Origin of the sequence: Butyricimonas faecihominis (assembly GCF_033096445.1) — a bacterium.
Taxonomy (GTDB): Bacteria; Bacteroidota; Bacteroidia; order Bacteroidales; family Marinifilaceae; genus Butyricimonas; species Butyricimonas faecihominis.
This window is the reverse complement of the sequence record NZ_AP028155.1, coordinates 3,136,079-3,251,421: the sequence shown is the minus strand read 5'-3', so window position 1 is coordinate 3,251,421 and position 115,343 is coordinate 3,136,079. Positions and strand designations below refer to the sequence as shown.

Below are 115,343 nucleotides of genomic sequence, written 5' to 3'. Positions count from 1 at the left end.
CCAGATGGCGTTGGCACGTCTTTGCACGGGATGATGCCCCAGCCGTGCAAGGAAGTCCTCCAGCGGATAGCGTTTCATCGCTTCTATATCCATATAGGCGCACATTCAGTTGATGATGAACTTCACGCCTATCCCGTATTCCGTGTGGCACACGCCCATGCTGCCGCCCCACAGGAAGCGTTCACGCAGCGAGGCCGTCAGCGCAATGAAGTCCACGAGGTACAGCTCCATTTCCAGCGTGGCGGCGCAGCCATAGACAAAGGCGTCCTTGTTGTTCAGCCTCGCCCCGTCGTACAGCGTCTTTCCGCCCCAGTTCACCGTCTCGTACCCGGCAAGGGCTGACGCGCCAGCGTAGAAGAACACCACCTTTTTCGCGTCCGAGAGGAAGTTGTAGTAGTAACCGCCCTCCGCCGTGAACTGTGCCGCAGGGATGGTCGTACTCCGGTATCCGTGGCTGGTTTTCAGGTATTCCAGCCCGTACACCCACTTGTTCCCACCTTTCGCGTAGCTCGAAAGCATGGCTCCCAGCACATAGCCGTCCGCCTCGTTCAGCCCGGCTCTCAACTCGATGCCCCGCATCTTCGGCAGGCACCGTTGGGCTTCCGCCCGTCCTGCCAGGAGGACGAACAGAAGCGTTACAATAAACAGTACCTTTCCTTTCATCGCACGCGCAGTTCGTTGATGGTTTCAGCCTGTACCAAGTCCTCGTTCTCCACGGTAAACGTCTGGTGGCGTCCGCCGTCCTTCTCGTTCATCTCCACCACGAGCTGCTTGCCGTCGGGGATGGTGAACTTCGGAAGGCAGAACACCGTGCGTTCGGACCGCTTCCCGGCTACACGGACGGCGTAGTTGTAGGCGCGGAGCGGGAACAGCACCTGTTCCTGCATGGCGGTACGCTTCGCCACCTTCTTGTCCACAATCTTGAACGTGATGTAGTCCACGTCAAACGGCACATTGCTTTGGTTCTTTATCTCCGTGTAGAAATACAGCAGGTCATTGTGGACATAAATCCCTTTCAGCAGGTACTGGATGCCGAAACGCTTGCAGCCGATGTGCTTCACCTTGCGCTTGTCCTCCTTGTGCAGCGACTTCATGATGAGGTGTACCAGCATCGGGCTTTCGCTGCCCAGTTCCTTCAGGTAGATTTCCTGCGCGTTGTTCGGTCGGTTCACCGTGCTGCCGTCGTGGATAAAGTCCTTCATTTCCACGTTCAGGATAAGCGGCTCATCGGCGTATTTCACATTAAATGTGTAAAATGACCCGTCCTCCGTGATGACGCTCATGTTCGTCTCGTTGCGGAAATTCTTGACCGTCGCCTTCACACGGATGACGTTCTCCGCACCGTCCGCCTTGCCCGCTATCAGGTTGGGCGAACCCAAGTCCACGTAGCGCACCGCCGCCGGAAACAGGATGTGGACGGTCTTGTCATACGTGACTTCCAAGCCGTGCGGCGGTATCATGCGGTCGAACATCAGCTTTTTCGTCAGACCGTGGTACAGGTCGCCGTCCTCCTCCGTCTGCGGATAGACGTCCTTCACCAGTTCCAGCCCGTCCTCCTTGGCGGTGGCAGTGCTGTCGTTCGTCACTCCCTGCGCGTAGCTCGCACAGGCGATGCCCATCAGCAGGGCAAACATTGTCATTACTTTCTTGATACTCATTTTACGTTGGATTTAGTGGTAAATAAAAATTAGTTTGTTGATTATTTTTTCTTTTTTTGCCTTTATGTTTTTGGACTGTTCATTCCTTTTCTTGGTAGAGCAATACCCTGTACCCTGACTTCAGATGTACCTTGACCGTGCGCATCCTTTTCGAGATGTACTGCGAGATGCCCTGTATCGCCCCTCGCCCCAAGTCGGAGGCGAGCTGCGCCCCCGCGTCGGTCGATATGTTGATGCTGCTTCCGAGCGAGCTGCCCATGTTCGCCCCGATTTCCTTTGCCGCGTCTATCTCCATCGAGCCGGGTATGAAGATGCCCGCCTGCCCGTCGCTGTCGTACACCTCCAGTTCTACCGGGATGATGTTTCCCCCGTGTTCCAGCGAGGTGATGCCGATGCCGAGCCTTTCGCCCTGCAACCGTGCCGCGCCCACAAGGAGCGTGTTCCGGGGGATGACGCGCCCCGACACGCGCATCGGCTCCAGCAGCCGGAGCTTCACCGTCTGCCCGTCCGTCAGCGTCTGGTCGCCCTGCACACAGGCGGCGATGGTGTTCTTCCCCGTCGTTTCCTCCGCACCGATGGCGGTGTGGAAGCCGTAGTTGCGTTCCCCCGAATAGTCCGCGATGAACGCCGAGTCTGTCATGGGCTGCGGCAGGGCGGACACCACCGTCCGCCTTACATCGCTTACGGGTTCTGCCTTCATGCTCTTTTCGCCTGTACTCACAGAACCTCCCGTTTCATCGGGCTGTGCGGCTTGTCCGGCATTGTTGTCATTCTGGTACTTCGCCGCCAGCTCATAGGACTTTTCCAACAGGGCGACCTGTTCCTCCATCGTGGAAGGCTTGCTATCCTGCGCCACCAGCATGGCTTCCAGTTCGTCGATGCGCTCCCGGAGTTCCTCCTTTTCCGTGTCCTCCTTCGGCGGCTCGTAGAACGTGCCCAGCGAGGTGTTCAGCCGTTGGTAGGCGGCAGCGGAAGTGCGGATGCCCGCCTGTCTTTCGTCCGCCGTTTCCCCGTCGGTCGTTTCCGTCCGTGTCAGGCGGTAATCGTCCGAAGTGTCGGCATCGTCCGTTGGCGTGTCACCGTCGCTGTCGTTCCAGAACGCGGAGAGGTCGCCCACCATGCCCCGGCGTTCCTTCCGCTTGTTTTCCAAATCCTGCTGCTCGTAGGCTTTCGCCTTGTCCCCGATGATTTTGGAGTCTTCGGGCATGGGCATGTCCGTGTTGAATCCCTGTCCCTGCCGTTCTTTCTCCTTGTCCTCGGAGGACGGCGCGAAGATGAGCCACATACACCCGGCGAACAGCAGCACCATCAGCGGATAGACCAGCATCTTCTGCCTTTGCTGACGCTGTTGTTCCGTCAGCGGCTTTTTCTCTTTTGTTCTTGATTCATTCTTCTGTTCTTTTGTTTCCATCATCAGTTCAATTAGCTTGTCAAAGTCTGATTTTTATACCTTTATTCTCTTTGCTTACCTGATTCTGTAAGCGAATGGGCATTTTATGCGTACCCAAAGAAGCCGGATGGAGCTTTGGTTTGTTTTTATCCGGAAACAACCTGTGTTCCAAGCGTTCCAATCCTATCCGGGACTGTTCTTTGATGATGCGGTTATGATGCCCTACCATATGCTTGGGATAAGTATCGTCTCCCATGTCACAACGGATAATGTAATCCATCAACGCATCGCTTATTTTTCCGAATGATTCCGCCAACCCATACTTGACCAACAGAGGTTTCGGAATTTTTGTCTGCCCGTCCCATCCCTTTTGAGAGAGTCCATGAAGCACCATCCGTTCCCGGTGCAGGGCTTTCCGATAGTCGTCCGGGAACTTGCCCTGCACTTTCTGCTCGTACAAATCGGAGGCACTGCGCATAATCCGTCCTTTTTCCTCCTGGATGGCCGCATCGATGGAGTCCGCCGACCAGTGATTGTCCGCACGCATTTCCTTGGCCCGTTCCCATTCGAGGTCCTCTATCTTTTGGTACATATCCATCAGACCATGCCTGATGGCGGTCAGGTCTCCCGGATATTCCCCATGCAGGGCAAGCCGCTTCAAGTAGTCGAGTTCCTCGTCCTTCATGCAATACCCTACCAGCTTATGGGCGGTAGCCACTTCTTCCGGATTGGGCAGAGGACATAGGGTATGGCTTTTACCCGTATGGGCACTACAAAGCAGCGTGTACATGGCATTCAGTTTTTGGGGAAGTGTTTCATTCCCCATTTTCAATCCGGACAACAACCAGACCTGCTGTTTGCCCCAATCGGTTTGTTGCAGTACATCCATAACCTTGTGCCAGCCGCTGCGTTCCGTCTGGTCCAGATTCCGGAAGAAACGGTAATCCCAGAGTATTTTTGCCTGCTCTTCCGTAATTGCCGGGCGATGCCCGTTCCTTACGATGGAATCGGCAATGGCATTGTAATCCAAGCGAAGCACCTGATGGCAGAACTTCAAGGTCGGTTTCCATCGGAATCCGGCATCCTGCAAGTTTTCCATCTTTTCCCATATCCAATCTGATAATTTCATTGTGGATTCAAATTTGAGTGATACACCTTATTATATATTTCTAACTTCTCGATGTGCCGTATCTCCAATGCCTCTTCCCCTTTGCCGAAGCCGATGATTGCGGCGGCAGTCATGTAGAGACAGAGCGAGGCGAACACGGCAAATGCCGCAAGGACTATCCTAAGCCGTGCTTTGGGCGGCAGGGCGTCCAGCCTATTGCGTAACCAACCTTTCAGCCCGGTGGTCCACTTTTCAATGAGATTTTTCATCTTTCCCATACGCATTATCTTTCAATCGTCCGGATGTCCTTGTTCTCCAATACCGTGAAGCCCTCGATGGTGAAGCCGTTTGGGTTGTCGTCCGAGCGGCTCGCGTTGAGCAGGCGGCAGGCGGTTACTAATGTCCGTTCCGTCACGTTGCTCTCGCGGATAATCATCTGACGGGCGTATGTCCGCGCCTCGTAGGGATAGCGGTCGAAATTGCACACCACGCTGTCCACCTGCAACACTTGGTTGATGTTCCCGGCGATGATGCGGTTGTAGAAGCCCTTTTCGGCGAAGTCGGCGTAATAGTTGTACGCGCTCTTGTCTGCCAAGAGCAGGGCGCGTTTCACGTTGTGCTCTATCGCGCTTTTCTCCGGCGAGAGGGTGAAAAACAGTTCGTGGAAGCGGCGCACGTGTTCCCTGGCTTCCGCCGGGCGGTTCTGCGACAGGTCCTGCGAGAGCGCGAGCATAAGACTCTTGCCTCCATCGAGGACGTATATCTTCTGCCGTTGCGCCTCGGCGAAGCGGAAGGCGCACACCACCGAGCAGACCACCACGAGGGCGCAGGCCGCCGTATAGACGATGCCGAACAGACGTATCTGCCGGAAACTCGTCTCGATGTTCTTGAGTGATTTGAATTCCATTTTCTTCTTTTCGTCTTTTAATTGTTCAATAATCCGTTTTTAAGGGTCGGGCAACTCACGGAAACGGATTGTCCGGAATGCCTATCTTCGGAACAGCTTTCCCGCCGTTCCCTTGATGAGCTTGCCCGCGCGGCCTGCCACGTTTCCTGCGGCGGCTCCCGCCACGCTGCCGCCCAAAGCCCCGGCGGTGTTGATGTTCTTGTTGTAGCTGCCTATGCCGCCACCTGCTTGGATGATCCAGCCTGCCACCGTCGGGATGGTGAAGTAGCCCACGATGCCGATGATGAGGAACACGATGTACACCCCGTTGCTCGCCTCCACCGAGAAGTTCGGGTCGGTCTGCATCGCTTGTATGTCGTTCTGCAACATCAGAATCTGTATCTTCGCCAGTATGGTGCTGAACAAATCCGACACGGGAAGCCACAGGTAAATCTGTATGTAGCGGCTGAACCACGCCGAGAGCGTCGAGTGGAAGCCGTCCCATACGGCAAAGGCGAAGGCTACCGGTCCCAGGATGCTCAGCACCACGAGGAAGAACGTCCTGAGCGTGTCGATGATGAGCGCGGCTGCGGCGAACATCAGTTCCAGCAGTTCCCGGAACCAGTCACGCACCGTCTTCTTGATGTTGTACGCCGCCCGGTCCATGTACATCCCCGTCATCGTCACCAAGTCCGAGGGCGACCAGCCCAGCTCGTCCAACTGGCGGTCAAATTCCTCATCACTGGCGAGGTAGGCGGTCTCCGGGTTGCGCATCATCGCCTCGTATTCCAGTTTGTCTTTCTGCTCCCGGTACTCGTTCATGTCGAAGGTCTGTTCTTCGAGGATGCCGTGTACGCCCTGCACGATGGGGCTTAACACGCTGTTCATCGTACCCAACACGATGGTCGGGAAGAACAGGATGCACAAACCGAGCGCAAACGGGCGGAGCAGCGGGTACACGTCTATCGCCTCGGCGCGGGCGAGCGACTGCCACACGCGCACCGCCACGTAGAACAACGCGCCCAGCCCGGCAAGCCCTTTCGCCACGCCCGTCATGTCCGCGCACAGCGGCATCATCTCGTCGTAGAGCGAAAGGAGTATCTGGTGAAGGTTGTCGAACTCTCCCATAACTTACCAGTATTTTTCGTTGGGGTTTCCGTAGAGTCCTATCACCCGGTCCATGTCGTTCTTCTTCCTTGCCCGGAGGTAGGACACCGATATGGTCTTGTTCGTGTAGTAGCGCACGAGGTTGCGGTAGTTCATCAGGCTGCGGTAGGCGTTGTCGATAATCGCCAGCCGTTCCGCGTCCGTGAGCGACATCCCCGTCACGTTCACCACGTTCTTCAGGTCTTGCAGCACGTCCGAACTCTCGTCTATCAGCATGGTGTAGCCCGACGATATGGCGGCAAGCTCTTCCGGCGTGTAGTTCTCATCAGAGAGCATCTTCTGGTAGTTATCCACATAGATTTCTGATATTTCCATCACCAACCCGATGCTTTTCGACACCTTCACGCCGCCCTTCACCACGTCATGTACGGATTTCAGCGCGTCGTAATACTTCTTTCCCTGCTCAAACACTTTCTTGGTTTCCAAGAAGCCGTTGAGCGTGTTGGCTTTCGTGCCCGCCGTTTCCACCATCTCCTTGGCGGAGTTGATGATGCTCTGCGCGAGGTTCGTCGGGTCGGACACCACCCATTGGGCGTTTGCCGTGCCTGCACCTGCAAGGCACAGGCAGGCTGCCACCAATGGCATTTTCAGTTTTTGTCTCATATTCACATTGGATTTAGTGGTACATTCTTATTGTTCTTTCTTCTTTTCGCCATTGGCTGTTTCATCCGTGTTCACCCGGATATAGTCGCCGTTAGGCGAAAAGGACAGGATGTCCGTTTCCTCGTTGTATGCCACGTCGATGCGGAAGCCCGTGTTCAGGTAGAGGTTACCGTCCGCCTCCCTTTGCAGCAGGTAGGTCTCCGGCTTCAGTTTCCGGTGGACGCCCGCCCTGCGGAACAGCGTCACCTTGTAAAGTGCGCCCTCCTTGTACACCAATATGTCGGGCTTGCCCTCCACGCTCTGCCAGTTGCCGCAAATCTTCTCGCGGATGTCTTCGTTTTCTTTCATTACCGTCTCGCAGGCTTGCAGCATCAGCGACGCCAAGCCTATCAGACCGCCGCAAAGCAGCAGCCGTTGTGTCTTTGTCAGTTCAATGTTCATAATCTTCAATTCTTGTTTTTTTGTTGATAAAATGTGTCTTGACCTCATACGCCGTTTGATACACCCTTATATGCCGTATAAGGTGGCCTCAAACGCCGTCTGTGGTCGGGTGATGTTTCCATCGGTTACTTTTCTTCGTCCATACGTTTCTCCGCAATCTGCCGTATGGCGGCTTCCATGTCGCTGCCCAGCTTCCCCGCCAGTTCGCGGACTTCCATCTTCTCCGTTTCCTCCGTTGTATAGGCAAGGTATTCGTGTATGGACACCTCCGTGGCGTACACCGCCGACTGTGTGCCGCCTAAGCCTATCCACACCTCCTTGTATCGTCTGGACGAATCGTTGGACTGGTTGATGGAAAGTATCTGCGACTTCTCCTTTTCCGTCAGCCCCAGCAATCCCTGTATCTGGTCGAAGCGGTTCATGAACTTCCGCTGGTCGAGCAGTATCTTGCAGTCCGAGTTGTTGATGATGGACTCCTTGACGATGGGCGAGCTGATGATGTCGTCCACCTCCTGCGTCACCACTATTGCCTCGCCGAAATACTTTCTGACCGTCTTATAAAGATACTTTACATAGGAAGCCATATTCGCCGAAGCAATCGCCTTCCAAGCCTCTTCAATTATTATCATCTTTCTGATACCTTGCAGACGGCGCATCTTGTTGATGAACAACTCCATAATGATGATTGTCGTAACCGGGAACAAGATGGCGTGCTCTTTTATCTGGTCGATTTCAAAGACGATGAACCGCTTGTGTAGCAAGTCCAGTTCCTTGTCCGAATTAAGCAGGTAATTATATTCACCGCCCTTGTAGTACGGCTCCAGCACATTCAGGAAACTGGCAATGTCAAAGTCCTTTTCACGCACTTTCTTATCTTCCAATACCTTGCGATAATCCGTGTCTATAAACTCGTAGAACGTGTTGAAGCATGGGACAATGCTGTTGTCTTCCTTAATACGTCCTATGTACTGCGACACGGCATTGGAAAGTGCAACCTCCTCCGCACGGGTAGCAGGCTCATTGTCCTTCTTCCACAGCGTCAGCAACAAAGTCTTGATACTTTCCCTCTTTTCGATGTCATACACCTTGTCCTCCGTGTAGAACGGATTAAAGGAAATCGGGTTGTCCTCCGTATAGGTATAATAAACCCCGTCCTTTCCCTTGGTCTTGCGGTGTATCATCTCGCACAGCCCTTGGTAGGAGTTGCCCGTATCGACCAGCACCACATGGGAGCCTTGCTCATAGTATTGTCTGACCAGATGGTTCATGAAGAACGATTTGCCGCTGCCCGAAGGACCCAATACGAACTTGTTGCGGTTGGTCGTCACGCCGCGCTTCATCGGCAGGTCGGAGATGTCGATGTGCAGGGGCTTGCCGCTGATGCGGTCCGCCATGCGGATGCCGAAGGCGGACGGAGAGTCCTTGTAGTTGGTCTCGCCCGCGAAGAGGCACACCGCCTGCTCTATGAACGTGTGGAACGACTCTTCCGCCGGGAAGTCCGCCGCGTTGCCGGGGATGCCCGCCCAGAACAGCGTCGGGCAGTCCGTCGTGTTGTGGCGCGGCACACAGCCCATGCTTGCCATCTGGCTGCCCACGTCGTTCTTGATGCGTTTCAGCTCCTCCGCGTCGTCGCTCCACGCCATCACGTTGAAGTGGGCGCGGACGGACTTCAGCCCCTGCGAGTGCGCTTCGTTCAGGTATTCTTCAATCCACTCGCGGTTGATGGCGTTCTGGCGGCTGTACCGGGAGAGCGACTGCATGTTCCTCGCCGTTTTCTCGAAGCGGCGCAGTTCCTCGTCGCTGTTGCCGATGAAGACATACTGGTTGTAGATGTGGTTGCAGGGCAGCAGCAGTCCCAGCGGCGCGGCGAAGGACAGGCGGCAGTCCGAGCGGTCGGTGGACAGCCTTTCGTAACGGCAGTCCGTGGCCACCGCTGCGGGCAGGTCCTCCGTGTCCGACAGGGTGTGCAGGCACAGGCGGTTGTCGCCGACGCGCATTTCCCTTGCCGTCATCTCGATGTCCTCCAGACAGTCCGCGTTGCCCAGCGACAGGGCGAAGTACCTGCCTATGATGCCCGTCTCCTTGTCCGTGCCTGTAAGCTCGTCATCGGAGAGGCGGCGCAATTTGATATGCCCCGAATCGTTCAGGATACGCGCGAACTGCTCCACCGCCTCGATGAACTTCACCGCCGTCTCCTTGTCCTGTATTTCTTTCGGTACGATATGCCCCCGGCACAGCGTATTCCAGTTGCTCTGCTGCCTCATGCGCTCCTTCGTAGTCTTCGTCAGGAACAGGTAGCACTTGTGGTGCAGGAACGGGCGCTCGTTGAAGTGCATCTCGTAGCTGCGGGCGAGGAAGCCCATGCCCTCCTTGCCGAGGTCGGGGCGGTACCGTTCCTTCACGTACCAGTCTTGCTTGTGCAGCACCGAATGGTCGGGCAGTACCTTGATTGCCTTGCACCACGTGGCGTGGATGCCCTCGTATTCCTCCGCCGTGACGGTATAGACCTCCGGAAGCTCCACCTCGAAGGCGGCGGTGATGTCCGCGTCTTTCGAGACGATGCACCCGTGTTCCACCGAAAGCAGGGGGAAGCGGCTTTCCAGCGTGGTGGCTTTCATGATGTTTCTCATACGTTTCTTCCTTTCTTCTTTTTTCGTCTTAACAGATTGGACACCCGTCTGCGGTGGAGCACATGGCGTGGGCGCATCCGTGCCGCGCCCAACTTCATCAGCCCGTGTTCGCCGTACTTCGCGTTCAGCCGGAACGTGAGCCACACGAGCGACGAGGCGGATACCGCGCCGAAGCCGATGCAGAGCCACTGGCCCGCGCCTGCCATGTAGAGGATGATGAAGAGGATGAAGGCGGCGAGCAGCCCGCCCGCGAACAGGAACAGGTACTGCGCCTTCAGGCCCTTGAACTCCACCGGACGGCCGATGCCCTTGTTGATGGGGTACTCAGCCATTGTCCTTATACCTTATTATATATGTATAGGATACCCGTTTGTTAGAGGAAGAACGAGCGCAGGATGGTCGCGCTTACAATCAGGAAGATACACGCGCCGAACCAGCTTGCGGCGGTCTTCGAGGTGTCGGGGTCGCCGGCGCTGAATTTGCCGTACACCTTGATGCCTCCGATAAGCCCGACGACCGCGCCGATGGCGTAGATGAGTTTCGTCGCCGGGTCAAAGTAGGAAGTGACCATGCTGGTGGCTTCGGTGATGCCCGCCATGCCGTTGCCTTGCGCGAAAACTTGGATGTTGGCAGCCAGCAGGAGGGCCGCGAGGATGATTTGCTTTTTCTTCAATGTCTTTGTCATAATCTTTTCTGTTTTGTGCCTCCGGGTTGGATGTTCCCATTGGCGGTTGATACTTGTTTTAATTCTTGCGGCTTTGGATGAAGCCGGCTTTTGGGATTTAGTGGTCTCGGTGGCAAGCCGATGGTTTAGCCGTAGTCGATTTTCTTTTTTCGCATTGCTGTTACGTTTTTACTTGTTATACATAGTCGCGGATGTTGAAGTCCTCGAAGTTGTCCGGAACTGCGGGCGCTTTCTTGGGCATAATCACCGGTGTAGTGTTTGCCTGCGCCGCCGACACGGAGTCCAGATAGTAGTCCATCAGCTCGTCCAGTTTCCTGCGGGTCGCTTCCGAACTCTTTTCTATCATCGCGAACAGTTCGTTGCCCTTCATGTCGCAGAACACCATTCCGGCGTGACGGCGTTCCTCTTTCGTGGCTTTCGGTTTCTTCACCGTCCGCATGGCAAGGTCGATGTCCTCGAAGGTCATGCCTCCCGCTTCATGAGGCTCGCCGTCATCATCTCCGTCTTCGTCATATTCCGCCCCGATGTCGGAAACACGCTTGTCGGCAAACACCTCGTCCAGTTCCTCGTCGGGCACTTGGCGCGACGGCCTGGCTCCCGAAAGCCGGCTATTGGGGGAGGCAGTTTCATCGTCAAAGGCCACGTCCTTCTCGTCCACCTCCTCGCCGGGGGCTTGCACGGTGGCATTGGACATCGGTGCAGCAGCCTGCGGTTTTCGTTCAGGCATCCGGAACAGGCTTTTCCCCATGATGTCGCCGGACCTTTCCGGTGCGCCCACATCCTTTTCCTTGTCCTCCTTGGGTACGTTTTCTTCCCGGCGTTCCCAAGTCAGGTAGATGACCATCCATAGGTTGAAGGCCATCATCAGCACGATGAGCAGCTCGGCCATCGTCAGAGCGGTTGCGAGGTTTCACGGCGTAACAGGGCATTGATGTCGTCCCCATAGGTTTGCAAGTGCTCTTCCAGCACATTCTCGATGTACCCGCCAATGGTGCTGCCGTTCCCGCCCAGTGTCCGCACAATGCGGGACAGCTTCCCGTGCATCTCACGGCTGAGGTAAATGCACTGGCGGTGCGCTCCTTGTCTGGGCGTCAGATAGCGGAGGAACACCGCCGCTTTTTCTAATTGGGTGTCGTCCACAATGTGGATGACTACGTCCGCCTTTTCCAGATTGTTCACTTGGGGAGTGTCCGCCTTCGGGTTGCCATTCCCCTTCTTTTTCATTCTCGAATTGAAAAATCCCATCTTGTTTTCGTTTTTTAGGGTGAATAAAATCAATAAATGTCCTCGTAATTTTTCTTGTAAAGTCGGCGGATCACTTCCTCGTATTCGCGGAAGTGCTGCTCCAGCACACGGTCCACATAGACCGACAACGTAAGCCCGTTCTTCCCGATGACCTGCACGATACGCTGTATCCGCTCGTGGTAGCTTTTGCGGATGTAGGCGGTCTTGCCCGAACACACGGGGATTCTCGGTGCATGGAGGAAGCGTTCCAGGTATTCCTCTTCCTTTTCCGTGGCATCCTTGCCCACCTTTGCTTTCGGTTTTTCCGCCAGCCTGGCCTCCTTTGCGGAAGTGTTGCCATCTGTTCCGAGGCTCCCCGGGGAGGCGGGCGCGGGCATTTCCGGACGGAACGAATCCAGGAACTTGCCGGGGTCAATATCGACATCGAGTTTCTTGGCCATCGGTTCAACGCTTTACGATGCCGAGTATTTCTTCCGCGAGGGCATCGATGCCGCTCCCTTTCGCCAATGCCTTGTCCGGCGGCAGCAGCGTGGAGCGGAAAAACGGGCGGTCGCCTTCCTCAGAGCCTTCCTTGCGGAAACGCTTGCTGTCGGGCAGACTGGTGTCCAGCACTTCAAGCCCCATCCCGGCTATCACCTTGTCATAGATGTCGTACAGGTCGGTCTTCTCGCGCTTGTCCACCATGTTCCACAAGAGGCGGATGCCCTTGATGTTCGACTTGCCGGTAGTGATCAGCGTGTCGTTGATGACGCCCGCGTACTTCAGCGAGCTTTCCATGATGAAACGGTCTGCGGCTATCGGGCAGAAGATGTAGTCCATCGTCGCTACTGTCCGGATCAGGTCGAGGTTGTTCACCGTACCCGTCAGGTCGAAGAAGATGAAGTCGGGCGGTGTCGCCGACTCGACAAATGGCCTGACCGTTTCAATCGCGTTGCCGGGACGGCTCCCCACAATCGGGTAGGCGCGTTTGCCGATGCGCTTGAACTGCTCGTATGCCAGCTTGCGCAGGTACGGGTTGCGCTCGATACTTTTCAAGTCGCGTTCGCGCATGTCCTTGATGCTGAACTGGGGATAGTCGCAGTCCACGACCGCCACGTCATATCCCTTCACGTAATACAGGTAACTCGCCATCAGTACGGTGAGTGTCGTTTTGCCTGCTCCTCCCTTCTGGGTGGAGAAGGCGATGAACAAAGGTTCTTTTTTCATGCTTTCTTCTTTTTTATTTGTTAGACATCCGTTTCTTGGTCCGGTCGGCAGCCATCCGCCCGGTAAGCGAGCAGGCAGTCCGGCATCCCTCCCGGTATGCCTGTTCCCATCCATGCCTGTGTGCCGGCAGGCAAGCATAAGGGCAGGCATACCGACCATTCCGCCTGCAAAGGAAAATGACTTTCGCCAAGGTTGTGTCTCTTTGCTGTTGCGTGGCAGCATTTGGCGTTGTCGTGGCAGCTTGTGGCGTTCTTTGGCCACCCTTTCCACCGCTTTTCCTGGCGTTTGGCCCATTGAAACGGCATCCGCCCTTTGCCTTTCCACCAAGCCTTTGCCTGTATGCCTGTGTGCCGGCAGGCACAAGGGCTGGCGGACTGGCAGGCAGGTTGGCAAGGATGTCAGCCCGGAAGCAGGCAGGCGTGCCGACCGTTTCGCCTGCAAAGGAAAGGGGCTTTCTCAAAGGTTGTATCCTTTTGCCGTTGCGTGGCAGCATTTGGCGTTGTCGTGGCAGCTTGTGGCGTTCTTTACCCGGCCTTATCGCCACTCATCTTGCGTTTGGCTTGTGGCCGTTATTTGGCATTTTCACCATTCCGATGCCTGTATGCCAGCGTGCCGGCAGGCAGGCACAAGGGCAAGCAGACTGGCAGGCAGGTGAACTGGCAGGCGGGCAAGAATGCCTGCCACCTGGCAAGGAAGAATGCTAGCTTGTAGGTTCGCAGGCATATTGGCCACAAATAGGTAGAACTTTTTCTATTGTGGCCAATGTGGACTCATGAACATCTTAATTCATTCCTACCAATCGCTTTCCAATAGTTTTCTTGCTTGGCTGATTTTCGCTCTTTGGCATTTCAGCACTCCAATGCCTGTATGCCGGCAGGCAGGCACAAGGGCAAGCAGACTGGCAGGCAGGTGAGCAGGCTGGCGGGCAAGAATGCTTGCGGATTCGCAAACATATTGACTACAAACATGAAGAACTCTTTTTCACTTGTGCTAAATGTAGTCTCGTGGACATCTTAGCACATTCCTCCATCGCTTTCCAACAGTTTCTTTGTTTGGCTGGTTTATGCTCTTTGGCATTTCCCCGCTCCAATGCCTGTATGCCAGCGTGCCGGCAGGCAGGCACAAGGGCAAGCAGACTGACAGGCAGGCAGGTGAACTGGCAGGCGGGCAAGAATGCCTTCCGGTTCGCAAATCTGAAAACGGACAGGCAGGCAACTATGTTTTTTTCACTTGCGTGGCAGCATTTGGCGCTGTCGTGGCAGCTTGTGGCGTTTTTGAGCCGTATTTCAGACTTGGAAAACACCCTACCTTTGCACCCAAGCGGCAGGGCAAAGCCGAAAGCGCGCACCGCAGACCCCGGCTCCGTCCTTCTTTTGGGCAGCAGAAAGGTATCGGGCGACCGATGCCTTATAAATGGGTAATGGCAGGTCTATCCCCAATCCGTTTACCACGGATTTTTGTGTCCTCAAAGACACAGCAAGGTGTCCTTTGAGTAACTCAAAGGGTTTCGGGTTACTCCCGAAACGACCTTGCCCCTCACGGGGAGGGCTTCCTCTCCGAAGTCGGGAAGCCTGTTTCCACCTGCGGTGCGGTTGCCGAAGCTACGCTTATGCCGTGACACCACTAAATCCATTGTAATATGAACGAGAACAAGAAAAAGAACGGGACTGACAGTCCCAAGTGGGGGCGGCATCCACGGGAAAGCCGCAAGTCGCACTGCGTGATGGTGCGTTTCGACGACGGGGAATGGCTCAGGTTCCTCGCTATGCACGGCAAGTCCGGCGTGGAGGCGAGGGCGGTGTTCCTGAAGGCGCACTTCTTCGGACAGCCGTTCCGGGTACTGGTCACGGACAAGACGCTGCTCGACTACTGCACGAAGCTGTCCGCTTTCCATGCGCAGTACCGCATGGTGGGGAACAACTATAACCAGACGGTCAAGGAGCTGCGCTGCCATTTCTCGGAGAAAAAGGCGATGGCATTGCTCTACAAGCTGGAGCAATGCACGAAGGAACTGGCCGCAATCACGCGGCAGGTCGTTGAACTTTCAAGGGAGTTTCAGGAAAGATGGTCGCAAAAATCACGGTAGGCACGTCGCTGTACGGGGCGTTGGCTTACAACGGCATGAAAGTGAACGAGGGCGAGGGGAAGCTGCTCGCCGGGAACAAGGTCTTCGACGATGGCAGCGGACGGGTGGACATCGCCCGTGCCGAACAGGATTTCAAACGGTACATGCCGGAGAACGTCCGCACACGGAACAAGGTCATCCATATCTCCCTTAATCCGCATCCCGACGACCGCCTGACGGACATGGAGATGGAAAGTCTCGCGCGGGAGTATCTGGAGAAGCTGGGCTACGGCGACCAGCCTTATCTAATTTTCAAACATGAGGACATCAACCGCCACCACCTGCATATCGTCTCCGTCAATGTGGACGAGAATGGCAGGCGGTTGAACAAGGATTTCATCCATCGCCGCAGCAAGCGCATCACCACGGAGCTGGAACGCAAGTACGGTCTGCACCCCGCCGACCGCAGGCAGCACCGTAACGACAATTCCTTGCGCAAGGTGGATGCCTCGCAGGGAGACGTGAAGCGTCAGGTGTCGAACACCGTCAAGGCGGTGATGGCTACCTACAAGTTCCGGACAATGGGCGAATACCGCGCCTTGCTCTCCCTCTACAACGTCACTGTGGAGGAAGCCCGTGGCATGGTGAACGGACGCGAGTATCACGGACTGGTCTATTCCGCCACCGATGATGGCGGGAACAAGGTCGGCAATCCCTTCAAGGCATCCTGCATCGGGAAGTCCGTCGGCTATGAAGCCGTGCTGCGCAGGTTTGAGTATCCCAATGCCCAAATCCGCGACAAGCGTCTGGCGGACATGACGCGCAAGACCGTCGCTGCCGTATTGGACAGGACGTACCGCAAGGATGAATTTGTCGCCCTGCTCAAAGCGAAGGGCGTGGATGTGGTGTTCCGCCACACGGACGGGGGGCGCATCTACGGGGCGACCTTCATCGACCACCGCACGGGCTGTGTGCTGAACGGCTCCCGGCTGGGCAGGGAATTTTCCGCCAACGCCTTGCAGGAGCACTTCACTTTGCCGTATGCGGACACGCCGCCGATGCCGTTCACCCTTACACGGGACGAACCGCAGGCGGAAGCCCATACCTATGTGGAACACGGCGAGAGCCATTCCACGGGCTTGGGCTTGCTTGGCGGCGACGCATCGGGCGCACAGGCGGAAGAAGCCGCCTTCGAGCGCGAACTCAAACGCAAGCGGAAGAAACGCCGGAAGGGTTTGGGATTATAAATTATCCGTCCGCAGGGCATCCAAGCAAAGGTCAGACCTTTGGCTATCTAAGGTCAGACCTTTGGTAGCCTCACCTCGGACTTGAGATAGGCTCAGGTCGGACTTGAGGTATGCTTATGTCCGGGGAAAGCCTTGCGGACATATTGTTCAACTTAAAAACAGAAACAGATTTATGTCACAACAGGAAGACGATTTGAGGGCGTTGGCGAAAATCATGGACTTTCTCCGCGCCGTGAGCATTATTCTGGTGGTCGTCCACCTCTATTGGTACGGGTATGAAGCCGTAAGGCTGTGGGGCATCGACATCGGTGTCGTGGACCGGGTGCTGGTCAATTTCGACCGCACCGCCGGACTGTTCCACCATATCCTTTACACAAAACTTTTTGCGCTGTTGCTATTGGCTCTCTCTTGCTTGGGTACAAAGGGCGTGAAGGAGGAAAAAATCACGTGGGGCAGGATTTGGACGGTGCTTGCCGCAGGGCTGGCCCTGTTCTTCCTGAACTGGTGGATGCTCTCCCTGCCGCTGCCCGTGGAAGCCAACGTAGCCTTCTATGCCGCTTCGATGGCGGCGGGCTATGTCTGCCTCCTGATGTCCGGCACGTGGATGAGCCGCCTCTTGCGCACCAACCTCATGGATGACGTGTTCAACGTGGAAAACGAGAGCTTCATGCAGGAGACGCGCCTCATGGAGAACGAGTATTCGGTGAACCTGCCTACGCGCTTCTATTACAGGAAGAAGTGGAACGACGGGTACATCAACGTGGTAAACCCGTTCCGCGCTTCCATCGTATTGGGCACTCCGGGCAGCGGAAAGTCGTATGCCGTGGTAAACAGCTTTATCAAGCAGATGATTGAAAAATCTTACTCGATGTACATCTATGACTTCAAGTTCAGCGACCTTTCCACCATCGCTTACAACCACCTGATGAACCACGGCGACGGCTACAAGGTCAAGCCGAAGTTCTACGTCATTAACTTCGACGACCCGCGCCGGAGCCACCGCTGCAATCCCATTCACCCGGATTTCATGGAGGACATCACCGATGCCTACGAAAGTGCCTATACCATTTTATTAAATTTGAACAAAACTTGGGTGCAAAAGCAAGGCGACTTCTTCGTGGAGAGTCCGATTATACTTTTTGCCAGTATTATCTGGTTTTTACGGATTTATCAGGATGGAAAGTATTGCACCTTCCCACACGCCATTGAGTTGCTGAACAGACGTTATGAGGATGTTTTCCCTATTCTCACCAGCTATCCGGAGTTGGAAAACTATCTTTCGCCCTTTATGGACGCTTGGCAGGGAGGTGCAGCCGAGCAGTTGATGGGGCAAATCGCATCAGCGAAGATACCGCTCTCGCGCATGATTTCCCCACAGCTTTATTGGGTCATGTCAGACAGTGAGTTTACGTTGGATATTAACAACCCGGATGAGCCTAAGATTCTCTGCGTCGGCAATAATCCCGACCGTCAGAACATCTACGGCGCGGCGTTGGGTCTGTACAATTCCCGAATTGTCAAGCTCATTAACAAGAAGGGCAAGCTGAAGTCGGCGGTAATCATCGACGAGCTGCCTACGATTTACTTCAAGGGATTGGATAATCTTATCGCCACTGCCCGAAGCAACAAGGTGGCGGTCTGCCTCGGCTTTCAGGACTTTTCGCAGTTGAAACGCGATTATGGGGACAAAGAAGCGGCGGTCGTGATGAACACGGTGGGAAACATCTTTTCGGGTCAAGTCGTTGGTGAGACCGCCAAAACGCTTTCCGAGCGTTTCGGCAAAATCTTGCAGAAGCGGCAGAGCGTCACCATCAACCGGGAGGACAAGTCCACCTCCATCAACACGCAGATGGAGAGCCTGATACCCGCGAGCAAGATTTCCACGCTGACGCAGGGCATGTTCGTGGGCGCGGTGGCCGACAACTTCAACGAGCGCATCGAGCAGAAAATCTTTCATTGCGAGATTGTGGTGGACGTGGAGAAGGTGAAGCGCGAGGAACAGGCTTACAAGCCCATCCCCGTCATCACGGACTTCACCGATGCCGACGGCAACGACCGCATGAAGGAAATGATACAGGAGAACTACAACCGCATCAAGGCGGAAGTGCGGCAGATTGTCGCCGACGAGTTGCAGCGCATCCAGTCCGACCCGGAACTGCAACACCTCTTGCAGGGCAAGTAAAAACGCCATAGGCGAAAAAAGGAAAATCCTTAACTTGGCTGGATGTTCAGACCGGGTTAAGGATTGTCCTTTTCTCGTTGATTGACAATTGAAATGAAAATTACTGCATTGGTTTCTCCGTTTTATACAGCAGATGGGGCATTTCTTTTCCATTGTATATAATGGTATGGCTGCCGCAAGGTTTCATGGCAATGGCTTCCGCCACACGGATGGAGGACGTGTTTTCGGGACGGATGCTGCAATAGACCTCTTGCAAGCCCAGTTTCTCGAAAGCGTACCGCAGGCATCTTCGGGCGGCTTCCGTGGCATAGCCGTTGTGCCAATACGCATTGTCCAGGATGTAGCCGAGTTCCACCGCTTCATTCCCGTTTATCACGCTTTTCATCAGCCCGGCCTGTCCGATAAGTTTGCCCCCGTCTTTCAACACAAGGGCGAAATACCCGTAGCCGTCCTTGCGGTAACGGGAGAACTGGCGGTTCACCCATTGGCGCACCTCCTTCTTGTCAAAGCCGTGTTCCCATGCGTACATGACTTCCGACTTGCCCATGAGGGCGAGCAACGCGCCCGTGTCCTTGCGGGTGATTTTGCGGATGACGAGCCGTTCCGTTTCCATGATCGTGAGCGACTCGGCGTAGGTCTTTATCTCCAAGCCGTCGTCTTTCCACTCCTTGACCATCTTCCGGACGGTATCATCCACCAGCCTGCGGTAGGCGTCATCGGGAACGGCTTTCAAGTAAAACGTGTCATTGGTTTCCTTCAACACCCAATCGGCTATGTCCTGCAAGTCCTTCCCTTCGGGGATATAGTCCTTGTGTATCATGTACTCGTTGATGTTGTCCTCCAGTAGTTCCTCCATGGCGGTACGGGTGTCTTCCTCCAATTCCGAAAACGGGGTTTCCGCTACCTGAAAAATGTCGTTGTTCCATTCATCCGCTTCTTCATCGTCCTCTTCCGGCACAAAAACGCCCCGTTTCATGTCCAGCATCTCCTGCGCGAATTTTCCCGACTCCCTGTCCTTGTACTTCTTGGCATATTTTTCCAGCAGTTCCCAGTCCTGCCGCCTCATGGGGAAGCGGAACGCGGCGCGTTCCACCTCGTTGCAGCGCATCATGTCCGCCTGTTCGTCCTTTGGAAGCGACTGGCATTCCTTGCAGATGTGCAGCGCGTGTCCTCTGCCCGAGAAGCTCTCGTTGGACTTGTGGCAGCCGCATACCTTGCAGTAGTGTCCGCCGTGTTTCCTTTTCTTCTTCACCATGTTACTCACCCCTTTCCAGCAAAGCCTTTCCTTGTTCGGTGAGCCTGTATTTCTGCTTGGGATGTTTCGGCTGGTCAGGATAGAGCGGTTCCACCAATCCGGCTTCCATAGACGGGTTAAGGTAATTGCCCAAGAAATTCTCCCTGTCCTTCAGTTCCATCATTCCCATCATTTCTTTCAGCGAGCAAGTGTGTTCCCCTATCAGTTCAATGAGCCGGACGATGCTTGTCGGGTACTTGTCGGGTGCTTGTCGGGTACTTGTCGGATGCTTGTCGGATGCTTGTCCAGCCGTTTCCATCTCATAGCGGAATACCACCCATACGGAACTCCCGTCCGTGTGGAATTCCGGGTCGGGTATGCCGGCACGGCGGCACTCGTCTATCATCAGGCTGATGCCGCGACCCCAGCTTTCCAGCAACTCGCTTTTGTAAAGCACGTTGGCTATGATGAGGTTGGGCGGCTCTGAACTGTGTCCGCCAAGCAGTTTTTCAAGGGTCATGTCGGGAGGGAACGCGCCGCTGCTCTCTATTTCCACGCGGTCGTCATAAATGGCGATGCCCACCGAACCGCCCGGACGGTGGTAGGCTCTGTGACAAAAGGCGTTGATGCAACATTCCCTCAATGCCTTGTAAGGTATGCTCAGCTTTTCTTCACGGTACAGCCCCTCTATTTTACCCGACAAGGACAGGTGCTTGAAAAAAAACGACATGGCAGCGTCCAATAGCGCGTAGATGTTCCCTTGCTGTCTTTGGTTGTCTATGAATTCCTCTTTGCTTGTGCCTCTGAACCTTGCCATTCGCAACAGGCATTGGGGATAGTCGTACAGATTGCGCCCGAACAGTACGGCGGCGGCATTGTTCAGCTTCCCGTCATGCAACAGGTCGAATTTTTCAAGGATGGCGGGTATTTCTTCGCGAATGGTGGTTTCCGGCAGGCGTCCGCAGTTGATTCCGGCGCGTACCGCACCGATGATGACATTCTCGTCGAGGTCGCTGATTTGCAGGTCGGGGTTGGGGATTGCCTCCCAACTGTATTTGCCGCCCCTTTGCATCAGCAGGTGGTTGTACTTGTCCTGCGGCATGACAGACGTCACGCTTTCTATCCGCTGGTAAGCCCTGCCTTTATATGTGAACGGACGCATATAGCGTTGTTCCTCAGCATATAAGGCAATGACCTGTTTGTCCGTGTCGGGAATGTTTGCGTATGAGACCGTTATCGTGGCAAACGGCTCGAATAGGCGGATGGCTTCCGCAATTTCCCGTTTCGTCTTGTCGCTCACTTCCTGACCGGTGATTTTCCCGTTGTCAGCCACGCCGAACAGTACCGTACCGCCCTCGCCGTTGAGGAAGGCGCACAGTGTCTCCATGCCGCGCTCCAACTGCCCGGTGATCAGCTTGTATTCTGTCCGTCCCCCTTCATCGCCGGAGGCCAGTTTGCGTATGTCGTCTATATTGGTTATATTCATGCGTAATCGTTTGGAGGGCAAAAATAATCATTTGACCGACAGATACGAAATTTTGGAGCATTTTCTTGCAAATTGTCATTGCTAGAACAGGAAAAAGAAACCGGGAGCAAGGGGCTTCTACCCATACACCTTGTTCCCGGTCATGAATCAGACAGAAAAACTTTCATCTCTTGCGTGCCCGTTCCCGCTCATCGTCTTTCACGATTCGCTCGTTCAGCTTTTCGGAAGCCCGGTCGAAGAAATAGGTACGGCTGTCATTTTTCCGACGACGGATATCCACATAGGCGTTGTAGCACTGACTGGGCTTCAACTCCATGCCGAAGAATCGGGAGAAATGGACCATCAGTTCCTGGATACCGGTTTCTCCGCCGTTGATACATTTCAGGGTGTCGAGCCCGTACAATAATTCCACTAGGTCGGATATGCTGCCTGTCCAACATATCGGAGGGGCATCAGAAGGAGGGGCGCCGGTTTTCTCGCCGGTAAACATGTGGGAGGGCGGCAACGGATGGTATTCCCGGGCAAGGAACCGTAGCATCTTGCGCACAAAGGCAAGGGCCTTGTGTACATGCAGATTCAGTTCGCTCTCATGGCTCCTGCCTTGCAGGGCCTCATGGTATTGCAGCTCCGTTTCCGCATAGCTCAGGGCGTGTACCGGATGTCCGCTTTCGGGCGGGATGAGACAGAGTTGGATGACCCTTTGTGTAAACTCATCGTAGGCCGTGCGTAACCCGGTGCGGCTGTCGGGATTGCTTATCAGACGGAAAAACTCGGTTTCCGTCAAGGTGAGATGTTCCATTTGTTCCTAATTTTTTGTTTTTACTCGGATGAAATGTGCGCACATACATCCATAGGAGCAAATGATAGTCCAATTACAATGTTATGGTGATGAACTTGTATGCAATTTCTTGCAAATCAAGCTCTTGGCAGACGAAAATTTGTTTTAAGGAAGAATAGGCAGCCTCCTTCCCGTGTCCGACTTCCGGACAGGTGTCCGTTTTTCGTACACAGTACCGCCCTTTCTTTCCGCTTTTTTCCATTCCGTTTCGTCCTTTCCCCTGCCATGTCACCTCTTCGTCTGAATCCCATACAGGTCCATTTTCTCGTACAGCGTGCTCCGGCTTATGCCCAGCAGTCTGGCGGCCTCTTTCCGATTATGCCCGGCCTTTTCCAAAGCCTGGCATATCCGCTTCTTTTCCATGCATTCCCCTTTCAAGGCAATGTCAGGATCGGAAGGCTTTCCGGACTCATCCAAGTTCAATTCTTCCGCCGTCACCAATTCCCCTTGGGCAAAAAGCACGGCGGATTGGACCGCCTGTTTCAGTTCCCGTACGTTTCCCGGCCAGTCATGGGCCAGCAACCGTTTCTTCGCCTCCGCATCGAAACCTTTTACCTGTCTGCCATGCTCTTGGTTGTAAAGTTCCCGGAAGAATTCAGCAAGCGGCAGGATGTCTTCCGGGCATTCCCTGAGCGGGGGTACTTTCACGGTGTACTCACTCAATCGGAAATACAGGTCCCGGCGGAAACGCCTTTCCGATATGGCTTCTTCCAGATTCTCGTTCGTTGCGGTGATGATGCGCACGTTGGCTTTCCTGTCTTTTGTGCCGCCGACAGGACGGTAACGCCTGTCCTGTATGGCGCAGAGCAGCATCTGCTGTACGCCGAGGGGAAGGTTGCCTATCTCATCCAGGAACAACGTTCCTCCCTCGGCTTCCGACCAATAGCCTTCCTTGCGCCCGACCGCCCCGGTAAAAGCCCCTTTTTCATGCCCAAACAAGGCGGAAGCGGCCAGACTTTCGGATAACAGCCCGCAGTCCACTGTCACGAACGGTTTGTCCGCACGGTCGCTTTGGGCATGTATCTTTTCAGCGATATGTTTCTTTCCTGTACCGTTCTCACCCCGAACCATCACGCAGATGTCGGCTTTGGCTAGGACGTGGAGACGTCCGAATACTTTCTGGTAGGCTTCGCTCTCCCTTATGAACAGGGGTTCCTCATGGAATGACTGCCTTTTCTGCAAGTCTTGGAGCATGGCGGGAAGCTGGCTGGTCAGCAGTTTCTTGGGGATATAGTCTTCCGCTCCGGATTTCATGGAACGCACGGCGGTAGGCACTTCCGCATAATCCGTCATGATGACGTAGGGATTGTGCTTCCCCTCGCGGCGCAGTTCTTCAAGCAACAGGATGCCGTCACCGTCAGGCAACCGGAGGTCGGCAAGCACGATGTCGTCATCTTCCAGCATTGAAAACAGTTTCCGGGCACCGGTGCAATCGGAGGTACTGACTGTCCGGTATCCGTTTTCTTCCAAAAAATTGCAGACATACCTGCTGTACACAAGGTTGTCTTCCACTACGATTATCTTTCCCATTTCTTCATCTCCTTTCTGGCGGCTTCTATGATGGTTTCTCCTTGTTCCAACACGGCACGGGCTGCATAGGCGACTTCTTCGTCCGAGTACGGTTCCTTGTGGATGGCTTCGTGCAACTTCTGCAAGGGGCGTTCCGTCCGTATCACCATCCATGAGCTCCTCAAATGGTGTACCCAGCTGTTCAAGGCTGTCAAGTCTTTCCTTTCGGATGCCTTCCGGACTTCCTCTATCTCTTTCTCCGTTTCGGCAATCAGCTGCTCCAATGTTTTCCGCTTGTCGCCGAAAGCCAACAGGGCGGAGAAGTCCGGCTGCCGGTTCCCTCTTTCACGGATGCAGTGCCGTGTCGCCTCCATCAGTTCGTCTATGGAAAACGGCTTGGGAAGCAATCCGGAAAATCCGGCTTCTTTCAGTTCCTCCTCCGATACATAGCCGGCCGCAGTAGCTGCCACGATGGGAAGTTCACGGGAATTGCCGATGTCGGACATGCGCAGCAGTTCCAGAATCTCGTAGCCGTTCGCTTCCGGCATTCTCAAGTCTGTTATCAACAGGTCATAATCCTTGCTCCGTATCCTGTCGGTCAGCTCGGCCAACGTAAGGCAGTTGTCGCATGAAACGCCACATTGAAGGTACATCTCGCGCATCAGGCGGAGCGTCACCGGGTCGTTGTCTATGGCCAGCACGGAACATCCGGCCAGTGAAGGACGGACATCCATTGACTTCTCTTCTTCCGGTACTTCTTCGGCTTTCGGCAGCGGCAGGACAACGGTGAAGCGGCTTCCTATGCCAGGTTTGCTCTGTACGGAAGCAGAACCCTGCATCAGCTGTACGAGATTGGTCACAATGGCAAGGCCCAGCCCGAAGCCGTCCTGAGTCACAGCATTGCCCAGACGTTCGAAGGGGGCGAAAATCTGTTCCTGCTTTTCTTCCGGGATGCCCGTCCCGGTATCCTGCACGTACAGGATGAAGTTGCCGTCCTTATAGTCCGTGCAGAGTGTAATGCGACCGCTGCGGGTAAACTTGACCGCATTGGAGAGCAGGTTGCTTCCGATGCGCAATATGCGCTCCTTATCGCCTCCCAGCACTTCTGTCGTCTGGTTGTCAGTCACGAATTCGATTCCTTTGGCTTCAGCCAAAGGGGCGAACTCCGTTTCCAACACAGTTGCTATTGACTCGGAGCGGAATGGACGGATATGCAGCTTTTCTTTATGGATCTCCAGCCTGAAAAATTCCAGCAGCTCGGTGGTCATGGAAGCCATGCGGCTGGCAGATTCACGCACGGTTAATATGTGGCGTACCCGGTCTTCCAGGGCTTCATCCCGGAGCAGGAGTTCTGCATTGCCGCTTATCGCCGTCAGGGCCGTGCGCATTTCATGGCTGACAGTCTGCATCAGGTTGTGACGGAATTGCAGCAATTGCCGGTTCTTCTCATTGCTCGCCTGCAATTCGCCGATAAGTTCTTCGCGTTTCTTTTTTTCGCCATGATTGCGGCGGATTTCCCGGTGGATGGCGATGTGGAACAGGATTAAAAGGAGGATGGCGGTGGACAAGGTAGAGGTGAGCAGGAGCGTGGAACGGCTTTGCGCTTCCATTATCTTATGCTCACGCTGAAAGAAGGCTTCCTGCACTTGCCTGTCCAGATTCTTGATGAGGTGGTTCAGCCGGGCGTTCAATGCCAGATTGCGGGCGTACAGGCTGTCGGCACTGGTTTCCATATCCTCCGTCCCTTCCTGCTGCATGGCAATCAGGCTGTCACTGAATGCGTGCAGTTCTCCGGCGGAAGGCAAAACCCGGACGGTTTTCTTGGCGCCCAACGCTCCCAGTATATTGTCCCTTCTTTTCCTCACGGTGCGTATGCGGGTGGCACGTTCCGCCACTTTGGGCAGATGGTGGACAAGCAGACTGTCAGCAGCATCCTGTATCCCGATGGCTTCCACGACACGGAACAAGTGCATTTCCTTGTCGGCAAGCAGGTGCCGGAGCGTGTCTATCTGTTCGGGACGTACATGCTGCCTGCACCGGGGCTTCAAGGCCAGCAGCAGGCTGTCTGTGGACAGCCGTTTCTGGCGATAGTTTGCCGTATCTGCATTTTCTTGGCTGATCAGGCTCTCGCCCAGCAGGGAAAGCTCGGTGATGTGAAGGTGTGCGGCATGGATGTCATTCCGTACCGATTGCAGGTCATGCACTTCGAAATCTATCTCCCGCATCCGGCTACGCTCACGAAAGAGGATAACCACCATTCCGACTATGGCGGCCAGCAACAGGAAGTTCCCGGCATATATCTTTTGTGTCAAGGATACTTTCATTGCTAGTCATATTATCCGTAGTGCATTCTCTCATCAGAATGTGCTACCTCGTTTATGGGCAAAAATAGAAATTATCAACCACAATCCATGCGACCGGTTCAGAGTTTATGAATAATTATTTTTTTAGAACGATTCAAAACAAATTGAGCCGCACCATGACGGGTGTTTGATTGTAAAATAGTCATTGGGATTATGCAAGCGTAACGCAGGCATCCGAACGAACGGATATTACAACATCCGGCAAGAGTGCAGACAATGCAAAATGCACAGAGAGTCTGATAGACAATGCAACTACTTGCATACAGGTACAACAAAACAATGGCGACTACAACATTTGGGTTCATAGTTGCAGTCGCCATTTCACATGCAAAGGTTGTACCTGTGGTTCCCGAAAACTTACGATTTCTTTCCTGCTTCGGATACAGCTACAAAAATAGCCGTCCTGATTCCGGGCGGCTATTATAACTACTTGCAGGTAATTGCAGACAGTGCTTTTTAATATATCTGTCTACAAGGTGAGAAACAACAATCAATTGTCACTCGTCCCTCCATTATGGTTTCTGTTGTAAGAGGTTGTCACGACTGCCACATCACCGTATTGTCTTCCACTGACGGAACGGTTCAATGCGGAGACGGTCAAAGTGGTCACTTGTTGAGTACCTGCCACGTGCAAGGCCGTACCGACGGGCAAGGTCACATTGATGGGGTAAGTTCCCGTAGCCGTAGTGACACCTGCGCCGGCAATGCGGGCCAGAATCTCAATCAGGTAAGCGGTTATCCGACTGGTCCCGGACGAAGTGATTTCCGTTCCGATGTGATAAGTGAACGAGGCCGAACCAACGGTCATGTCACCCGATCCATACAGGTTGTCCCACAGGTCTTGTTCAAAGGCCAACGGCGTGCTTGTGGAGGAAGAAGTCACATCCGCTCCAAAGAGCAACGTATAGGAAGTGAACTGGTCGGCAAACACGATTACTTGTCCGCCTTCTACAGTATATTCTGCATCCACCCATTGCCCGTTCACGTATTTCTGTGCCGTGATGGATTGCGCCACTTCCGCATCCACATCGTAAGCCAATTCGATGGGACTTGAAAGCGTGGCGTTCGCATCGGTGCAAGCCACGCTTGTACCAATCAGCATGACGCTTTCGGCAGCACGGGAAGTGGCACGGGTATTGGCTTCGGCTTCATCCAGCGTGTAAAGCGGGGTAACCACGATGGAACTTCCCGCAGGCAATTCCGCCGTCTCGGGTACGGTGACAGCCACTGTGACCGCGCCCTCGTCATTGCCTTCGATGGTCTCTGAAGTCACGTTGGCCTCCGTATCGCCGTTGGCGGCTACTTCAATGGTCGTGCCTTCATTGGGCAATGACACGTTCCATACGACATTGGCTCCGCTTCCGCTTTCTGCAACGGTGACGGTTGTTTCCTTGGACTGTTTCCCCGGAGCGGAAGCCGTCAGGGTATAACTTCCGGCATCCACATCGTCAAAAGTGAACGTGCCATCTGCGCCGGTCTGTGTCGATTCGCCGTTCATGCTCACGGTAGCCGAAAGGCCGTTGCCGTCCATGCCGGTGACACGCCCGCTGATACTGTGCGATACGGACACCGTGGGCGGCGTCACGTTGCTGTAATCCGGATCATCGTCACTGCACCCTACGAAACTGGTGCACAAAGCCACACTAAGGAATGCGAACATTCCCCATCTTGATAGATTTCTAAGATTTTCCATTTCTAAAAATAATTAAACGATTAAATTAGGTTATTTTGAAATTCTGTATTCTAGTAGTTATATCCGTATTGTTTGTGTCTTCAATCAGGGTGGGTCTTGCCCAACAGGTTTAACTTGAAACACAGGCCACCTGTGAAATGTTTCCCATTCTGCAAGGTTGCCTGCAAAAAGAGGTGTTTCCACAACAAACAGTCTGCGCCGATGTTGATATCGTCACCGGTATATTCTATCGTTGCCCGAAGGTTTCTGGCAAAGGACGGGCGATAGGTGATACCGGCGGCTATGCCCCGCCATTTGGCATTGAAATCCGATGTAAAATAGCGGTAGGTCAAATGAAAACCAAATTCATTCCGCCTGTACATGACGTGTTTGCTGGCGGCTATATAATAATTCTGGAAGTAGTCGTTGACCGGATATTTGCCTTCGGCATAGGACTCGTTCACCTTGCTGCCGGGATCCTGGGTGCCTATGGCAATTGCAGGCCACCATTTGCCTTCTTTCAGCGGACGCACTTTCAGGTGAAAGTACCGGTCTTTCTTATTATGTCCGACATGGCCATCGTTGTCAATCCCCTTCAGTATGGTACAGACATACGCTATTTCTATCCAAGGGAAGGGGGTGATGGCCAGAAAATGGTTGGTCGTGTTGAATTTCTCTCCTTCATACTGGTAGGTGTCAGGAAGAAATTCCTGATTCAGGAAGAAGAAACCGATACGGGCTTCTCCCTCTGTCGCCATTTCCGCCGTGGGCACGTGGATCATGCCGGTAACGCCCGAATACTCTTGCGCCCTCAATATCGGAATGCAGCCCATCACGACAAGGAGGCCAATCAATAATCTTCTCATTTCCGCCCTCCTTCCTTTTCCGAGAAGTCCGGCTTCATGGTGTTGCTGCCCCATTGCAGGGCATTGCGGTCAAACCAGCCCTCGCGTTCGTTCTCCTCCGGGTCGGTCGTGTACATTTTGTTGGCATAGGCGTCACCTTCCATACTGTATGTCAGGCGGAAATTAGAAGCCGGACGGAAATTGACAGTGCGCCGTTTCCGCTTGTAAGGCGGTATCATCATCACCACCTTAAAACCGGCATTCTTGCCGCCCTCGTTGCTATACTCGCCGTACAATCCGACCGTACAGTGGTTGAAATGCCGCATGGCTTCAACTATGGCTCCATAATCTTCATAGAGGAAACGTCCGCCCCTTGCGCGGAACTGCGTATTCCATTTGTTCAGATAGACATCGGTGCCCAGCAAGGCGGTAATCCGTTTGGGGGTACTTGCTTCCCAGTCCACTGCCATTGAACAATAGCCGGTTAATCCAGCCTGCACTTCCAATGCCAACCAGCGGTTTACGACATACATCCCTTTCAAGTCCAATCCATACCGCTCCCTGCCGAACAAGCCGCCGCTTGCTTTCAGGAACCACCGGGATCGCCAATGCGCCTCTTTAGATAACACCGCCATGTTCAACCGTACTTTCTTGTATCGGTCGCCATAGTCGTTATACACCGGCACTAATGCCTGTGCTGCCGCCTGCCACCCCTTGCCCATGTTCCATTTCACACCGGGAGTCAGATTCAGCAAAATCTCATATATTTTCCCATTGTGAAACAAATCCCGGTAGTTGAAATCCGCCCCTACAAATATATCTACCTGACCAGCGGGTATGGACGGCTGTGCAATTATGGATGAATACCCATAAAAGACCAGCATGAATAGCAAAATGAACAGTTTCTTGCTTATTCTCTCGTAAGCTTTCATTTTTTCATATACGCTCGTAATTGTTTTATTGTTAATTGATGTCATAGTTCATATCCCGGTCATCTTTCATCTGATACCTTTTACCACATTTTCTACGAAACGCAAGTTTCTCTTCATCCTTTTAACCCAATGTGAGCCATCCTGATTTTACTCTAAGATGGCTCACATTGAAACGACACTCGCACAAAGTGCCTTTCAGTCTTTCACCAGAAAAGAGGTGAAAGGTTTATTTTTCCCAATCATTTATTCACACTTTCATTAGTCCAAATATAATCCTTCATGATAAAACTTTGTTTTAGCTTCCACCTTAGGTCAGTTTACAAGGAACTACACGCAGACCGTGAAACGGGCTGCTGACAACAAACGGCGGTATGCTCCCGGAGAGGGCAGCATACCGCCTGTTTTGTTGTCTAGGGTTTCCAAAGGGGTGCCCCCTTTGGCACACGACTTTGCTTGCAAAGTGTAGTGTGTTATACCTGCTGGCGTGGCTGACAGAGGAAACGGGGTGCGGTGCTTCTTGCACCCCGTTTGCTCCGGCAGGAAAACAGGCTGAATTTTTGCGAATGGGAATGAGCAAAAAATCGGCCTGTTTTCAGAGAACGGCGGCAGGTATATGAAAGCCCCCGTCCCTCGTCCTTCGCTCCGACTTGTGGACAAAGTGTCCCGAAGTGTGGCCACACTCCCGGAAAAGTAGCAGGACAGCAGGCAACCGTCAAGGCTGAAATGAACGGGTTTGCACCCGGCCTTGACCGCCGCCCGCCGTTCCGCTGAATGGGTGAACAAGGCGGCCAATCCCTCAAAGTGCTTGGCCGCTCTCTTTTTGATTTTGGAGCATTTCTTTTCCCAAAATTGAAATGGGCGGGGAAGCCATTTTAGGGCTTTCCCGCCTTGATTACCCTTTAGCAAAGACGGGCGGGGCTGTCAACGGCGGCGCATGAAATGCGCCGTTCATCTTGACCGTTGACTGGCTCGGCTGGCTTTGCTATTTTTATCGAATTGCATATTGGTAAATTGCGTTGATATGTACTTGGGTTGTATTCACGATTGGCACATTAACATCTTCGGGCTTTATGGCAAGTGGCAGCTCCGTACAGGCGAGAATGAGTGCATCTACATTTTCTTTTTCAATGTATTTATTTGCCAGTGCAATCATTTTCTCTTTATCACTAGGAATTACTATGCCATTCTCTAAATTGGGGTATATCAGTTTTCCTAATAGAGATATTATTTTTTCGCTATCGCCTTTACAAGTAACATCATCGGGCGGCGAAGTTCATCTTCCATACCCGGAATATCCATCATCTCTTTAGGCGGTTCTGCTTCCTCTACAACTTTAAGCTCAAACCCATTGTTCAGCAATCCCATTATAATCTGTGTAAGTGTGTGATGTTGTTTTACTACATCACATCCTAAAAAATGTGTATTTCGTTCTCCTGTTATAAAGTAATTATCAATCGCCCAATATTGCGGTTTCCCATCATCTGTATAAATCCAATCTTGCCCAACTCCTGCGGTAAAAACAGGGTGTTCGATATTAAAAAGAAAAATTCCACCTGGTTTTAATGTCCTATACACTTTTTGAAATATTTCCACTATGTCCTCTATATAGTGCAGAGCTAAATTAGATATAACACAATCCCATTCATTTTCTGGATAGTCATATTCCTCTAATCCGCTAATACGATATTCAATTTGATTTCCTGAATTGCGCTTTTGGGCTTCCTCAATCATTTTCTTACTTAAATCGATCCCTAATATTTTTGTAGCTCCTTGTTCTTCTGCGAACTTGCAGTGCCAGCCATATCCGCACCCCAAGTCAAGAACAGATTTTCCTTCTAACGAAGGAAACAAAGGTTTTAATTGATGCCATTCACCAGCAGCTTTTAACCCCTCTTTATCAATGACAATAACATTCCCTTGTGTTTCTTCAAGAATTGCTGATCGCAAACTCGTTTTCCCTGACCCTGGTTGCCCACCAAGTAAAAAAGCGGTTGGCGATTCAACCGCTTTTTTTCCTTGAACCAATTCTTCTAAATTATCATTTAAGCGATTTTCAAATTGTTTGTCAGTAAAATTGACTATATTTGCCATATTAAGCCACTTTCTCTTTATTCAAAACTTGTTTTGAATAGCGATTCATTGACCGCCAATACTCATGAACGGCTTGTAATTCTTCTAAAGAATAATCAAAAAGATTTACACGTTTTGCAAGCTTTAATTGGTTTAATAAATTGACTTCCAATAATTGAGAGTCATTTTTATTTAATTCATGATTCAAAACATAGTTTAATACTCGATTATAAACGCTTGCCGATAATTCGTTAATGATCTCTATTTCAAATGTTTTTTCATAAGTAACTGCCATTTCATTTTCACTCCTTTTAAAGTTTGTCAGGTAAATATTTCCGAATATATTCTTCTAAGGCTTTATCCATAACTTCTTTTACGTTTCCGCCATTCTTTGCTGTTTCGATTTTTATAATATGGTGCAAGTCAGCACGAACACGAACCGTCTTATCCCCCATAATATCTTTTTTTGCACTGATTGGTGTATCATTTCGTTTTGCTTTTTGTGCGCCTAAATTTCCCACAACCACTCACTTCTTTCTATTTCTTCTTACTCTTATTTTATCATCAACAATCACAAATCACAAGTGATTTGTGATTAATCACTTGTGATTTGTGATTCTATTCTTTTTCGTTTTCTAATTGAATGATTCGCTCAAGCATTTCAAAAAATACGTTCTCATACATAGATAAAATCAATATATCCCTTTTCTCCGATTTTTACAACGGCATTGTAGGACTTTCTATCTTTCGTTTTGATTCCTTTTACCAGGGTTTCTTTTCCCTCTAGTAATTCTTTTACATTTGTTTTGGTGAGTTTTTTCTTTCTAAAATGTTCAGCTAAAGTGAAGGTACATTCAGGATAATTTGAACAACCATAAAACGATTTTTTTAATACAATATTGTTGCCACACTTAGGACATTTTCCTACAAGGGGTCCCGAGCGCTTAGTGGGAATTTGTACCCCTTATCGATACAAATTCCCCGTAGGCGCTAGGGACCTCTTTAGCTCCTTGGAAGCTGTCAGTAGTATACCTAATAATTTATCTACATTCCCTTTAGTAACGTGTAACTTTCCAAATTTACAAAAGCGACTCATAGAATTATTTCCTCCCGTTAAATAATAGATAACTATTAAAAATAGACAATACTTGCTCATAAGTAACGGTACTTAAATTGTTTACTTTGGCGTGTTTCATTGCTTGATGAAACTGATTTTTAGTAAACAGTTGACGATATTCTCGATTGACCCATTTTGAAACAAAGTACGTATATAGCTTCCAATATTTATCTGGAACATCTGTGGTATGGCGGGTAAGTTTTATTAAGACACTGTTTACTTTTGGTTTAGGATGAAAGCATTCCGCTGGCAGCTTAAGCAATTGCTGAATCGAGACTTGAGTGTGCAAGAGCAACCCTAGTGTTCGGTGAATATCCAAGGTACGCTTGTAGAATCCTTCTTCAACAATCAGATAGATGTCAGACGCATGGCTTTCAAAAACCACTTTTTTAATAATTTGTGTGCTTAAATGGTAAGGAATACTCCCAACAATTTTATACCTCTGTTTGTTAGGGAATTGAAACTGTAGAATATCTTGGTGAATTAAAGTGACACGAGTATTCAGTTTTAATTTTTCTGACGATAAGTTGAATAGATGACTGTCTAATTCAATAGACGTTACCTGTTTACTTATTTTAGCCAGTTTCGTCGTTAAATGCCCTTTACCTGTTCCAATTTCGTAAACGGTATCGGTTTCTTTTAAATTCAATTGTTTTATTATTTGGTTGAGTACTTTTTCACTCGTTAAAAAGTTTTGAGAATATTTTATATTTTTGTTCATGTAATCACTCCTTCTTAATTACAAATTTTTAGCATCTAATTTAACTTCAATAGACTAATAACAATGTTTGGTCTTGCTTCACTTTGTGCTTGTCGGAAGCCTAAATAGTAACTGCGTTTTGCTTCGTGTCCGTCTGGCAACCGCTCAAATTGTTCATCAAGTTCTGATACACCTTCTTCGTTATAGCGTGGATCAAATTCTTCTAAAAAGTCTGCTTCCTCTACAACTTTAAGCTCAAACCCATTGTTCAGCAATCCCATTATAATCTGTGTAAGTGTGTGATGTTGTTTTACTACATCACATCCTAAAAAATGTGTATTTCGTTCTCCTGTTATAAAGTAATTATCAATCGCCCAATATTGCGGTTTCCCATCATCTGTATAAATCCAATCCTGCCCAACTCCTGCGGTAAAAACAGGGTGTTCGATATTAAAAAGAAAAATTCCACCTGGTTTTAATGTCCTATACACTTTTTGAAATATTTCCACTATGTCCTCTATATAGTGCAGAGCTAAATTAGATATAACACAATCCCATTCATTTTCTGGATAGTCATATTCCTCTAATCCGCTAATACGATATTCAATTTGATTTCCTGAATTGCGCTTTTGGGCTTCCTCAATCATTTTCTTACTTAAATCGATCCCTAATATTTTTGTAGCTCCTTGTTCTTCTGCGAACTTGCAGTGCCAGCCATATCCGCACCCCAAGTCAAGAACAGATTTTCCTTCTAACGAAGGAAACAAAGGTTTTAATTGATGCCATTCACCAGCAGCTTTTAACCCCTCTTTACTGCGGGACATCTTTGCATATTCTTCAAAAAACTTCTCATTATCGTATTCATTATTCATAACCTTAACATCTCCTATTTTATCCTTCGGCACCGCCGCCTCCAGGCGGCTCCCCAACTTCATCTGCTCGATAAATGGGAATTGCACCAAAACAATCTAAGACAACAATGCTGCCCTACTTGCGATTTTTTCTTGTACTGCGGAAACAGTTTCTTGAATGGAATAATTGGTCGTATCTACAACATTCGATTCATATATTCCCAGATTGCAAAATTGCTCCCACATTGTTTCTACCAATTCGATATTTGTTTTTCGGTCTAACTTTGAGCGTTCAACAGCTCGCTTCAAGGTTTCTTCCTTACTTGCCCTTAAAATAATATAATGCACCTCATAATGTTCCCGAACAAGACTTTGCCACGGCTTTAAAAACCACGGTCCGATAATACCGTCAACAATTACATCATATCCCCCACGAGCATATCGCTTCGCAGCTTCTAAAAACGCTTCAATGACAATCAAATTTTGCTCATTTGATTCTGGCAAATGCGGTGGTATTGCCCCTTTACTCAAATAATGATAAAAGTCATCTGTGTGCATATGCACAGACTTTTCCAAATCTGATTCTTTTGCAACAGCAGATGCCGTTGTAGTTTTTCCTGTCCCCGGCGCACCTGTGATTACAATAATTCTACCTTGATTCATCTATATTTTACCTCCACAAATTCCGATTTGTTGATAACTCATTATATCATAAATCTATCCACTATATCATAAATCTATCCACTTTTCAATCTATATCACGCAATTAACTTGGAAAGGAACACCGCCGAGCAATGGGTTATCTCGGCGGTCACTCTTTTACTCGTTGTCCGCTCCATACGATACCGACGACGGAATTCCGTTATCATTTAGATTTTTCTCGATATCCTTCACCGGAAGTGAGGAAAAATACGCTTCTCTTCCCTCTTTTATTATAAGCTCGTGGCACGGCTTGTTTCCGGCGTTGTCGGGAATGCGCGCGTCCATTATGTTCACGGCTATCATCTCGGGAGTAATGGCGGCTCTCCCTCCGGCTTGACCTACGCACACCACCGCGTCGGGTCTGTATTGCTCCACCGCTTTTTTAAGAACCTCTCCTGCCTTTCCAAACACCGTCGGCACTTCGAGCTTTAAAATTTCCGCGCCTTGTATTTCGTTTTTCATCATTTTTACGGCTTCTCCCGCAGGATTGATTTTCTCTCCCCCGAACGGGTCAAAGCCTGTGAACAGTATTCTCATTTTATCATGCCTTTCTTTGTCTGTATTCTCTCAAAATCTCGCGGCACCTGTTTTGAAGCCACTCTGTTGTCTCAGTATCGTTTTCGACAGCGTTTTCGTATATTTCCGTCAGCCCTATCCGCAGCTCATAGCATAAAATTCGCTCGGTATATCTCGGCAGGTGAGAGTATTTTCTCTCCCAATACGCCGCAGTTTTTTCCATGCACATGAGCCATGTCCGCCAAAAATACGCGGTCGCGATGTCGTAAAGAAAGTCCCCGTAAGCCGCGCAGTCCCAGTCTATAACGCCACTTATCCTCGATTTTTTGCCTACGATAACATTATTCGAGCCGAAATCCCCGTGGAACAGCGCTCTTTCTTCCGGGCAATAAGATATAAGCTCACGATATGCCGCGAGAAGCTCGTCGATGAGTGAGAGGTTAACATAGCTCCTGCTTACCGCCGTCCAGTCTCTCTCGAATACCTCCGCAAGATATTCTCTCCAGCTGTAAAACGGAGCGTTTCCCGTATCGCTGTCAAACACGCCGCAGCCGGAAGTGCCTGATATATCGGTTCGCGATATTGCTTCGGTTACATCCGTAATATCGCCGAGCAGTCGCACAACCGTTTCTTCATCGGAGTCCTCATATGTAATCCCGTCCGCTTTTACGCTGATGCAGAAGTAGTGCGTGCCGTCAAAGTTGCCTGTTTCAACAACCTCTGGAATAGGAACTCTATCCGAGCGGAAGTGCTCATAGGCGTATTTGTCTTTTTTGAAGCCTTCCATATTTGAATTTATGCGCACGACATATTCTCTGCCGCCACGCGAAAACCAATACGCCTGTGACTCCTGCCCTTCTTTTATCGGAAAAAGCCTTATATCCTCACCGTACTTTCGGCTTAAAAACTCTGTGATGCTTTCTTTTGAATAATCGCTTTTCATGTTCCGCTCTCTCCTTTAGCTCTGTCTGAGGATAATATACCACAAAAAAGCAAAAAAATCTAAGACAACAACGCTGCCCTACTTGCGATTTTTTCTTGTACTGCGGAAACAGTTTCTTGAATGGAATAAGTGGTCGTATCTATAACATTCGATTCATATATTCCCAGATTGCAAAATTGCTCCCACATGGTTTCTACTAATTCAACATTTGTTTTTCTGTCTAATTTTGAGCGCTCCACAGCTCGCTTCATAGTTTCTTCTTTACTGGCCCTTAAAACAATATAGTGTACTTCATAATCTTCTCGAACAAGGGCTCTCCATGGTTCTAAAAACCACGGCCCTACAATTCCATCTACAATTACATCATATCCACCGCGGGCATAGCGCTTTGCAGCTTCTAAAAAGGCTTCAATAACAACTAAATTTTGTTCGTTGGACTCTGGTAAATGCGGCGGTATTGCTCCTTTGCTTAAATAATGGAAAAAGTCGTCTGTGTGCATATGCACAGATTTATCCATGTTCGATTCTTTTGCGACAATCGACGCAATTGTTGTCTTTCCTGTTCCCGGCGAACCTGTAATCACAATAATTCTTCCTTGGTTCATTTTCACTCCTCCTATTTCGATTTGCTGTTCTCTATTTCTTTTTCCGTCCCCGCTGTGGGTTTGGATTTTTCGGCAAGTCCAACTTCTCCGCAATCTATTTTAGCCGCTTCTTTTCTTCTTCAAACAGTTTATTATACCCCAAAACCATAAATCAGCAAACGCAAAAACCGTTACCAAAGAAAATGCCGCCTGCCTTTTTTGCTAAACCTAAAGAGGCTAAGTTAGAAGTGGACGCACTATACAAAGGAATACTACCATTTCGTCTAACTGCTTCTGCCCATTCTGCAAGTGTGTGGAATGCATACCCTTTTCTTCTGTAAAGTTCAGCCGTTTCAATTCCCGCTTCCTCTGCCTCAAGAATAATCCGAACACTACGACAAATAGATACGACTTGAGAATCTTCCAAATAAGCAGCGCAAAAGGGAACATCCAGCAACTCTTCAGGTAGCCAGGGAAAATAGTGGCTCATCTGAGGCTCAATGTTGTCTTTAGTGAGTAAGCAGGCTTTTAACTTTGGCTGTTCAGGAAGCCAAAAACAAGCATCTTCTGAAATCTTACTTTCTCCTAATAGTTGCCGATATTCTTTATCATAAATAGGTGATTCATTCGGCAGCATCAGTACTGGCTCTCTGTTGGTAATTGATTGTAGTTTTTCTCTTAATTCTTTCGGTACGTCAGCGCGAAAATAAGCATGTGGTTTTTCGTAAAGTGGTCTTGTCAAATAGAAGCGGGGAGCCGGCTGTGAAGTGGAGTCCCATGGTTCCCTTATAGTCATAAGTTCGTTCTTTTCATTCATTGTAAACAGTGCTTCTACATGAAGCTGCATATAGTACGAGTTGCTTTTTCCCATTTTCTAATATTCTCCTACATTTATTTCTCTGCCTGTTCAATCATTTTCTTTACTAACCGCTGAAACAGGTCGGCGGTTTCCTCGTCCATCGGTGCAAGCTGTCCGATCTGTCCAGCTATCATCGCCGTTACATCGTCAATGGAAAGCGGTTTTTGTTTCTGTTCCGCCAGTGCGTCCCGCATGGCTTGGAACATAGCGGCGGTCACAGCTTCTCCCAGCTGTTCCCCGTTGTCTATGTCTTTCTTAATGTCCCGCAGGATAGCCAGGAACACATTTTTGATTTTTTCAATCTCCGCTTCATGTTCCCCCATCTTTTGGGCGTTCAAAAGCTGTAAATCCTGCTTCGCTTCTGCCCGGTGTTCCGGGTGTTCTTTCATCAGGTCGGACAGGGAAGCCGTTGCTATCTCGATAAGCTGGTTTCGTGCCATTATCCCCTTTGCCGCCGCGTCCTGAAAATAAATCCGTATCAAATCTATCAGCTTAGGAAAATTCCTGTGTTCCAACAGGCGGTTGAGGATTTGCACATCAACAGCGCCCGTCACAAGCCCCCTTACGGCTCCCTCTGACAAGCCTAATTCAGAAATATCGTAGCTTTTACGGACGCTCACGGTGGACAAGCCCAGTATGTAGTCTGTCGATACCTTAAATTCCTTTGCCACACCTATGAGAATATCACTGCTGACCGTTCTCGTTTCGCCGCTGACAATGCGGCTCAACTGGGAAGCGGAAACGCCTATCTTCTCCGCAAGTTCCTTCTGTTTAGGTTTGGATATATTGTTTTGAGTTGCCACGATATACAATATTTAGATTGGACGTGATTAATTAAAAATGAGGATGGCCACAGAAGTCAGCAACGATGCCAGCGAAATCCAGAACGAGGTGGAACGCACGTTGTTGCCGTTGACGGTAGATTGACGGGCTTTCACTTCATTGGGTTCCACATACACCACGTCATTCTGTTGCAGATAATAGGCGGGTGAAGAATAGATGTGTTCGCCGGAAGTGAGGTTCAGTCCGTACACCCGTTGCACATCCCCTTCTTGCCGTAACACCATCACCTTGGAACGGTTTCCGTAGATGGTCAGGTCGCCTGCCATGCTGAGTGCATCGAGTATGGTCAGCCTGTCCCGGTCAATGCTGAAACGTCCCGGACTGTTCACCTCGCCCAACACGGATATGCAGAGATTGGCAAATTCCACGGTCACGACAGGGTCTTTCACCAAATTCTCCTTTATCAATTCGTTCTTGATACATTCGGCGATTTCTTCCCGCTTCATTCCGGCCACGTGTATCTTGCCAAGTACAGGAAAATCTATCTTACCGTTGGCATCTACGGTATAAGCGGATACTCCTTGATTGCTTGAAGCCGTCACGCCATTTGTCCTTAAAGACTGACCCAATTGCCTGGACACATAAGGCAGGTTGAACAAGTCCGTCAACTGGGGGTCACGGCTGTTGACGATAATGGAAATCTTATCCTCCGGTCGGACTGTAATGGCTTTCACTTCAGGCAACTTGATTTCTGTTTCCCCGGGTCTCAAATCCTGGAAATAAACTACTTCCTTGGAAGAACCGCACGAGCCCAGTGTCACTGTACTTGCGACAATGAGCAAGATGTAAAATACTTTATTTATACTCATATTCCTGATTTTTCTTTGTTTAAGACCTTCTATAGCCTGTGTCTTGAAATACTATGGTGTTTTGGTAGTGCCATTCATTGAATGATTTGCCGTCAACTGGCTTTCCTGTCTTGTATATCCTTTCTACAAATGTTCTTTTCATACACTCCATGTCACCTACGGCAAATGGCATTTCCCTGTCCTCTACACTTGTCACAACAATAGGGAGGGGCACACGAAACACTTTCATCGCATTAATAACCGATTTCGTATAGATGTGACAAAGGTGAAAAGCAGAACGTTCGAATGCCACCCAATAATTATCAACACGGTACAGATGAATATGCTCTCTATTGGAACGCTCACTGAAAAGTATGTCTGACAGATGATTCTCCATCAACTTGCCAAGCTCTATGCCGAACCTGTTCATTGAAATTGTGATTAAATCAATTTATAATAGCATTAATTTTCGGTCGCAAGGGGGATTGATTTTTCCTGTTTGTTAGGGAAAAATTTACAATCGGTTCATATCCTCATGGAATAAGCTGAATATACTCCGCTTCTACTTCTATGGAGGCAGCCAACAAGGTGGGCAGTTCCACCAGCAGCCTTTTTGTCTTCGAACCACGTGTGGTCACCAATGTGCCCGTATATCCGTCCAACTGCCCGCCGATGATGCGGATTTTCCGGTTTCTCATCTCCGGTGTCACCTCGTCAGGGGAATAGAACTTAGGATTATCACTGGCTTCTACCGCCTTGATGAAACGTTCCATATCTGCGACAGGGACGATGATAGGAGTGTGCTGTACACCGAGCTTGTAACGGTATTGAAGCTTGGGGGTACTCTCCACAATGGCATCAAGATGCTCCCTCGTGTCTTTCACGAAAAGCAAGTCCTGCATGAAAGGCACTTCCTGATCCACCCGCTTGCCACCAACTACGACCAAACGATGCACCATAGGAGTGAAACACTGCACCTTCAAGTTCTCGAACATCTTGTAGGCGGGCAATTTGGCATGTCTGCGTTTGAGGTCACGCATGGCATACCAGTGCAGTTTATCCTCTATAGGTAGTATTTCGTCCATGATAATAAATGGATAGCCTTACGCCTTAGTTGGTGAAGGGATACATTTCCGACTCCTCCAAGTGTTTATTATATATTGAAACACATGTAGTTACAACGGTATTATCCAAAAGTTCGGGGAAATTCCCCAGCATTATATATGCTATCATTATCTTATTTCGGCATGACCTCAATCGTACTTTGGTAGACTCGAAATCATGTACATTATCGGTACATCTCTCCGTAAGAGATGTATCATGTTTAGCAATTGGAGATAATTAGGTGATATCCAATGAAGTATAAAATGTAATAATTACAATTTGTCAAACAACTGTTCGACAAATCCTTTTTAAGGACGTATTGGAAACTATTCATTTCTTAACTTTTTTGGTATTTATCACCGTTTTCCCAACAATTGTGTGTAACTTTGCATGCGAAATACATCTCTTACGGAGAGATACACCGATTTGTCGAACAAATCCACTTTCTACCGCCAAGCCTTTTTCCCAACGGTTTTCTTGTCGATTCGCATTTTATTCCCCCCCTAATCCGCTTATATACAAAGGATAGCTGTACCTTTAATGAGGCTACCACTACAGAATGTACATCGCGCTCTCAGGCCTTGAATCGGTACATCTCTCTTTAAGAGATGTATCCAACCTGCTATTTATTTGAAAATAAACAGTTTGTTAATTCATACACTTTTATTTGTCAAACAATTCTTCTTCTTTTGTCGAACAAATCCTGTGGGAAGGTTCGCCCAAAACGTAATTTTCAGGATTCATCCTGTGTGGATTGCAGTATTTTTTGTAATTTTGCGGCGTGCGAAACATCTCTTAAAGAGAGATTTACCACTTTGTCCAACAAAAATCCCCCTGAACGGGAAAGGTTCAAGGGGAATCTCTCAACTTACAAAATGTGTTTGGGGGTACCCAATCATTCTTATCTGCCAATAGACCGGATGACCTTGCTGTTGGCTTTGTCCACCACCGAAGAATCCAGTAGGGCCAAATAGATGCGGGTCGTATCTTCCGAATCATGCCCTAACGCCTCGCTGATGACAGGCACGGGCACATTCTGACTCTTGGCGATGCTGGCCCACCCATGCCTTGCGACATAAAACGTGAGCTTGATGGGACATTCAACCATCCGGCCAATCTTTTGCAACCGCTTGTTCATCACATGCGAGGCATTCAGGTATTGCCGTCTTTCCTTTTCTCCCGGCACCTTGATGATGGGAAGAAGGTAAGGAGAATCCGGATTTGTGTATTTCCGGACAATTTCCTGCATGGGCTGCTCCCATTTGATGCAAAGCTGTTGGTCGGTCTTGTGCCGCCGATAGACAAGCACGCCGTTTTGCAAATCTTTCTTTTTCAAGAAAGCCAAGTCCACGAAAGACATGCCGCGAAGATAAAAGCAGAGCAGGAACAGGTTCCGGGCGAAAGCCAAGGCCGGATATAATTCCAAATCCAGATTCTTGATCCGTCCGATGATTTCTGAGGATACGCCCCTTTTGACCGTCTTCTCAACTCCCGTATGGACATGGCGGAACGGACTGCGGTTTTCCACCAATCCTTCCTCCGATGCCCTATTATATAAGGTACGCAGATTGCGCAAGTAAAAAGATACCGTATTCGGGCATTTCCCGTTCTGCTTCAGGTAAGCCTCGTATTCCATCATCATGACGGAATCCATCGCATCCAAAGGTACATCTCCCGCTTCGCCCCGGAAACGGATGAAACTGTTGAGTGAACTGGCATAGACTTCGGATGTCCGCTCTTTCCCCATGCGTTTGGTCTGGTCGATGACTTTCCGGGCATAGACAAAGAAACAGTCGTCATGTCCTTCCGGACTGTGATAGGCAAGGACTATCTGCTCGGAAGAAAGTTTCCCTGACTGTTCCAGCTTCCGGATAATGCCGTTCAACCGTTTCTGGTCTTCCTCCATACGGAAACGCAAGGCTTCCAGATAGCGTTCCCGGTCCGGATTGCCTTTCACGCTGCGGATTTTGCCCGCTTCCTTGTCCCATTCATAAAGGTGCAATTTATACCCCGTACTAATCAGGCGGGTCTGCCGCCCGTGTATCACTTGATAACATAACGTGCCCTCTTTGCCTGCGACCGAAGAGGACCTGAACTTGATTTTTATTGTTGCCATAATAATCGTTTTTTTTGCTGATAAAATATAAGTGAGCCGGGGACATACGGTTGTCCTCCCGTATGCCCCTTAACTGTTTTTATCCAAGCGCCTCAAATCCTCACTTTCTTTACCTGCGGTAAAGGTGCCTCCGTTTGCATTTCCGGACGGATATGCCAAGTGTGCCTGTCTGATGGCGGAGTCGGGACGATTTCATGAGATACCCCGGCATGGAGACTTTCTTTCTGGGATTCTTTTCCCTTTCCGTCTTCTTCCAGTACTGGCTCTTGTTTAGGAGCCAGTTCCAACTGTATCTTGCGGTCAAGAGCGGAAAGTTCGGATTTCAGTTGTTTCAGTTCCTCCTCCTTCTTCCACGTCTTGCCCGCTATCTCCTGCAACTGCGGTATCTCACGCTCCAGCACCTCGTTCTTTTCCTCGTACTGCTTGATAATCGCCGGGATACGCTCCAACGCATTGAGGAAGTTCAAGGCGGCGGCATGGGTGTCCGCCATCGCCAAATGCCCGTTGTTGTAGGTGTACTTGTAGTTACCCTCGACATGGAAACGGTTGTCGATGAACTCCAACCCCTCGCTGAGCGTCCGCTCGCTCACCACCTTGATGGGGAAGCCGTACAATTCACCGATACGCTGGGGTACTCCGCCTGTCGTGGCGTTCTTGGCTATATCCTGCAACCGCTTTCCGATGGCCTTTTCATCGGTGGTGTCCAGCCCGTCAATCTTTATCAGGTTGAGCCGGTTTCCGTCCTTGTCGATCTGTGCGGCAGCGGTGAACTTCTCCCAATCCTCCGTCATGGCGGCGATAATGGCTTGGTTGTTGCGCAGAGCGGTTGTCTTGCTTTCCAGCTTCAGTTCAGAATCGCGCTTGCCCCTGTTGAACGACTTGCGCTCACCCTCCAGCGAGGCGATTTTCTTTTCGAGCTTCGCCTTGTCCAGCAAGTCCGTGTTGCCCGACAGTATCGCCATGTATTCTGAGAAGTTCATGCCCGACTTCTCGTCCATCGCCCCCTCGTCGATGGTTCGTGCGCCCATCGCGCCGGACTTCAACTGCGATATGAACGTCTGCTTGCAGTGCAACAAGTTGAACTTGTACGAGTCCAGCGACTTCTCCACGGCATAGATGATGACGTCCACCTTGTTGTCCGCGTACAGCTTGGCAATCTCGTTGCCTTTCCTGACCGCCCGTCCGTCACGCTGGGCGAGGTCGGACGGCCGCCACGGCGTGTCGAGGTGATGGATGGCGACCGCCCTGCGCTGGGCATTCACACCCGTGCCGAGCATACTCGTCGATCCGAACAGCACACGCACCTGCCCCTCGTTCATCGCCTCGATGACCGCCTTCCTTGCCTTCTCGGTCTTGCACTCCTGAATGAAGCGGATTTCATGGGCGGGTATGCCGTAGTCCTCCACCAGCTTGCGCTTGATTTCGGTATAGACGCTCCATCCGCCGCCCGGCTGGAATGTACCGAGGTCGCTGAACACGAACTGCGTACCCCTCTGCGCATCGTATTTATGATAGTATTCCGCTATCATCTTGGCGCAATGGCTCGCCTTGTTGTCGGGGTGGTCTTCGTAATTCGGGTCAATCATGCGCATGTCCAATGCCATCTTCCGGGCATAGTCCGTGGCGATGAGCATCTTCGCCTTTTCCTCTGTTTCCGACAGCGGCGGCCTGCCTAAGATAGTCGCATCGCCGGACTTGGCGAACTGCATCAGCTTTCCGATAAACACCTCTTGGTCGGGCGTGGGCGGAATGTGGTGCAGTATCTCGTTCTTCTTCGGACGTTCCACGCCAATGTCCTCCGCCGTGCGGTAGTCGGTTATCTCGTTGTAGAACGCCGCCAGTTCGGGTACTTTAATAAAGTAGCGGAAACGTTCCTTCTGCACGATGCTGTTCGTTACGTTGAACTCAAAGTCGGTCGTCTTCTTAGCGAATATCGCCGCCCATGCGTCGAAACAGCGGATGTCCTGCTTCTCCAACGCCTTCGGGCGCAGGTACTTGAACAGCAGATATAACTCCGTGAGGCTATTGGATATGGTCGTGCCGGAGAGGAACGTGGCTCCCAAATCCCTGCCCGTCCGTTCCTGTATGGTGCGGATGGCGAACAGCAGGTTCAGCGCCTTCTGGCTCCCCTCGGAGTTGCCCAGCCCCGCCACTCGGTCGTGGCGCGTGTTGAACGTCAGGTTCTTGAATTGGTGGCTCTCATCGACAAAGAGGTGGTCGATGCCCATCTGCTTGAAGTCCGCCACGTCGTCCGCCCTCGTCTTGATGGCGTGTTCCACCTTTTCCAATTTGGCTTGCAGGTTGAACTTGCGTTTCTCCAAGCCCCGCAGCATGGCGCGTGACACGTCCTTGCCCTGACTACGCAATACCTCAAGGTTTTCCTCCACCGTGTCCAGTTCCGCCTGCAAGATGCGCTGCTGCAACTCCGGCGACTGCGGGATCTTTCCGAACTGGTCGTGCGACATGATGACGCAATCCCAATCGTTGTTCTTGATGTCGTTGAAGAAGCGCACCCGGTTGGCGGCGGAAAAGTCCTTCTCCGAGGCGTAGAGGATGCGGGCGTTGGGGTAAGCCTTGCGGTAGGTCTCGGCAATCTCCCTCACGTTGGCTTTCAACCCGATAATCATCGGCTTGTGCGCCAAGCCCAGACGCTTCATCTCGTAGGAGGCGACGCACATTATCAGCGTCTTGCCGCCGCCAACTTCCTGGTCGCCTATGCCGCCGCCGTTCTGTTTCACCATCCATACGCAATCCTTCTGCGAGGGGTACAAGTCCTTTATGCCCAAGCCTTTCAGGTCCAAGCCCGGGAACTTCTGGTGCGAGCCGTCGTACTTCGGGCGCACGAAGCAGTTGAACTTGCCGTTGTACATATCTGTCAGGCGTTTCTTGAACTCCGGCGACTGTTCTTCCAGCCATTCGGTGAAGCCGTTTCGGATTTCGTCAATCTTCGCGTTGGCGAGCTGGATGCCCTCGCTGTCGCGCACCTTGATGTCGTTCCCGTTTTCGTCCTTGCCGATGCTTTTCATCATGTCCGGGCAGGTGTTGTGCAGCGCGTGTTTCAGCAGGTTCATGCCGTCGTAGTTGCGGTAATAGCCCTTTACCAGAAACTCGTCTGTGATTTTCATCGTCTTGCAGGCACAGTTCACGGAATACTCGTCAAGGCTTTCCGAGTAGGTTATCCGCACGTCCGTGTCGAACAGGCGGCTCATGTAGGCGGCATACACGCCCGTGGGTATCCAACGCTCCCCGAAGTTGAAGTCCAAGTCCTCGAAGGGGATTTGTTCGGGCACATTCTCGCGCAAAGCCGCCAATGACTCCTGCGCCTGCGGCAGCATTGCGTGTCCCTCGTGTTCCCTAATCCAGCCCTCCACGTCGGCGACTTTCTGCACCACGTTCCCGGCGATGAAGCGGTCGGCAATCTCGTAGCCCTCCGCCAACGGGTTGTAGAACACCCGCCCTTTCAGGGCTTCCAGCATCTCCGCTTGCGGCAGGTCGCAGAGGGATTCCATGTAGGGCAGGTTCACGCCGCCGTACAGGTTGAGCGAGGCGGACAGGGCTTCTTCGGGCGATTCCACTTCGACCAATGTTTCCTGCGAAAAGGAAACGGGACGGTCGAAGATGTCCGCCTTGACAAACTGCCCGTCCTCGCCGCGCTCCAACGAGAGCATGTTGCGCCCCGAAGCGTCCATCAGGATGAACTTTGCGTTGTGCTTGGCGTTCAGGTTGCCGTAGCGCATGACGAACTCATCGTAGTAGGTGTTCAGGTTGCGGCGCAGCAGGGCGTTTTCCTCGTGGTTCTCCGCTTCGTGGACGTAGAGCCGCTCGTAGGTGTTACGCAGGTCGATGTACAACTGTGCCTTCTGCGCCTGCATCCCCTCCATGTCGAGCGGCTGGAAAGTCGCCCCGTACCTGGTGACATCCCTCAGCACCCCGATTTGGAAGCGGACGCCGCCTGTGTGTTCCCATACCAGAGAGCCGTCTTTCAAGTGCGGCTCCATGATGCCCTTGAACGGGCGTGGCATCATCGCTTCCTCTTTCCGGCGTTGCCGTTCTTCGGGTGTCAAGGCGGCTTCTTCCTCGCGCATTTCCCTTTCCACACGCTCGATTTGCGCTTTCCCTTCCGCCTCAAAACCGTTCTCAACGGGATAAAATGGGCGCACGGACGATGGTTGCTCCATTTCCGTAGCCTGTCTTTCTTCTTTTTTCGCCTCCGCCGCCCTTTCCGCCTGTTTGGCTGCATTGGCATCCATCTTCTCCCGACCGAGGCGGCGCAGTTCCGCCCGGCGTTCCGGCGTGAGCGACATCATCATTTCATAGAAGCCGTTGATGGGCGGGTTGGTCTCCCAGTCCAGACTGCGGTAGATGGCATCCTCCGGGTCATCGTCCTCTGTGGTTTCGGAAGCGTCTTTCACATCGGGTGAAGTGGCAGAAACGGTTTCCTGTCGGGACGCTTGCGGCACATCCATCCTGTTGCGGATAATTTCCTCCATTTCCTGCGCTTCTTCCGGAGTCAAGGACGTGATGTCGGAAGCCGCTTCTGTGGATTTGGCTTTCACTTTTCCGCTTTCTTTTTTCGCCGCTTCCTCCTTTCCGCTCTTCGGGAGGGAGAACAATGTTGGCTGTACGGCTTTCTTCCCTTTGGACTTACCGCTTTTCTTCCGTTCCGGTTTCAGCCCCCGTTCCGCCAACCGCCGCTCTTCCTGCGTGTAGCCGAACAGGTCGTACAAGTCCATAACCGGGGCTTCGGGGCGTTTGCTTTCCACCTCCTGAGCCACGGCTTGCACCGGTTCCGCTTTCAACTGTACCGACTTTTCTTCTTTTTTCGCCTCCGTCTGCATAGGTTGTACGACAATCGTCTGCCGAGTCTCCTGCCTTTTTTCCTTGATGCCATTATAGCGTTCCAAGTCCAGCCGTGCCGACAAGTCCGCCGACAGCATTTGGTACAAATCCGTTGCGATGCCCTCCACACCACCGCTGTGCGTATAAACCATAGCGGGCTTACCGTAAGGGTCGGTGTCCCTTTTCGCGTCGGTATGGATGATGCGTTCCGGGTGGTCGAGGAAATACCCGTTGGAAACAATGTTCGTGTGGTTGCTCTTTACCACATCGCCCAACCTCTTGTCTTCCTCGGAAAGTTCCTCCTTGCCTTCATTCTTTTGCAGGATTATCAGGTCACACCCCACCTCCGTGTTGGCATCTTCCGTGAACAGGTTGTTCGGCAGGCGGATGGCGGACACCAAGTCCGCTTTCCTTGTCATCATGTAGCGTGTGCCGCCGTTGCTTTCCGTATTCAATACCCCCTGCGAGGTGATGAACGCCACGATGCCGCCGTCACGCACCGCGTCCAGCCCTTTCAGGAAGAAATAGGTATGCACCTTCCTTGCCGCTATCTTCTTGAACACCGAGCCGTTGGCATATTCCGGGTCGAACACCGCGATGTCCCCGAAAGGGATGTTGGATATGGCAAGGTCAAAACGGTTCAGGAACGGCTTTTCTATCTTCTCGAAGCCCTCCGTGCGTATCTTCTGCTGCGGGTACAGGTGTCCCAGCATCTTGCCCGTCAGCAGGTCTTTCTCGAAGGCCATCACCTCCGCCTGCGGGTTGTCCGACAGCACCGAGCCGATGAACGCGCCCATGCCCGCTGACGGCTCCAGCACGAGGTTGGGGCGCACCTTCTTGTCGTGCAGCACGTCCGCGATGGTGTCGGTTATTGCTTTCGGGGTGTAGAACGCCGTCAGCACCGAGGCTTTAAGCGAGTCCACGTAGCGTTTGTACTCCGTTTCATCCTTGCTGTTCTCTCTAATGATTCGGTGCAGTTCCACCGTAGGCGCGAACAGTTCGAGGTCGGACTTCGCCCAACGCGCGGCGTCCGCCAGTTCCCTTGCCGGGTTCAGGATGCACTTCAGGCCCCCGAAGCCGCAGTAACGCTCTAATAGCGCACGTTCCCTCTCGGTGGGTGTGCGCCGCTCCCGGTCCAGCGTGAACGCCGTGCGTACCGCCTCGATGTTGTCGCGCATCTTCTGTTTCCTATTGAACGCCATAGGACTCCAGATAAAGCATGACGGTTCCCACCAGCTCCGTGTAGAGCAGGTCGTGTCCGGGCGACAGGGCGAAGGTGTCGTCCGACGTGTCGTAACCGGCGAACAGGTTTGTCAAGTAGGGATAAAGCTCGTTGCAGAACGCCTCGCGGCCGGATTCCGCCACCTCGTCGGCGAACTCGTTTTCCACGACCTCGCGCAGCAGGGCGTAGGGCGAGAAGTGCAGCCCGTGCAGCAGGACGCGCATGGCTTCCTCGTGGGCATACTCGACCGTACTTCCTGCCGACCTTTCTTTTTCAAAGGTGGTGGCGGCAGCTTCCTCCCTCTCTGCAATAAGGTACGTGTCGGAAACTTTGTCGGGATGGTATTTTCTCAGGTAGTCCAGCAGGTACAGCCCGTAGTAGGACAGTTCCGCTGGGACGGTTTTCTTGTTCTGTTTCATTTTCTGATGGATTTAGTGGTGAAAAATCAGATTGTGGAATGGATAGGAAAGAAGAAAAAAGGCACCCGGTATCCCTCCGAGTGCCGCCACTAAATCCATGTGAATAACGAGTATCAACGAATTGAAACAGATTATGACATGAATCAGTGGCAAAAGTAATGCAAATCGAGGGGAGAACAAAATAAGCTCGCTTATTTTTTATTCCGAGATGCAGCTTACTTTATTAAAAGGTACGTATTATTTTCTTCCTCCTTTCCTGTTAGTGAATTTTTTTGTGCCTTTGGCTTCGGGAAACACGAATTTTGTATTGAAATCCGCATCGAATGTGACCATTGCGCTGAACGGCTTGCCCTGCCTGCTCTTGAAGCCGTTGAGGACACCCGTGCTGCCTTTTGCCAGCAGTTCGTTCATTTCCGCGTCGGTGAGCGTCCTGCCCGCCATCTGGCGGAACACGGGCAGGGCGCAGTCCGGGTTGTCGCAGCGCACCACCTTGCCGTAGAACTGCATCGTACCCTTGCCGCACTTGGGGCAGGCACAGTCCGATGCCTTGTGCCCGAACAGCTTGTCCGAGGCAAGCAGTTCCGTGGTGATTTTCCGGGTATAGCTTTCAATGTCGCGGATGAATGCCTCGTGCGGCATCCTGCCTTTTTCTATCTCCGCCAGTTCCGCCTCCCAGCGTCCCGTCATCTCCACGTCGGCGATGTCCATGCCCCTGACGATGGAATACAGGGCAAGCCCTTTCTCCGTCGGCACGAGCGACTTCTTCACGCGCACCATGTATTCCCTTTTGAGCAGGGTCTCGATGATGGCGGCACGGGTGGCGGGCGTGCCGATGCCGCAGTCCTTCAACGCCTGCCGCGCTTCCTCGTCCTCCAAGCCCTCGCGCCCGGCGGTCTCCATCGCCGCCAGCAGGGTGCTTTCGGTATGCAACGGCTTCGGGCGTGTCATGCCCGAACTCATCGAACAGCCGCTCATTGCCAATATATCACCTTCTTTCCAGTCGGGCAAAACGGTGTCTATGTTGTCCTCGCCATAGACCGACCGCCAGCCCGCCTTGCGCACGATGCAGCCTTTTGTCTCGAACGCTATGCCCTCACACTCCGCCCGGACGGTGGTCGTGTCCTTGACGCACTCCGGGGAGAACGCTTCCACCATGCGCCCCACAATCATGTCGTAGATGGTCTGCTCGTCCTTGTAGAGCGCCAATGGACGGTTGGGTGTCACCAACAGGGCATGGTGGTCGGTCACTTTCGAGGCGTCCACGCTGCGGCGGTTCAGTCCGTCCAAGGCTCCAATCTTCTCCGCAAAGGAAGAATGGGTTGCCAGACGGTCGAACAGCATGGGCACTTCGTCAAACACGTCCTCCGGGATGTAGCGGCTTGATGTTCTCGGATAGGTGACGAGCTTCGCCTCGTAGAGCTTCTGCACGAGGGCGAGCGTCTGTTCCGCCGTGAAGCCGTGCCTCGTGTTCGCCTTCTTTTGTAGCGTGGTCAGGTCGTACAGGAGCGGAGGGTTCTCTATCTTTTCCCTCTTTTCGACTTTGGTAACGGTTGCTGCCATCTGTTCCTTTACCTTATTATATAGTATGGCGGCTTCCTCCTTGTCCTTCCATTTCTCCACCGAGGCGAACTTCACGACCTCATCCACGCTCACCGACGGCGTGGTGAAATGGAGCTGGTATACCGGTTCGGGCTGGAAACGCTTGTTCTCCCAAAAACGTTGGCAGACCATCGTCAGCGTGGGTGTCTGCACCCGTCCCACGGAATACGTGCCGCGCCCGGCGGCCACCGACAACGCCTGTGTGCCGTTGATGCCTACCAGCCAGTCGGCTTCGCTGCGGGCTTTGGCGGCTTGATAGAGGTTGTCGTATTCGCGGCCGTCCTTCAGTTTCTTTAATCCCTTGCGGATGGCGGCATCTGTCAGCGAGCTTATCCACAGCCTTTGGAACGGCAGGGTGCAGCCGATATAGGAATACAAATACCTGAAAATCAGTTCGCCTTCACGGGCGCAGTCGGTCGCCACGATGATGCCATCGCTTTCGTTCCACAGCTTGGTTATCACCTTGATTTGCTTCACCGCCGCCGCGTCCGCCTTGTAGCCCTTGTCCGTTTTTACCTGTCGGGGTATAAGCTCGAAGTTTTTAGGAATGACAGGCAGGCTGTCGCGCCGGAAGCCCTTGATGCCGTAGCCGTCTGGCAGGGCAAGCTGCACCAGATGCCCCAGCGCCCATGTCACGTGGTAGCCGTTCCCGGTGAAATACCCTTCTTCCCTTTTCATCGCGCCGACAATCCGTGCTATCTCACGGGCGACGCTCGGTTTTTCTGCCAATATGGTAATCATGTCTTTCTCTGTTTTTTTATTCGTTGATACTTTTGTCTTTAATGGGGATGAAACGGGGCACGGCATTGTTTGTGGGATATGCGCACAAGGCGGTGCATGTTCCCCGTTTCAGCCCGTCAATACTTATCGGATGGATTTAGTGGCGGCAATCAGGAAGATACTTTCATGCCTTTGGATTTCTTGGCCTGCTGCTTCTGCTGCGCATCATTCTTCGGCGTGGTCTGACCCTGCTGCAACGGCTCTTTCACGTGTTTGGTCGCTTCGTTGGTCTTCCCTTCGTTGTTCACGGCGAGCTGTGTCCGGCTCTCGTTGGACGGTGCGACGGTCTGCGCGAGGTCGGGGTTCTGCGAGTAGGTCAGCGGTCGGCCTTTCTCGAAGTTGAACTTCAGGTACTTCGTGCAGGGCTGGCCTTGGTCGTCCTTCGCATTGGCGAGCACCACCGTCTTGCCCGCCACGTAGTCGGCTATCTGCTGGTCGGTAAACACATCGTCTTTCCATTTCTTGATGGGGCGGATGCTCCCGTCCTCGTTTGTCCACGAGCGGTTACGGCGTTGCTGGTTATTCCCATCTTCTTCACCTTGTGACTGTTGGGGCGAATTGGAATTGTCCTGCGCCTTACCTTGGCCGTTTCCCTGACGCTGGGATTGCTGCTGCCTCGGTTGTCCCGGCACGAACTCCACATCGCGCTTGTCGGCGTTCACCTGCAACAAGGCTTGGAACTTGCGCCCGTTGGAGAGCATCACTTCCTTGGGCAAAGGCAATCCCGCACGTAGGATGTCCTGCTCTTCCCTTGACAGGTTGGTCTGTCCGATTTTGTTAGGGATGCGCACCTTGTCGGCAGGGATGTCCACGATTTCATTCGTCAGGCGGTCGATGCTGATGTAGTGGGGCTTGATTTCACCTGTCTTCTCGTTGGCGAAGTTGACGGGCTTGCCGAGGTTGCCCGTGCGTTTCAACGTCTTCTTGTCCTCTTCGGTGAAGGTGTAGCCCCTGTGGGGGATGTCAAGGCGTGGTTCATTGCGGATAAAATGGGGTGTCAGCTTCAGATAGCCGTCCTCCATCTTCTGGAAAGACAATCGGGCCTGCAATTCGTAACTCTCATAGCCGAAGGTCGGCTTTACCGTCACTAATCCCGTCTTGCCGTAGTTCATCAGGGCTTTTAGGTCCTTTTCCGAGAGTTTCTCCTTGTCAATGCCGCACTTGCGCAGTTCCTCCCAGTTTACTTGGTCGTCCGCTATCAGATTAGGCTTCTCCTGTGTTTCAGCTACCTGTGGCTGCTGAACATCCTTCTCTTGTTTCAGTTCTTCTTTCTTTTCCATTTCTTCTGTCTTTTTAATGGGTTCGTTGTTATTTTTTTCTTGTTTGACATTCTCTGTTTCTGCTTGTTGCTGGTACTTGGCGGTGTCCACCTTGTGCGAGGCAAGTATCTCCGCGTTTGCCACGGGGTCTTTCAGGAAGTCCTTGATGACGGGAAGCAGCGTGTCCACCGCATCCGCCGCCACCCGATAGAAGCCGAAGCGCGTCGGCTCCTTGCACTGGCGGTAGAAGTTCTTGAAGAAATTGTCCACCATGTCCCCGTGGCGGTCGAAGCGCAGGAAGTCCTGCGAGTGTTCCGGCTTCGCGGGCTTCGTATTGGGGTAGCCCTTGCCGTCCAGCCCGGCGACCACGCTGATCTCGCCCGTTTTCTCGTCGCGGACGACCAGCACGTCCTCTTGCTTTTTCTTTTTCTGTTCCATTTTTTTCGATGTTTTTTAATGGGTTATCAAAATCACAGCTTGCGCCATTCGTCTATTTCCTTCTCATATATTTCCAAGTGGCGGCGGACGATGTTTTCCGTCAATCCTGAAACGCTCATTTTCCGCTCACCGAACAACCGGACTATCCGGTCCAGCCTGTCACGGGTCTCCTTGCTGAGGAATACCGGCTTGCGGTCTTCAATGGCAGGCACGGGCAGGTAAATCCGCCTGTAATCCGCCAAGGCTTCCTTGCAGGTGGCCATACTCGGTTTCTGTTCTCTGGTTTCAGCCGTCATGGCCATGTTTTCTTTTTCCGTTGCCATCATTTTTACTTTTATTTTTTAGGTGAATACTTCTTGTGGCCCGGTCTTTTGCCGGATTTGTTCTTTGGGGCTTCCATGCCGGGTTGCTCTTTCATGCGGAGCACCTTGGTACCGCCTTGCAGCACTTCCTCCATATTTTGGCTGATGAACTCCAGCACGTCCGATTCCTTGTAATAGGTCTTGTGACCAATCCGTTGGTAACGGAGCCTGTACTTGCTTCGGAAGCGTTGCAGCGACCGTTTGCTTGTCCTCAGCATCTCGCACAGGTCCTGGTTGTCGTACAACCGTTCCCCGTCCAGGTACTTCACTCCGGCGGCATCCTTGTTCACCAGCACCGAGATGATCCGGTCCTGGCGGTCGAAACGTTCCATGATGCGTCCCATCCATTCCTCGAAGGTGTCCCGCCCGACCGTTTCCGCCGTCTTCGGGATATTCTCCTTCTTGAAGATTCTTGCGGCTTGCCCGCCACTGCTTCCCGCCGCTTCCACGGCCGGGTTCTGTTTCACTTTCTCTGTGTCCATATCGTTCCTTGTTGATGATTACGCTGCAAAAATCGGTATTGTGCAAGAGGCGTTTTCCATAGTCGTTACCGAGTCGGCAATGATTTTTTTGAAAAGTCCCGTCCGGCAGGTCTGAAAAAGCTTTTATGCCGCTGTTTCCATCCCTCAAGGTACATAAGGTGTCTTGCCTTACCATATATTATATATAAGGTGTGGGGCAGGGACTGGAACAGGAATGATGGGGAGATAGATGTACCCGAAGAACGCCAACGGCTGCCACGACAACGCCAAATGCTGCCACGCGCCTGACAAGCGGTGGACTCTGCCCGTAATTCCGTTTACTTTGCGGCATAATCACAATTAAACGGTAATCTTATGGAAAATGTAATCGTAATCGAGCAAAAGACTTTTGAGGAATTGATGGCGCGTTTCAACCGGCTGGCCGGAATGGTGGACAGGTTCTGCCGCAAGGCGGAGGAGAAACGCCTCAGTGAATGGCTGGACAGCACGGAGGTGTGCCAGATCCTGCAAATCAGCCCGCGCACCTTGCAGACGCTGCGCGACAACGGCACGCTGGCTTACTCACAGATTGTGCGCAAGATGTTCTACCGGGCGGAGGACGTGCGGCGCATCGTGCCGCTGGTGGAGGAACGCCGCACCCTGGCGGCCTTGAAAGGAAAAACTATTTGAGGAAGGTTAAATGAGTATCACTTAAATCAGACTGACAATGAACGAATTGATGACAAGGGAAAGCGGACAGATGGCCGCGCTGTTCAGAATGCTGGAGCACGCATTGGACCACATTGAATTATTGGCCGAAAACTACCGCCCCGTATTGGGCGGGGAACGCTACCTGACAGACCGGGAAGTGGCCAAATTGTTGAAGACCTGCCGCCGGACATTGCAGGAATACCGGGATGCGGGGCGCATGTCTTATATCCAGCTGGGAGGGAAAATCCTGTACCGGGAGTCGGATATCGAACGGCTGCTGATGGAGGGTTATCGGGAGGCATTCCGTATCGGAACCTGAGAAGGACATGGGAAAAATGTAGGTGGCGGTAGAAGTCGTGTACGCATTGAAAAGTGGACCACCCTTTCCGGTATTTGCAAAAAACACTTGCAAATGACCCGGCCACCTGTAGGAATGTACGAAAGCGGCGCATCACGGGAGATAATCCTCTCATGATGCGCCGCTTTATTGTGCGTGAGTTGATAATACGGTCAATTCCGCACCATTTGCCAATGCGGACTGACCGGAAAGATGAACAGGCGGGCGGTATTCCGTCCACCGTGGCAAGTGAATTTTCCGATGACCCGTTCTCGCAGACGTTTTGCCCCGCAGGTATGAAGGCGGAAGGCAAGGGCAATGACCAACGGGAGGCCGTACAGCACGTCCATCCCGTACCCGTCCGCTTGGCGGACACGACGTTCCGCTTCGCCGGGATTCAGGATGCCGCTCTTGTACACGGCCTTTATCGCCGCCCGGAGCGTGAGGGCAACCACGCCGAACAGTTCCATCAGTTCCGGTTCATTCATCCAGATGGCTGTTGCGGAAACATCCGGCACGTGAAGTGTGCCGTGTTCGTCCAAAGTGATAATGTAACGTTCCATGATTCCTGACTTTTTTGTTATTCATCCATTGGCATTTCGTTCCGGCTGTTGCGCCGTTCCATCAGACGGTCCATGTCCTTCGATATCTTGCAGTCGGTAATCTGCGCATAAATCTGGGTGCTGTTGATGTCGGCATGGCCCATCATCTTCGCCGCGCTTTCTATGGAAATGCCCTCGGAGACCAAAAGGGTACCGAAGGTGTGCCTTGCGGCGTGATGGGAAAGGTTCTTCTGGATGCCCAGCATGACACCCAGCCCGTGAATGTCGTACCAAAGGATGTCCCGCTTGGGCAGGGGGAACACGGGACGGGTGTCGTCCGTGGTATTGTACAGTTCCAGAATCTGCCGAGCGGCCGGGTGCAGGGGGACGAAGGTCTCCACCTCGGTCTTTTCCCTCGGCTTGCGGATATAGAGCCTGCCCTCAGAAGTTTTGCCGATGTGTCGGGGGTACAGGTTATACACGTCCGCGTACGCCAGACCGGTCAGCGAGGAGAAGATGAACATGCGGCGGGCCAGCTCCACCTTGGGATCCGGCATCGGCGTGGCCATAAGGCGTTTCAGCTCGCTGCGGCTGATGTGGCGCATCTTGGGCGGGTCCTTCTTCTCATAATGCACGTCCTCCAAGGGGTTGCACCGGAGCACGCCCTCATCCACCGCAATATAGATAAGGCGGTTCAGCCAGCACAGGCAGTGGTTCACATGCCCGGAGGCATAACCCAGTTCCTTTTTCAGGAACAGTTTGAACGAATGGCCGAACTCCTCCGTGATGTCGGAAAAGGCGATGTCCTCCAGGCCACGGGACTGGAGGAACTGTTGCAGGTTGAGCTGCGTGGTCTTCGACTGCCGGAACGTGGAAGTCGAATGGATTTGTTCGGCACGCAGCCTGAGCCGTTCCCGCTCCGCTTCGCCGCCTTTGAGAAGGGTCTGGGGAATGGTCGCCACACCTGTCACGGCGTTTTTCAGCAGTTCGGCGCTGACTGCGCCCTGTTCTTTCAGGAGGCGGTCATAAGCCCGTTCGAGATTCAGGCGGAATTCTGCGAGGCGGTTGTTCTCGCGGGGCTGGCGGATGGTTCCCGTCTGGCTGTTCCAATCCTCCGGACGGCAGAAGATGCCGGTCGTGATGAGGATGCTTTTGCCGTCGATGGACACACGGCAAAGGACGGCGGTCGTGCCGTCGGACTTGATTCTTTTCCTATTGATATAGGGCAATATCTTGAAAGTGCTACGCATGATGGTTCATTTTAGCTGATGTTCTACATTTATTTTTTTCCAATCTCGTTTTTACAACCCTTTCTCATAAAACCAGTTCAAGGTCTTTGGTCGCCTCAATGAAGCGGTCCATGTCCTCGAACAGCTTTTTCGGGGTGACTCGGGCATAGATCTGGGTCGTCTTTATATTGTTATGTCCCAGCATCTTGCTGATGGTCTCGATGGGCACGCCCTCTTCGAGCGTGACAAGCGAGGCAAACGAGTGCCTTCCCATATGATAGACGAGTTCGGTCGTCAGTCCGGCCAGCACGCGCAGGATTTTCATGTTCGCCCGAAGCGTACTGTACAGCTGGTTAGGGAACAGGGTCTCCCGCAAATCGTCCCGGTATTTCTCTATCAGGGCAATGGCCTCGGGTAGCAGTTTGACGCGCGCCGTCAGTTCGTTCTTTTTCCGTCGGTATTTCAACCACAGGCTGCCTTCATCGTCGGTGAAGAGGTTCTCGCGGGTAATGGATATGGTGTCCGCATAGGCGGTTCCGGCATAACAGGCAAACAGGAACAGGTCCCTCGTAAGGACGAGGGAGCGGCGCTTTTCCGGGATTTCCAAGTCACGCAGCTTCTCGAAGTCCTCGCGGCTCAACGCCTTCGGGGTGGTCTCCTTCTGCTTGGGTATCTTGAAATGCAGGAAATGGTACCGCTCGGAGAACCCTTCCTTGTACGCTATCCGGCAGATCCGTTTCAGCAGGGCCAGATGATGCCGTGAGGTCTGGTTGGAATACCCGCATTTTACTTCGATATAGGACTGGTATTCCCGAATGAACTGTTCGTTCAACGCACCGAAGGCGATGTCCTTCACCTTGTATTTTTTCCTGACAAACTCGCCGAGCGTTTTCCGCGCATAATGGTAGGTGCTCATGGAGGACGCGCACACATCGATGCCGATGCGCTCCCTCGTTTCCTCGATGTGCCGGTCGAACAGCCGGAGCAGGGTCATCTGGGTTTCCATGCTTCCCTGGAAAAGGTTCCTCACGTCCGCAGCGCCGAAATCGCGTTTCCGTTCCTGCAATTCATTGAATGCCGCATGGATGGCCAGCAGCAGTTTCTCGATTTTCGCATTGGTCTCCACCGCCTCGCGGCTCTTTCCTTCCAGACGGTTTTCACGCACGTTCCACAGCTTGGGCGTGCACGAGAGCTTGGTGCTGAACTGCGCCACCGTCCGGTTCAATGTGATGCGTCCCATGATGGGAGCTTTGCCCGACTTGTCGGGTTCGGTCTTCTTCAAAAACAGCAAGACCTTGAATTTCTCAATTTTCATACGCCTACATTTTTTTGAGTGCAAAGTTATTATGAATGTAAGCGTTCATCGCTACGCAAAATACTGAGTATCATAGAAAAACAACCCGTCGGAGAACTTTTTTCAATCATCCGGTTAACACGGCAGGTTTCCGAAACAACCTGTTAACGGTTAAGAAACGGAACCGATTCGGCATTCCGTCTGAATCCGTTTCAGAAAGGTGTGCCAGATAATGAAATGTAGCTCATTTCTAACAGATTATGTTTCTAACGCGCTGTTCTATTTGATGTTGCTATGCTAATGAGTTCCCACACTGCCCGTCATACATTTGCCACAATGATGCTCACGTTGGGGGCAGATTTGTACACGACAAGCAAGTTACTAGGGCATACACAGGTGAAAACCACCCAGATTTACGCTAAGATCGTGGATAAGAAAAAAGACGAGGCGGTGAACCTTGTAAATGATGTGTTTAACAAATAAAGTGGGTAGCGATATGGATAAAAAGGTAGAAAAACAGACACTTGAAGAACTTCAAGCCAGATTTGAGGCTTTGTGTGATGAACAAGAGCAACTACCAAGAGAGGGTTTTGCTAAAGTCTTTGAGGTATTAGATGGAATGGAAGAAACATTTACGCCTCAACACCCTTATACCGAGAATGAAGATATAATAAATAAGGCACTTGAAATAACAGGACATAGCAACGATGAGGCTTTTTGCAAGGCTTTCAAAAGAAACAATCAAATAATGATTGAGGGAAAGAAGATACAGGCTAAAGGTTTAGAAATCTTTGCGATGCAACAACATGAAAAGATACAAGAAGAGCCACATAGTCCTAACGAGTGGCAATTTGTACCGATAAGGATTTTGGCACCAAAAGAAATAATGGATAACGTGATAAATCCAATACTTGAAACCGATGCTAAAGAGGGAAAAGGACTATATGGTAACATAACCGACATTCCAGAAGAAGATGAAAGTTTAGATGAATGGTTTGATATAGAAGCCTATGGGATTAAGTGTAGTTTAGAGCCTCTTTATAGGGATTTACAAAACTATGGAGTTGTGGATAGTGTGCTGGAAAATGACACAATAAGGGAATATTATTTGAAAGTTATAAAGAGTTTGATATGTTTCATTAGGGATAACACAGATAAGCCCAACAAAATAAGAAACCACATATCAAAGACTTTAAAAGGGCTGGATGATATACCGGGATTTGGACTGCTTCTGCAAATACTGTTATTACAGGGGCTTGTAAAATGGTTTGAAAATGTGGACTTGAAAAAGGGTGATAACGGTTATAATGAAGCGTGTAGCCTTGTTCAATGGATAGGGGAACAGCTAATGAAAAAAGAAATAAGTTTTTGCTATTTTAGATGGGGAGAGAATGATAAAAAGAGGCTTAAACCGCTTTGTGACTATCTATATTCAACTGAAGTAGGGAAAATTGTACAAAATAGCCTTTTTGAAAAACAAACAGATTGTAGCTTTATTGTTGATGGAGAGAATGGAGCCAAAAGGATGTTGAAAAAATCCACAAGTGACATAAAAACGACTGATGAGAATGATTTACTAAGTAAACAAGATAAAGTAACCCAACGGGGGCGACAAAGTAAAACATTTAGAGATTGCTTGCAAAACGTTGATAAGCTCCAGACTTTACACGATGTTATGAACGGGAAAAAAGGCAAAGAGGTAGCTTTGATAATGAAAGTAGCGATACAAATCGGCTGGATAACAAAACCCACTTTCAAGGCTGTAGAAGATGAGTTTGGCAACATTGGAAATAGAAGCAACTACAATAAATATATCAATGAGAATAATAGATTTACCAACGATGAGATAGATGGCATGAAGCAAGCCCTGTTATCCAGCTAGTGGACTTTAAAAGAAGCATTTAGTAGCATTTAATAGACACAAACAAAGTGGCTATTAAGTGCTATTTTATTGATTGCTATACATTTGATTTTCATGTTTATGTTTGCACCATGTTTAACAGGCAGAGGGGCAAGTGTACATAGTTCCAATGTCACAAAATGAAAGACAATGGAAGAAAAGATAGATCAAATTTTAGTCTATTCATTGTTGGCCGCTAAAAACGTGCTAACATTGGAAGATGCAGCGTTATTGACAGGGTTAAGTAAATCACACCTGTACCGCCTAACGTGTACCCACCAGATACCATTTTACAAGCCCAACGGCAAGCAAATCTACTTTGACCGGATAGAGTTAGAGGCGTGGATGAAACAGAACCGGGTTGCCACGCAACAAGAGACGGGGCAAAAAGCGGTTAACTACGTTGTAACGGGTAAACAGAAGGGAGGCACGCTATGATCACTCCCAATATACGTTATTACGCCAAAATGGAAGATTGCACGGGATCCGGGAAAATACCCAAATACGTAATAACAACCGAGGCGGGGTATTACCCACCGATGGAAAAAATAACAGGCAGGGACGGCAAGGTATCAATGTATTTACAGGTGAGCAAGGATAGCGGCAGCAAGAAAGACAACGCCCCATCTATGAAATTACAGGCTAAAAACAGCCTCAATTTTACTGGGTTAAAAGAGTATTTCATTAATGGGAAACTAAGCGGTTACGCTTATGGTTATCCTCTGGCAGACAAAAACTACTCTAAAGATAAAAAGTCTAATCCGTTTTTTGAATACCGGGATGACGGTTTTCTCTTCATTATTCATCAAGATAAAACAGCGACAACGACCAAAGATCAAATCAAACCCGATATTATAGAGTTGATTGTACTAGAGGGAGCAAAAGTATTGATCGCTTCATATTGCAAACAACTCATGATAGGAGGTTTTGACGAGGCGATAAAGGCTTTAAGGGAGCAAGCAAAACGGGTGGAAACCCAGACCCGGTAATATGTAACTTGTACCCAAAATTTGGTAACAATGTACGACAAGGTGAAGTTATGGGTGATGAGGACAAGGGACACCCCCGATGTTAGTAATTTCCTTGATAAAGCAAAAGATCACGTGGATCATGAAACGGGAGAGGTTTGCACTTTTGGTAGCCTAGAGGGGTTGAAAGTGTCTGTTTACACGGGTGGAATCTCTATAATAGGGAGTTTGGCAAAGTTTATTTATCCAAACAACATTTACCCGTTAGACAGGCACGGGACGAGACAAGCGATAACAAAGCTATCAGACTGTCTGCATTTGGATGTTTCCGATGCTAGGGTTACAAGCATGGAATTTGGGCAAGTTTTTGTGATGAGACACCCGGTAGAGAGTTACCTTTCAAAATTGGGAGACACACCAAAGTTGCTAAGGTATCATTTTGACGTGGGAACGCTTTACTACAAGCCCAAAAGCCCACGTCAACACAAGGTACTAGCTTTCTATGACAAGAAAGCCGATGCAGGGGTTAAAGGGATGGTTTTGCCTGATGGCTTTGACGATGCCAACTTGTTAAAGTATGAAATGAGGTTTAACGGGCGACTACCACAACAAATGAACGTGCCGGAGGTTGTTGCCTCAACCCTATCAGAAAACGGGTTTTACCGCCTGATGGTGAAAAAATACCAAGAAAACTATTTTGCAATATCCAAGTTGAACCAAGTAAAAACAGATATTATGAGCGAGATTAAAACCGTTTCAGATGCTTTTGACGTGTTGGTTGCTCGTCTTATCAACCAGAGCGACCAGACACAAATAGCGGCTTTCATGGAAGAATTGAAAGAGGCTAAAGTTTTTGATGACCGGAAAAGCTACACTCGATTAAAGAAGAAAATACAAGACGTGGCAACCAAAGCGGGCGTGACCGTTTCCGATGAACTAGTCAGGGAACTAGACGATGAGATTAAAAACGTGGGGGTTTACGTGTAGTTCCCACGGGTAGTATGCAAGTTGTTATCAAAAATTGGGTACAAGTGTATCGTTAAAAGTAAGAATGATATTATTAACATAATTGCAGATCAAGAGAGAAACAGAACATGGAAAAATATCGTTAGGGTGTCTTATAATAAGTGGTAGATGTACCCAAAATTTGGTAACAAATTAATAAATCGGGATGAATGACCAAAAATACATCAAGTGTTAAAATGATATTTTGAAACAAGAACAAAAAAACAATACACCATGCAAAAAACGGGAGAGGATAAAAACTACATTTATTTCATGGATCACTTTCAAGACACCCCGGTACAAGTGATTCAAGACAAAAAAACCATGGAGATATTTTTCAATGCCGATGATGTTGTCAGGATCTTGGGTTTTGGGAGTAGTTTTAAGGAGTTTCTGGGAACCGATGAGGGGTTGGATTACATCAACGAGTACAAGAAAGATCATCCCGGCGTTGATATGTTTGGAGACGATGGAATGATTAGACAGGTGACAAAAGATTAAGCAACGATACATGAAAACACGATTTAAAGCCCGTTCCCCTCCATTTGAGGCATTTTGAGGCGTGGATATGATAATTTTTATCGTGTCGTGATGATTGATACTTTAAAATGGGCTTGTTTGAGGTTGCATGATAAAACGGGCTTTCCTCTCATCCACGCTTTCCCGGTGGTACAACGGTGAGATCACGGTGAGAGATGCAAGAAATCACGGTAAGATCACGGTAAGGGTTACCACAAGATTACCGCAAGGGTAGAGCGAGAATCACGGCAAGATCACGGCAAGGGGTGAACAAAAAATAGGACAAGGTTAGGACAAGGATAAAAGGGGCAAGGGTAGGTCAAGGGTAAAAGCATATTTTCAACAATCATAACGGCAATATTGGAAATAATAATTTTTTCATCATTCAAGTATTGATTTTAAAGAACCGGGGATTTTCTTCACGGGCAACAACAAAAAGATCGTGATAAACTTTCCTGTCTTTTTCTTCTCTCGTGTAAAGGACAAGTCAAGCAAGAACTTGCACGTCCTTTTTCTTATAACTTGTAACAAAAAAGTCAATGGAGAAAGTTGCCGGGGATTTCCCGTGAAAGCGAGAAGAAAAACATACACCAGAACCTCATAAAACCTCAGAACCTTATAAAACCTTATATTTTTTTGAATTAAATTTTGATTACATGAAGATGATAACTAGATTTGCTATCCCTAAATCTTTAAGCGACCGCCTAAAGCGGTTGTAATGAACGTATTTTGCCCGTTGTATGGTGGTGGTAGTGGAAACGCCCACACGGTGACTTAAAGAACCGAGGACACCTAAACAATGGGCATTTTTATTCCTAAAATCTTTAAGTTATGGAAACAACACAATTAACCGTCCACGAGGACAAGAAAGAGCAAGAACACGTGAAAAGAGTTTATGACCGTCCATCTCGTTTTGACAAGATCGACAAGTTAACACAAGATCAGCGTGACGAGCTGGCAGTATTTGGTAAAAAGGTGCTAGAAGTGGGAGGCTTTGACGTGCTTGTGAATACTTTATTGTACTGTCTGGAATCGGGTGTGCAAGAAAAGGATTTCATGGAACGAGGCTATGCAAGTATCATTGTAGAGTTGATACAATGTATTACAGATTTACAAAATGAATGTTATTCTGATCACGTGACCTTGTGGGGCAGGTGTGGCATCAAGTATGACAATGATGTTAATGGATGGGATTACAGGGGAATTATTTAAACATCATCAAAATGGAATCACAAGACACGCACACGGGGCTAAAAAATTGGCCGTGCAATCTAGAAAAAATCTATGAAGATGAAACCACGACATTCTATGCCGACAATTTTAACGGGCATAGGGTGTTTGTACTCGTGCAACAAGAGAGACAAATTTTCATACAGGCCGAGAATGGCATAATCATTAACGATTACATTAAAACCGTCTGCAAACCGTCAATTTTCAATGATAACGGTGACAAGGTGTGTAAATGGTATTTTGGTGATGATCACTTCATTTTTAGGCTGGAAGAATCGGGAAGTATATCCGTTTCAAGCAACAAAATAGAACTGGTAAACCTTTATTGTGAACCCGGTAACCTGAAACGGATTAAGGATTTCCTGAATAGATACTAGTACCACCATCCTGTTTGTAAGCGTCCCCGGTTCAATCATGGCCGGGGATTTTTATTTGAGAAATCAAGCGAGAACCTGATAAAACCTGACACGTCAAATTTAAACGAGTAACAAAATACCCACGTTTTTGTTACCCGGTTTTTACCGTAGTGTCTAATAGACATCATTTCACGTGTCAAGTCGTGTAGTCTTGGGTAATTGGGTTACTGAATCGGTAACCGTTTACTGGCACCTCATCGGTAGGTTTATTTTGGGGACTTCAAATGTTTTCATATATTTGTATCAGAAAAGCCCGCCAAAGGCAATAAAAATGGCCGTTTTGTTACTGGATTGTTACCCGCTTTCATAACAAGCGGGCTTTTTATTTTAATTATCAATTCATTACATTGACTTGTGTAGGTTATCGCCAAACACCCAGTTACAAATAAACAGCCACCCCACACTAAACCATTATATATTGAGAAATTATATATGGCAAGCATGAGCGTTTGTACCGTTTATCCCTGTAACTTAAAAATTGGCGATTTTCTTGTAAAGGATAAAACCAAACACTTCTTATTAATATGTCTGCCCCCTAGATCACTCCAAAGGACACCACAAATGTAAATAATAATTAGCATTCTACAAACGCTCAACAGGGGTGGCTGTATGACAAAAGTATTAAATTTCAAGGTGAATAGCTTGCAATCACTCTTAATATATAACCATTCTACAATTCACCTCTATGGCTGTCTATTCAATATAAACAACCAGAGAGGTGAAAATCCTTACCCTCTCTTGGATAGTAACAGGATTATAAAAAAGATAAAAACAGCACAAGATTCCACTATTGCTGATCTGGGATAGATGGTGAACAAGGCAATGATGTAACCGATGAAAGTGATCAGAAACATCACCATGTACCATTTTAAATTCCTTTCAAATTTCTTATCTCTCATCTATCTTGAATGTAATTATTCCCTCTAGTAACCTTCCTCTGAATAGCTGGAATAACCATCTTCCCCCACGATGATATGATCCAGACAATTCATGTTTAACAGCTTGCAAGCCTCCATCATGTTCTTGGTTATTTTTATATCCTCTGGACTGAAAGCTAAACTCTGGCTTGGGTGATTATGGAATATAATTAGATTGACTGCATTAGTCTTTATCATCAATTGCAAGGTGGTTCTTGGGTCTATAATAGTATGCTCTTGATTCCCGACACTCAATCTTGCGACACCTAACACCTTGCAGCTTGTATTTAATAGCATCACCCATGCCTCTTCATGGTGATATAAACAACCCTCAAAAAAGGGTCTGATGAGTTTATATGCCTCCATCGCCATGGTGACCCTTGGTCTATCCTTTGGTTTAACCTCTGGCTTGTATTTAATCTCCACCTCTGATAATAGTGTTAAATCATTACAACCTTCTCCTGTTCTAGTTTCACTGATAATTGGTGATGATAGATTCTTTTCATTCATGATTATAAATTTAATTGATAAGACACTGGTTTTAAATAGAGAAGTGGATAACATGAATGAAGTTTCATTACAAGTTACCCACTTCCATTTTGTTTTTAATTAAGGTCATACTGGGGGATGTGAGGTTGAATAGTCTAATCACTCGCCTAGCTTGATAAATTTTCAACTTGTACCATCTTTATAAAAATAACAAGCTAATCAATCATCCCCTCCCAACACTTCAATGGTATATATTATAGTATATATATCAATCAAAGTGTATGAGGGGGAATGAATGTTTCCTTTTTAATCTTTATCATCATCATTCTAAAAGGAAAAGGATGGGAGAGATGGATGCCAGAGGGGGAAAAAGGATAAGGTTTATTTACCAGAAGTGTAGCATGGGTATAAAAAAAGCAACCACTTTTCAGTGATTGCTTGATGAATTAAATATCAACTAGAATTGTATCCAGTTTCCCACTCCTTGCCAGTTCTTGTAAATGCTGCCATAACTTCGCTGAACCTTCTCGAAGTAGATCATGATTGAGGTATTCAATATCAGTTGAATGATTGTAATGTTCCGTTATTTTAAATGGAACGAAACTTGGAGATTGCTCCTTCTCTTTTTTTTCTTTTTTCTTCATGTTGTTTTGTTTTAAGTTTGTAGTAAATGATAATTCTCTCCCAACACTTCAAACTGTTATTTTTAAAGTAATAATCATGTAGAAGTGTAGGGAGAGGGAAAGAGTGAAGAGCTACCGGTTGTTAAATATAGGTGTGATCTTCACTTCTTTTATATAGTAAATGCTTATCTAGGAGGTCTATTTTATATTGAATAGATTTATCTATTAGAATCTCTATATTATTCCAAAATAGGGGGTAAAGAAATTCACCTTTTGGGATGCTTTTTAGAGGTGGAAACCTGCTTGGTGTATTTAGAAAGTTTCCAGAATCTCGTAAAACCTGTGTTTATTAACATGAGTTTTAGTGGTGAAAAGTAATTTGAATAATTGTACAGCATTATTATGACGCATTTGTTCCATACCATTCTTGATAAGGAGTTTATTCATCCTCTCTGTTATCTCTTCCCCTTTTAATTTTTCCCCAACTTGAAATTCCTTGAGTAGGAGAACCCTGTAAGTTATTAATGTCGGGTCAGTACTTAATTTTATCTTCTGGCTCTTTATGATCTGGTTCATTCTCTTTGTATCATGCAGGTGTTGTTCCTGTAATTCCCTTATCTCTTTGTCCTGCATCCCAAGACAGGATAATTCATCGTAAGTGTCTTCAATCTTGTTCTGGATGTCATTTTTCTCAATTTTCACCCCAAGCTTTGGGAGATGAAATTCTTTCCCCATGAACATGGTGGATTCTGTTTCTCTTGATTTGTAAAACAAATCAATTTCTTTTAGTATTTCTTCTTTCATTATTTCTTCATTTTTTTTGTTCCTTTTTTCTTTTCCAGTTTTGAAATTAGTTTCATACCCATCATCATATAAACCGATATTGTAATATTTTAGAATATTACTCATCTTGTATAATTGTTCATGCATTACATGGTTGATCAACTGGAAAACCTTGAAAGCAATGCTCTGGTGATTGATCTCTCTTGTGATGCTGATATACTGGTCACATTCATTGGCGAGTAATTTCAACTGCCTTTTCAAGGTTCTAGTGTTCTTGGCAACCTTGTTAAGTTCTTCAATTCTTTGCCTTGTTTTTTGCGTGATTCCTGTTTTTAGATAATCAAAAATAGAAGGGAAGTTATATATTCCTTTATCCCCTTCTTTCTGGATGATGGCATTTGTTAGTATGTATGATAGAGTGGTTGTATCTTCTCTAAATCTATTCATCATCTGTACTATATTCACGAAAGAGTGTGGATTTTTCCCCGGTGCGATAATCAATAGATAATCTTTCCCCAGTAGAGAATATCCTTGGGTGTAAGTTGTAAGAATCACATCTGCATCAATCCTGCACTGGTTAATCAATTGTGACAAGTAACATGAGCCATCATCCCCTTCCCCAAAACTTTCCACTACCAAACCTGTTTCCTCCTCCTCTTTTCCCTTGTTTCTAGTGATCTTGGTTTTAGAATTTATTATAGCTATCCTTTTGAATCCAACCTCTTTTAACGCTTTTAGAACCTTGGGGAGTAAAGAGGATTTATCAAGTAATGAAACCACGGGTATTTTCTTCTCTTTTCTAGCGAATGAACATAGTTCAATGATCCCACCTCCTAAATCTTCATACCTTACAATTCTCAAATCTCTCTTGTCTGGATTCTCTTTTACAGCCTTGATCATTGTCATTCCTTTAAATATACTATCATCACTTGTGACAGGTGTACCAGAGAGAAATATGATCCTCTTGTAATATTCCAAGGAGATCATAACCTCTTCAATAACCTCTCTTTTCCATCCAAATTCTGTGACTAGAGTGTGAGCCTCATCAATAATCACGGTCTCCCTGCTTTCAAATTTGGGGATATGGTGCTGGATGGTGATGATCAAACTTGAATTAAAATCTTCTCTATGATCTGCTGTATAATATGGTATCTGGTATTGTGCTGATAGTTGTTTTGCCAAGTTAATGGTATCAACAACAAAAACAGCTTTTATCTCCCTCTCTTTTAGATAATTGAGAATGTAATAGGATTTCCCACCACTTGTTGGACAATCCACGTAGATTTTAAACTCTTCATTAAAATCCAAGTCATCAAGAAACCTTGTTTCTGATAACTTTTCCTTGAATGTAAACTTTTTACATTCCATAAAATTCTAATATTTAGTTAATTCTTAATTTTCCTTCAACACTTCGATTATTATTTTTACTATATAAAACAGGTTGAAGTGTTGAAGGTAAACATCACTTCTAGTGAGTTATTTTTAACACTTTATAAACCTGTATGTAAAGGTTTATCTATTTTGATATAATCTATCTGGATGGTGTTATTTACAGGTAGAAATGGAAATTTGCCCTGTAAAATGGTATCTAGGAAGGATGTAGAATATCCTTTAATTATGTTACAAAGATATATAACCTTCACAACATTTCCAAGTGAAGTGCAGGGAAAATTTTACATTTGTTAAGAAATGGGGAGGGGATAGGTTTTATTGTTTTTTGGATGGTGTGATTATAGAGGTTTGATGATTTAACAGGCTAAAGGATGATTCCCCTTGTTTGCCTTGTTGACAGATAGGGGTTAAGCACAAGATAATGCCTTAAATTGTAGCACTAATCTCCCACCTTGTTTTGGAGTGGCAAAACAAGGGTTCTCATAATGCTTGGAGATAAGAAGACTGGTTTAAATTTCCAGTCCTCTTTCTCCATTTGTCTTGTCACTGTTTAGCAATAGAGCGTTCGAATTTGTTACTTAAAAAAGTGAGAATATCAAAAACTTTATCTCCATCTAAACCTTGAATATATTCAACCTCTTCTTCAGTAAGAGTATCTAGCATTGATAAAGCATTATTAACACCTATACTCTCTTTTGTTGTGGGAGATTTGACCGTGGTAAGTTTTACAAACGCATCAATAAAATAACGTTTACCGATCTCTTTTTCAAGTCCCAATTCTTGGAGTTTAGAGATGATATGCTCTCCAATTTGTAAATTGTACTGAATTGCTTTCGGTAGTATTCCGCTTGTACTTCTACTCCATTGTACAGGAGTAAAAATCTTTCCTAGAGTGTAGTATTTCATTGTAGTACTTACAGGGATCTTCAAATCTATACTAACTTGTTGCACTTTTTGCAACAATTCATGTTGTGTCGCAAAAGAGGCAATAACAGCCTTTTCACAGCCTTTTAGGGTTTTGTCCAAGGCAGTGTTTGTACCCATGTACTGGGCACATTTTTGTATTGTCTCAAATTCTTTTATCTGAATATTAGATATGATAGTTAACGGTTTATCTTCAACTAGAGCTTCTTCATTCTCCCAGTAGATGGCCTGCATCATTCTCTGTTCTTTGTGATTTCCGATCATGATGTACGCATCATTTAATAGTTCCTTCTCAACAGGAACACCATTGAGAGAAGTTAATGTGATATTCTCTTTAGAAAACAGGTCTGCTTTTGTCAAATATTTGGGGAAGTCCCGTTCAAATAATTTGTCATTTATTGTTTCCATCGTGAACTTGTCTTTTGTTGCCAAGTTGATGAATGCAGGAGCTGCGACAATATAAATTGTTTTGAAAAATCTTTTTATGAGGTAATCTCCATCCTCAGTTTCTGCAGGCATCCATTCTTCCACTGGTAAGGGAAGAGGGTGTTTTTTCAATTCTTCTTTTAGAGCCTTTTTGGCTCGCGCAACTTTTCTCAGTGCGCCTTTTTTCCTCTCCTCTTTGGCTTGCTCTAATTTTTCTTTTGCTTTTTTGAGTTCTTCATGTAGACTCTTGATTGTATCTGATAAGTTAAACATATCAATCAATTTTTCCAATGAAATTTTCATGGTGTTACTTTTTAAATTATTTATTTCCATGTTATTACCCTCCAATTCTTTTTTGTGTGTATCCTTGTCTTCCATGCTTTCTGGATTTAAAGTGTTACTTACTAATTTTGCCTCACTCTCTGTTTGTTGGTTATTACCAACGATTTTATTATTATTTTCTAACATAGTATTGAAAATTAATTGTTTAACAATAATCCCCATTCAGAATAACGGATCCTTTTTATCCCGTTTGAGGGCAAGCTGTCATGTCTTTTGTCAGTGATTAGCTTGTTACCCTCCATGCAGCAAATGCCAAACCTTTCGATAAATAAAAAAATCAGATAAATAGGGGATAATTCCGGTATTTATCTGACTTTTGTAAAAGTGTAGTAAAGTGATTGATTACCAGTATTTTGTTTCTTTGCTAGAGAGATTTACAAGGATGTTGAAGTTCCAGTCAACGAGACTGTCATCTGTCACTGTCATATTGTCACGAATGCGTTCCCTGACAAGTTTAATCCATTCAGACTGCATTTTTGTCATGTCAAGGTAGTTCGAATAGTATTCTTTCTCTTCTCCTTCACTTCTTTTTTTTAGTTGTCGAAGTTCTTCTATCTCTTTTTCAGTGTGGCAATGTATCTTGTGGATTATGTGAAGGAACATGATAATGAGAAGACAAACTCCTTTCGATATTTTGTTATCATCTTTTGCAGTGCTACGATCTTTGAAGAACCGGTAAAGTTGAATAATGATGGTGTTCGTAACCTTGTCTTGTGGCGCACCTCTACGTGGAGAATTATCATCCACTAGTTCCGGTTCACAATATTCTTGAATGTACTCTTTTAAATGCTGCCAGAACCAATTATTCTTGTTAGATAGATGTATGTCCCCGTAGGTTGTTTTTATTTGTATCGGTTGGGAATTTTTATTTTTATATGTAAGCCATTGTTGATTCTCTTGGATGAACCGGAGAAGGTTATTCATATCAGGGTTCACGTTTAATAGAAATTCTTCCAACTTCTCATCTTTCATGGAACGTTCAATTGTTTCTTGTGCCGGGTTACGGGTGATGAAATAAGCCAATAGCCAGTATATCCAAAGTAATGTTTGGTTACATTCAAAATATTCATGATTTGCTTGAAGGATAGTGTTATAATTTTCTGGGATCGTGGGATTATGAAACACTAGCGGGAATATGTTATTTTCCTCGATGTAATATTGCCAGTATTCAGCGAATGATTTTGCGGTGTAGATAGTTTCATTTGCGGAGGGATTAAGTTTTTGTGTCTCGTAATAAAAGAAGGTGGGAAAGAATATTTCTTTTTCTAGCCTGAAATATTTATTCAAGAGTGGGTACAGGGCCCCTACAATATTCCCGTTTATCCAAACAACATATCCCCAGAAAGGGTCTTTTTCAGCGATTCCTTTTACTTTACACATGACCTAAGATTTTTCCAAATATAAATTTTTTTGTTGGTAAAAAAAATAACCTCAAATCCGAAGATAAGAGGTTATTTGTGTTCATAATAAATTTTGCATTGCTGCATCAATCTGGGTGTTCTCAAAGCTATCCAAATAAATTTGGGTTGTTTTTAAATCTGAATGTCCCAGTGATTCAGATATAATTCCAATATCAACCCCAGACCTTTTTAAAACAGTTGCGAATGTATGTCTTGCTACATAGGTTGTTAAATTGATTTTCAAATTCAAGGCTTTACTAATCACCTTTAGTTTTCTATTAACTTGTTTCAACACCTTTTGTACCCTATCTGCTTGTTGTTGTTCTGTTATATGGATGTTTCTATCCAAAATAGGAAAGATATAGTCTTCTGCTCCTGCATCCTTTTTAATGTATTTATTTAGTATCTTCAATGCATCTGGTAATAGAATTGTATTCATATTTTTCTGTGTTTTATGCCTTGAATAATAAATTCGTCCATTATCAAGATCGCAGTATCTCAATGTGGCTATATCTTTGAAATTAATTCCTGCTGTTAGGTAAGAGAACATGAATATATCCCTTGCAAACTCCAAATATGGAGTGGGATATTTGATTAAAGTGGACAAATCGAACTCTTTCAATTTTTGTACATCTTCTTTGTGTATGGCTCTTTTCCTTGTTTGAGTCCATAATTTCCCAACTTTGAACTTTTTGAATGGGGAATCTTCATTAGTAAAAACTCCTTCTTCCAAAGCTTTATTATAGGTAGATTTGAAACAACTGAATTGTGTTGCAATGCTATTGTTCGCTAATCCCTTTTTCCTTAAATAAACCTCATAATCTTTTAAGAATTGAAAGTCAATATCTGTAAAAGGAGTATTCATTGGTTTGAATTTGGATAGGGAGGACAAACAGAAATAGTATTTAGATGCAGAACTAAGTTTACCTATTTCCTTTAATTGGGAAACTAATTTCATGAAATATTTTTCAATAGTGATTGTCTTCTGTTTCTTTTCAGAGATTCCAAGTAAATCATCAATAGTAAATTCTTTGTCTTGTATGCGATAATTCAAAATCTTTTTATTTAAATCTTGGATAGTGGTGTCAATAAGAAATTGAATCTGCTCTCTATTGGGAGTTTCATCTTTAAGTTTATTGTTTTCAAAATCCCAATAGGCAATATTAATTTTCACGCCTAAACTTACTTTTTTGCTTTTATAGTTTTGTGATATTTTTATTGCAATAGGAGCTTCATTTTGTTTGTTCATTTTGTCTTTACGACAGATCACAGTGAGATGTGTTTCCATAAATTTCGCTAATTGCGAAACTGATTACTGACAATATAAAATAAAATGGGGGACAAATAGGGGGACAAATAAGGGGTAAAATCACCCTTTTTTCCACAAAATCTTCTTTTGTATTCCCAAAAATAAGAATCTTACATTGAATTACAATGTCCTGTATGATAAGGATTTGTTTAGTGTAACTATCTGAATGGTAGTATAATAAAACAAAAAAGCAGCCAATTTATTGACTGCCACCTTTGAGCTGTTAATGGGATTTGAACCCATGACCTCTTCCTTACACGAGAGAAGAGGCTCGTGCTGAGATGGAAAAATTCTTTCCCATGCTGAAGCGTTGGAAAAATTGATTGTCTTGTGAGCAAAGTTAGATATGTATAATTAGTTATCATTGCTATTCTGGATGGCGTATAATCTTATTATTGTGTGGGCTGAAAATTCTAAGAATAAAGTTTTATATTTGTGTCATTAAATGAACGTTTAATAATAGACTATTTTGGCCGCAGGTTCACTTAAGTAGGAATTTATTCAACTTATAAATAATTAATTATTATAAGTTTGCATAATATTCGTTTTTGCGATTTTATTCCGAAGTTTTATATTATTAAACGTTCATTTTATGACATCAAAAGTTCCAATAAATCAAGATCGTTTAATAAATGGGGATGAAAAAGAATTTAAGTCCTTGTTTGATTTGTTGTATGTTGGAATGGTGCAGCAGGCGACGTTCTATACAAATGATTTTGCTGTAGCAGAAGATGTTGTGCAAGAGATTTTTGTTCGTTTGTGGGAAAAACGGGGGGAGTTGAAAAGTGTCCAGAACCTTGAGGGGTATCTGTTGCTATCTGTGAAAAATCGTTGTTTAAATTATTTGGAACATCAGCAAGTGGTGGATAAATATAAACAATATTGTTTGTTGCAGGAAATACAAGATGATGATGATGAAGATCCTGAACAATTCATAGAAGATATAGGAAAATTGTTGGATAAGTTACCGGAGAAGCGTAAAATGGTATTGGAACTATGTGTGATCGAGTCGAAATCCTACGCTGAAATTGCAGATTTATTAGGTATTTCTTTGAACACGGTAAAGGATCATGTGAAGAAAGCCTACGCTTTCTTACGAGAAGAATTGCGTAGAGAAGTTTCTTTTCCGGTATTATTTTTTGCCCTCTATTTCAAGGGGAAAGTGTATTTGAATAAATAATCTTTAATTTTTTTATTTTTTTTGAGCCACTCGTTTTATTTCTTCTCCTGTCTTTAGGGTATAACAGCCAGAAATAAAGAAAATGAATATAGAAGAAATAATAATAAAACGGCTTTCGGAAGAACATTTGTCAGAAGAAGAAAGTGCTTTTTTTGACAAGTGGTATCAAAATTCTTCCAACCGGGAATATTATAATGATTTACTGAAGATTCGTTCGGGCATCATCGCTTCTCAGGTTAAGGAGAGAATTGACAAGAGAAAGGCGTGGAATCAAGTTCGTCCAGCACGTAAAATATCCCTGATACGGACTTTGTTGAAATTCGCAGCTATTATGATATTACCTTTGAGTCTCGGGGTTTTCCTTCTCATCCGTGAAAATAAACAGGAAAAAGTGGTTTATGCTGAAGTGCCCGTGCAACCGGGTAAAAAGCAAGCCGTGTTGACCTTATCTTCTGGTCAGCAAGTAATGCTTGCGGACACGATCGTTCACGTGAACGAGAAAGGAATGGTGATTTCAAATTTTCCGGATAAAGAATTGGTTTATAAAATCATGAATGATACCATGAAGACAGAAACTATTTACAACACGGTCACTGTCCCTCGTGGGGGAGAATATAAGCTGGTGTTGGCTGATGGTACCATTGTTTGGTTAAACTCCGATAGCCACATTCGTTATCCGGTGACATTTTCCGGTAATACACGGCAGGTTGAATTAGAGGGGGAAGCCTATTTTGAGGTGGCTAAAGATGTGGAAAAACCTTTCATCGTGCGTATGAACGAGTATAATGTGAGAGTGACAGGTACTCAATTTAACGTTCGGAATTATTCGAATGAGAGTCTGGCGACAACGCTAGTTGAAGGGGGAGTACAGATCGAGAGAAAGGGAAAGGTAGACAGGTTACGACCGGGACAACAAGCTGTTTTGGAAAATAATGAAATACGGATACGGGTTGTAAATGTTGAAGAGCAAGTGGCTTGGAGACATGGTGCGTTTGGTTTCACGCAATGCCGTTTGGAAAATATCATGGAAGAGCTTGCCCGTTGGTATGATGTTGACGTGTTTTATATGAATCAACAGGTAAAAGATTATCACTTCTCCGCTTGGTTTAAACGAAGTTCTTCGATAAACGAGGTGATTAATATATTAGAAAAAACAAAGAAAATAAGTTTAGATTTAAAGGGACGGATTCTCACGGTAAAAGATATAAGTAGAAATTGAAAATAAAACAGGAAGCTTGCGCCAACATGCTTCCTGGATGAAAACTCCTCGCCAAAGGAATTTTAATGTTAAACTTGAAAAACAAAGTTATGAAATTTTTATGTAGAAACCTAATCTGGATTATGATTAAAATCAAGCTAGTATTCCTGGTATTGATTTTGGGCTTCTCTAGTTTGAATGCGAAAGTGTGGTCGCAACAGGATCGGATTGATCTGGTATTTGAGAACATGAATATGGTTCAGCTTTTTGAACAGATTCAGCAAAAGACCAATCTAAAATTCGTATTTAACCATGAGGATGTTCAAAAATATACCGTTAGTGGAAAAGTACATTACAAGACGGTATCGGAGATTCTTGATCTTGTTTTCGTGGATAAACCTTTACGGTACGAGATTACGAGTGATCATGTTGTGATTTTTTATGCTCAACAACAAGATGATGAGAAGAAAGTTACTGGAGTAAAGGTAAAAGGTACGGTTACAGACGAGGAGGGTATTCCGTTACCGGGTGTTACGGTAATGATAAAATGGACATCAATAGGAACGGCAACGGATATTGATGGAAAGTTTAATTTGGAAGTGCCTCAATCGGATACGACAAAATTGATTTTCTCTTTTGTGGGAATGCAGAATTATGAGTTAAAGATCTCCAAGAAGAAAACAGAGTATAATGTTGTGATGAAGTCTGATACCAAGGCATTAGATGATGTTGTGGTTACCGGATTTTTCACCAAGAAGAAAGAAAGTTTCACGGGGTCTGTCAAGACAATGACCGTTGAGGAAATTAAGGCGGTATCTAATACAAATTTGGTTAGTGCCATTTCGATGTTAACTCCCGGTATGCGAATGGTGGAAAATAACGCTTTCGGGTCGAACCCGAACCGGATGCCTGAAATCGTCATTCGAGGGACTTCATCTCTGTCCACGGAAGCGGACCAAAGTGCGAACCAGCCAGTTATTATGTTGGATGGTGTAGAGATCACGATGCGAGATTTGTATGATATTGATATTAATGATATCGAACGTGTGGATGTTTTAAAAGATGCTTCTGCTACGGCACTTTATGGAGAAAAGGCTGCTAATGGTGTTATTGTTATTGAACGAAAAAGAGTGCTGAATGATAAATTACGATTGTCCTATAATTTGGATGGAGCATTAGAGGTCCCTGATTTGAGATCATACGATTATCTGAATGCAAAAGACAAATTAGAGTTTGAACGTTTGGCGGGGTTATATAATTTTTCTTTGTTGAATGATTTTGAAGAATATAATAGGAAGAAAATATTAATTTCTAAGGGAATGGATACTGACTGGATGTCCAAGCCTCTACGTTCGGGTTACACGATTAATAATTCTATCGGGGCTAGTGGCCGAGGAAACGGGATGACCTATCGGTTGAATGCTAATGTGCGAACGGTGAAAGGAGTTATGCAAAAAGACTATCGTAATACGATAGGTCTGAATATGTTCCTTTCCTATCATGTCGATAATAAATTGACCGTGTCCTTTCAATCCAGTTTTTCTGATTTGAAATGGAAAGAGAGTCCTTATGGAAAGTTCTCGGATTACGTGGTTATGAATCCTTATGATTCTCCTTATGATGAATATGGGCGTTTGAACAAGACTCTTTCATGGGAAATGGCAAATCCTCTGTATGAGGCTGAATGTGGTAATTATGATAAAGGGTCAAGTCGTTCCTTTACGAATTCATTGTCCTTCCGTTGGGATGTGAGACCCGGTCTTTTTGTGAATGGGACGGGGACGATTGTAACTTCTAAAGATAGAACGGAAGTTTTCTATTCTCCTGAATCTAATGTGTTTAAGGATGCAACGAGTCGTTCGGAGCAAGGTTCTTTGCTTATTGAAAATGAGCAGTATCTGAAATATGAGGGACGGGGTGTTGTGAATTATGCTCAAAATTTTGGAGAGGACTTCTTGTTAACCTTGCATGGTGGTGCGGACATAATGAAGGAGACTACTACAACAGATGGATATACGGCTTATGGTTTCTACAAATCTTCCTTACATGCACCAAATTTTGCGGCAGGCTTTGGTGAAGGAAAGCGTCCTACCGGGTCGGAAGAAATAAGTACGAGTATAGGACCTTTTGTAAATGCAAACTTTATCGTGAAAAATCGTTATTTCGTGGACGGGTCTTTCCGTCGTTCCGGTTCTTCTAAATTTGGAGATAAGAATCGTTTTGCTCCTTTCTGGTCTGTAGGTGCCGGATGGAACATTCATAACGAGGAATTCGCAACTCGTTTTGGCTGGTTGAACACGTTCCGTCTTCGCTATTCTTATGGTGTCACTGGTAATGTTAGTTTTGCTCCTTATCAAGCTGTGACAACTTATTTCTATAATGGTGAAAATTTTTATTTGCATGGTATTGGTGCGGTGCCGAAAACAATGGGTAATCGAGATCTGAAATGGGAATTGACGAAAGCTCATAACTTTGGGTTAAATCTTGATCTTTGGGATAATCGTATCAGTGCGACATTTGATTATTACGTGAAGACAACAGATGACGTGTTGATTGATATGTCAGTTCCGCCTTCTGTAGGAGAAGTTACGGTTCGAAATAACTTGGGCCAGATGCGTAACAAAGGATTCGAATTTGAAGTAACGGCTTTGCTGGTAGCCTTGGAAGATTGGCGGTTTAGCTTGAAAGTAAACGGGGACCATAATAAAAATGAAATTTTGGGAATTAGTAATAGCTTGGCAAAATATAACGAGGAGGCTAATGCTGATGGATCCTCGGCTCCAAAAATCTTGTATAAAGAAGGAGAGTCAACTTCTGCCATTTATGCTGTACGTTCTGCAGGAATTAACCCGGCAACGGGAGAAGAGGTATTTATCAAGCGAAATGGAGCTTGGACCTTGGAGTATGATCCTAATGACAAAGTGGTCGTGGGTGATGAGTCTGCTTGGTTAAAAGGTGCGTTTTTCCCGATGTTATCATATAAGGGATGGCAATTGAATATGGCTTTCGAGTATAATTTCGGAGGACAAATATATAATACGACTCGTGCAGATAACGTGGAGAACGTGAATCCGAGAAATAATGTGGATCGGAGAGCTTTTGAAGAACGTTGGAAAAATGTGAATGATGTTCCCGCTTATTTGGATATTGCAAATGCAGATTCCCGCACAAGTTATCATACTAGTCGATTTGTAGAAGATGATAATAACGTGATATGTAGAAGTATAGAGTTAGCTTATGATTTTAATCAAAATCTATTGAAAAAAATTGGTTTCAAGCGTTTAAGACTGAGTGTGGGAATGAAAGACCCATTCCGTATGTCAACCGTGAAATTTGAACGGGGTACGGAATATCCATTTAGCCGGGGATTTACTTTCTCAATTAGTCCGACCTTCTAAAATGATATGATTATGAAAAGATTGATATACACATTATTTATCTTATTGACAATCTGTTATTCTTGTGATAGTTTCTTGGATGTTAGACCGACAGGAGAAATTGTGAATAATGAATTGTTTGAAACTGCCGAAGGATTTGAAGAGGCAATTTATGGCGTCTATTCTTATTTAGCGAGAGAACCTCTGTATGGGAAAAATATGACGTATGGTTTGGTGGATGTTGTCGGACAGTATTTTTCCGGAGGATGGGATCAGCACTGGTCTAATCAGTTGCGGCTTTACAATTACAAACATATGGAAGTGCGCCCGGAAATCGATGCGATATGGGAATCCATGTATAAAGGGATCTCTTACGTGAATAATATGCTGGAGAATCTTGCCAAACATGATTCTACAAAATTTGCCTTGTATAATGTTTATAAAGCTGAGGGATTGGGATTGCGAGCTTTCATGCATTTTGAACTTTTACGTTTGTTTTCAGAGAGTATAATACAGAATCCGAATGCAACGGGAATCCCATATCGTGAGAATTATACTTACCAAGTAACCCCATTCGATCCGATCAATGAGTCTTATAATAAGATCATTCGTGATTTTAAAGAAGCTGAAAGATTATTAGCTGCTCATGGAGAGTATTTTGATCGGGTGGATGAAAATGCTGGGGGATTCGTGAAGGATCGTGTGATTCATATGAATCTTTATGCAGTACAAGCTTTACTTGCTCGTGTTTATTGGGAAAAAGGAGATTTAGAAACAGCGAAGAATTATGCCATGAAAGTGATTGATTGTCCTTTCTTCTCGATGGAGGATAAGACAAATGTGGAGGATATTATGAACGGTATTATTTCTGATAAAGAAACGATTTGGGGGTTATATTCTGAAGAATTTCCTAATTATACGCGGGATGTAATGTATTCTAGTGGTGGAAACAATTACTATGATCCGAAACCGGATTATAGGGAGATTTACGAGGTTGACCAAGACGGGTTTGATTATCGCTTGGATAAGTGGTTCCAGACTTTGTCTGATCATGGAGCGGAAGGTTTGCGGTGTATGAAAGTGGTAGATCGTTTTAAAGTACGATTAAATACTCGTCCCGTGGCTAAATTAAGTGGGATTAACATGATTCGATTACCAGAGTTGTATTATATCGTGTCAGAATATTATCTTGTATCAGATAATATGGAAATGGCAGCGACTTATTTAGATAAAGTTGTGAAGGCTCGCGGTTTAAATGGCTTTAACAAAGGGGATGGCATTGTTGTTGTGTCGCGAATGAATATTAATAATGATCGCCGTAAAGAATTGGTTTGTGAAGGACAATGGTTCCAGATTATGAAACACTATAATATGTCAATTTATGAATCAATAACCGATCAAACATTCCAGGCCTCAAAAGATATTTATGTGTTCCCGGTACCTGATAATGAGTATGAATATAGAAATTAATATGAATGTTGTTATGAGAAAATTATTATACACGAGTATTACTGCGCTATTGTTATTAGGGGCATTGTTTTCATGTACGGATGAAGATTATAAATTGTATAATACCTCTTTAACAAATAAGATTTATTTTGACAAGGACACGTTCTTTTTTGAATATGGTCCCCGTGAAGATAAAGAAGTTGATCTGGAAGTCCCGATTAGTTTGATTGGTTTAGCTAATTTTGATCGAGATGTTGAATTTAAGGTGAGTGCGGATGTGCGTAATTCAACGGCGAAATTAGGAGTTCATTATAACATGGATGAAATTCAAGTGTTTATGAAAGACTCTGTGACAGCAGCTATCAAATTAGATTTTAAACGAGATAACCTAGTAAAAGATATTCAGTATAAATTATACTTGAATTTGGAAGCAAACGATGAATATATACCAACCAATAGGACAAAATGCCTCGTGTTTTTTGGTGATATTAGTATCGAACAACCCGAATGGTGGCGTCCTGATCGATTAGGAACCTATAATCAGGATAAGTTGATATTATTTATCAAGTATTTCCATGAAACTAAAGAAAAATTGCCCGTCTTGTATGACGATATTGAATCCAAATGGGGAGAATATCTGGATAACGAATCACATAGCCGCTATCCGTATTTACTGACGACCTATGTTTATTTAGGTTATTTTAAACAGCATATTTATACTCCGATGTATGAGTATTATCTACAGACAGGAGATGAACATTATAAATTGCCCAATCCGGCGACAACAGAGTATGAATAATTGAAAATTAGGCTTTTATGAATAGAATAAAATATATATGGGGTATATTGATCGTTTTATGTTGTTTGCAAGCATGCTATGATGATAATTCTAGATTGGCAGATCAACCTATTATAGAGGTAAATATTTTACCTACAGCAAAAGATTCGATCAATATTTATTTCAATAACACGCTGGAAATTAAAGCTGATATTGAAAGTGAGACAGACGAGTTAACCTATCAATGGGATATGGGGCTTTATGCTGAAGATCCAAAAACTGGGGAATCTACAACGGTTTTTAAAAACATTTCTCAAGAAAAAGATTTGAGTTACGTCGTTCGAGAGTTGGGGCATTACCACTTACGGCAGATAGTGACAAGTGAGGATGGAAGTACAATTAAATATTATCATGTTTTTGTTAATTCTCAGTTTGAGGAAGGTTTTATGATTTTGGGACGTCGTCCTGATGGTAAGGGAAGTATTTCTTTCATGAAAACGTTAACTCCAGAAGAAGTGGAAGCTGGGATGCAACCGTCATTCATGCAAAATGCTTTTGCCTATGCGAATGAAGGTAAGGAATTATATATGGATCCGGTAGATGTAGATAAAGTCGGGAATTACTTGTATATCTTGCATGGAGAGAGTCAGAAGTTGGTTCAGATTGATGCGAAGACATTTAAAGAGATTTACGAGTATGATTTTAAGTTTTATGAATTGAACTTCGTCCCGGGTAGATTAATGGCTTATGATGGAAAATTTAGTACAGAATTTGAAGTCGTGTCTAGAAATGGGGGTGTGGCTATGGTACAAACCCAGCAACAAGCGATATTCCCTTTCCCTGGTCTTCCGCAAGAAACTGTGTACACGGATGCTTACGATCGTCCGAGTTACACAAGTAGTATGACAAGGGTATTCATTAGCAAAGATCGGGATGCAGTTTGTTGGAGTGGAGCTAACGGGTACGATCCTTTCTTCTCTTATCAGAATTGTTTTGATTATTTTAAAAATAGAAAGGTGATTAAATTATTCCAGAATTTGGATGATGATGTATATGTTATTAGTCGTGATGGTGGACAGACAAAGATTACTGGAATAAAAGGGATGATGTATAATTTTGCCGGTGGCGGTGGACTTTGGGTTCTCTTTGAACGTTCTGTTAGAGAAGGAATCGTTACGGAATCATCTCAATTATTACCCAATGATTACTACTCTTGTGTTTTTGTTTCTAATGGTAATAAAGTCTATAAATGGTTTTACTCGCAGTTGGATATAGATGCAACTCCTTTCATAACATTACCCGAGGGTGAAGAGGTTCGTTGCCTGAATCATTATCAATGTTCTCGTAGTGTCAGTGATGCTGAATATCAAGATTATTCCCGCCAAAAACAATTCTACATTTCAACCTATAATCCGAATCGTGAGGGTGAATATAAAGGTTCTTTGTATATCTATGATGCGGATTCTGGTGAACTGGTAAATAAGTACGAGGGAATTTCTTACGAACCTGTAAGTATGTTCTACAAGATTAAATAGAAATTAATAATGAAGATTATGAAACGATATATTGTAAATCTAGTGCTTTATAGCATTGTGTCGCTTTGGATATTTTCATCTTGCGAGGATTACGACTTCAAGGATATTCCTGATCCGGTGATTCCAGAAGATCTGACTCCGGGCTTGAAATTGTCACAGAAAGAGATCATGATCGATGCCATGGGAAATGCCCAGGGATTCGAGTTGCGTTCCATTGGTGGCGGGTGGAGTATTGAGCCGATCGAGGAAACCAATTGGATTTTTGATTATGAACCGAAATCCGGGGACGAGGGTAATGCTGTTGTCGGGATTACTTTGAGGGTAAACGAGGGGATGCAGGAACGCTACACGAGAATGATTGTTCGCCAGGAGAATACCGGCGTGACCGACACCGTGTTCGTTGGTCAGTACACGTATGAATCCAAATATACTCGCAGAAGTGATAGTTTGGCATTACTTGTTCTTCACGAATCACTTAATGGTGAAGGATGGCGTAACCCGTGGAACCCTAGAAAACCGATGACAGAGTGGTCCGGAGTTACCTTAGAAGAGATAAATGGAGAATTGCGAGTGACAGCATTGCTATTGTCTGACTTCAGTTTGTCTGGTAACCTGCCGAATGAAGTGGGTAATTTACGGGAATTGACCTCTCTGCGGATTACCGGGAAAGTTTACAAATGTCCGAATAGCTTGATTAACTTGAGAAAGTTGGAATCCTTGAATGTGAACTTCTCGGATGGGACGGAGTGGTTCTTGCCGAATGATATGTCTTCCATGCTTTCATTAAAGGAATTTAAGCCGGGACAATTGAAAATCCCGATGGAATCTTTTGCGGCATTCTATACTTTGCCTGCGCTGGAATCCTTGTCGTTATCAACGATATACCTGATCGGGGACTTGCCGGAAGGAATATCCAAGTTGAAACACTTGAAATCGTTAGATCTTGCAGGAACGAATATTTATAGTTTACCGGATGATATTGGGGAATTGGCGGAGAATTTAACAACATTGAATTTACGTGGATGTCAGGCTTTGGCCTCTTTAGGTGAGAATATCGGGAAATTAGTGAATTTGAAAACTTTGACCTTATCCGGTTGTAAAGTGTTGAAAGAACTTCCCGAAGGTTTTGGAAACTTGATCCAGTTGACGGCATTAGATTTATCTGATTGTGAGAGGTTGGAGCGTTTGTCAAGTGATATAGGAAATTTACAAGTAAGCACCTTGACTTTAAGAGGATGTAAGCTACTGAAAGCCGTCCCGGAAAGTTTTGGTAAACTGGATAAACTGACGAAATTGAATTTTTACGATTGTGCTGCTTTGGAATCATTACCCGAGAGCATTGGTAACCTGACCAAAGTAACGGAAATAGACGTGAGTCAATGTACAGCACTGACTTCTCTTCCGGCTAGCTTGGGACAGTTGACAGGTTTGAAGAAATTGACCATGCCGAGAACTGGTTTAACGACACTACCCGCTGCGATTTCTTCTTTGTCCGCCTTGGAAGAGTTGGATGTTACCGGGAAAGAGGGTACGCCGGGAATCCGTGGAGTTGCTGCCGATGTCTTCTCTGGTTTGACGAAATTGAAAAAATTGAATGCAAGTAACAATTCATTCTCGGGTGATCTTTCTTGGCTGAAAAACCTATCGGCATTGCAGACGTTGAGATTGGATGGTAACCAATTATCCGGGCAACTTGATTTGAGCCAGTTCAGTCCGAATTTGACCGATGTCTATCTTTCAAATAACAAGTTAGAAGGTAACTTGAACGGGATTTCAACTCTGACGAAGGTTCGGAACCTGTACTTGGAACACAACTTGTTATCAGGTGAATTACCTGCCGAATTAGGAAATTGTTCGACCTTGAGTTATTTCTATTTAAGTAATAATAATATTACCGGAACAATTCCTGTAGAGGTGGCCAAAATGAACTTGGGTTACAGTGGATTGAAGCTGAATGGGAACAGAATGTCAGGAGAAATTCCGGCAGAAGTATTATCATCAGCCGTGTGGAAGAAGTTATATCCGGAAACGAATATTTATCCTCAGCAAGAGGGATATGGATTCTCGAATGTAAAATAATACAGTGTGTTGTTTTTATCAAGGGGGCTTTTTTAGCCCTCTTGATTTATAAACTTACTCTTCGGGGGTGGTTTGGGATAATCATATAATGAAAATAGCATGAAGAAAATAATTATTGTCGGGTTATTTTTACTTGTTCTGTTCGGCTGTAAGCAAACTACAGTCCAGATTGCGGGAGAAGTTGAAAAGCAATGGAAAAGTGATAGCGTGGAAGTCACGCTTCCTGATGCCCGACGAGGAGAACGCTTGATGGTTGCTTCGATTCAGAAAGACGGGACTTTTCATCTTTCGGGTAATATTGCACCGGGTAAGCTTGTGTTTGTTAATTTCCCGAAAGATTATGTTCGGATACCGGTATATATCGAGCAAAAGCATTATATGCTTGTTGAGTCCGGGGATAAGTATTACCTGCTTTCCGAAGAATCGTCATTGCAAAATCGATACGTGGAATTCCTGAAAGAACTCGATAAATTGAATCAGGATTACGAGAAGGCGTGTCAGGGTTACGATACCATCACGGACATTCATCAGAAAGCCGCCCGTTCGGAAATGCTGGATCAAAAGTTCACGAGAAAGAATGAACTTGTGTTAGAAGGTATTCGTGAATTTGCCGGAACGGAAATTGCACAAAACCTGATACACGAAATCCTTTTTTATTGTGAGGTCGATTTTAAATTCTTTACCCAAGCAATCGAAGCATTGGGAGATAGCATTCCGAATAGCGGGATGAAGACGAGGATTTTTGATACTTACAATAAGTTGAAAGCAAAACAATTGACCGGGCAGGCTCCGGATTTTGAACTACCGGACGTGAAAGGGCAGAAAATTCGATTGGCTGATTTCCGGGGGAAACACGTGCTTTTGGATTTTTGGGCATCTTGGTGCGCTCCTTGTCGAAAAAAGAACAAGGAATTGAACCAACAATATCCGGAATTACGGGATGCGGGATTAGAAGTGATTTCTGTTTCTCTAGATAGTAAAAAGGCTCCTTGGTTACAGGCATTGAAGGAAGACCGGGTAGCGTGGGTGCAGTTGATTGACGAGACTGGTTTTGAACAGAGTGAAGTGCGGAAGGCTTACAAGGTGGAACAAGTTCCCACGGTTTATCTGATAGGTCCGGACGGGAATATCTTGTTGAAGAATCCGGAGGTTGAAGAGATACATGAAATCATAAGACAGAAGAGATCATGAGATTAATAGGTTGTGTTATAATATCTCTCCTGTGTTGTTTCCATGGAAATGCGCAGGAGAAGGCGATCATCCTGAAGAATGTGAATGTCGTGGATGTCGTGGAAGGAAGCATCCGTAAGGGTCAGGATGTCGTGATAAAAGAGGGAATAATTCAAGCGGTTGGTAAAGGTGCCGGGACTGGCGTTTCAGGAGAGGTGAAAGATCTGACGGGAATGTACGTGATGCCGGGATTGATCGATGCACACGTGCATATTGCAAATGACCCGAAGGAATCACAGGCGGATCGGGCGAAGCATTTGGAGTATTTCTTACGCCACGGGGTAACCTCTATCCGGGATGCGGCGGGAGATGCCCGTGTGTTGCGGGAATTGAAGGAGGGAGTACAACAGGGGAAATACTTGGGACCGGACATCTATTACGCGGCCTTCATGGCCGGACCGGCTTATTTTGAGGGAAACGACCGCGAGAAAAGTATGGTGGAAGGCTGGCCCGAACCTTACGCTCCTTGGATGCAGTGTATCCGTCCGGATTCCGATTTGGATAAGGCGATGGAGGACGCGAAAGAATGGGGATGCACGGGAGTGAAAATTTATGGCGGGTTTGATAGGGAAACATTGTTACCGATTGTCCGGAAAGCCAAGGAACACGGGTTACAGGTATGGGGACATGCCACGCTTTTCCCCGCTAAACCGTGGGATGTGGCGGATGCCGGGGTGCAGGTGATCTCTCATGCTTATATGTTGGAGTGGGAAGGGGTTTCGGAAGAGTTGAGCGGGAATATCTTTGAGAATTACGAGAAATTCTACGACAAGATTGATCATGATAAAATATCGGTAGAACGGTTTCTACAAACCGTGAAATCAAAAGGGCTTATTTTTGATCCCACTCTTTTCCTGTGCATGGAGAACAAGATGGATTGGGCTGCTCGCTTTGTCAAAAGGGCAAACCAAATCGGTGTGAAAATCTGTGCGGGTACTGATTACATCAATGATTTAAAACGTCCCTTCCCTTTTATTTTCGACGAACTTGACTTGTACGTGGAGAAATGCGGTTTTTACCCCATGGAAGCGATTTTCACGGTGACAAAAGTAGCTGCAGAGGTGTTGGGTGCTGCCGATAAAGTGGGTTCCGTGGAAGTCGGGAAACAAGCTGATTTGTTAGTCCTCCCCGGTAACCCGTATGATGATATTAAGGAGCTGCGGAAAATTCGGATGATAATCAAAACCGGTAACGTAATAGAATAGACGGAATGTTATATTGTCGATGCATAATATTAATAATGATCTTCCCGTTTATAGGTCTAGAGCTTTACGGACAAGTTGCTAAGGAGAATTATCAGGATTCTATCTTTTTGGATTTGAGGGGAGATCTAAGAGATCCAGAGGTATTAGGTCGGGATTGGGAAGTGTATATTCGGGCTTATAGACGGGTGCAACAACACATGAGATTTCAGATAGAGGGACAAGCTATTCGTTTTGTGTGGGATGTGAAAAGTGGATCAGAACTGAAAGTTTCGGAGCAGATATTCAATCATATTGTCCGCTTGTGGGAAAAGTACAATAGAAGGTTGGCTACGGGGAGGTATGATATTCTTTTAGAATTGGGAATATTTATTGTACAACCTAAAAAGAATCCTCAACTTTATCCCGTGGGAGGGAAATATCAGGATTCGACTTTTTTATTTATAAATGGAAATCTAAATATTCCAACGGTTGCCGCGGCTAATGCCTACACTTTTGTAAAAGCTCAAGAGCGTGTTGAGAGATATTTGTACATCCGAAATAACCGGTATGAATGGAAAGATATTAGTGCGCCGGAATTGAGAATTTCCGATAACATTTTTGATTACATCGTGGATATGCGGGAGCGGGAGAATGATCGACTTGCCACGGGAAAATATGTAATTCGGCGTTTGCGGCTGAACGGTCGATATTATACATTGAGAAAAGATTATTATTGTAGTAATGAGGAATGGTATCCTTTGGAGGGGGAATGAACCATGAGAAAAGCGATTTTATTTTTTTATTCTCTGCTTTTTATTTCCTGTGCTTGTTATTATGAAGATGTACGCCAAGAGGGAGAAATGTTAAATCCCACGTCTTATGTTTATGATTTTCCAGAAATGGAAGTACGGAGGGTGTTGGATTCGTGTTTTGCTTTACACGGATTTCAACTTCCGCCGGATGTGCGGAAGAAGTATAGGGAGGGTTTAAAATCTTTAGTGTTATTACCCTGTCGTGACGTTCTGGATTCTCTGGGGGAGAGTAAGTCTTGTCGTTTCTTAAATCATCAAGATACGTTGTACCCCGTGTCATTCCCCCTTCGTTCTTACGTGTTTAAGAATCGGAAAGGAGAATTTCTTTGGGCTTATTCGGAATATATTCTGCGAATTGATTCTATTGCGAGGAATAAGACAAAGATTGCAGTTTTTTCACATGAAGGTAATGTGACCGTGGGGCGTAAGTTGGGTTTTAATCCGGTTTCAAATGGGTTGCTCGTTTCGAGGCTTATGGAGGCAACTTCCACAACAATAGAAGAATACGAGATATTGAAATATATAGGCAATAAATTGGGACAAAAAGGGATGCCGCCGATTCACTATCCTAAAGCGTTGACGAGAGAAGAGATATTGGAACATTTTCACAATGGATTCTCTTTGAGTTTTCCTTTCACTGAGAAGGATATTTACGGGTGGTAACATAAAAAGAAGTTCTCTCGAAATGGTTTTGTAGAGAACTTCTTCTTTCTAAATAAATAATGTCTGTATCTTTTATTTTTTCTTTCTGCCCTTTTGTTCTTTTTTCCGTTTGGTGGGTGCATCTCCCCGTCTTCCCCGTCGGAGTTTACGTTCCGGGCGTTGGCGGCTGCCACTGGCTTTAGGGGGAACCACTTTTGCCGGGGCGGCCGTTGTGGTGTTTTCACTGCCTGCGAGAGCGAAATCCAGTTGGCGGGCAACCAGATTAGCTTTTGCTACTTTCACGAGTACCTGATCTCCTAGCTGGTACACTTTCCGGTGGTGACGCCCCACGATGCAGTAGTTTTCTTCGTCGAACTCGTAATAGTCTCCTTCCAGCTCGTTGATGGAAACAAGTCCTTCGCATTTGGTGTCATTCAGTTCCACGTAGAAACCCCATTGCGTTACGCCGGAGATCGTTCCCATGAAATTCTCGCCCAGTTTGTCGCTCATGAACTCGACTTGCTTGTACTTGATAGAAGCTCTCTCTGCATTGGCGGCGATCTGTTCCATGTCGGAGCAATGTTTACACATCTCCTCGTACTTCTCGGCATTGGCTGAACGTCCGCCGTCAAGGTAACGTTGCAGCAAGCGGTGGGTCATCACGTCCGGGTACCGACGGATCGGTGACGTGAAGTGCGAATAGTAGTCGAAAGCCAGTCCGTAGTGTCCCACGTTCACCGTCGAGTAGACGGCTTTTGCCATCGTGCGGATAGCCAGTGTTTCGATCATGTTCTGTTCCGGGCGGTCCTGCACGTCTTCCATTAATTTATTCATGGAAGACGAGATTTGGCGAGGAGTGCCTGTCCGGATGCGATAACCGAACTTGGCGATAAAGCGACCGAAATCTTCCAGTTTCTCGGTGTTCGGTTGTTCGTGAATACGATACACGAACGTTTTGGCTTTTTGATTTTCTTTGACTTTTCCGATTCTTTCCGCGACCTTTTTGTTGGCGAGAAGCATAAATTCCTCGATCAGCTTGTTGGCCTCTTTCGAGCGTTTGAAATACACGCCCGTGGGTTTGCCGTTTTCGTCAATATCGAAACGAACCTCGATCCGGTCGAAAGCGATGGCACCGTTCTGGAAACGGGCGGCCCGTAATTTCTGGGCCAGATCGTTAAGGGTTAATATCTCTTCTTTATAGTCACCCTCGCCGCCCTCGATCATGGCTTGCGCTTCCTCGTAAGTGAAACGGCGGTTTGACTTGATGACGGTCCGTCCGAACCATTGTTTCACCACCTCGGCTTTGTCGTTCAACTCGAAAACCGCCGAGAAACAAAGTTTTTCCTCGTCGGGGCGTAGCGAACACAACCCGTTGGACAGGTGTTCCGGTAACATCGGGATCGTGCGGTCCACGAGATACACGGATGTTGCACGGGAGTAAGCTTCCTTGTCCAGCACCGAATCCGGGGTCACGTAGAAACTGACATCCGCGATATGCACGCCGACCTCGTAATTCCCGTTTTTCAGTTTCCGGAGCGAGAGGGCATCGTCAAAGTCCTTGGCGTCTTTCGGGTCGATCGTGAACGTTGTGATTTCCCGGAAGTCTCTCCGGGTCCTGATCTCCTCTGCCGGGATGGCATCCTTTATTCTCTTCGCTGCTTTTTCCACGTTAGCGGGGAATTGCACGGGCAGTTCGTATTCTGCCATGATGGCATTCATTTCCGTGTCGTTGTCTCCCGGTGTTCCGAGAACTTCCAGCACTTTACCCACGGGGTTTTTCTGGTTCTCCGGCCACTCGGTAATCTTGACGATGGCTTTTTCCCCGTCTTTGGCCCCGTTCAGGTCGGCTAGGGGGATAAATATATCGTAGGGTAACTGTTTGCCCGTGGGAACGAGAAAGGCGTATTGTTTGGAGCATTGTATGATGCCCACGAAGGTCTCTTTCTTGCGTTCGAGGATTTCCACTACTTCCCCTTCGGGGCGTCTTTTGGAACTCCGGGCGTAGAGCAACACTTTTACCTTGTCACCGTTTAAGGCGTGGTTCAGACCGACTTGGGGGATGAAAACATCTTCCTTGCAATCATCCGAGATCAGGTAGGCGGTGCCTTTGGCCGTCAGGTCAATAATTCCGGTAACGTAAATGGTATTTACCTTGAATTTAAATACCCCGGTCGATTCTTCCGTGAGCATGTTGTCATTTTTCATCTCGTAAAGAACCGTCATGATCAATTGCTTGGCATTCATGTTCTTGATGCCTAGTCTTTGGGCTAGTTGCTTGTAATTGAAGTTTTGATCGGGGTTACCGGAAAATATATCGTATAATAATCGGTGTAATTCTTTTTTACCGATGTCTCTCTTGCTTTTTTTCTCTTTCTTTGGCATAATCTAAATCGTAAAATATCGGGTGTGGGCGCTAAAAGAACGCCTGTCCTTCTTAAATGAAGTTACTAATGTACTGTTTTATTTTCGTATTTTTATATATAAAGTTTCAAAATCTCCATTTTTCTTTCCTGAGAGATATTTAGACAACTTGAATTGCTTGTCGGGGAGAATATTTTAGCTTTCTTCCAAATAATCGTTTTTGATATTGTTAGTTGTATGATTTTTAAGTGGTTATTTATGCCCTTGTTAATAACGATTTGTGGAATTATACATGAGCAATAGCTGTGTAGTTTCCTAAAATTGGTTTACTAGATTTGACATTCAATAAATTGTATAAAGCATTTTCAATTCTATTTTCTGTTACAAGTTTACTTCAAAAAACTGTAATTCCTGTAATAGTTTTACTTTTTTATTGGCATCCCGGGAATTCCCGGGATGCCAATAACACTTGGCGTCAATACATGACCCTGGCGAATAACTCTTTTTTATCGCGGTGTGCCTGGTCCGGAACTTTCAACCCGATAGCCATGTGTGGTCTTCTGGTGTTGTATATCCCGATGATTCTCTCCACTTGCATTCTCGCCTGGTCAATATCTCTCAAGACCATATCGTTTAACCATTCCCGTTTCAAAATCCCGTTCACTCTCTCGGCGATACCGTTATCGTAAGGGGAGCCATCTTGTGTCACGCTGACTTGAATACCGTGTTCTTTCAATATCCCGGTGTACAGCGAGGAGCAGTATTGCCCACCCCGATCCGAGTGATGAACAAGCTTATCGCTAAAGTTGGGAGGTAGCGTTGCCAACGCCCGGCACAACGCCTTCACGGGACCGGACGAGTCCAGGGTGGGGTGAACTTCCCACCCCGTGATCCGCCGGGAATAAGCGTCGGTTACCAGCGAGAGATACACGAAACCGGCACTCGTTGACAGGTACGTGATATCACTGACCCATACCTGGTTGGGGCGGGTAACTCGAAGCCCTTTCACCAGGTTCGGGTACTGGCGATGCCACGCCCGGGAATCCGTCGTGATGACCCGGTACTTCTTCTGTTTTATCATTAAATCGTGAAGGTGAAGTAAACGATAAAGCCAATCCCGACCGACGGGAAGCCCGTTAGACCCCAGCATGTTCCACAATTTATTAACCCCGAGGTTAGGCATGTCACGGCGAATATCCTGGACGATGGAAAGAACGTAACGCTCGCGTTCCTCGCCTCCACGATCGGCACGGAGGCTCTTGTAATAAGCCTGCTTGCTGTAGCCAAGGGAATTGCAAAGGTGTTCCGTCACGGCTTTACCTCCCCGCTCTTTTTGTCTCTCGACAATCCCGCTAATAGCATCTCCTCGTAGTTTTTTTTTACATCAACATGCAGGCGTTCCCTGGCTAACTCTAGCATTAACTCGTAAGCTTCCACTAGTATTTTCTGTTTCTCTACTTCCTGACGTAAAGACTCCAGCTCGGCGCGTTCTTGATCGGTCATCGGGTATAACATTTTGTAATTACGCGAAGATAAACGTTTGTGTTGTTCTTCCGATAAAACGCGAGATTTATACTTGTGTAGCCAAACGTGAAAAGTCGAGGGTTTGACCTCGTACTTGGCTAGAACTTCCGCGTAACCCATTTCATTGATTATTCGATCTCGTACCGCTGATAATTTCGTCTTCACGGCGTAATAACGACGACGAACAGGGGGAAAATTTAATTCTGACATTGGTTTACTAAGTTTACTGTAAACTTTTTTCAGGACAATACAATATTAGATAGCGTTTTAATAGAATTTTAATAGTGTGATTATAATTTTTTATCCGGAAGTGATCATCAAGTGATCTATTATACTTGATGTAATGATTATTAAATAAGGGACTTAAAATGTTTGTCGTGGGGAGAACGACCCGATGGGTACCCGTTTTGTATTTACGGGATACTCATTTTTTTGATCAATTTTGGGCTCGGAACTCGTTGGGTGTGCATCCGGCCACCCGTTTGAACATCCGGCTTAAATGCTGGGGATATTGGAATCCTAGATCGTAGGCGATTTCGCTCATCGTTTTGTCCGAGGAGAGTAGGTTTTCCTTGGCGCGTTCGATGACCTTGGTCTGGATGTATTCCGAGGCCGTTTTTCCGGTTTGTTTGCGGATCATGTCACCGAAATAATTTGGGGAAAGAAAGACCTTGTCGGCGAAGTATTTGACTGAAGGTAGGCCTTCTTGTTGTGGCATCGGGCCATCGAAATATTCATCCAGCAAGCGTTCGAACCGGACGATGATGTCGTTGTTTTGCTGGTTACGGGTAACGAATTGTCGGTCATAGAAGCGGAGACAATAATCCAATAGCACGCCAATGTTCGCCGTGATCAGCCGTCGGCTGTGTTTATCGATGGCGTGTTCCAGTTCTGCCTGTATTTTATTCAGGCAATCCATGATGGTCTGGCGTTCCTCCTCCGAGAGATGTAGGGCTTCATTTACTTCGTAGGAGAAAAACGTGTAGTTACGAATTTCTTGTCCGAGTGCCGTACCCCGGATCAGGTCGGGATGAAACAGTAGTCCGTGGGCAATGGGGCGAACCCCGGGTGCCATATCAATCCCGGTGATCTGTCCCGGGCCGAAACTGACGATGGTGCCGTCCTGATAGTCATAGAATTGCCGTCCGTAGCGGATGTCTCCGCATTTGACGTCTTTCAGGAAAAGAGCATAGATGCCGTAATTAAAAACCGCTTGAGTGGGCCATCGAGTGGCTTGTGATAAATCGACGATGCTGACTAACGGGTGGCGGGTTTCCAATCCGTAGAGCTTGTTATAGTCGTCCACGTTGTTTATTTTCAGAATCTCTTCCATGTTGTTCGTTATTAGCTATTCACAAAAATAAGATATTTTGTCGGAAAAATAATCGGTGTACTTTGAAGTTCCGTAATTCGGGTATAAACTTCTGTAAATCGTGTACAGGCGGGCCGCTTGAGGGTGTGTCAAAAGGTATTAAAAAAAGCAGCCCGATAAAGGCTGCTTTTCTTGCTCTGAAGTTGTATCTTTATTTGATCAATCCTTTGTCGAATTTTTCTTTCACCTTGATCAACATATCGTTTGTCATGCTGGTAAGGTCGAATTTCGGAGCCCAGCCCCATTCTTCGCGGGCGCAAGTGTCGTCCATGCTGTTTGGCCAGCTGTTGGCGATGGCTTGTTTCACCGGATCAATCTGGTAATCCATCTTGAAGTCGGGGAGGTGCTTGCGGATTTCGGCTGCGATTTGCTCGGGTTCGAAGCTCATGGATGCGATGTTGAAGCTGTTCCGGTGTTTTAATTTGCTGGGATCAGCTTCCATTAATTGTACAACCGCGTTTAAGGCATCCGGCATGTACATCATGTCCATGTAGGTTCCCTCTTTCACGTTACAGGTGAATGAACCTTTGCGTATGGCGTCGTAGTAGATCTCTACGGCATAATCCGTGGTTCCACCACCGGGGAGAGTCACGTATGAAATCAATCCCGGGAAACGCACGCTACGGGTGTCAACACCGAAACGGTTGAAGTAGTAGTCGCTTAAAAGCTCGCCTGTTACCTTGCAAACCCCGTAAATCGTGGTGTTGGAACGTTGCAGCGTGTCTTGGGGAGTTTTGTCTTTTGGGGTATCGTTCCCGAAAGCCCCGATAGAACTCGGCGTGAACACGGCACAGTTGTTATCCTTGGCAATGTACAGAGAGTTGGTTAAAGCACCAATATTGATGTCCCAAGCGAGTTTGGGGTTCTTTTCTCCCGTGGCTGACAACAGGGCAACCAAGTTGAAGATGGTGTCAATATTGTATTTTTTCACGATGGCACTGAAACCTTCCCCGTCAAGAGCGTTCAATTCCTCGAATGGACCTGCTTCTGCCAATGCTTTACATTTTTCAGCACTAATATCAGCTGCCACTACATTGTTGTTTCCATAAATGGATCTCAAGTGGGGTACCAGTTCGGAACCGATTTGTCCCCCTGCACCAACGATTAATATTTTTTTCATCTCTATAAGTTTTTGTGATGAATGATGTTACTTTTTCTAGTTTTAGATTGTAACGCGAAAATAGTTATTTTAGAATCTCCTTGACTAACAATTGACAATTTTTTTTGCCTATTCACTAAAAAGTTGTTCGTCAGAATTCTGTTCTGCTTCATAATATTCATCGATTTGCAGGTTCGGGGCTTTATAGGCGGCCACGGCGAGCTGGTCACAGCGTTCGTTTTCCGGGATATTGGCGTGTCCTTTTACCCAAATGAATTTCACGCGGTGTTTGCGATAAAGGGCGAGGAATTGTCGCCAGAGATCTGGGTTCTTTTTTTTCTTGAATCCGGTCTTTTCCCAACCGAATACCCAACCTTTTTCAACGGCATCGACCACGTATTTCGAGTCGGAGTAGATGGTCACGTTGCTTCCTTCGAAGCGCAGGGCGGCAAGCCCGATGATGACGGCGAGCAATTCCATGCGGTTGTTCGTGGTCCGGCGAAAGCCTTCCGACAGTTCTTTACGATGCGGTCCGGCCATGAGTACGACCCCGTAGCCTCCCGGTCCGGGGTTGCCGCTGGCGGCTCCGTCTGTGTATATCGTGATATTATGTGACATATATTCGTTTTTACGGTGTAAAAGTAAGTATTTTGTTAAAATATTTGTATATTTATATCGAGGAAACAACAGGCCTTTGCGTGGACCTGATAAAATAGCAAATATGATAAAATTAAGTCAAACTGTCTTGATGTTCCTGTTCGTGGGCATTCTCGTCGCTTGCCAACCGAGGGAACGGGTGATTGATTACCCGGCCTTTCAGGCTAAAAATTCTGCATCACTTGAGATTTCCCGTATTGTTTTGAATGACTCGGCTACTATTATTTATGCCGATGTCGAGCAATTTCCCGGTGGCTGGGCCCGGGTGGATTCCGGGATCTATATCTTGGCGAACGGGCAAAAGTATCTTGCCTTGAACTCGGAAGGATTGAAGTTGAGCGAGAAATTCGAGATGCGTGATACCGGGTTGCTCTCGTTCAAGTTGTTTTTCCCGCCACTCCCGAGAGGGGTGAATTCGATCGATGTGATCGAGAGCCGGATGAATCTGGGGGGCTGGCATATCTGGGGATTGAATTTGAATCCTGATGTTGAAGTGGCCGCGGTGGCTGTCCCGTCGGACGTGTCTGCCCGGGACTGGAAGGAAGCTACCACGTTGCCACCGGCTGAGTTGAAGACAGGGAAGACGAGGGTGAAGGTGCGTTTATGCGGTTATCGTGATTTGATGGACGGGCGGGATGTCGAGCTTTTCGTGAGCGATATGTTTAGCCCGGGGAAGGAGTTGTCGAAGAGGATAGATCAGGATCACAGTTGTACGTTTGAATTTGATCAGTATTCCACGATGTGTGTTCATTTGAGTAACACGCTTTTCCACACGATGATCGTGCTTGATCCGGGGGATGACGTGGAGGTGTATGTCGATTTGGAAGAGGCAACCCGAAGGGCTTCTCGCTACCAGAAAGACCGGATGAAGGCGCATCGTTTGGCTTACGTGGTCGGGGAAAGTCGATTTATCCCCTTGAATTACGCGTTACAGGATGAGTACGAGGATGGATTTTCCATGTATTCTTTCTATGAGGATATCAACGGGATGAATGCCGACGAGTATATTGCGTACGTGATGAAGCTTTACAGGACCGAGATGGATCGTTTGGCGAATGACAAGGCGCTACCGGATGGGGTACGGAAATACCGGGAGATCGGGGTGAAAGGTTTTGTGATGAGGCTGGTTTGTTCCGGGGAGTCTAATTTGGAAACGGCTTACCGGGAGGCGAATCATATCGGGTGGGATCAACGGGAGATCGATTTCAAGGCCCCGGAGTTCACGGATAAGCATTTCGCGGTGTTGAAGGATTTGGATGTGAATCGGTTGGATATGTTGTACGCTCGTGATTTCCCGTATTGTTTTGATATTGTTGGCTACCGGATTCCGTCGCTGAATCGGTTGGAAAAGATACTGGGGAGTCAAGAAGGATTTTTGATCGATTATTTCAAATTGCAGGGTATTTATGATCAACTGGAGAATATGAAGCCCTTGACAAAAGAGCAACTACGGAATCTAGCTACTATCGATCCTTACTATACGAAGGCTTTTGAACAGGTGAAACGGCAGATCGATGCTAAAGTTGCGGAAAGTAAGGTGAAAGCGGAAAAACGAATCCGGGAGGTGCCGTCGGTGTCTGATAAAAAGCTATTCGATGCGATTATGGCCCGCTATAAGGGGAAAGTGGTGATGGTGGACTTGTGGGCTACGTGGTGCGGACCTTGCCGGGGGGCGATTGCCGCTTTTGAACCCCGGAAGAATAAGTTCAAGGATAAGGATGTCGTTTTCGTGTATATCACGAACGAATCTTCCCCGGAATCCAAATGGTTGGAGATGGTGGCAGGAATCGAGGGGGAGCATTATCGTTTGAATCGTAAACAATGGGATTATATATGTGATTATTTCGGTGTGGACGGGATTCCCTCGTATGTTATTGTTGACCGGGACGGGAATGCCCGGTTGAGAAATGATTTGAGGGGATCGGGGATGTTGGAACAGGAATTGTCGGGGATGCTTTAAGCGCCCCGTTGATATTTCATCGTGAACTCTTGCCGACCGGTTTGTTCGTCGGTTTGTTCACGTGTGACCGTGAAGCCTTGGCGTTTGTAGAATGCCAAGGCTTGCGTGTTTTCCGCGTAAACGTTTAATTCCAGTTCGGGGTGTTGTTGTTTAACATGTGCCATGAGGGTTTGCCCGATTCCTTGTCCTTGCCGGTCGGGAGGGACGAAGAGAGCGGCGATGTAGTTGTTGATCAGTGAGATGAATCCCGTGACCTCGTTCGTGTGTTCGTCTTCGTGGATGAGGGTTTGGCTTTGTGGCAGGTACTTGTTACGCATATCCGGGATCTTGCTTTCCCAGTAGGAACGGGGAATGAAGGAGTGGGCAATGGCGGATGCTTCCAGCCATATCTGGATAACGGCGGCCTCGTCTTGTTGTTGAAAGTGGCGGATCATGGTCTTGTATATTTTTGCGTTTATGTGAGCGAATGTAATAAAAAATAGGCGAGATTGAAAGTGTTTTTTAATGGAGAGGAATAAATGTTGGAAAAGAGGGGGATAAAATTGTAATAGCTTGAAGTGCTGATTTTCAGAAAAAAGTTGTTACTTTTGCATGGTTGCGATTCATTGAGGAGGAGTGGAGACATTGATTTTTTGTCATGAGGTGCGGCGCTTTACCAAAAAGTGTATGTTTGAATATTTTTTGCATTAAATAAAAATAAGAATAATGGATTTTGTATCTCCTGAACATTTGTTCGAGGAACTTCCTCTCACGAAAGAAGAGGCAGGCATTCTTGACGAGTATATTTGCGATTATGATTTCACGGTTGTTGGAAAACAAGGGCCGGAGTGGATATTTTCTTTCTTGGGTGTTGTTCGTGCGGAGTTGGGGGGAGAGGAAATGATCTTGGAGGATTATGATCTTCTGAATGATATTTTTATTCGTATACTGGAATGGATGCTTGAGGGATCCGATTATTTGAAATGTTTTGAGGGGGTCAAGCTGAATGATGCCCGAATGCAGGTGGAACGTTATCTGGATGAGGCTATTGCCAGTAGGGAGGCGGTCCGGCTGATTGATGCTGGGGAAGAAGGGGAGTATATTACTTCGAAGTTGGAGAAATTGATGGTGTCGGGTTACCTGTACAAGAAATCGCTCGTGTGGATAACGCTACTGACGATCGTTCGGTTTAGTCCGAGGTTGCATTTATTGCCGGCACGGGGACTCGTTTTACTGGTGTATAACACGTTGAATAAACCTAATCCAAGGGTGATGGAACGTTTTAACGAACGGGTAGCTCTTGTGAGAGAACAGGATGATACGCTGTGTTTTGAGGGATATACCCGGGATCAGATTCAGGAGGCTGTTTGGATTCTGGGGGCCCGGATCTTGTTGGGGGATCCCGTGCAGGAAGAGCTGGCAAGCTTGCGTTCCATGTTTTTCAGGTACTTGTATGTGTTACGGGATAAGGAAGATGAGGTGATTCGGAAGAACGCGTTTAATTCTTTGTTATTTAACCAGAAGAATGCCGTGTTCACGTGGGAGGATTTGTTAAAGTTCTCTATTCCCGTCCTGATGGAATCTATTGCAGAAAAGACGGTTGATGCGATTAGAAATTGTCAGGGGCGTCTGTACGAGGGACACGGGCAGTTATTGGTGGAAACGAAAGCGATCACGCTTGCTGCCCCGGTTTCATTAAAGTTTGACACGCTGATGGAGATTGACGGTGTTGCTCTGAAACTCGGGTACAGTAAGAAAAAGTTGAGTTTCGAGGAAGGGTTGGTGGGAACGACTCAAGCGTGGAGAGGTATCCTCGCTGACTTTTCGGATGAATTGAGAAAGAGCGTGATTCATAAAAAGCGGCCGCCCGTGGGGGCTGTCGTGAATATACGGGTGAAGCTGGTGCATAATTTTAAACCCACGCTGGCTTTCGTCGCGATCGTGGACCCGCAGTACGACGGGCAGGGTATTCTGCATGTCAGTCAAGTGACACGGGCAAGGCTGGATAGTTTGAAAGATATTCTTCATCCCGGGGATATTATGACGGCGACGGTGGTGGAGTCGGAGGATGACCGCTTGCAGTTCTCGATCTGGGAGGAACTGAATCAGGTGGCCGTGGAGCATTTGCGGGTTGGTGATCAGTGTAACGCCTTACTCTTGAGCGAGAAGAATGGTTTCGTGACATGGCTGTCTGAAAGTGGTTTCTTGGTTTCTACTCCTCTGGCAGAGGGGGTAAGCGAGGAAAGGGGGGGGTACTATCTTTTGGAAATCACGGATGTCCCCCCGGTAGGAAGAATCAAGGGAAAGATTTTGGAAGCGACGAAGGAACGGTTTGACCGGCATGAGGCAGTGGCCAATCTGGTTTACAGTTATATAGAAGAGTGCAAGAAATATAAAAACGGGGACGGGCAGGGAAAGTTTAACACGGGCAAGATCGAGCGTTCTATCGGGGTTTCGGGTAAGTACGTGAAGGAGTTGATCCGACTGTTGCAGCTTTACCTGACGCAAGAGGTCTGTTTGGAGAATCTGAATTTACTTTATTTTATTCGCTTGTTGGCTCACGTGTTGGGTGATTATCGTTTGAAAGGGTATTATGATTGCCTGATCAATCATTTGATCGTGAAGTATGAATTTATAGAGGGGCGTTTGGAAACATTGGATCTGGGCGTGTTGGAGAAAGACTTCCGGGCTTACCCGGCATTGGAGCCTTTGTGGGCGGTGATCCGGATGCTGGCGTCCTACGGGGACCGTTCTTTCGCGGGGGATTTGGAACGTCTTTCTCATTCGAAGGATGATTACGTGGCTAAAGTGGCCGAATCTATATTGGCAAAAGAGGGGCAGGGAAATCTTACGGAAGAATCCCGTTGGAGGGAGGATGAGTTATTGGAATTGCTGTCGTTGAAGGGAAAAGGTGAAGAAGATCTCGTGTCCGGGAATATGGAAGAAAAGAGGACGTTTAAGAATTCGTTGGTCTATCCGGTGGGGGCGAAGCACGTGGATGTGGAGGCCCAATTGGACTCTATCATGCAGGATATGTGCCGTTTCTTGAACAATCAGGGAGGAGCCGTGTATATCGGGATGAGTGATAAGGGGGTACCTGTGGGGATTCAAGCGGATTTGGATTATTTGTGTTGCAATTTGGACAAGTATGAGCTGTTTCTTCACCAAAGGATCAAGGAGGCTTTCGGGGAGGAGGTGGATCGGACGATCAGTATTGAAAGAAAGCAGTTTGGAGACAAAGTGGTGGAGGTTCTCGTGATTCCACGTTTTGATGGGGAGGTGGAGTATCATTCGGAAAATTGATATGGAATATATAAGAGTTTTTATTATTTTTAGCCCGTAAAATGAGGATTAAATATAGAATGAAAAACTCGGAGAGGATATTGTTGCAATTTAAAAATGACGAGCGGAAAGGTTTTCGTCTATTATATGATTCATTTTATGATTCTTTAGTTCTATTTGCTACACAGTTTATTGGCGAGGCGGAAGAAGCTGCAGATATTGTTCAGGAGTGTTTTGTCGATTTTTGGGAGAATCGTCGTTTTTCTTTGTTACGGGGAAGTTTGGAACATTATCTTTTCTCGGCGGTAAAGCATGGATGTTTGAATTATTTGCGAAATACCCGTCGGCGGGAGGGTAAGAGTGAACAGATTCGCGATGAATTGTATTGTGAGGTTTCTGATGAGAATTCGGAATTAATTGAAAAGTTGTACCTTGCAATAGAAACGTTACCGGAAGAACGCAAGCGGGTATTGCATATGGTTTGTATGGAAGGGATGAAATACCAAGAGGTTGCAGATTGTTTAGGTATCAGCATTAATACTGTTAAGACACAGATGGGGAGGGCTTTTCAATTTCTACGACGAGCACTCGGAGCGGATGATGCATTGATTCTAGTATTATTTTTCAAAAAATTGTTTTCTGCTGTCACCCAAAATGAATAGTTAGGTTCCTTTAAGGAAAAATGACTAATAATGAGTGATAAAATTCATGAAATAATAGCTGCTTATTTGGCGGGAGAATGTGTGTTGGAAGAAGAGCGACAGGAAGTTAAAAGATGGTTGCGGGAACACGCGGGAGAAAAGGATATCGAGCTCCTACAAGGGATGTTTCGGAGTTCCCGCTTGATGAGGGAAAAGGCGGTTTGCCGGAAAGAGTTTGTTCTCGAACGGATGGAAAAGGAGGTGCAGCGTCGGCAGAGAATGCGGAGAATTAGATGGTATTACTCCGGGGTTGCTGTTGTTGCCGTTTTATTAGTAGGATGCGTATTGATATTTGGAAGGTCGGGATTGAAGCCAGAGGATCTTGATATTCCTGTTGATCTTGTTCAAAAGATGAATGTTTCTAAGGTTCATCTGAAATTGAGTACGGGTGAAATGATTGAACTGGATAAATATCAGGGAATGATGATCCGTGAAGATAGTGTCCAGATCACTAATTTTGATTACATGTTAAAATATTCGTATGATACTGTGGCATCAACGGAGGTGAGATACGATACTCTTGTGATTCCCCGGGGGTCGGAATATAGTATAGTGTTGGCAGACGGCACGAAGGTGTTTCTGAATGCTAGTTCGGAAATTTATTATCCAGTGGTATTTCCCGGAGATAAACGAGAAGTGGGATTGAAGGGGGAAGCTTATTTCGAGGTCGCAAAAGATGAACATCGTCCGTTTTTTGTACAAACGGGAGATGTTCGGATTCGGGTATTGGGTACCTCTTTTAACGTGACTTCTTATCCTGAGCATGAAAAAATAGAGACTACCTTAGAGCAGGGACGGATTCAAATAACGAACGGGAAGGAGCAGGTGGATGTTGTACCAGGAAAACAGGTAGTTTATGACAAAAAAAATAGTCAATTTAAAATGAGGTCGGTTGACACGAAGTTATATACATCGTGGAAAGATGGGTATTATAAGTTTGAACAGATGACGTTAGAGGAGATCATGGAGACATTATCTTTATGGTATGATTTGAATGTCTTTTATGTGAATGCCGAGGTTAAGTCATTGGAATTTACGGGACGTTTAAGGCGATATGATCGTGTGGAAGGGTTATTGCGAAAATTTGAACAGATGAATTTGGTTGAATTTGAATTAAATGGAAGAAATGTTATGATAAGGAAGAAATAAAAGTTGGAAATTCCCCAATTTCCAACTTTAGATAAAGTACAACAAGGATGTGTGAAAAGATTGTTGTACCATGTGTAATCTTAAAAACAAAAGTATGCAAAAAAGTCGAATTCGAATAAGGGCTTTGCGAGGCATTCTTATTCGGAAAATGTTAATCTTTATGAAATTGTATTTTCTTTTTCAGTTTGTTTTTTTTATTTCGGTACAAGCTAGTGTTTATTCTCAGCAGGCAGTAGTGAACGTGGAGATGGAAAATGTCTCTTTAAAAACAATTTTTACAGAACTTGGTGTGCAAGCAGGTTGTGATTTCTTGTACAATAATCAGATGATTCAGCAGAAGGGGTTAGTAAGTTTGAAAGTCCAAAATAAACCTTTGAATCAAGTGCTGGAAGAGTGGTTGCCTTCGTTGGGATTGACTTTTTCTTATGATGATAATGTGGTTATAATCCGTGCCGCAAGGGATGATGAGAAAAAGGTGTATGTCATAGAGGGGAAGGTTGTTGATAACAATAATGTTCCCATGCCGGGGGTCACGGTGCTTTTGGATAGTACCCAAATCGGCACAGCGACGGACACGGCAGGACATTTTGTTTTACCTCTACCTAAAGGGGCAGGACATTTGGTATTTTCTTTTGTCGGTTTTAAAACAAAAAGAGTGGCTTATACTGCGGGGAAATTGGTGATCGTGAAAATGGAGGAGGATGTTTCCGGGTTAGATGAAGTTCAGGTAGTGGCTTATGGTTCCCAGAAAAAGCGTACCGTGATCAGTGCTATATCTTCTGTAAAAGGGGAAGAGTTAAAAGAATTACCGACGCATAGCTTGGAAAACTTGTTACAAGGGCATATGGCTGGAGTAGAGGTTAGTAATATATCCGGTTCTCCTGGAGGAGGTGGTTCTTTAGTGGCTATTCGCGGTTATAATTCCTTGGGTGTAGCGGGAGAGAGTGCGGACCGTCAATATGGAACTCCTTTGTATGTAATTGACGGGGTACCGATGCAGGCATTTACTTCTTCGGTTACGGGAGCGAATACTTTATCTGATCTTGATCCTTCCATGATAGAGTCTATTGAGGTCTTGAAAGATGCGGCTTCTGCTGCTATTTATGGTTCTCGTGCGGGTAACGGTGTCATTCTTATTACAACAAAGAAAGGGCGTGCGGGAAAAGCGCAGTTCAATGCAAATGTGTCTTATTCCGTGTCTTGGTTGCCGAAAGCTCCAGAACAGTCAGGAGGACGGTACGAAAGATTGTTTTTTTTGAATGCTTTGCGTAACACTGTTGCGCCTTACAAGACGGCGTCAGGAGAATGGAAAGTTCCGGTATCTTATGAAGAAGTTTTTGCGAATAAGGGAACTAATGGTCCTATTTATAATTGGTTTTGGGGGAAAACGGGACCTCAAGATGCGGTGGCGTTACAAGATAGTTTGAATCCTTTTTACAATAATTCAACGCATTGGTATCGTCAAAATTACAGGAATGCGGGGGTGGTTAATGCGAATTTGCAAGCTTCCGGGGGATCGGAGAGTGTGCGTTACATGGTTGGAGCCGGTTATTATGATGAAAAAGGAATTGCGATTAATACTGATTTCAAGCGTTTTAATGTATTGTCAAATTTGACCGCCAATCCGACAAAGCGTTTGCGTATGGACACACAATTGAGCCTTACGTATAGTGACCGTAGTCGAGGAACTTCTGCCGGTGTTGGTGGAAGTAAGTTTGAGGGGATTAGTTCCGATGCTAAAAATACGTCTACTCTATTGCCAGGAGGTGGTGTTATAGGGGATTTGATTATCCAAAAATATAATGAAATTTCAGAGAAAAATCATAGTTATTCGCTGCGTTATAATATGTCATTAGATTATGAGTTGATACGTAATTTGCATTTGAAGGTTTCTGCCGGGATTGATTATAATCAACAGAATCAGAATACTTTTAAGCCGCGAGCCTTGGATTCTTATACTCATTTCTCTACTTCCGAAGGGACAATAACAAAAGATTTGTCTATCTTGAATGAAAATTTGTTGACTTATACTTTTAATTATTTGGATAAACATAATTTCAATGTTATGTTGGGGCTATCTTTCCAAAAAGATCAATCTTTTAATAATAAAGGAAAAGGTATAAACGGACCTAATGATAAAATTCATTATGTGGGGTCCGGTTGGGGTGGAGCCAATGGCTTGAATAATACCGGAACCGCGGAGAATCCCTCTTATGCGTCAGCTTTTGAGTATTCTTCTGGTTTTTCTGAAGAACGTATGAATAGTTACTTTGGTCGATTGACTTATAATTACAAGGAGAAATATTTATTTGAAGCGACACTCCGTCGGGATGGTTCTTCCGTGTTTGGAGAGGATGTTCGTTGGGCAACATTCCCTTCAATAGCATTAGGATGGACGTTTTCGGATGAAGAATTTATGAAACCATTTTATTGGTTGAGTTTCGGTAAGATACGGGCAAGTTGGGGTATTTCCGGGCAAAAATTTAGCCAACGGTATTTGTCTCAAGGATTGTTAACTGCGACTTCGGTTACATTTCACGGCAATGCGGCAATGTTTCCAGATGTAAACGGTGGTGTCATTAATAAGAAATTAAGTTGGGAGGAAACAAATCAATATGATTTGGGCTTGGATTTGAGTTTTTTAGATTATCGTTTACGTCTTGTCGTGGATTATTATTATCGTTACACTAAAGGACAGTTGAACAGAATCTCTTTGCCTGGAGATATTTATTATCACTTGTTCCAGTGGCAGAATGGAATGGCTATTTCTAATCAAGGACTGGAACTTGAGCTGGAGGCTGATATTTTGAGACACACGTCGGTAAAATGGAAAATGAAATTTAATGCTTCTCGTAACTGGAATCGTTTTGAGAAGAGTGCCGATGGTTTTGATTTTGAGGAACAGGTGATTGGAAAGCCCCTGCATCAGATAAGGGTTTTTAAAACAGATGGTTTCTATGATTCCTTGAAGGATGTTCCAGTTTATTATTTGGCCAATAGAGAGGTGCAACCTCTTTATTCCGGGAATACGACCGGTATTTTTCTCCCGGGAAGCCGGAAGATTATCGATTTGAATGGTGATGGAAAGATTTCAGAAAATGATGATGTTTATTTTGCAAAGAGTCCGCTTCCCTTGGCTCATGGTGGATTTATCAATCAACTTCGTTGGAAGAATTTTGATTTGAATATATTCTTTAATTATTCACTTGGGCGGCATATTGTGAAAATTTATGATGATATGAGTTTGACGGTAAACGGGGATGCGAAACCGTTGTTCGTGGATGTTAACGATGTGAATATATGGACAGGGGCCGGTTCGAAGGCTGATTATCCGAAATCCCAGATGTATGTTTATTTACAAAATCAAACAAGTGGCCGTTATGATTGTGATATCGAGAATGTAAGTTTCCTACGGTTGAAACAACTGACGTTAGGATACAATGTGGGCGAACGGGTTCTTAACAAGTTAAAAATTTCGGGAGCCAGAGTGTTTATTACGGGAGAGAATTTGTTCTTGTTGACAAATTATTCTGGTTTGGATCCGGAGTTAGTTAATCCCACTCAAGGGGTGGATAATATGGGATCTTATCCGTTACCACGTAAGTTTACCGTGGGATTGTCTGTAAACTTTTAAATTATAACCGCATGAAGAAGATATTAATACTTTTTTTATTTATACCCCTGTTTTCATGTAATGATTGGTTGACTGTAGAACCTGAAGATTCAGTGACGTTTGTCAATTATTTCAAGAATGAGGAGGAACTTAAAGCGTTACACAATAGTATGGCTTCCTACATGAAGAATATTTGTATAGGGAAACAACCTTATTTTTATAATGCTTTGGACGCTGATAATATAGAATGGACTTACCAGGGATTTTGGACGTTGGATCCGGAAACTTATTTACCGGAAGAGAGTATGGTTTTAGATGTTAATTGGGCTGGTTTCTATGATGCAATATATATAGCTAACGTGATGATTGAAAATGAATACCGTTTTGAAAATATATCTGAAGAAAGGGCAGAATTTTGGTTGGGACAAGCTCATTTCTGTAAGGCGGTAGCTTATTTCCGTCTTGCTCAAATCTGGGGAGATGTTCCGATTTCAAAAGGTTCCGAGTCAATTGCTCCGGAAGGGAAACAACCGGCCTTGAAAGTATTGGAGGAGGCGATTAAAGAAGCTAAATTGGCATTGACTCTTCCGGTTCATGAGCAATTGAAAGATGTTGACGGGAAACAAATTACTTCCAAGCAATATGCTAGTCTCGGTACCGTAAATACGTTGTTGGCAAATATTTATGCTTGGTTGGGAGGTTTAACACGGGAAGAGAAGTATTGGAAAGAGGCTGAGTTTTACGCTTCAGAAGTGATAGAAGGTAAAGCCGGCTTCTATGATTTGGAAAGTATAGATGGGTTGATTGCGAATGTTTTCGGAAAAGCGAGATATAGCGTGGAGACTATTTTTTGTATTGATAATGATCCGATTGATAATGACCGACAACATGAGACGAATTTCAGGCCTGAATTTCCAGGACAGATGTTAATGTCTTATCCCTATACGACAACAGATGAGTCCGCGATAACCTCGCTTGCAGAAGATCTATGGGATGACTATACTAAAATTTACGTGGAAACGGTTGAGAATATTTATCCGGATGAGAAGGATGCCCGTCGGAGAGAATTTTGGTTCCAATTGGGGGAATTGACTTATCCGGTAACGGAATGGGATGATGAAGCGGGAGATTTTGTTGTGGTGAGAAGAGAGAAGAGTCCTTGTGCTCATATCGCCAAATGGAGAGACGTTATTATTCAAGAGAACACGCAAATCGTGCAGGATCGGCCTGTTATTGCTACCGACGGTGATTGGGTGGTATGGCGATTGGCAGATTTGATTTTATTGAGAGCGGAATGTCGGGCAAATCTTGGATTGACGACGGCTGTGGATGATTTGGATCGGGTTCGTGCTCGTGCGGAATTGTCTGGTTATGATGGACTAACAGATAAAGAAAGTTTAAGGCAAGAGGTTTTCAACGAGCGGAGACGTGAGCTTTTCGGTGAAGGTCAATTTTATTTTGATATTGTACGTAATAGATATCATAAAAAATATTTAAGGGGTAATTTCCAGACTCTTACTGAGCAAGATATAATAAACGGGGCTTTTTATGCACCGGTTGGAATCGGGGCTTTTGAAAAAAATACATTGATGACTCAAAATACTTATTGGCAATGGCAAAAATAGTATGTATATTAAAAGGGGTGATCCTATTTATGATGTTGGCCTTAGGATCATGTACGAAATGGAATTATCATGATGGGGGATTGTCTTACGGGATTCATGATTGTTCTATGTGGGAATATCTTCATACTCAGCCGTATGATTGGGATTCTACAATTATTATGATTGAACATGCGGGTTTAAAAGAGTTATTCGAGGGGCAGGGAGAGCATGAGCAAATTACATTTTTTGGCGTGACAAACTTGAGTATCTTGAATTATATGTTACAGAATGAATATAAAAAAGTGACAGATATTCCAGTTGAAGATTGTAAGAATATTTTATCCAAATTAATCGTCCCGAAACGATTGATGGTCAAAGATGTTCCCAGGGGCCAGATTATTGCCAGTACAGGAGAGAAAGTGGACGGGATGGATGCTCAAGCGTTAAGAGGGGCGATATTTATATGGACTCATCAAGAGCCTTACATGGAGATAGAAGATGCGGGAGAAGTTTCTTTGTATATCAGAACATCTTCCGGATCAGCCAGTTTCCGGGTTTTGTCAACGGATATTCAAACGAATAACGGGGTGGTGCAAGCCATGGGATATGCTTGTGATTTGAATAAAATTTAAAAAAGAAAAATGATGAAAATCTGGTTATATAGCACGATATTATGGTTGACGTCCTTGTTTATAGGGTGCGATAATGTTGCAGTCGGTTATTTGTACACGAATGAGGCTTCTTATTCGATGGATACTTTACAGGTTACGCGTTTCTCTGCTTTAGAGAATAATATTCGTGAGTTGAAACGTATTTTTGATCAATACACGCCTGAAATTCAGGATCTTTTAGCTAAAACGGATCAACTGGAAACGGAATTTGTTTCTTTGCAGGAACGGAAAGATGAGTTGTATGAAGCTTATAAACAGGCAAAAACTGCCTTTAATAATGCATCGGAGGCAGATAAAGAGTATTATCAAGAATTAATGGATAAAGCTGCCGATGAGTATACATTGTATAAAGATGAAGTGGTGGAACCTGCAGAAAGTAGAATCCGTTCTCAGAAAAATACAATCTGTTCCATGTGTGAGGAAGTAGGGGTGCTTGATCCGTACACGCTTCGGGAGGAAATTGCTCAATTGCAAGAACAGATCGATAAAAGTATTCCGTGGACGACGGCACAGATAGAGCAGGTATTGGGAACAGAACCTCTCCAATACACTCTTTATAGTGTGAAGAGTGTTAACGGTCAGGAGGCTGCCGATGACTTTGCGCAATATGTGACGGTTATTGGGGGAGGGCGGATGTATGTTGATGCGAAAGTGGATTCTCCGGCTGGATGTTATACGGTTTCTTTAAAGGTTGAAAATGAAGGCCATTCTGCCATACTGACGGATATATTCACGTTTGATTTGAGGGATAATTAATAATTGCAGGGAATGTGTCAAAAATTTGATCGGTTGCTTTCTTTTTTGATTTTCAGGAAGTAATTGATGGGAAAGTTTATGAAGTAGGATAATTTTTGACACACTTCCTTTTTAAATTTAATTACAATGAAATATATTAAATTATGGCTAGTAATCTTGTTTATGGGATTGCTAGAGACGGTATCTGCCCAAATTACTTTTTTTGAAGGGACATTTGAGGATGCCGTGGCAAAGGCGAAGAAGGAAAAGAAGTATCTTTTTATAGATTTCTATGCGGATTGGTGTGAACCTTGTAAGCAAATGGCAAAAAAGATTTTCACATTACCTGAGGTGGGAGAATATTTTAACAAAAATTTTGTTTGTTGCCAGTTGAATGCTGAGGCTCCGGAGAATAAAACATTAGTACAAAAATATAAAGTAAATGCTTTGCCGACCCTGTTATTTCTTAACGTGAAAGGGGAAATACTTTTGTCAATTAACGGTGCAAAAGAGTCTGCTACTTTATTGCATGAGGCTAAAGTCGTTATGGGGGAAGTCTTAAGTTTTGAAAAGTTATATGAAAAAGTTAAGAAAGAGAAGAAGAATTTGGATTTGCGGCAAGAGTTATTGTTACAAGCTCCCGCTTTTATCGGTACACAGGAAGGGTATAACCGGGAAAAATGGGTTATCCGTATAGGCTCTTTATTTGATAGTTACGTGGCCGATAAAACCTTGGATAAAATGGTGAATCCAGAGGATTTTGCCTTATTGGTAATGTTCCATCAGCAAAAAGATAAGAATGACCCGATTTTCGATGCTCTGGTCAGAAATTATCAAGGATACGTAGAACAAGTGGGTAAAACGGACGTGAACAGGTATATAATCAGTTTGTATAATGGATATATTATATCCTTGTGTCGTAACGGTAAGGCGGAGTACAAACAAGAATTGGAGCGATTGAATGGTGATTTGAATCAGATTTACGGCGCAATCCCGTTTGGAGAACTTACTGCTTTTGAAGCTGTTAATTTCCTTGCGGACGGGTATTATAATTTGTACCGTAAGAATTTGGATGTGTTTTTTGAAAATATGAATAAATATTTTCAAGGTGCGAGCGCAACATTGACGGTTAATAATTACACCGGACCGGTAGAGGATTTATTTTCCTTGTATCAAGGTAATATTCCCGAGAATGCTTACCTGAAGGTAATCCCGTGGCTGGAAAAGGCTTTATCTTTCCCGCGAATGTCAGTTCAGTTAAGATCCCGAGTGCTTTGTTTGTTAGGGGATTGTTTGAAACAAACTGGGGATAGCGTGAAAGCAAAACAATGTTATAATCAAGCTTTTATCGTGAGTGCGGAGATCGAGGATAAACAGTTGATGGTGCAATTACAGAAAATGATCCAAAGTAGATTGAGTACGTTATGAGAAATTTACTATTGTTGTTATTGTTTTTTTGTTCCAGTTGTTTTGTCGTGGCTCAAGAGAGTTCCGGTGTGTTTCGTTATGGTAAGTTAAAGAACGGGTTGACGTACTATATTCGGCATACAGAGGTTCAATCGGGGTATGCTGATTATTATCTCGTGCAAAATGTCGGTTCTTTGTTGGAAGATGACAATCAGAATGGTTTGGCTCATGTCTTGGAACATATGGCATTTCACTCCACGCAGAGTTTTCCGGATGGAGTGCCTGCCTTTTTACAACGTCATGGAGTGGAGACGTTCAATGCTGTGACTAAATATGATGAAACGATATATCATATTGATCATGTACCAACGGCCTCGCGGGTGTTGGTAGATTCCTGTGTTTTAGTATTACGGGATTGGTCTGGTTTCTTGAAATTGAAATCGGAAGATATGGATCAAGAACGTAAAGTGATTCGGGAGGAACGTCGGGTAAGGATGAATGTGTCTAAACGAGTGAAAAAAATGGCAGAGCCTTATTTGTATAACGGGAGTAAATATGCTATTCATGATATTATCGGTACCGTGGATGTCGTGCAGAATTTTACTCCGGAACAACTGAGGAGTTATTATAATGATTTTTATCGTCCGGACCAACAAGCGGTAATGATTATTGGGGATATTGATGTTGAGCAGGTGGAGACGACCGTGAAACGTTTATTTGATCCTATTCCCAAAAGAAAGAATCCAAAACCTCGTCTTGTTTATAAAATAGAAAATAATGACAGGCCTTTATACGCGAAATTGATCGATAAAGAGATCTCTAATAATTCAATTCAATTGGTGAAACGTATTCCTTGGGTTAGCGTGAATTCTTTGGAAGATATGTTACGTGAGATGTTATTACGAGACTTTTATAATTCGGTGATGAGAGGATTAATAACGGAATATGTGGAGGCGGGGGAGTCTTATCTTTTGAGTGCGGGAGCGTGGATTTCTAATTTGGTGAGAAATTATGATAGTTTCAATATGGTATTAACGTCTTTGCCGGGAAAGGAAAAAGAGGCGTTGCAGCAAATGTTGGACAAAATAGAGTATGTGCATCGTTTTGGATTTACAGATGAAGTCTTGCAACCTTTGATAGAGAAATACCGGCAAGGGGTGAGGGCGAATATGGGGCAGGAAGGGAGTATGCCGAATAGCGTGTTCCTCCAGATTTATCAAGATAATTTTTTATTAGGCAGACCTTTGTGTACGGTTGATGAAAAGTTGGACGTCACGTTGTCTGTCCTTGATACGTTATCGGCTAAAAATTTTCAAGATTGGATTTCTGATTGGTACGGTGGATCGGATAATTGGGTATTTCTTATGCAGGGTAATGATTCCACTTATCTTTTTCCTAATGCCCAAGAAATTGAAAAGATGATTCAGGATTCCCGTTCCGCTGATATGGAACAACTTGCCGCTCGGGAAGAAGTGATAGAAGAGAATGCTGAATTGATAGATTTTGAGATTAAACCGGGAAGGATTGTAAAAGAGAAGACTATAAAAATGTTGGACGCTGAGGAATGGGTGTTGGATAATGGAGCTAGGATATTTTATAAATACACGGATGGAGATAAAGGTATGTTTAATATGTTGGCTGGAAGTCCCGGTGGGCGTTCGGTGATAAAAGCTGAGGATTTGCCCTCTGCAGATGCCTTGTCTGCCTTGTTTTTGCAAGGAGGATTGTATAAATATGATATGAATGCATTGGGTTTCTTGTTGAAAGATCATACGGTTGATATGAATTTGTCTTTAGATGAACGTTCGGAGAGTATTAGTGTTGTTGGGGCATCTGTTGACTTGGAAATTGCTTTCCAGTTATTTTATCTGGCAATGGAACGACCTCGTTTTGATAGTGTACTTTTTAATCGTTTTGTGGCGGTTAACCGAATGAACCAAGCAAATTCGAATGCGACAATCAATGATACGATTAGCGAGATGTTATCCTCGATCAGAAGAGTAGAGTCTCCTCGTCTTTGGAAAAAGGATACCGATTATTATTCTGCGATGAATTTTGATCGGATGATTCAAATTTATAAGGAGCGTTTTCAAGATGCTTCAGATTTTACTTTTTATTTGGTCGGAGATATTGAAAGGGAGAAAGCTCGTGAACTGGTGGCCAAGTACGTGGGGGCAATTCCTTCTGCGTACAGGAAAGAAACACCGGTAGAACATCATTACGATCGGGAAGGAAATATAACTGAAGATATAGAAGTGAATATGCCGGATCGTAAATACTTGGTGAGTATTGAGTTTGTTAATAATTTGAAAACCACTCCAATGGAAGAGGTGTGTATGCGTATACTGAAAATGTATTTTCAGTATCGTTTCCAAGAAGAGATTCGGGGTGAGCGAGGGGCTGCATATAGTGTGCAAGTGTTAGGGGAAGTGTCTTCAAAACCTCGTTATCAACAAGAACTATTTATTCGTTTTGCAACATCTTTGGATGAAGGTCCTCGGATGAGGGAATTAGTTCATGAACAAATTCAGGAATTTTTGAAGCAAGGTATGACAAATGAGGATGTTGAAGATTTCGTCCTTTCTATAGAGAAAGAGAAAAAATCGGTTGACGAAATGGCTTATAATACAATTGCTTTTTGGACAGAAAATCTTCAGTTTTATAATAAAACGGGAAAAAGAATGGATTCTCCGATTTATTTTGATGCTGTTATTGATAAAATTAAGGCAAGAAATGTACTCGGTTTTGCCCGAAGATTTTTTAATACAGCGCAATGTGTTGATTTGGTGATTAAGTCAAAATATTGATAAAGAATGTGTGGAATTATCATCAATCATCGGAAGAGTGCGGAAATGAGTTCACGTGAAAAGGCCGATGGAAAAAGGCTCACGTGAAAAATTAGGTGGATCTCCATTTCTTTCTTGCTTTTCTTTCTTCTTTTCAAGCAAAAATTTTTGCGACTCTAAAGAGGAAAAATTTATATCCAGCACACCCCTAAATTGAACCCTGAAGGCTTTCTGCTTGGCGTTGAATGATTCGGTGGCAGCGTTCGTGTTCCTGTTGTTGAAAGAATTCAATATTCTCTTTGAATGGGCGTACACGGATGGAATTGAACGAGTGAAGATAGTGTCTCCTTTTGGAGACACTATCATAAATCCTTATGACTTATTTGAAAAAGTAACCTCAAAACAAAAAAAGAGACTCATTATGAGTCTCTTGGTGGGCGCTGAGGGATTCGAACCCCCGACCCTCTGGGTGTAAACCAGATGCTCTGAACCAGCTGAGCTAAGCGCCCGTGTTGCTTGATTGCGGATGCAAATGTAGTGCAATTTTTGAACTCTGCAAAGAATTGACTGATTTTTTTGAAAAAAAAGGTAGCAAGGACTGAATTTTAATATCGAATTATTTGTAATAAGGTGGAGAGAGATGGGTGTATGGCTTTAATACAGGAATTTATATGTTGTTTATTTCTATTTTTTTATATACTTGTCATATATTTATTAGAGAATATGGAAAAGGCGTTTTTGAATCACGCAATTATTGAGTTAACTTCTGATTGTAATTTGCGATGTAAACATTGTTATAATTGGTGGAAGCAAGAGGGGATAAATATGGAAAGATTGGGGTCTTTTCGAAAAGCATACCTGTTGTTAGATTATCTGATAAGGAAGACAACGTTGAGTAAAGTAGTGTTTACAGGTGGGGAACCAACTATTAGCGAACGATTTATAGAGTTGGTTTTACATGCAAAAGTGAATGGTGTGAGGGTAATTGTTATCACGAATGGAAATGGGGAAATAAAAGTTTATGAGCAATTAGCCGCATTACAAGTGAATTTGATGGAGTTTTCAATACTATCATTTCGTCCGGAAATTCATGATCGGATTACGGGAGTTCCGGGAGCATGGGAAAAAATGATGTTATCGTTACAATTGATGTTGGGCAGAGGAATAGAAGTAGTTCCGGTAATTGTGATTACAGCTTTGAATTACTTGTATGTTGGAGAATGTATAAAAAGGTTGTGTCAAATGGGAATACGTCGATTTATGGTGAATCGGTATAATATTGGAGGGGAGGGATTGAATCAGCCCATGCAGCTTTCGGTCGGGCGTGAAGCTTTGCATCAAGTTTTTGGTGAAGTAAATGAGCTAGCGTCGCGGTATGGTTTGGATGTTGTTTCTGGTGTTTGTACTCCACATTGTTTGCTTGATCCGGTTGATTATCCTTTTATTCGTTTTGGAAATTGTCCGACAAATGTATATAATCGTCCTTTAACTTTTGATATTGTTGGTAATGTCCGGATGTGTAATCATTCTCCGAATATAGTTGGAAATGTGTACCGTCAACCGTTGCCAGATATTCTGTTTTCTAGTTACGCTTGTTCTTGGGATAGTATCGTTGTCGAAAATTGTCGCGGATGTAAAAAATGGAATATGTGTAGAGGTGGCTGTCGGGCGGCTTCGGAACAAGTTGGGGGAACATTGCAACAGGTTGATCCTATCGTAAAAGAATTGTCATTAAAACCTTTTATTTCATGAACATGTTACGTAAAAAAGTATATAGAGTATTGTATGAGATTTTAAATTGTTTGTCTGTTCGATGGGATTGGAGATGGATCAATGATAGTAAAATCTTTTTTGGAACAGCTTTGGTAATTTTAAGTGTTGGAGAAAGCAAGAAGGGACAAGCTGCAGAAAGAAAAGTTATACCTTCAATTTCGGAGAGAGCTGCTGTCAGTAAGAATGAAATAGAGTATTTCGTGAGTACGGATTCTACGGGAAAGTTACGAGTGGACACGATCAGAGAAAATGAGGAATTTATGTTTTGCTATGTAACATTGGGGGATGAAGTTGAGGATTCATTGACGGTTTATGCGGTTGTGTCGGATATGCCTGTTTTTCCCGGAGATTTGAAACGCTATGTAAAGGAAAATGTAAGATATCCTGAAGAGGCTATAAAACAAGGAATAACCGGCAAGGTTTTTGTGTCAGCTATTATCGAGAAAGATGGACGAATGGATAGTATTGAAGTTGCTTACGGAAAAC

At 46.1% G+C, this 115,343-nt stretch carries 103 protein-coding genes, 1 tRNA gene and 3 pseudogenes (2 of these 107 running past the window's edge); 36 read left to right on the top strand and 71 right to left on the bottom strand.

All coding sequences use genetic code 11. The features are described 5' to 3' along the window. From R8806_RS13455 to R8806_RS13365, 19 genes are all read right to left on the bottom strand, one after another. Nucleotides 1-93, bottom strand: partial view of a toprim domain-containing protein gene (locus tag R8806_RS13455; protein ID WP_007841022.1) — the 5' portion only. It extends 801 nt beyond the left edge of the window; 93 of the gene's 894 nt are visible here — the first part of the coding sequence; its start codon is at nucleotides 91-93; the stop codon falls past the left edge of the window. A gap of 12 nt (nucleotides 94-105) precedes the next feature. Continuing rightward, nucleotides 106-663 (bottom strand): conjugal transfer protein TraO, encoded by a 558-nt coding sequence (locus R8806_RS13450; protein ID WP_004322018.1) that lies wholly within the window; start codon nucleotides 661-663, stop codon nucleotides 106-108. Beyond that, nucleotides 660-1,658 carry a conjugative transposon protein TraN gene (gene traN, locus R8806_RS13445; RefSeq protein WP_004322020.1) on the bottom strand — a complete coding sequence of 333 codons (999 nt, stop codon included), beginning with the start codon at nucleotides 1,656-1,658 and terminating at the stop codon, nucleotides 660-662. The genes R8806_RS13450 and traN overlap by 4 nt, the downstream gene beginning before the upstream one ends. A gap of 79 nt (nucleotides 1,659-1,737) precedes the next feature. Next, nucleotides 1,738-3,069: a conjugative transposon protein TraM gene (gene traM / locus R8806_RS13440; RefSeq protein ID WP_004322021.1), complete on the bottom strand. Its 1,332-nt coding sequence runs from the start codon at nucleotides 3,067-3,069 to the stop codon at nucleotides 1,738-1,740. Between the two features lie 19 nt (nucleotides 3,070-3,088). Continuing rightward, nucleotides 3,089-4,177: a hypothetical protein gene (locus R8806_RS13435; RefSeq protein WP_004322022.1), complete on the bottom strand. Its 1,089-nt coding sequence runs from the start codon at nucleotides 4,175-4,177 to the stop codon at nucleotides 3,089-3,091. Next, a complete protein-coding gene (locus R8806_RS13430; protein ID WP_008761198.1) occupies nucleotides 4,174-4,440 on the bottom strand; it encodes a TraL conjugative transposon family protein in 267 nt (88 codons plus the stop codon). Before R8806_RS13430 ends, R8806_RS13435 begins: the two co-directional genes overlap by 4 nt. Beyond that, nucleotides 4,440-5,063: a conjugative transposon protein TraK gene (gene traK, locus R8806_RS13425; protein ID WP_004322024.1), complete on the bottom strand. Its 624-nt coding sequence runs from the start codon at nucleotides 5,061-5,063 to the stop codon at nucleotides 4,440-4,442. The genes R8806_RS13430 and traK overlap by 1 nt, the downstream gene beginning before the upstream one ends. Nucleotides 5,064-5,144: 81 nt before the next feature. After that, nucleotides 5,145-6,170, bottom strand: coding sequence for a conjugative transposon protein TraJ (gene traJ, locus R8806_RS13420; RefSeq protein ID WP_007841019.1), 1,026 nt, complete (start codon nucleotides 6,168-6,170; stop codon nucleotides 5,145-5,147). 3 nt (nucleotides 6,171-6,173) lie between these two features. After that, nucleotides 6,174-6,812, bottom strand: coding sequence for a DUF4141 domain-containing protein (locus R8806_RS13415; protein WP_004322026.1), 639 nt, complete (start codon nucleotides 6,810-6,812; stop codon nucleotides 6,174-6,176). 27 nt (nucleotides 6,813-6,839) lie between these two features. Beyond that, nucleotides 6,840-7,253: a DUF3876 domain-containing protein gene (locus tag R8806_RS13410; protein WP_004322027.1), complete on the bottom strand. Its 414-nt coding sequence runs from the start codon at nucleotides 7,251-7,253 to the stop codon at nucleotides 6,840-6,842. Between the two features lie 125 nt (nucleotides 7,254-7,378). After that, nucleotides 7,379-9,883: a TraG family conjugative transposon ATPase gene (locus R8806_RS13405; protein WP_004322029.1), complete on the bottom strand. Its 2,505-nt coding sequence runs from the start codon at nucleotides 9,881-9,883 to the stop codon at nucleotides 7,379-7,381. Further along, a complete protein-coding gene (locus R8806_RS13400) occupies nucleotides 9,880-10,215 on the bottom strand; it encodes a DUF4133 domain-containing protein (RefSeq protein ID WP_004322031.1) in 336 nt (111 codons plus the stop codon). The genes R8806_RS13405 and R8806_RS13400 overlap by 4 nt, the downstream gene beginning before the upstream one ends. Before the next feature lie 41 nt (nucleotides 10,216-10,256). Then, nucleotides 10,257-10,568 carry a DUF4134 domain-containing protein gene (locus tag R8806_RS13395; RefSeq protein WP_004322034.1) on the bottom strand — a complete coding sequence of 104 codons (312 nt, stop codon included), beginning with the start codon at nucleotides 10,566-10,568 and terminating at the stop codon, nucleotides 10,257-10,259. A gap of 175 nt (nucleotides 10,569-10,743) precedes the next feature. Beyond that, the gene (locus R8806_RS13390; protein WP_004322036.1) at nucleotides 10,744-11,457 is read right to left on the bottom strand and encodes a hypothetical protein; all 714 of its coding nucleotides are present in this window, start codon (nucleotides 11,455-11,457) and stop codon (nucleotides 10,744-10,746) included. A gap of 2 nt (nucleotides 11,458-11,459) precedes the next feature. After that, nucleotides 11,460-11,813, bottom strand: a complete 354-nt coding sequence (locus R8806_RS13385; RefSeq protein WP_004322038.1) for a DUF3408 domain-containing protein — start codon at nucleotides 11,811-11,813, stop codon at nucleotides 11,460-11,462. A 29-nt stretch (nucleotides 11,814-11,842) separates the two neighbouring features. After that, complete coding sequence (locus R8806_RS13380) at nucleotides 11,843-12,253, bottom strand: DUF3408 domain-containing protein (RefSeq protein WP_004322040.1); 411 nt, start codon at nucleotides 12,251-12,253, stop codon at nucleotides 11,843-11,845. 4 nt (nucleotides 12,254-12,257) lie between these two features. Next, on the bottom strand, nucleotides 12,258-13,019 hold the full coding sequence (locus R8806_RS13375) for a ParA family protein (RefSeq protein WP_004322043.1): 762 nt from the start codon (nucleotides 13,017-13,019) through the stop codon (nucleotides 12,258-12,260). A gap of 13 nt (nucleotides 13,020-13,032) precedes the next feature. Further along, nucleotides 13,033-13,479, bottom strand: coding sequence for a hypothetical protein (locus R8806_RS13370; RefSeq protein ID WP_155143600.1), 447 nt, complete (start codon nucleotides 13,477-13,479; stop codon nucleotides 13,033-13,035). Nucleotides 13,480-13,588: 109 nt separating this feature from the next. Then, the gene (locus R8806_RS13365; RefSeq protein ID WP_167513911.1) at nucleotides 13,589-13,753 is read right to left on the bottom strand and encodes a hypothetical protein; all 165 of its coding nucleotides are present in this window, start codon (nucleotides 13,751-13,753) and stop codon (nucleotides 13,589-13,591) included. A gap of 905 nt (nucleotides 13,754-14,658) precedes the next feature. On the opposite strand from R8806_RS13365, the gene mobA reads away from it, so the two are divergent. The 3 genes from mobA (at nucleotide 14,659) to mobC (ending at nucleotide 18,513) form a co-directional block, all read left to right on the top strand. Continuing rightward, nucleotides 14,659-15,105, top strand: a complete 447-nt coding sequence (mobA, locus tag R8806_RS13360; protein WP_004292808.1) for a conjugal transfer protein MobA — start codon at nucleotides 14,659-14,661, stop codon at nucleotides 15,103-15,105. Further along, the gene (gene mobB, locus R8806_RS13355) at nucleotides 15,084-16,331 is read left to right on the top strand and encodes a conjugal transfer protein MobB (protein WP_004292807.1); all 1,248 of its coding nucleotides are present in this window, start codon (nucleotides 15,084-15,086) and stop codon (nucleotides 16,329-16,331) included. Before mobA ends, mobB begins: the two co-directional genes overlap by 22 nt. 172 nt (nucleotides 16,332-16,503) lie before the next feature. Further along, the gene (mobC, locus tag R8806_RS13350) at nucleotides 16,504-18,513 is read left to right on the top strand and encodes a conjugal transfer protein MobC (RefSeq protein ID WP_004292806.1); all 2,010 of its coding nucleotides are present in this window, start codon (nucleotides 16,504-16,506) and stop codon (nucleotides 18,511-18,513) included. Between the two features lie 100 nt (nucleotides 18,514-18,613). On the opposite strand, the gene R8806_RS13345 is transcribed toward mobC, so the two are convergent. From R8806_RS13345 to R8806_RS13195, 33 genes and pseudogenes are all read right to left on the bottom strand, one after another. Next, nucleotides 18,614-19,768 (bottom strand): GNAT family N-acetyltransferase, encoded by a 1,155-nt coding sequence (locus tag R8806_RS13345; protein ID WP_004292804.1) that lies wholly within the window; start codon nucleotides 19,766-19,768, stop codon nucleotides 18,614-18,616. A 1-nt stretch (nucleotide 19,769) separates the two neighbouring features. Beyond that, nucleotides 19,770-21,233, bottom strand: a complete 1,464-nt coding sequence (locus R8806_RS13340; protein ID WP_004292801.1) for an ATP-binding protein — start codon at nucleotides 21,231-21,233, stop codon at nucleotides 19,770-19,772. Nucleotides 21,234-21,396: 163 nt separating this feature from the next. Further along, complete coding sequence (locus tag R8806_RS13335; RefSeq protein WP_004292800.1) at nucleotides 21,397-22,032, bottom strand: RteC domain-containing protein; 636 nt, start codon at nucleotides 22,030-22,032, stop codon at nucleotides 21,397-21,399. Nucleotides 22,033-22,105: 73 nt separating this feature from the next. Next, complete coding sequence (locus R8806_RS13330; protein ID WP_008673580.1) at nucleotides 22,106-22,273, bottom strand: hypothetical protein; 168 nt, start codon at nucleotides 22,271-22,273, stop codon at nucleotides 22,106-22,108. Nucleotides 22,274-22,299: 26 nt separating this feature from the next. Continuing rightward, the gene (locus R8806_RS13325; protein ID WP_004292796.1) at nucleotides 22,300-23,601 is read right to left on the bottom strand and encodes a sigma-54-dependent transcriptional regulator; all 1,302 of its coding nucleotides are present in this window, start codon (nucleotides 23,599-23,601) and stop codon (nucleotides 22,300-22,302) included. Beyond that, nucleotides 23,589-25,904, bottom strand: coding sequence for a hybrid sensor histidine kinase/response regulator (locus tag R8806_RS13320; protein WP_004292791.1), 2,316 nt, complete (start codon nucleotides 25,902-25,904; stop codon nucleotides 23,589-23,591). Before R8806_RS13320 ends, R8806_RS13325 begins: the two co-directional genes overlap by 13 nt. Nucleotides 25,905-26,433: 529 nt before the next feature. Beyond that, nucleotides 26,434-27,636: a beta-sandwich domain-containing protein gene (locus tag R8806_RS13315; protein ID WP_004292790.1), complete on the bottom strand. Its 1,203-nt coding sequence runs from the start codon at nucleotides 27,634-27,636 to the stop codon at nucleotides 26,434-26,436. Nucleotides 27,637-27,716: 80 nt separating this feature from the next. After that, a complete protein-coding gene (locus tag R8806_RS13305) occupies nucleotides 27,717-28,481 on the bottom strand; it encodes a YjbH domain-containing protein (protein WP_004322045.1) in 765 nt (254 codons plus the stop codon). Continuing rightward, entirely contained in the window at nucleotides 28,478-29,437 is a 960-nt protein-coding gene (locus R8806_RS13300; protein WP_004292788.1) for a hypothetical protein, read from the bottom strand. Before R8806_RS13300 ends, R8806_RS13305 begins: the two co-directional genes overlap by 4 nt. A 943-nt stretch (nucleotides 29,438-30,380) precedes the next feature. Beyond that, on the bottom strand, nucleotides 30,381-30,572 hold the full coding sequence (locus tag R8806_RS20080; protein ID WP_370751961.1) for an aspartate/glutamate racemase family protein: 192 nt from the start codon (nucleotides 30,570-30,572) through the stop codon (nucleotides 30,381-30,383). A gap of 44 nt (nucleotides 30,573-30,616) precedes the next feature. Continuing rightward, nucleotides 30,617-31,483, bottom strand: coding sequence for a methyltransferase domain-containing protein (locus R8806_RS13295; protein ID WP_007857419.1), 867 nt, complete (start codon nucleotides 31,481-31,483; stop codon nucleotides 30,617-30,619). Nucleotide 31,484: 1 nt separating this feature from the next. Next, the gene (locus R8806_RS13290; RefSeq protein ID WP_000301765.1) at nucleotides 31,485-31,757 is read right to left on the bottom strand and encodes an antitoxin; all 273 of its coding nucleotides are present in this window, start codon (nucleotides 31,755-31,757) and stop codon (nucleotides 31,485-31,487) included. 16 nt (nucleotides 31,758-31,773) lie between these two features. Further along, nucleotides 31,774-31,983 carry a peptide-binding protein gene (locus tag R8806_RS13285; RefSeq protein WP_000527317.1) on the bottom strand — a complete coding sequence of 70 codons (210 nt, stop codon included), beginning with the start codon at nucleotides 31,981-31,983 and terminating at the stop codon, nucleotides 31,774-31,776. Between the two features lie 155 nt (nucleotides 31,984-32,138). Continuing rightward, nucleotides 32,139-32,417, bottom strand: a complete 279-nt coding sequence (locus R8806_RS20075) for a topoisomerase C-terminal repeat-containing protein (protein ID WP_074118312.1) — start codon at nucleotides 32,415-32,417, stop codon at nucleotides 32,139-32,141. A 145-nt stretch (nucleotides 32,418-32,562) separates the two neighbouring features. Further along, on the bottom strand, nucleotides 32,563-33,300 hold the full coding sequence (gene erm(B) / locus R8806_RS13280) for a 23S rRNA (adenine(2058)-N(6))-methyltransferase Erm(B) (RefSeq protein ID WP_002292226.1): 738 nt from the start codon (nucleotides 33,298-33,300) through the stop codon (nucleotides 32,563-32,565). 35 nt (nucleotides 33,301-33,335) lie between these two features. Continuing rightward, on the bottom strand, nucleotides 33,336-34,214 hold the full coding sequence (locus tag R8806_RS13275) for a class I SAM-dependent methyltransferase (protein WP_007215979.1): 879 nt from the start codon (nucleotides 34,212-34,214) through the stop codon (nucleotides 33,336-33,338). A 33-nt stretch (nucleotides 34,215-34,247) separates the two neighbouring features. Beyond that, entirely contained in the window at nucleotides 34,248-34,793 is a 546-nt protein-coding gene (locus R8806_RS13270; RefSeq protein WP_004292764.1) for an AAA family ATPase, read from the bottom strand. Nucleotides 34,794-34,949: 156 nt separating this feature from the next. Further along, the gene (locus tag R8806_RS13265; RefSeq protein WP_002788929.1) at nucleotides 34,950-35,369 is read right to left on the bottom strand and encodes a pyroglutamyl-peptidase I; all 420 of its coding nucleotides are present in this window, start codon (nucleotides 35,367-35,369) and stop codon (nucleotides 34,950-34,952) included. Between the two features lie 4 nt (nucleotides 35,370-35,373). Continuing rightward, a complete protein-coding gene (locus R8806_RS13260) occupies nucleotides 35,374-36,291 on the bottom strand; it encodes an aminoglycoside phosphotransferase family protein (protein ID WP_002779679.1) in 918 nt (305 codons plus the stop codon). A gap of 59 nt (nucleotides 36,292-36,350) precedes the next feature. Next, nucleotides 36,351-36,896, bottom strand: a complete 546-nt coding sequence (locus R8806_RS13255) for an AAA family ATPase (protein ID WP_009145352.1) — start codon at nucleotides 36,894-36,896, stop codon at nucleotides 36,351-36,353. Nucleotides 36,897-37,047: 151 nt separating this feature from the next. Then, nucleotides 37,048-37,746 carry a GNAT family N-acetyltransferase gene (locus R8806_RS13250; RefSeq protein ID WP_004292762.1) on the bottom strand — a complete coding sequence of 233 codons (699 nt, stop codon included), beginning with the start codon at nucleotides 37,744-37,746 and terminating at the stop codon, nucleotides 37,048-37,050. Nucleotides 37,747-37,766: 20 nt separating this feature from the next. Continuing rightward, nucleotides 37,767-38,537, bottom strand: a complete 771-nt coding sequence (locus R8806_RS13245) for a helix-turn-helix domain-containing protein (RefSeq protein WP_007840971.1) — start codon at nucleotides 38,535-38,537, stop codon at nucleotides 37,767-37,769. Nucleotides 38,538-38,564: 27 nt separating this feature from the next. Continuing rightward, entirely contained in the window at nucleotides 38,565-39,386 is an 822-nt protein-coding gene (locus R8806_RS13240; protein WP_004292760.1) for a polysaccharide biosynthesis/export family protein, read from the bottom strand. A 19-nt stretch (nucleotides 39,387-39,405) separates the two neighbouring features. Next, nucleotides 39,406-39,795 (bottom strand): hypothetical protein, encoded by a 390-nt coding sequence (locus R8806_RS13235; RefSeq protein WP_004292759.1) that lies wholly within the window; start codon nucleotides 39,793-39,795, stop codon nucleotides 39,406-39,408. A 103-nt stretch (nucleotides 39,796-39,898) separates the two neighbouring features. Then, nucleotides 39,899-40,450: a UpxY family transcription antiterminator gene (locus R8806_RS13230; RefSeq protein WP_004292758.1), complete on the bottom strand. Its 552-nt coding sequence runs from the start codon at nucleotides 40,448-40,450 to the stop codon at nucleotides 39,899-39,901. A 920-nt stretch (nucleotides 40,451-41,370) separates the two neighbouring features. After that, the gene (locus tag R8806_RS13225) at nucleotides 41,371-42,585 is read right to left on the bottom strand and encodes a site-specific integrase (RefSeq protein WP_004292757.1); all 1,215 of its coding nucleotides are present in this window, start codon (nucleotides 42,583-42,585) and stop codon (nucleotides 41,371-41,373) included. A gap of 215 nt (nucleotides 42,586-42,800) precedes the next feature. Continuing rightward, nucleotides 42,801-46,955: pseudogene (locus R8806_RS13220) on the bottom strand (helicase-related protein); the annotation flags it as partial. A gap of 372 nt (nucleotides 46,956-47,327) precedes the next feature. Then, a pseudogene (locus R8806_RS20090) lies at nucleotides 47,328-48,626 on the bottom strand (N-6 DNA methylase); the annotation flags it as partial. Then, nucleotides 48,613-49,065 (bottom strand): DUF1896 family protein, encoded by a 453-nt coding sequence (locus tag R8806_RS13215; protein ID WP_004292755.1) that lies wholly within the window; start codon nucleotides 49,063-49,065, stop codon nucleotides 48,613-48,615. The gene R8806_RS13215 and the pseudogene R8806_RS20090, both read right to left, overlap by 14 nt. Nucleotides 49,066-49,302: 237 nt before the next feature. Next, nucleotides 49,303-51,405: a type IA DNA topoisomerase gene (locus R8806_RS13210; RefSeq protein ID WP_004322053.1), complete on the bottom strand. Its 2,103-nt coding sequence runs from the start codon at nucleotides 51,403-51,405 to the stop codon at nucleotides 49,303-49,305. A gap of 149 nt (nucleotides 51,406-51,554) precedes the next feature. Next, nucleotides 51,555-53,141 carry a DUF3945 domain-containing protein gene (locus tag R8806_RS13205; RefSeq protein WP_004292754.1) on the bottom strand — a complete coding sequence of 529 codons (1,587 nt, stop codon included), beginning with the start codon at nucleotides 53,139-53,141 and terminating at the stop codon, nucleotides 51,555-51,557. A gap of 32 nt (nucleotides 53,142-53,173) precedes the next feature. After that, the gene (locus R8806_RS13200) at nucleotides 53,174-53,467 is read right to left on the bottom strand and encodes a DUF3408 domain-containing protein (RefSeq protein ID WP_004292753.1); all 294 of its coding nucleotides are present in this window, start codon (nucleotides 53,465-53,467) and stop codon (nucleotides 53,174-53,176) included. A gap of 8 nt (nucleotides 53,468-53,475) precedes the next feature. Continuing rightward, nucleotides 53,476-53,985, bottom strand: coding sequence for a helix-turn-helix domain-containing protein (locus tag R8806_RS13195; RefSeq protein WP_004292752.1), 510 nt, complete (start codon nucleotides 53,983-53,985; stop codon nucleotides 53,476-53,478). 354 nt (nucleotides 53,986-54,339) lie between these two features. Between R8806_RS13195 and R8806_RS13190 the strand changes: the two genes are divergently transcribed. Together R8806_RS13190 and R8806_RS13185 are read left to right on the top strand one after the other, a co-directional pair. Further along, complete coding sequence (locus R8806_RS13190; RefSeq protein ID WP_004292751.1) at nucleotides 54,340-54,654, top strand: helix-turn-helix domain-containing protein; 315 nt, start codon at nucleotides 54,340-54,342, stop codon at nucleotides 54,652-54,654. A gap of 37 nt (nucleotides 54,655-54,691) precedes the next feature. Further along, complete coding sequence (locus R8806_RS13185; protein WP_004292750.1) at nucleotides 54,692-54,994, top strand: helix-turn-helix domain-containing protein; 303 nt, start codon at nucleotides 54,692-54,694, stop codon at nucleotides 54,992-54,994. Nucleotides 54,995-55,185: 191 nt separating this feature from the next. Here R8806_RS13185 and R8806_RS13180 read toward each other — a convergent pair whose 3' ends face one another. From R8806_RS13180 to R8806_RS13170, 3 genes are all read right to left on the bottom strand, one after another. Then, complete coding sequence (locus R8806_RS13180; RefSeq protein WP_004292749.1) at nucleotides 55,186-55,575, bottom strand: hypothetical protein; 390 nt, start codon at nucleotides 55,573-55,575, stop codon at nucleotides 55,186-55,188. 17 nt (nucleotides 55,576-55,592) lie between these two features. Then, entirely contained in the window at nucleotides 55,593-56,804 is a 1,212-nt protein-coding gene (locus R8806_RS13175) for a site-specific integrase (protein WP_004322054.1), read from the bottom strand. Between the two features lie 64 nt (nucleotides 56,805-56,868). Then, nucleotides 56,869-58,098 (bottom strand): site-specific integrase, encoded by a 1,230-nt coding sequence (locus R8806_RS13170; protein ID WP_004292747.1) that lies wholly within the window; start codon nucleotides 58,096-58,098, stop codon nucleotides 56,869-56,871. Nucleotides 58,099-58,380: 282 nt separating this feature from the next. Between R8806_RS13170 and R8806_RS13165 the strand changes: the two are divergent. From R8806_RS13165 to R8806_RS13130, 8 genes and pseudogenes are all read left to right on the top strand, one after another. After that, nucleotides 58,381-58,560 (top strand): annotated as a pseudogene (locus R8806_RS13165) (tyrosine-type recombinase/integrase); the annotation flags it as partial. Between the two features lie 13 nt (nucleotides 58,561-58,573). After that, nucleotides 58,574-59,959, top strand: a complete 1,386-nt coding sequence (locus tag R8806_RS13160; RefSeq protein ID WP_124317529.1) for a hypothetical protein — start codon at nucleotides 58,574-58,576, stop codon at nucleotides 59,957-59,959. 168 nt (nucleotides 59,960-60,127) lie between these two features. After that, the gene (locus tag R8806_RS13155; RefSeq protein ID WP_124317528.1) at nucleotides 60,128-60,415 is read left to right on the top strand and encodes a helix-turn-helix domain-containing protein; all 288 of its coding nucleotides are present in this window, start codon (nucleotides 60,128-60,130) and stop codon (nucleotides 60,413-60,415) included. A 29-nt stretch (nucleotides 60,416-60,444) separates the two neighbouring features. Continuing rightward, a complete protein-coding gene (locus R8806_RS13150) occupies nucleotides 60,445-60,966 on the top strand; it encodes a hypothetical protein (protein ID WP_229783037.1) in 522 nt (173 codons plus the stop codon). 30 nt (nucleotides 60,967-60,996) lie between these two features. Beyond that, nucleotides 60,997-61,932, top strand: a complete 936-nt coding sequence (locus R8806_RS13145) for a saccharopine dehydrogenase family protein (protein ID WP_124317526.1) — start codon at nucleotides 60,997-60,999, stop codon at nucleotides 61,930-61,932. A 252-nt stretch (nucleotides 61,933-62,184) separates the two neighbouring features. After that, entirely contained in the window at nucleotides 62,185-62,451 is a 267-nt protein-coding gene (locus tag R8806_RS13140) for a hypothetical protein (protein WP_124318493.1), read from the top strand. Nucleotides 62,452-63,300: 849 nt separating this feature from the next. Continuing rightward, complete coding sequence (locus R8806_RS13135; RefSeq protein WP_124318130.1) at nucleotides 63,301-63,681, top strand: hypothetical protein; 381 nt, start codon at nucleotides 63,301-63,303, stop codon at nucleotides 63,679-63,681. An 11-nt stretch (nucleotides 63,682-63,692) separates the two neighbouring features. Continuing rightward, nucleotides 63,693-64,076, top strand: coding sequence for a hypothetical protein (locus tag R8806_RS13130; protein WP_124318131.1), 384 nt, complete (start codon nucleotides 63,693-63,695; stop codon nucleotides 64,074-64,076). Between the two features lie 767 nt (nucleotides 64,077-64,843). Here R8806_RS13130 and R8806_RS13125 read toward each other — a convergent pair. The 7 genes from R8806_RS13125 to R8806_RS13095 all read right to left on the bottom strand — a co-directional run bounded on the left by R8806_RS13125 (nucleotide 64,844) and on the right by R8806_RS13095 (nucleotide 72,699). Beyond that, nucleotides 64,844-65,014: a hypothetical protein gene (locus R8806_RS13125; protein ID WP_317715695.1), complete on the bottom strand. Its 171-nt coding sequence runs from the start codon at nucleotides 65,012-65,014 to the stop codon at nucleotides 64,844-64,846. Between the two features lie 24 nt (nucleotides 65,015-65,038). Continuing rightward, complete coding sequence (locus R8806_RS13120; protein WP_164720011.1) at nucleotides 65,039-65,542, bottom strand: JAB domain-containing protein; 504 nt, start codon at nucleotides 65,540-65,542, stop codon at nucleotides 65,039-65,041. A 425-nt stretch (nucleotides 65,543-65,967) separates the two neighbouring features. Then, the gene (locus R8806_RS13115) at nucleotides 65,968-66,165 is read right to left on the bottom strand and encodes a hypothetical protein (protein ID WP_124318133.1); all 198 of its coding nucleotides are present in this window, start codon (nucleotides 66,163-66,165) and stop codon (nucleotides 65,968-65,970) included. 291 nt (nucleotides 66,166-66,456) lie between these two features. After that, nucleotides 66,457-68,295, bottom strand: a complete 1,839-nt coding sequence (locus R8806_RS13110) for a DEAD/DEAH box helicase family protein (protein ID WP_151411712.1) — start codon at nucleotides 68,293-68,295, stop codon at nucleotides 66,457-66,459. Nucleotides 68,296-68,862: 567 nt separating this feature from the next. Then, on the bottom strand, nucleotides 68,863-70,137 hold the full coding sequence (locus R8806_RS13105) for a hypothetical protein (protein WP_124318072.1): 1,275 nt from the start codon (nucleotides 70,135-70,137) through the stop codon (nucleotides 68,863-68,865). Between the two features lie 216 nt (nucleotides 70,138-70,353). Then, nucleotides 70,354-71,391, bottom strand: coding sequence for a BAR domain-containing protein (locus R8806_RS13100; protein WP_124318071.1), 1,038 nt, complete (start codon nucleotides 71,389-71,391; stop codon nucleotides 70,354-70,356). A gap of 81 nt (nucleotides 71,392-71,472) precedes the next feature. Continuing rightward, entirely contained in the window at nucleotides 71,473-72,699 is a 1,227-nt protein-coding gene (locus R8806_RS13095) for a site-specific integrase (protein WP_124318070.1), read from the bottom strand. 613 nt (nucleotides 72,700-73,312) lie between these two features. On the opposite strand from R8806_RS13095, the gene R8806_RS13090 reads away from it, so the two are divergent. The 11 genes from R8806_RS13090 (at nucleotide 73,313) to R8806_RS13040 (ending at nucleotide 88,205) form a co-directional block, all read left to right on the top strand. Beyond that, nucleotides 73,313-73,900, top strand: coding sequence for an RNA polymerase sigma-70 factor (locus tag R8806_RS13090; RefSeq protein ID WP_124318489.1), 588 nt, complete (start codon nucleotides 73,313-73,315; stop codon nucleotides 73,898-73,900). A gap of 82 nt (nucleotides 73,901-73,982) precedes the next feature. Continuing rightward, the gene (locus R8806_RS13085; protein ID WP_151411710.1) at nucleotides 73,983-75,119 is read left to right on the top strand and encodes a FecR family protein; all 1,137 of its coding nucleotides are present in this window, start codon (nucleotides 73,983-73,985) and stop codon (nucleotides 75,117-75,119) included. 89 nt (nucleotides 75,120-75,208) lie between these two features. Then, on the top strand, nucleotides 75,209-78,496 hold the full coding sequence (locus R8806_RS13080; protein ID WP_164719842.1) for a SusC/RagA family TonB-linked outer membrane protein: 3,288 nt from the start codon (nucleotides 75,209-75,211) through the stop codon (nucleotides 78,494-78,496). A 12-nt stretch (nucleotides 78,497-78,508) separates the two neighbouring features. Further along, complete coding sequence (locus R8806_RS13075) at nucleotides 78,509-79,945, top strand: RagB/SusD family nutrient uptake outer membrane protein (RefSeq protein ID WP_164719845.1); 1,437 nt, start codon at nucleotides 78,509-78,511, stop codon at nucleotides 79,943-79,945. A gap of 13 nt (nucleotides 79,946-79,958) precedes the next feature. Beyond that, complete coding sequence (locus R8806_RS13070) at nucleotides 79,959-80,723, top strand: DUF4843 domain-containing protein (RefSeq protein ID WP_158581815.1); 765 nt, start codon at nucleotides 79,959-79,961, stop codon at nucleotides 80,721-80,723. A gap of 17 nt (nucleotides 80,724-80,740) precedes the next feature. Continuing rightward, the gene (locus R8806_RS13065; protein ID WP_124317706.1) at nucleotides 80,741-82,237 is read left to right on the top strand and encodes a hypothetical protein; all 1,497 of its coding nucleotides are present in this window, start codon (nucleotides 80,741-80,743) and stop codon (nucleotides 82,235-82,237) included. Nucleotides 82,238-82,255: 18 nt separating this feature from the next. After that, nucleotides 82,256-84,316, top strand: coding sequence for a leucine-rich repeat domain-containing protein (locus R8806_RS13060; protein ID WP_164719800.1), 2,061 nt, complete (start codon nucleotides 82,256-82,258; stop codon nucleotides 84,314-84,316). A 99-nt stretch (nucleotides 84,317-84,415) separates the two neighbouring features. Next, nucleotides 84,416-85,507 carry a peroxiredoxin family protein gene (locus R8806_RS13055; protein WP_124317704.1) on the top strand — a complete coding sequence of 364 codons (1,092 nt, stop codon included), beginning with the start codon at nucleotides 84,416-84,418 and terminating at the stop codon, nucleotides 85,505-85,507. Beyond that, complete coding sequence (locus tag R8806_RS13050) at nucleotides 85,504-86,751, top strand: amidohydrolase family protein (RefSeq protein ID WP_124317703.1); 1,248 nt, start codon at nucleotides 85,504-85,506, stop codon at nucleotides 86,749-86,751. The genes R8806_RS13055 and R8806_RS13050 overlap by 4 nt, the downstream gene beginning before the upstream one ends. Before the next feature lie 35 nt (nucleotides 86,752-86,786). Further along, nucleotides 86,787-87,503, top strand: a complete 717-nt coding sequence (locus R8806_RS13045) for a hypothetical protein (RefSeq protein WP_151411708.1) — start codon at nucleotides 86,787-86,789, stop codon at nucleotides 87,501-87,503. 3 nt (nucleotides 87,504-87,506) lie between these two features. Further along, nucleotides 87,507-88,205, top strand: coding sequence for a hypothetical protein (locus R8806_RS13040; protein ID WP_124318483.1), 699 nt, complete (start codon nucleotides 87,507-87,509; stop codon nucleotides 88,203-88,205). Between the two features lie 72 nt (nucleotides 88,206-88,277). On the opposite strand, the gene rnr is transcribed toward R8806_RS13040, so the two are convergent. The 6 genes from rnr to rnhA form a co-directional block, all read right to left on the bottom strand. Further along, nucleotides 88,278-90,566, bottom strand: coding sequence for a ribonuclease R (gene rnr / locus R8806_RS13035; protein WP_124318295.1), 2,289 nt, complete (start codon nucleotides 90,564-90,566; stop codon nucleotides 88,278-88,280). 454 nt (nucleotides 90,567-91,020) lie between these two features. Beyond that, entirely contained in the window at nucleotides 91,021-91,857 is an 837-nt protein-coding gene (locus R8806_RS13030) for an IS3 family transposase (RefSeq protein WP_164720063.1), read from the bottom strand. Beyond that, entirely contained in the window at nucleotides 91,854-92,279 is a 426-nt protein-coding gene (locus tag R8806_RS13025) for a hypothetical protein (RefSeq protein WP_124318325.1), read from the bottom strand. Before R8806_RS13025 ends, R8806_RS13030 begins: the two co-directional genes overlap by 4 nt. A gap of 226 nt (nucleotides 92,280-92,505) precedes the next feature. Then, nucleotides 92,506-93,402: a helix-turn-helix domain-containing protein gene (locus tag R8806_RS13020; protein WP_124317547.1), complete on the bottom strand. Its 897-nt coding sequence runs from the start codon at nucleotides 93,400-93,402 to the stop codon at nucleotides 92,506-92,508. Between the two features lie 190 nt (nucleotides 93,403-93,592). After that, nucleotides 93,593-94,561, bottom strand: coding sequence for an NAD-dependent epimerase/dehydratase family protein (locus R8806_RS13015; RefSeq protein WP_087419403.1), 969 nt, complete (start codon nucleotides 94,559-94,561; stop codon nucleotides 93,593-93,595). 108 nt (nucleotides 94,562-94,669) lie between these two features. Then, a complete protein-coding gene (gene rnhA, locus R8806_RS13010) occupies nucleotides 94,670-95,158 on the bottom strand; it encodes a ribonuclease HI (protein WP_124317546.1) in 489 nt (162 codons plus the stop codon). A gap of 103 nt (nucleotides 95,159-95,261) precedes the next feature. On the opposite strand from rnhA, the gene R8806_RS13005 reads away from it, so the two are divergent. Next, nucleotides 95,262-97,157 carry a TlpA family protein disulfide reductase gene (locus R8806_RS13005; RefSeq protein ID WP_124317545.1) on the top strand — a complete coding sequence of 632 codons (1,896 nt, stop codon included), beginning with the start codon at nucleotides 95,262-95,264 and terminating at the stop codon, nucleotides 97,155-97,157. Here the strand turns inward: R8806_RS13005 and R8806_RS13000 are convergent. Next, on the bottom strand, nucleotides 97,154-97,591 hold the full coding sequence (locus tag R8806_RS13000) for an N-acetyltransferase (protein ID WP_124317544.1): 438 nt from the start codon (nucleotides 97,589-97,591) through the stop codon (nucleotides 97,154-97,156). The two genes, R8806_RS13005 and R8806_RS13000, sit on opposite strands and share 4 nt — an antisense overlap. A gap of 271 nt (nucleotides 97,592-97,862) precedes the next feature. On the opposite strand from R8806_RS13000, the gene R8806_RS12995 reads away from it, so the two are divergent. From R8806_RS12995 to R8806_RS12955, 9 genes are all read left to right on the top strand, one after another. Beyond that, complete coding sequence (locus R8806_RS12995) at nucleotides 97,863-100,439, top strand: RNA-binding domain-containing protein (protein ID WP_124317543.1); 2,577 nt, start codon at nucleotides 97,863-97,865, stop codon at nucleotides 100,437-100,439. A gap of 59 nt (nucleotides 100,440-100,498) precedes the next feature. Further along, nucleotides 100,499-101,080 (top strand): RNA polymerase sigma-70 factor, encoded by a 582-nt coding sequence (locus R8806_RS12990; protein WP_164720027.1) that lies wholly within the window; start codon nucleotides 100,499-100,501, stop codon nucleotides 101,078-101,080. Nucleotides 101,081-101,110: 30 nt separating this feature from the next. Further along, nucleotides 101,111-102,268, top strand: coding sequence for a FecR family protein (locus R8806_RS12985; protein ID WP_124318149.1), 1,158 nt, complete (start codon nucleotides 101,111-101,113; stop codon nucleotides 102,266-102,268). A gap of 160 nt (nucleotides 102,269-102,428) precedes the next feature. Further along, the gene (locus R8806_RS12980; protein WP_229783004.1) at nucleotides 102,429-105,902 is read left to right on the top strand and encodes a SusC/RagA family TonB-linked outer membrane protein; all 3,474 of its coding nucleotides are present in this window, start codon (nucleotides 102,429-102,431) and stop codon (nucleotides 105,900-105,902) included. 11 nt (nucleotides 105,903-105,913) lie between these two features. Continuing rightward, nucleotides 105,914-107,506: a RagB/SusD family nutrient uptake outer membrane protein gene (locus R8806_RS12975; RefSeq protein ID WP_124318039.1), complete on the top strand. Its 1,593-nt coding sequence runs from the start codon at nucleotides 105,914-105,916 to the stop codon at nucleotides 107,504-107,506. Then, entirely contained in the window at nucleotides 107,494-108,117 is a 624-nt protein-coding gene (locus R8806_RS12970; RefSeq protein WP_124318038.1) for a hypothetical protein, read from the top strand. The genes R8806_RS12975 and R8806_RS12970 overlap by 13 nt, the downstream gene beginning before the upstream one ends. Nucleotides 108,118-108,126: 9 nt before the next feature. After that, nucleotides 108,127-108,912: a hypothetical protein gene (locus tag R8806_RS12965; RefSeq protein WP_124318037.1), complete on the top strand. Its 786-nt coding sequence runs from the start codon at nucleotides 108,127-108,129 to the stop codon at nucleotides 108,910-108,912. Nucleotides 108,913-109,038: 126 nt separating this feature from the next. After that, nucleotides 109,039-110,319, top strand: a complete 1,281-nt coding sequence (locus R8806_RS12960) for a thioredoxin family protein (protein WP_151412052.1) — start codon at nucleotides 109,039-109,041, stop codon at nucleotides 110,317-110,319. Continuing rightward, nucleotides 110,316-113,105, top strand: a complete 2,790-nt coding sequence (locus tag R8806_RS12955; RefSeq protein ID WP_124317860.1) for a M16 family metallopeptidase — start codon at nucleotides 110,316-110,318, stop codon at nucleotides 113,103-113,105. Before R8806_RS12960 ends, R8806_RS12955 begins: the two co-directional genes overlap by 4 nt. A gap of 51 nt (nucleotides 113,106-113,156) precedes the next feature. On the opposite strand, the gene R8806_RS12950 is transcribed toward R8806_RS12955, so the two are convergent. After that, complete coding sequence (locus R8806_RS12950; RefSeq protein ID WP_229783003.1) at nucleotides 113,157-113,450, bottom strand: transposase; 294 nt, start codon at nucleotides 113,448-113,450, stop codon at nucleotides 113,157-113,159. A gap of 65 nt (nucleotides 113,451-113,515) precedes the next feature. Further along, a tRNA-Val gene (locus tag R8806_RS12945) sits at nucleotides 113,516-113,593 on the bottom strand. A 139-nt stretch (nucleotides 113,594-113,732) separates the two neighbouring features. Between R8806_RS12945 and R8806_RS12940 the strand changes: the two genes are divergently transcribed. After that, on the top strand, nucleotides 113,733-114,836 hold the full coding sequence (locus R8806_RS12940; RefSeq protein WP_151412053.1) for a radical SAM/SPASM domain-containing protein: 1,104 nt from the start codon (nucleotides 113,733-113,735) through the stop codon (nucleotides 114,834-114,836). Further along, nucleotides 114,833-115,343 carry the 5' portion of an energy transducer TonB gene (locus R8806_RS12935; RefSeq protein WP_151412054.1) on the top strand. Its footprint extends 464 nt past the window's final position, so only the first 511 of its 975 coding nucleotides appear in the window; its start codon is at nucleotides 114,833-114,835; the stop codon falls past the right edge of the window. The genes R8806_RS12940 and R8806_RS12935 overlap by 4 nt, the downstream gene beginning before the upstream one ends.

Excerpts from the sequence above, each read along its gene's own strand:
- R8806_RS13170 (WP_004292747.1), bottom strand. The coding sequence starts at position 58,098 with ATGAAAATTGAGAAATTCAAGGTCTTGCTGTTTTTGAAGAAGACCGAA.
- R8806_RS13185 (WP_004292750.1), top strand. The coding sequence starts at position 54,692 with ATGAACGAATTGATGACAAGGGAAAGCGGACAGATGGCCGCGCTGTTC.
- mobA (WP_004292808.1), top strand. The coding sequence starts at position 14,659 with ATGAACGAGAACAAGAAAAAGAACGGGACTGACAGTCCCAAGTGGGGG.
- R8806_RS13115 (WP_124318133.1), bottom strand. The coding sequence starts at position 66,165 with ATGAAGAAAAAAGAAAAAAAAGAGAAGGAGCAATCTCCAAGTTTCGTT.
- R8806_RS12975 (WP_124318039.1), top strand. The coding sequence starts at position 105,914 with ATGAAGAAGATATTAATACTTTTTTTATTTATACCCCTGTTTTCATGT.
- R8806_RS13145 (WP_124317526.1), top strand. The coding sequence starts at position 60,997 with ATGTACGACAAGGTGAAGTTATGGGTGATGAGGACAAGGGACACCCCC.
- R8806_RS13230 (WP_004292758.1), bottom strand. The coding sequence starts at position 40,450 with ATGGACGAAATACTACCTATAGAGGATAAACTGCACTGGTATGCCATG.
- R8806_RS13395 (WP_004322034.1), bottom strand. The coding sequence starts at position 10,568 with ATGACAAAGACATTGAAGAAAAAGCAAATCATCCTCGCGGCCCTCCTG.
- traN (WP_004322020.1), bottom strand. The coding sequence starts at position 1,658 with ATGAGTATCAAGAAAGTAATGACAATGTTTGCCCTGCTGATGGGCATC.
- R8806_RS13255 (WP_009145352.1), bottom strand. The coding sequence starts at position 36,896 with ATGAACCAAGGAAGAATTATTGTGATTACAGGTTCGCCGGGAACAGGA.
- R8806_RS13435 (WP_004322022.1), bottom strand. The coding sequence starts at position 4,177 with ATGAAATTATCAGATTGGATATGGGAAAAGATGGAAAACTTGCAGGAT.
- R8806_RS12940 (WP_151412053.1), top strand. The coding sequence starts at position 113,733 with ATGGCTTTAATACAGGAATTTATATGTTGTTTATTTCTATTTTTTTAT.
- R8806_RS13340 (WP_004292801.1), bottom strand. The coding sequence starts at position 21,233 with ATGAATATAACCAATATAGACGACATACGCAAACTGGCCTCCGGCGAT.
- R8806_RS13190 (WP_004292751.1), top strand. The coding sequence starts at position 54,340 with ATGGAAAATGTAATCGTAATCGAGCAAAAGACTTTTGAGGAATTGATG.
- mobC (WP_004292806.1), top strand. The coding sequence starts at position 16,504 with ATGTCACAACAGGAAGACGATTTGAGGGCGTTGGCGAAAATCATGGAC.
- R8806_RS13345 (WP_004292804.1), bottom strand. The coding sequence starts at position 19,768 with ATGGTGAAGAAGAAAAGGAAACACGGCGGACACTACTGCAAGGTATGC.
- R8806_RS13000 (WP_124317544.1), bottom strand. The coding sequence starts at position 97,591 with ATGATCCGCCACTTTCAACAACAAGACGAGGCCGCCGTTATCCAGATA.
- R8806_RS13055 (WP_124317704.1), top strand. The coding sequence starts at position 84,416 with ATGAAGAAAATAATTATTGTCGGGTTATTTTTACTTGTTCTGTTCGGC.
- rnhA (WP_124317546.1), bottom strand. The coding sequence starts at position 95,158 with ATGTCACATAATATCACGATATACACAGACGGAGCCGCCAGCGGCAAC.
- R8806_RS13040 (WP_124318483.1), top strand. The coding sequence starts at position 87,507 with ATGAGAAAAGCGATTTTATTTTTTTATTCTCTGCTTTTTATTTCCTGT.
- R8806_RS13250 (WP_004292762.1), bottom strand. The coding sequence starts at position 37,746 with ATGGGAAAAAGCAACTCGTACTATATGCAGCTTCATGTAGAAGCACTG.
- R8806_RS12985 (WP_124318149.1), top strand. The coding sequence starts at position 101,111 with ATGAGTGATAAAATTCATGAAATAATAGCTGCTTATTTGGCGGGAGAA.
- R8806_RS13075 (WP_164719845.1), top strand. The coding sequence starts at position 78,509 with ATGAAAAGATTGATATACACATTATTTATCTTATTGACAATCTGTTAT.
- traK (WP_004322024.1), bottom strand. The coding sequence starts at position 5,063 with ATGGAATTCAAATCACTCAAGAACATCGAGACGAGTTTCCGGCAGATA.
- R8806_RS13290 (WP_000301765.1), bottom strand. The coding sequence starts at position 31,757 with ATGGCAGTTACTTATGAAAAAACATTTGAAATAGAGATCATTAACGAA.
- R8806_RS13065 (WP_124317706.1), top strand. The coding sequence starts at position 80,741 with ATGAATAGAATAAAATATATATGGGGTATATTGATCGTTTTATGTTGT.
- R8806_RS13240 (WP_004292760.1), bottom strand. The coding sequence starts at position 39,386 with ATGAGTATAAATAAAGTATTTTACATCTTGCTCATTGTCGCAAGTACA.
- R8806_RS13400 (WP_004322031.1), bottom strand. The coding sequence starts at position 10,215 with ATGGCTGAGTACCCCATCAACAAGGGCATCGGCCGTCCGGTGGAGTTC.
- R8806_RS13135 (WP_124318130.1), top strand. The coding sequence starts at position 63,301 with ATGGAAACAACACAATTAACCGTCCACGAGGACAAGAAAGAGCAAGAA.
- R8806_RS13025 (WP_124318325.1), bottom strand. The coding sequence starts at position 92,279 with ATGTCAGAATTAAATTTTCCCCCTGTTCGTCGTCGTTATTACGCCGTG.
- R8806_RS13120 (WP_164720011.1), bottom strand. The coding sequence starts at position 65,542 with ATGAATGAAAAGAATCTATCATCACCAATTATCAGTGAAACTAGAACA.
- R8806_RS13305 (WP_004322045.1), bottom strand. The coding sequence starts at position 28,481 with ATGAGAAGATTATTGATTGGCCTCCTTGTCGTGATGGGCTGCATTCCG.
- R8806_RS13210 (WP_004322053.1), bottom strand. The coding sequence starts at position 51,405 with ATGATTACCATATTGGCAGAAAAACCGAGCGTCGCCCGTGAGATAGCA.
- R8806_RS13385 (WP_004322038.1), bottom strand. The coding sequence starts at position 11,813 with ATGGGATTTTTCAATTCGAGAATGAAAAAGAAGGGGAATGGCAACCCG.
- R8806_RS12990 (WP_164720027.1), top strand. The coding sequence starts at position 100,499 with ATGAAAAACTCGGAGAGGATATTGTTGCAATTTAAAAATGACGAGCGG.
- R8806_RS13450 (WP_004322018.1), bottom strand. The coding sequence starts at position 663 with ATGAAAGGAAAGGTACTGTTTATTGTAACGCTTCTGTTCGTCCTCCTG.
- R8806_RS13180 (WP_004292749.1), bottom strand. The coding sequence starts at position 55,575 with ATGGAACGTTACATTATCACTTTGGACGAACACGGCACACTTCACGTG.
- R8806_RS13295 (WP_007857419.1), bottom strand. The coding sequence starts at position 31,483 with ATGGCAAATATAGTCAATTTTACTGACAAACAATTTGAAAATCGCTTA.
- R8806_RS13155 (WP_124317528.1), top strand. The coding sequence starts at position 60,128 with ATGGAAGAAAAGATAGATCAAATTTTAGTCTATTCATTGTTGGCCGCT.
- R8806_RS13160 (WP_124317529.1), top strand. The coding sequence starts at position 58,574 with ATGGATAAAAAGGTAGAAAAACAGACACTTGAAGAACTTCAAGCCAGA.
- R8806_RS13045 (WP_151411708.1), top strand. The coding sequence starts at position 86,787 with ATGATCTTCCCGTTTATAGGTCTAGAGCTTTACGGACAAGTTGCTAAG.
- R8806_RS13300 (WP_004292788.1), bottom strand. The coding sequence starts at position 29,437 with ATGACATCAATTAACAATAAAACAATTACGAGCGTATATGAAAAAATG.
- R8806_RS13410 (WP_004322027.1), bottom strand. The coding sequence starts at position 7,253 with ATGAACATTGAACTGACAAAGACACAACGGCTGCTGCTTTGCGGCGGT.
- R8806_RS12970 (WP_124318038.1), top strand. The coding sequence starts at position 107,494 with ATGGCAAAAATAGTATGTATATTAAAAGGGGTGATCCTATTTATGATG.
- R8806_RS12950 (WP_229783003.1), bottom strand. The coding sequence starts at position 113,450 with ATGATAGTGTCTCCAAAAGGAGACACTATCTTCACTCGTTCAATTCCA.
- R8806_RS13205 (WP_004292754.1), bottom strand. The coding sequence starts at position 53,141 with ATGGAACAGAAAAAGAAAAAGCAAGAGGACGTGCTGGTCGTCCGCGAC.
- R8806_RS13405 (WP_004322029.1), bottom strand. The coding sequence starts at position 9,883 with ATGAGAAACATCATGAAAGCCACCACGCTGGAAAGCCGCTTCCCCCTG.
- R8806_RS13005 (WP_124317545.1), top strand. The coding sequence starts at position 95,262 with ATGATAAAATTAAGTCAAACTGTCTTGATGTTCCTGTTCGTGGGCATT.
- R8806_RS13215 (WP_004292755.1), bottom strand. The coding sequence starts at position 49,065 with ATGAAACAGAACAAGAAAACCGTCCCAGCGGAACTGTCCTACTACGGG.
- R8806_RS13415 (WP_004322026.1), bottom strand. The coding sequence starts at position 6,812 with ATGAGACAAAAACTGAAAATGCCATTGGTGGCAGCCTGCCTGTGCCTT.
- R8806_RS13200 (WP_004292753.1), bottom strand. The coding sequence starts at position 53,467 with ATGATGGCAACGGAAAAAGAAAACATGGCCATGACGGCTGAAACCAGA.
- R8806_RS13050 (WP_124317703.1), top strand. The coding sequence starts at position 85,504 with ATGAGATTAATAGGTTGTGTTATAATATCTCTCCTGTGTTGTTTCCAT.
- R8806_RS13175 (WP_004322054.1), bottom strand. The coding sequence starts at position 56,804 with ATGCGTAGCACTTTCAAGATATTGCCCTATATCAATAGGAAAAGAATC.
- R8806_RS13270 (WP_004292764.1), bottom strand. The coding sequence starts at position 34,793 with ATGAATCAAGGTAGAATTATTGTAATCACAGGTGCGCCGGGGACAGGA.
- R8806_RS13195 (WP_004292752.1), bottom strand. The coding sequence starts at position 53,985 with ATGGACACAGAGAAAGTGAAACAGAACCCGGCCGTGGAAGCGGCGGGA.
- R8806_RS13335 (WP_004292800.1), bottom strand. The coding sequence starts at position 22,032 with ATGGAACATCTCACCTTGACGGAAACCGAGTTTTTCCGTCTGATAAGC.
- R8806_RS13070 (WP_158581815.1), top strand. The coding sequence starts at position 79,959 with ATGAGAAAATTATTATACACGAGTATTACTGCGCTATTGTTATTAGGG.
- R8806_RS12965 (WP_124318037.1), top strand. The coding sequence starts at position 108,127 with ATGATGAAAATCTGGTTATATAGCACGATATTATGGTTGACGTCCTTG.
- R8806_RS13015 (WP_087419403.1), bottom strand. The coding sequence starts at position 94,561 with ATGAAAAAAATATTAATCGTTGGTGCAGGGGGACAAATCGGTTCCGAA.
- traM (WP_004322021.1), bottom strand. The coding sequence starts at position 3,069 with ATGGAAACAAAAGAACAGAAGAATGAATCAAGAACAAAAGAGAAAAAG.
- R8806_RS13150 (WP_229783037.1), top strand. The coding sequence starts at position 60,445 with ATGGAAGATTGCACGGGATCCGGGAAAATACCCAAATACGTAATAACA.
- R8806_RS12980 (WP_229783004.1), top strand. The coding sequence starts at position 102,429 with ATGAAATTGTATTTTCTTTTTCAGTTTGTTTTTTTTATTTCGGTACAA.
- R8806_RS13375 (WP_004322043.1), bottom strand. The coding sequence starts at position 13,019 with ATGAAAAAAGAACCTTTGTTCATCGCCTTCTCCACCCAGAAGGGAGGA.
- R8806_RS13320 (WP_004292791.1), bottom strand. The coding sequence starts at position 25,904 with ATGAAAGTATCCTTGACACAAAAGATATATGCCGGGAACTTCCTGTTG.
- R8806_RS13125 (WP_317715695.1), bottom strand. The coding sequence starts at position 65,014 with ATGAGAGATAAGAAATTTGAAAGGAATTTAAAATGGTACATGGTGATG.
- R8806_RS12960 (WP_151412052.1), top strand. The coding sequence starts at position 109,039 with ATGAAATATATTAAATTATGGCTAGTAATCTTGTTTATGGGATTGCTA.
- R8806_RS13330 (WP_008673580.1), bottom strand. The coding sequence starts at position 22,273 with ATGGAAAAAAGCGGAAAGAAAGGGCGGTACTGTGTACGAAAAACGGAC.
- R8806_RS13060 (WP_164719800.1), top strand. The coding sequence starts at position 82,256 with ATGAAACGATATATTGTAAATCTAGTGCTTTATAGCATTGTGTCGCTT.
- R8806_RS12955 (WP_124317860.1), top strand. The coding sequence starts at position 110,316 with ATGAGAAATTTACTATTGTTGTTATTGTTTTTTTGTTCCAGTTGTTTT.
- R8806_RS13225 (WP_004292757.1), bottom strand. The coding sequence starts at position 42,585 with ATGGCAACAATAAAAATCAAGTTCAGGTCCTCTTCGGTCGCAGGCAAA.
- mobB (WP_004292807.1), top strand. The coding sequence starts at position 15,084 with ATGGTCGCAAAAATCACGGTAGGCACGTCGCTGTACGGGGCGTTGGCT.
- R8806_RS12995 (WP_124317543.1), top strand. The coding sequence starts at position 97,863 with ATGGATTTTGTATCTCCTGAACATTTGTTCGAGGAACTTCCTCTCACG.
- R8806_RS13090 (WP_124318489.1), top strand. The coding sequence starts at position 73,313 with ATGACATCAAAAGTTCCAATAAATCAAGATCGTTTAATAAATGGGGAT.
- R8806_RS13095 (WP_124318070.1), bottom strand. The coding sequence starts at position 72,699 with ATGGAAACACATCTCACTGTGATCTGTCGTAAAGACAAAATGAACAAA.
- R8806_RS13325 (WP_004292796.1), bottom strand. The coding sequence starts at position 23,601 with ATGGGAAAGATAATCGTAGTGGAAGACAACCTTGTGTACAGCAGGTAT.
- R8806_RS13390 (WP_004322036.1), bottom strand. The coding sequence starts at position 11,457 with ATGGCCGAGCTGCTCATCGTGCTGATGATGGCCTTCAACCTATGGATG.
- R8806_RS13080 (WP_164719842.1), top strand. The coding sequence starts at position 75,209 with ATGAAATTTTTATGTAGAAACCTAATCTGGATTATGATTAAAATCAAG.
- R8806_RS13100 (WP_124318071.1), bottom strand. The coding sequence starts at position 71,391 with ATGTGTAAAGTAAAAGGAATCGCTGAAAAAGACCCTTTCTGGGGATAT.
- traJ (WP_007841019.1), bottom strand. The coding sequence starts at position 6,170 with ATGGGAGAGTTCGACAACCTTCACCAGATACTCCTTTCGCTCTACGAC.
- R8806_RS13430 (WP_008761198.1), bottom strand. The coding sequence starts at position 4,440 with ATGCGTATGGGAAAGATGAAAAATCTCATTGAAAAGTGGACCACCGGG.
- R8806_RS13020 (WP_124317547.1), bottom strand. The coding sequence starts at position 93,402 with ATGGAAGAGATTCTGAAAATAAACAACGTGGACGACTATAACAAGCTC.
- R8806_RS13235 (WP_004292759.1), bottom strand. The coding sequence starts at position 39,795 with ATGAACAGGTTCGGCATAGAGCTTGGCAAGTTGATGGAGAATCATCTG.
- R8806_RS13105 (WP_124318072.1), bottom strand. The coding sequence starts at position 70,137 with ATGTTAGAAAATAATAATAAAATCGTTGGTAATAACCAACAAACAGAG.
- R8806_RS13265 (WP_002788929.1), bottom strand. The coding sequence starts at position 35,369 with ATGAGAATACTGTTCACAGGCTTTGACCCGTTCGGGGGAGAGAAAATC.
- rnr (WP_124318295.1), bottom strand. The coding sequence starts at position 90,566 with ATGCCAAAGAAAGAGAAAAAAAGCAAGAGAGACATCGGTAAAAAAGAA.
- R8806_RS13315 (WP_004292790.1), bottom strand. The coding sequence starts at position 27,636 with ATGGAAAATCTTAGAAATCTATCAAGATGGGGAATGTTCGCATTCCTT.
- R8806_RS13380 (WP_004322040.1), bottom strand. The coding sequence starts at position 12,253 with ATGGCCAAGAAACTCGATGTCGATATTGACCCCGGCAAGTTCCTGGAT.
- R8806_RS13110 (WP_151411712.1), bottom strand. The coding sequence starts at position 68,295 with ATGGAATGTAAAAAGTTTACATTCAAGGAAAAGTTATCAGAAACAAGG.
- R8806_RS13130 (WP_124318131.1), top strand. The coding sequence starts at position 63,693 with ATGGAATCACAAGACACGCACACGGGGCTAAAAAATTGGCCGTGCAAT.
- R8806_RS13085 (WP_151411710.1), top strand. The coding sequence starts at position 73,983 with ATGAATATAGAAGAAATAATAATAAAACGGCTTTCGGAAGAACATTTG.
- R8806_RS13260 (WP_002779679.1), bottom strand. The coding sequence starts at position 36,291 with ATGAAAAGCGATTATTCAAAAGAAAGCATCACAGAGTTTTTAAGCCGA.
- R8806_RS13140 (WP_124318493.1), top strand. The coding sequence starts at position 62,185 with ATGCAAAAAACGGGAGAGGATAAAAACTACATTTATTTCATGGATCAC.
- R8806_RS13275 (WP_007215979.1), bottom strand. The coding sequence starts at position 34,214 with ATGAAGTTGGGGAGCCGCCTGGAGGCGGCGGTGCCGAAGGATAAAATA.